The following is a 115,010-nucleotide window of genomic DNA, read 5'->3' on the forward strand; positions in this document are numbered from 1 at the left end:
AGACAACACAGCAGTGATCGAATAGTGTCAGGGATCAGCCCGGTCCAAAATGTCAGGGATCAACCCGGTCGGTCACGAGTCGTGCTCTCGATGATGATCACTCGCATTCGAGAGGATGACGGCGATGACACACGCCATCGCATTCGTCTTGTTCGGTAAAACCGAAGATGCACATGACGAAGTTCGGCGCCCGGAGACCCCCACCCCCAACCCCTCCCCGCAAGGGGGAGGGGAGCTCACTGCCGTTGCCGTGAGATCTCGATCCCGGCGTTTCGATAGCGGGTGCGTGGCTAGCCTGAAGCCAGCCACACGACATCACCGCCTCAGATGATCCCCGCGGCCACCTGCCCCCGCAGCCGCTCCAGGCTCAGCAGCGTCTCGGCGCAGGCGGTCGCCACCTCGATGCCCTTGGTCGCAAAATGCTTGCGGAAGAACTCGAAATGCGCCTGCGTCTCGTGGAATTGCTGCGGCGTCAGCACCGCGGAGAATACCGGCACCTCGGTGCGCAATTGCACGTCCATCAGCGCCTTGATGACGGTGTCGGCGACGAACTCGTGGCGGTAGATGCCGCCGTCGACGACGAGGCCCGCCGCGACGATGGCGGTGTAGCGCCGCGTCTTGGCCAGGAGCTGCGCATGCAGCGGGATCTCGAACGAGCCTGGCACCTCGAAGATGTCGACACGATCGCGCGGGATGTGGCGCGCCTCGATCTCGTCGAGGAAGGCCAGACGGCATTCGGCGACGACGTCGCGATGCCAGGCCGATTGCACGAAGGCGACGCGCTGCGGCTTGCTGAAGCGCGGATGCGACGGCGCCGGTGGCGACTCGTCGGGCGGTGACGCGACCGGCGTATCCGCCGGCGGCGACGTTCCTGCGGTGATGGTGTCGGTGGGCGTATCAGTAGGCGCGTCTTGCAACATCTGATTCATGGTTGTCCTCGTCAGAGACCAGAATCAGGGCACACGGAACAACGACGCCCCCACGCTGGATTGCGCGGGGTGCCGGGACCCGTTCTCTTTCATCCGGACTGTGACCGTCGGCTTCGGAGTCGCACCGAATCTGCTGACCCTTCTCTGCGCGACGCGTTCCGGAGAACAGAATTCTCCAGACCGTGCCTTGCCGAGAAGGCGCTCGCGGGCTCGCGCGCTCGACCGAGAAACGCTTACCGCCGGTGGGGAATTTCGCCCCGCCCTGAGAACATCGGCCGCCCGGATGGACGGCCTGAACGAACTATGCAGGCGGTCGGCGGCTGCGGCAAGGCCTCACGCCCGCGGTCCACGACGGGCGGCCATGCAACCGCTCGCGGCCGTTCCCGCGGCCAAATCGGCTCGGACGGGGCGGTTGCGGCGAATCCGATTCCGTTTTGTTCTCATTCGGCCATGATTCCACAGGCCGGACAGGAGTTGTGGACGAAGCGGTGTTTGGCTGTGGACGGACTCGCCCCCCCGTTGCGCAGATTCCGCAAATCACATCAGTTTGTCCTCGCACGCCCGGGGTACCTCTGGGACTGCAAGCCGGGTCTCGAAGCGCCGAGAGGGCGTGGGCCGGGTCGCCGCGTATGTACCAACGAGATCAAGAAGACGAGGTCGAGACGGCATGTCCCTGCTCGAAAGCACTATCGATTCCACCGACCACCCGCTGAGCGTGGTCGAGACCATTGCGGCCGACAACAACTGGATGTTCGAGCGCTCCGGCGAGGACGAGATCACGATTGCCTCCAAGGGCCAGTGGACCGACTATCAGCTCTCTTTCACCTGGATGGCGGAGATCGAGGCCCTGCATCTGGCCTGCGCCTTCGACATGAAGATTCCGGAAGCGCGCCGCGCCGAGGTGCAGCGGCTGATCGCCGCGATCAACGAGCAGCTCTGGCTCGGCCATTTCGACATCTGGACCCACACCGGCATGGTGATGCACCGCCAGGCCCTGGTGCTGCCCGGCGGGATCACCGCGTCGGGACTGCAATGCGAGAGCATGCTGGCCGGCGCCATCCACGCCTGCGAGCGCTATTTCCCGGCCTTCCAGTTCGTGGTCTGGGCCGGCAAGTCGACCCAGGAGGCCATGGCGGCCGCGCTGTTCGATACCGACGGCGAGGCGTAAGCCGCCGCCGCTTCCTCACACGCGGTGTCGTCCCTGCGCACGCAGGGACCCATACCGCGTGATGTCCGTCTGGCGCGCGACGCTTGTCGCTCTGCCCCTGCTCCACTAGAACCGCCGGTGGTTATGGGTCCCTGCTTTCGCAGGGACGACAGCGGAGTGCGTCGTGACATCAGCGGACAACAACCTGCTTCATCAGCTCACCGGCACCATCGTGCTGGCCGGCGCCGGCAAGATGGGCGGCGCGATGCTGACCGGGTGGCTGGCCGGCGGGCTCGATCCTGCGCGCCTGGTGGTGATCGAGCCGATGCCATCGGCGGAGATCACGGCGCTGGTGGCCAGGGGCGTCCGCCTCAATCCGACGGCGGCTGCGCCGGCCGAGGTCGTCATCGTCGCCGTCAAGCCGCAGATGTTCCCGGACGCCGGCCCCGCCTTGAAGCCGTGGGTCGGCGACGCGACGCTGGTGCTGTCGATCATGGCGGGGACGACGATCGCCGGCCTGCAGCAAACGATCGGCGGCGCGGTCGTGCGCGCGATGCCGAACACGCCCGCCGCGATCGGCCGCGGCATCACTGTGGCCGTGCCCGCCGCCAACGTCAGCGCCGCGCAACGGGCGCTGACCGACGCGCTGCTGCGCGCCACCGGCGCGGTGGAATGGGTCGACGAGGAGGCGCTGATGGACGCGGTGACCGCGGTGTCCGGCTCGGGTCCTGCCTACGTATTTCTGCTCGCCGAGGAGCTCGCCCGCGCCGGCGTCGCCGCCGGCCTGCCCGAGTCCCTGGCGACGAAGCTCGCGCGCGACACCGTGTCGGGCGCCGGCGAATTGCTGCGCCAATCGGACCTGCCGTCCGCCACGCTGCGCCAGAACGTCACCTCGCCGGGCGGCACTACCGCTGCGGCGCTGTCGGTGCTGATGGGAGCCGACGGCTTCCAGCCGCTGCTGACCAGGGCGGTCGCCGCGGCCACGGCGCGCTCGAAAGAGCTCGCGAAGTAGACAACAACGAGCTGACAGCTCAGCGCGACGGCGTCGGCGGCCCGCCATGCTGCTGGCGCCATTGCAGGAACTGGCGGAACAGGGAGCTGCGCTCAGCCGGATCGTTGGACAGCTGTCCCCCGCTCTGGCGCACGAAGCTCTCGAACTGGGTCTGGCGCACGTCGGCAACCTGCGGCCGCGGCACCATGTTGCGCGCCAGCAGCCACTCGTCCGCCGCCTTGAACCGCTTCCAGTTCGGAATGGCGGCGACGATGCTCGACTCCCGCCATTTGGGATGCCGGGGCGGCTTCATGAACTCGTCGTAGTTGGCGAAGAACGCCTCGACGAAGCGCGCCACCTTGCGATAGCGCTCGGTATTCTCCGGCCAATTGTAGCTGACGAGCAGCATGCCGATCGCCACCGTCTCGATCGTCTCGCCGGGGTTGAGCAGGTTCGGATATTCCTCCGAGGACAACGTCGTGGGCAGATAGAGGTCCTGCAGCCGGCGGTCGTAGGGGATCGTCACCAGGTGCAGCGCGCGGTTGTCGTTCCTGATGCTGCGGGCGAGCTGGAACACCTTTCCGGTGGAGACGATGTAGGCGTCGGCGTCGCCATCGATCAGCTTCTGGATCGATCTGGCATCATCGGTCGCATAGTCGAACGACGCCGTCAGGCCGAGCCGGTTGAAGATCACGCGCGCGGAATAGAAGCCGACATCGGTCGGCGCGATGATGCGCTTGCCGTTGAGGTCGAAGATCGAGCGGATCGAGGAGCGCGCGATGACATGGATCTCGTTGTGATAGAGCCGCGCGATGTAGCGGAGCTGCGAGGTGATGTCGGGGATGCCGTATTGCAGGCGGTAGAATTCGGGCACGTCGGCTGCGACCGCGCCCATGTCGATGCTCTTCAGAAACAGAATGTCGGAGACGTTGCGCACCGGTCCCTTGCCGAGCACCGGCAGCACGCGGACGTTGGTCTGATCATCGAGCACGCGCGCCATGTCCGAGCCGAACACGGAGGTGGCGCCGCCGGCCGGCGCGGTGATGATGGTGACGGTGCCGTCGTTGACGTCGGTCGGGTTGGGCAGCCGCCATACGTCCGGCCCGCTGCCGGGCGCGGGCGACAGCGACGCCGGCAGGCCGGCGGGACGTGGCGGCGCCGGAGCAATGGCGGCGTTGGGCTTGGACGGAGCCGGCGCCACCGGCACGATCACCGAGCGGGTCGCCGCGGGGCGCGGCGGCTGTGAAGGTTGCGGCGATTGTTGCAACTGCGGCCACGCCTGCGCAGACACCTGACTCAGCATGAGTCCGGCTGCGAGCGCGGCAAGCGCGACTTGCGAAGCTGCCTTCGTGACGATGGACATAGCGCAACGGCCTCCTGCACCATCGCGATGCCGCCGCAGCGTTCTCGACCGGTCCGGAGCATTCACCTCGAGGCCTGCCTGCGTCAGGCATGCGACGGGCGACCGCGGCCTCGGCTGAGACCTCGCGACAACCAACCTCGCGATGCGGAGCACGCACGAGGCCAAATGGCCACGATCGGCTCCGATCGAGTTCCACAGTTGGGTGAGATGATTCGATGAATTTGCGGCGGGCGCCGGGATTTTGTATGACGACGTGCATATAAACCGGATATTGGACTCCGGCTGTGGCTCCGATGCAACGCCTCTTGTTTCAGGCCGCCAGCCGGTGTTGCCGTCGTGCCAGGATCAGCAGCGTCACGACGATGGCCAGGTTCAGGCCATTCCACGCGATGCCGTTGGCGAAGGCCGCCGAATAGGACCCCGTGGCGTCGAAGATGACGCCCGAGACCCAGCCGCCGAACGACATGCCGAACACCGAGGCGAAGATGATGATGCCGACCCGGGTGGCGGCCTCGCGTGCCGGCATCGCCTCACGCACGATGATCGCATAGCTCGGCACGATGCCGCCCTGGAACAGGCCGAACATGCCCGAGATCAAATAGAGCGACGTCAAGCCATCGAAGAACAGATAGAACAGAAGCGCAAAACCCTGCGCCAGCGAGCCGATCAGCAACGTCCGCATGCCGCCGACACGGTCGGCGAGAAAGCCGGAGCCGATCCGGCTGACGATGCCGAGCGCCATCATCAAGGACAGCATCCGCGCGCCGACAGCGACGCCATAGCCGAGATCGCCGCAATAGGCGACGATGTGCACCTGCGGCATCGCCATCGCCACGCAGCAGGCGATCGCGGCGATGCTGAGCAGCACGGTCAGCGCGTTGGTGGAGATCGGCAGCTCCAGTTGCGGCGGCGCCGCGCCGGCATGGTCCTGCGCGCCGGCACCGTCCATGCGCGCGCGCAGCACCAGGAGCAGCGCGCTCATCGTCACCGCGCAGAAGACACCGAGCGCGACATGGCTGGCGCGCCAGCCGATCTGCTGCACGCCCCAGTTCACCAGCGGCGGCCACACCGTGCCGGCGACGTAGTTGCCCGAGGCGACGATGGTGACGGCGAGGCCGCGATAGCGCACGAACCAGTGCGACGCCTCGGCCATCAGCGGCGCGAAGGTGACGGACGAACCGATCCCGATCAAGAAATACACCGCCTGAAACTGCCACAGCGTCACCGACGCGCCGGCGAGCAGATAGGCGGCCGCGGTGCAGGTGATGCTGAGGGCCATCGCGGTGACGATGCCGAAGCGGTCGGTGATGCGGCCGACGACGACGCCGCCGAGGCCGAAGCCGAACATCGTCAGCGTATAGGCCAGCGAGACCGCGCCGCGGCTGGCGGCGAACTCGGCCTGCACGACCGGCAGAACGACGACGACGGTCCACATCCCGGCGCCGCCGATGGAACCGATGACGAGCGCAAGCGCCAGCCGCGCCCAGGCCTGGCGCGAGTCCGGAATGAAATGAGGCGCTTCCTCGAATCTTGTATTGGGTCCGTGCACGATGTCCGCAACTTCGTTGCCGCACCGCATCAGGTCAAGCCACATTGCTGCGGCATTGGGCATGCAGAAGCAGCGCAACAGGAGGGATCTGCACGATCACGGTCCGGCCCTCTTGGCGGCGCCGCGCTTTATCATTAGGTTGCGCGGCGGATCGGAGTGATTTGGGCGCGCATGTCGTTGGGACTGACACGGAAGATGCTGATGGTGGCGGGACGGCTGCTCGTCCTCGCTTACCTCGTCTGCGTGCTCAGCCCGGGCGTGGCGCTCGCGCTGGGCGATGGGGCGGCGCCCTGCTTCGACGAGACCGTCGTTGCCGTTGCGGCCACTCATCATGACGCGGCGCATCACGAGATGATCTTGGCGGCGATGCCGCAGGTAGAGACCGCGCACGCCCATCATCATGATCACCCTGTTGCAGACGCTGGGATGCACGCGCCAGCTCCCGCGCCGTCGCACCACGATCACAGCAAGATGCCGGGCCCCTGTTGCGCCATGATGTGCGCGGTGGGCCTCGCTGCCGCGCTGCCGGCGGTCACCCTTCCCGCTTCGTTCGCCGCCACCAGCGTGACCCCGCGCGACGAAGGCCTGCCCGGTCGCACGCCGCCGCGCCTGTATCGGCCCCCCATCGTCCTGGTCTGAGCGAACGACGCCGGCTTCGTGCGCGTGTCGCGCGCGGCTGCTCGCGATTCATCGACAGACCAAGGATACCTCATGTTGTCGCAATCCAAGGCGACGCCCGCTGCCGCATCTCCGGCACGGCGCAGCCTGCCATTCTCCGTTGCCGCTTGCGCATTGACGCTGCTTGCCGCGGCGAGCCTCGGCGCCTGCCAGCCGCGCACGATCGCATTGGCCGGGGCTGATCCGGCCGATCCGGCGGCGAACGTTGCGCCCGTGCGCATGTCGGGGATCGTCGGGCCCTACACGCCGCTGCGCCCGGTCGCGCCGGCCGCCTGGGGCCAGCGCACCGACCCCGGAGCACCGCGCCCTGAGCCGAGCCGCTAAGGAGCGCCACATGCAGGGGATCATCAGGCTCGCGGCGCTCGCCGCAGCACTTGCGCTCGCAGGCTGTGCCTCGTTCTCGCCAGACGGCGGCATGAGCGCCGTCGCGGACATCACCGGCCACACCACCGGCAAGGAGGTCGCCTCCGTGAGAGGCAATGACGACGCCGAACGCGTCCGCGCTGCAACGCGCCGCCTGCTCGCCCGGCCCTTGTCGGCCGATGCCGCCGTGCAGGTCGCGCTGTTCAACAACAAGGGCCTGCAGGCGGCCTACAACGCGCTCGCGCTCAGCGAGGCGGACATGGTCGAGGCCAGCCTGCCGCCGAACCCGACCTTCTCCCTGATGCGCATCAGCGGCGACGGCGCGCTGGAGGCCGAGCGCCAGGTCGCCGGCGACATCCTGGCGCTCGCCACCTTGCCGCTGCGCTCGGAGATCGCGCGCGAGCGGTTTCGCCAGGCCCAGTTGAAGGCCGCGCTGGCGACGTTGCGGCTCGCCGCGGAGGTGCGCCGCGCGCATGTGCGCGCCGTCGCCGCCAACGAGCTGGTGGCCCTGCTGGTCGAGGCGCAATCGGCCGCGGAGGCGACCGCGAAGCTCGCCTCGAAGCTCGGCGAGACCGGCGCGCTCAACCGGCTCGACCAGGCGCGCGAGCAGGTGTTCTATGCCGAGACCACGGCCGAGCTCGCCACCGCCCGCCGTGCCGCAGGAAGCGCCCGCGAGCGGCTGATCCGGCTGATGGGCCTGTGGGGCGACGATCTGAATTTCCGCCTGCCCGACCGGCTGCCGGCACTGCCGCGCCGCCCGCTGAGCCAGCCCTTCGTCGAGGCCGATGCCGTCGGCCATCGCATCGATCTGCAGATCGCCCGCCTCGAGCTCACGGCGCTCGCCACATCGCTGCAGCTCAGCGAGGCGACGCGCTTCGTCACCCTGCTCGATCTCGCCGGCCTCGATCGCAAGACCGTCGAGCCCGACGGCCGCGTCATCCGCGAACGCGGTTACGACGTGCAGTTCCAGATCCCGATCTTCGACGGCGGCGAGGTCCGCGTGCGGCAGGCCGCCGAGACCTACAACATCGCCTTCAACCGCCTCACCGAGCGCGCCGTCACCGTCCGCTCCGAGGCGCGCGACGCCTATCGCAGCTACCGCGCGGCCTTCGACATCGCCGGCCACTACGCCCGCGAGGTGCTGCCGCTGCGCCGGATCATCAGCGAGGAGATGCAGCTGCGCTATTCCAGCATGCAGGTCGACATCTTCGCGCTGCTGCTCGAGGCGCGGCAGCGCCTGGCGTCACGCCGCGCCGCGATCGACGCCGTCAGAGACTTCTTCCTCGCCGAGGCCGAGCTGTCGGCTGCGGTCAATGGCGGAGTCGCGAGCAGCGAGGACAGCGCACCGCAGACCGCGAGCGCGCTCGCGCCAAGCAACGACTGACAGGAGAGCACGCATGTTTTCACGCCGCACACTGCTCGGCTCCGCGGCGCTGGCCGGCGCCTCCGCCGTCTCCGGCCGGGTGCAGGCCGGCGCCATTCCCGAAGCGCCGGTGATGGACAAGGCGGCGATGCAGCCCCCGCTGCATCCCAGCGCCGGCCCGGACTATCAGCCGGTGGTCACGCTCAACGGCTGGTCGCTGCCGTTCCGCATGAACGGCGACTGGAAGGAATTCCATCTCGTCGCCGAGCCGGTCACCCGCGAGTTCGCGCCCGGCATGACCACGCATCTGTGGGGCTACAACGGTCAGTCGCCGGGCCCGACCATCGAGGCGGTCGAGGGCGACAAGGTCAGGATCTTCGTCACCAACAGGCTGCCGGAATACACCACCGTCCACTGGCACGGCGTGATCCTGCCCTGCGGCATGGACGGCGTCGGCGGCCTGACGCAGCCGCACATCAAGCCGGGCAAGACCTTCGTCTACGAGTTCGAGATGAGGCACGCCGGCACCTTCATGTATCACCCGCATGCCGACGAGATGGTGCAGATGGCGATGGGCATGATGGGCATGATCGTCGTGCATCCGCGCGGGCCGCAGCCGCCGCCGGTCGACCGCGACTTCGTGTTCGTGATGTCGACCTATCGCATCGAGCCCGGCAGCTACCTGCCGAAGGTCACCGAGATGACCGACTTCAACATGTGGACCTGGAACGCGCGGGTGTTTCCCGGCATCGATCCCCTGCCGGTGCGGCTCGGCGATCGCGTCCGCATCCGCATCGGCAATCTCACCATGACCAACCATCCGATCCACCTCCACGGCCACAAGTTCAAGGTGATCGGCACCGATGGCGGCTGGCTTCCCGAAACGGCACAATTCCCGGAGACCACGACCGACGTGCCGGTCGGCGCGGTGCGCGTGCTCGACTTCACCGCCGACAATCCCGGCGACTGGGCGTTCCACTGCCACAAGTCGCATCACACGATGAATGCGATGGGCCACGACATGCGCAACCTGGTCGGCGTGCCGCGCAAGGAGCTGGCCGCCGCCGTCGGCAAGCTCGCACCCGACGGCATGGTGATGGGGCACACCGGCATGGCGATGGGCAGCATGGAGATGCCGGCGCCCGACAACACCCTGCCGATGATGACCGGCAGCGGCCAGTTCGGGCCGATCGAGATGGGCGGCATGTTCACGACCGTGAAGGTGCGCGAGGGCCTCGCCCGCGACGACTACCGCGATCCCGGCCCTTATCAGTTCCCGCAGGGCAGCGTGGCCTATGAGGTCGCAAGCGCACCGGAGCCGGTGCGGCGAAGCGACGGCCCACCGACGCAGGTCCGCACCCAGCGCTGAATTCACCAAGCACCGCATCAACCGACGACCACCATCAGGAGATCTCCATGAAGACTGCATTCGCGATCAGCGCAGTGGCGGCGGCCGCTCTGATCGTCGCACCGGCCCGTGGCCATGAGCAGCACGGATCGCGCGGCTATTCCGCCGGCGAGCCGGGCGATCCCAAACAGCCGTCACGCACCATCGAGGTGCTCCTGAGCGAGATGGAGTTCACGCCGGCGCGCATCGAGGTCAAGCGCGGCGAGCAGATCCGCTTCGTGCTGCGCAACGCCGGCAAGGAGGATCACGAGTTCCTGCTCGCCACCAAGGCCGAGAACCTGAAGCACGCCGCGGTCATGAAGAAGCACCCGCATATGGAGCACGACGAGCCCAACGGCGCCCGGCTCGCGCCGAACAAGACCGCCGAGTTGCTGTGGCGCTTCACCAAGCCCGGCACGTTCGAATATTCCTGCCTGATCCCAGATCATCGCGAGTTCGGCATGACCGGCCACGTGGCCGTGAAGTGACGGATGAAGCCGTCTTGACAACGCGTAGGGCGGATCATCGCCGCGTCATCCGCCCTATGCCTCGCCATGAGTTCACCAGTAGAAGGAAACACATCATGAAGACGTTCTCTCAGCTCACGACCGCCGCCGCGTTGGTTCTCGCTCTCGCGACCCCTGCCCTCGCCGCCGAGGCGATCAGCGGCGACGTCAAGAAGGTCGATGAGGCTAACGCCAAGATCACGCTCCACCACGGCCCGGCCAAGAGTCTTGGCATGGACGAGGCCATGACCATGGTCTACCGCGTCAAGGACGCCGCGCTGCTGAAGGGCCTCAAGGCCGGCGACAAGGTGAAGTTCGAGGCGGTCGAGGACGCCTCCGGCTACACGGTGACGAAGATCGAGAAGGGCAAGTAGCAACAGGCATCCGGCTGCTTTGCCCAACCGCTACAGCCTCGCCCGGGCGAATATCGCCGTGATCCAGTCGAGGAACACGCGCAGCCGCAGCGTCATCTGCCGGTTCTGCGGATACAGCGCGTGCAGCGGCGTCGGTGATGGCGGCGTGTCGGCGAGGATCTCGACCAGACTGCCATCCGCCAGATCCGACGCGAAGCGATAGCGCGGCGCCTGCACCAGGCCGAGGCCGAGCCGGGCGAGGTCCATCATCGTGTCGGAATTGTTGACCGTGACCCGGCTCGGCAGAACCAGATGGCGCAGCGTGCCGCCGCAGGTGAATTCGAGCGGCAGCACCTCGCCGGTACGCGACGAGATGAAGCCGACCATGCGGTGGCCGTCGAGATCATCAGGTCCAGCCGGCGTTCCGTGCTCGCGCAGATAGGTCGGGCTGGCGACGGTGATCTCCTCGATCGTGCCGAGTCGGCTCTGGATCATGCCGCTCGCCTCCGGCTCGCCGGAGCGGATCACGCAATCGACACCCTCACGCACGAGATCGACCAGGCGGTCGCCCTGGCCGATGCGCAGATCGAGCTGCGGATGCGCGGCGAGAAACGCGGGCAGATGCGGCAGCACGAACGTCCGCGTCAGCAGCGGGTGCGCGTCGATGCGCAGCAGGCCACGCGGGCGCGAGTCGCGCAGTGCAGTCTCGGCCTCCTCGATGTCGGCGAGGATGCCGACGCAGCGCCGGTAGTACTCCTCGCCATCCAATGTCGGGGTGACGTGGCGCGTGGTGCGCTCGATCAGCCGGATGCCGAGCCGCGCCTCGAGCTCCTTCAGCACCTCGCTCGCCGTCGAGCGCGGCAGGCCGAGATCGGCGGCCGCGGCGGTGAAGCTGCGGCGCTCGACGACGCGAATGAACAGACGCATGGCATCCAGGCGATCCATAGCGATTGTTCGCCCAGGCCGACATCTGATGTCAAGCCAAGGCCGATTATACGGACGAGGCGATCAGCTATGTTCGCTCGCATTGAAAAGAGGGAGACTGACCATGCCCAATTCTTCATCCCAGGTCGCGATCATCACCGGCGGCTCGCGCGGGATCGGCGCGGCCATCGCCGAACGCCTCGCCGCTGATGGCGTCGCGGTCGTCATCAACTATGCCCGGGCCGAGCAGGCCGCGGCGCACATGGTGCAACAGATCGAGGCGACCGGCGGCCGCGCGCGCGCCGTGCAGGCCGACGTTGCCGATCCCGCCAGCGCGGCGGCGCTGTTTGATGCCGCCGAGCAGGCCTTCGGCGGCGTCGACATCCTGGTCAATAATGCCGGCACGATGGCGCTCGGCGCCTTCGCGGAGCTGAGCGACGCAGATGTCGCGCGCCAGTTCGAGGTGAATGTCGCGGGCGTGTTCCGAACCCTGCGCGAGGCGGCGCGGCGGCTCCGCGACGGCGGCCGCATCGTCAATTTCTCGTCCAGCGTGGTCGGGCTGTATCAGCCGCGCTACGGCGCCTACGCCGCCACCAAGGCCGCGGTGGAAGCCATGACGCATGTGCTCGCCAAGGAGCTGGCGCGGCGGAGCATCACGGTCAACGCGGTGGCGCCCGGCCCCACCGAGACCGAGATGTTCCTCAACGGCAAGACCGACGAGCAGCTGCGCGCGATGGCCGCAGCGAACCCGTTCGGCCGGTTCGGACAGCCGCGCGAGATTGCCGATGTCGTGGCCTTCCTGACGAGCCCGGAGGCCGGCTGGGTCAACGGCCAGGTTGTGCGCGTCAATGGCGGCGTGATCTGACGCCGCGCTGCTGTCACCCGCCGGCCGATGCCGGCCCAACACCAAAGGAGTTCCCATGCCGTTCGCCAACATCAAGGTGCCGCAGGCCGCGCTGACCAAGGCGCAGAAGGAGGAGATCGTGCATCGCGTGACCGCGATGTTCGTCGACTATTTCAGCGAGGCCGCGCGACCGCACACGATGGTGCTGATCGAAGAGGTGCCCGACGGCGGCTACGGCCGCGCCGACGAGGTGTTCGTGATCCCGCAAGCCTATCGCGCGACGACGTGAGCCGCGGGCCGCGGCCGCTCGCGCAACGGTCGCCGAACGGGCAGGCATGGGCGGATGAGCAGCAGTATCATCCGCCCTCCCCCGCGAATGCATCGGAAGCGCACGTCGACGGAACGCGCACCGATCTGTCGGCCGCTTATGGCTGCGCCGATGTTCCGATCGTATGATCCACCGCGTCGCGCGGAGCCCGCCATGAAGGCCTATCTCGTCCTCGATCTCGCCATTCACGACCACGCCTCGTTCAAGGCCTATATCGATGCGATCCCCGCCTTCATCGCGAGGCATGGCGGCCGCTACATCGTCCAGGGCGCGGTGCCCACGGCGGTCGAAGGCGGCTGGATGCCAGAGCGCATCGTGATCCTGGAATTCCCGTCGCGCCAGAACGCCACCGACTTCCTCGGTGATCCCGAGATCCAGCACCTGTTCGCCATCCGGCACCGCACCACGACGAGTCGGCTGGTGCTGGTCGACGGGTGCGCGGAGTGAACGCGCATTGCACGCCTGCCCCTCGCACTTGATCCATATGAGAGCGCGTGCAACGGATGGCTCCTCCGTCGCAGGGCGAGACCAGCCACCGCGTGCACCAAATATCTCAGATGCAACTTGCTTCTTTTCGGACGCTCGCTGTGCTGGGGCTCGGCGTAACCGCCGCACTGCCTACGTTCATGCCCCGTGCCGCGATCGCGGGCGCTGGCTTCTTCGACGTGCGCACGCTGTGCCAGCCGCTCGAGATCCGAAACGGAGCGCCGGAGGAGAGCGCCTGTCTGAAGGAGCAGCCGGCCATCGCCCGGCGTGACGGCCGCAAGCTGACGCTGGCGCTCACCAACGGCAAGACCAAGGTCATCACCGACGCCAAGGAGTGCGAGCCCGAGGGGCCTGAAGCCGCCTGCATCAGCTACCGGCTTGTCGGCCACGTCGGCGGCCGGCACTACATCGTGCTGGTCATGCCCTATGAGTGCTCCTACGTCATGCTGGTCAACCGGCGCACCGGGGCCGAACTCAACATCGGCAGCGGCCCCTTCCTGTCGCCGAACGGCAAGCGCTTCATCACCATCGATCCGCGCGACGACAATTGCGGCATAGACTATCGCATCGGCATGTTTTCATACGGCGACAGCCCCAAACTGGAGTGGAGCTACAAGCCGGAGGGCCTCGAGCAATACGAGATCGACACGTGGATCGGCGACAATCGCGCGCGCCTGCAGGCATCAGACGATACCCGCAAGGAGGCATCGACCGATCTGACGCGCACGGCGCTGGGCTGGCAGCTCAAACGCCCCAATGGCGAGATCAGCATGGGCTCGGTGCCGGCGCCACAGGCTTCACCGCCCCGAGCGAGTCCAGCCCCAGGCTCGTTGGGCAGCCGCTGAGCTGCTGGTGCCTGTCGACCATTTCCATCGCGTCCCTGCGCATTCGCGGACACAACAAGCTCCCTCCGTCATCCCGTTAACCATTTGCTAACCATGACGCGGGCAAGCTTTGCCGCGCCGCGCTGCGCGTGGCCGGCGACCGGACGACCACAGGACATCCTGGGCTTTGCTGCCGCCGGGCATGGCGGCGCCCCGGTTGCCGGCCGCAGCGCATCGCTGCGGCGTCCGACGCCATGCCGTCCTGTCTGTCCGGAGACCCAAGTCCTTGAGCACCGTCGGTTCGCGCGCCTTCCAGAAGGCACGACAGGAAAAGAAGCAGAAGAAGCTCGTCGAGGGGCGGTTGGCCGTGGCGTTCAAGGCCTTCCAGGCCGGACGCCAGGCGGAGACGCAGGCGCTGTGCGCGAAGCTGCTGCAGGAGGTCCCCGGCTGCTTCGATGCCATGCATCTGCTCGGCGTGTCCCTGGTGTCGTCGGCACGCTTCGCCGAGGCCACCGCCTTCCTGGCGCAGGCCGTCGCGATGGAGCCGAATTCCGCCGACGCGCAGTCCAATCTCGGCTGGGCGCTGATCAATTGCGAGCGCTACGAGGAGGCGCGCGCCGCGCTGGAGCGATCGCTGGCGCTGCGCCCGAATGCGCCGATCACCTTGCGCAACCTCGCGATCGCGCTGCTGCGGCTCGGACAGGGTGAGGCCTCGCTCGCGGCCGCGACGCGGGCCCTCGAGCTCAAGCCCGACGACGTCGATGCCTGGTGCAATCGCAGCGTCGCCGAGCTGATGCTGCGGCGCTGGGACGCCGCTGCCGCCAGCGCCGAGCGCGCGCTGGCCTTCAACCCGAACCATTTCGAGGCCACGGTCAACAAGGGTCTCGCGCATCTCGAGCTGCACCATTTCGAGCTGGCGGAAGCGACCTTCAATGCGGCGCTGGCCGCACGCCCGTCCCATGCCGAGCTGCGGGCGCATCGCGGCCGGCTCTACATGATCTCGGGACGCACGGCGGAAGCCGAAGCCGATTTCGACGCCGCCGTGACGCTCGATCCCCATCTGCAATTGGGATGGCAGGGCAAGGCGCAGATCTGCATCCTCAACGGCAACGTCGCGCAGGCGATGGCCGCCTGCAAGCGCGTGCTCGACACCAATCCGAAGGCGCAGGTCGCGCTCACCCTGCTCGGCGCCTGCCGCGGCCGGCTCGGCGACGTCGCAGGCGCCATCGCCCAGTTCGACCAGGCGCTCGCGGTGCAGCCGGACTACGACGAGGCGATCACCAAGAAGATCTTCTATCTCGACTTCCTGCCCGGCGCCGACTTCGCGGTCCAGCAGGCGGCGCGGCAGTATTGGTGGATGGCGGTCGGCTCGAGATTCCCGCGCCGCAAGCTTGCGCCGCGCTCGCTCGATCCCGACAGGCGCATCGTCGTCGGCTATGTCTCGGCCGACTTCCGCATGCATTCGGCGGCCTTCGCCTTCCTGCCGGTGCTGCGCGGCCACGACAAGACGCAGGTCCAGGTCAACTGCTACTCGACCTCGCCGCGGCACGATTCCTACACCGCGACGTTCCAGTCGATTGCCGACGTCTGGGTCGAGGCCTCGAGCCTGTCCGACGACGAGCTGGCCGACCGCATCCAGGCTGATGGCGTCGACATCCTGGTCGACCTCTCCGGCTACACCACGGGCACGCGCATGCCGGTATTCGCGCGCAAGCCGGCGCCGATCCAGGTCACGGCCTGGGGCAGCGGCACCGGCACGGGCCTTGCCACCATGGACTACTTCTTCGCCGATCCGGTCACGGTGCCCGAGAGCGTCCGGCCGCTGTTCGCCGAGCACGTCCACGACCTGCCGTCGGTGATCACGATCGATCCGGTGCTCGACGTTCCGCCGGCACCGCTGCCGATGCTCACCAACGGCCACGTCACCTTCGGCGTCTACAACCGCATCGACAAGATCTCCGACGCGGCGATCGCGCTGTGGGCGCGGCTGCTCACCGAGCTCCCCGACGCGAAGCTCGTCGTCAAGCATCTCGCGCTCAACGATCCCGCGGTGCGCGACGGGCTGCTCGCCCGCTTCGTTGCGCAGGGCGTGCCCGAGGCGCGCATCCTCTGCCTCGGCGCCAGCGAGCGCGTCGAGCATCTCAAGTCCTACGAGCGCATCGACATCTCGCTCGATCCATTCCCGCAGAACGGCGGCATCTCGACGTTCGAATCGCTCTACATGGGCGTGCCGGTCGTCGCCAAGCTCGGCGCCGGCGCGGCCTCGCGCGCCGCCGGCGGCATCCTGACCGCGGCCGGCCTCGCCGACTGGGTCGCCGGCGATGATGACGGCTATATCCGGATCGCCAAGAACTTTGCCGCGCAGCCCGAGCTGCTGGCGAAGCTGCGGCCCGAGCTGCCCGGCATGGTCGCGCGCTCGCCGGCCGGCGACGTCGCCAACTACACGCGCTGCGTGGAGGCCGGCTATCGGCAGTTCTGGCGCGACCATTGCGCCAAGGCAAGCAAGGCCGGCGCCTGATCGCGCCGGCATCGCCGAGGTCAGCATCTCGCAGCAGGCCTAGAGGCCCGATCGCAAGAACGTCCCGCGTGCGCACGAGCCGCGCTCACGACGGTCCGGCTTCGACCGCTCCCTGCAACCGCAAGCTGCACCGGTTTCCAGCGAGCCATTGTGGCCGCGTGCGATGAGGCGACGACTCTCGGACTGATATCGCGGCGTTTCTCCGTCCAGACCAAGGCGCAATCAAGCCTATGGCTTTTTGGTGGCGAGGATGCGCTTCGCAGCAGCCCCGGCTGCGCCCAACCGGCGAGTAGTAGACCTCATTCCTCAACCAAGGAGATAATGCGCGAAAATCGGCCGCGCCTCACGATCGCCGTGTGGCCGGCAACGGAGGAATTTGGGGCATGCGGGTCGCGTTGTTGAGTTGCGTCGTTGCGGCGGGATTGAGTCTGGTGGCACCGTTGCTGCCGGCCATGGCACAGACGGCGCGGACCGGAAGGCCGGCGGCGGCAACGGCCGCCGCGGCCGGCGAAGGCGGCAAGCTGCAGGAGTCCAACGAATGGACGGTCGGCGTCGCCGGCGGCCTGCTCGAAGGCACCAACATCCGTTTTGCGGCCGAGATGGCCAAGGTGCTCGACGACCGCCCGAACCTGCGCGTGCTGCCGATGGTGACCTACGGCGCGCTGGGGAACATCGAGGACCTGCTGTATCTGCGCGGCGTCGACGTCACCATCACTTCGGCCGACGTGCTCGATGAGTTCGTCCGCAACGGCACGCTCGCCAACATCAAGAACCGGATCCGCTACATCTGCTCGTTCTACATCAACGAGATGCACGTCTACGTCCGCCCGGAGATCAGGACGCTCGAGGATCTCGCCGGCAAGAAGGTCTCCTTCAACACCGTGGGCAGCGCCGCCAACCTCACCGGCGGCATCGTGTTCGACCGGCTCAAGATCGGCGCGGAGAAGGTGTTCATCAACAATTCGGTGGCGCTGGAGAAGATGCGCAGCGGCGAGATCGCCGGCGTCGTCCACGTCACCGGCAAGCCGACCGATCTGTTCGCCAAGTTCAAGCCCGAGCCGGGCTTCCACTTCCTGCCGATTCCGTTCGCGCGCAGCCTGCAGGACTACTACGTGCCGACCAAGCTGACCTCGCAGGACTACCCCAATCTGCTCAAGCCCGGCGAGAGCGTCGAGACCATCGGCGTGCCGCAGGTGCTGGCGGTCTACAACTGGCCGCCGGAGACCGAGCGCTACCGCCGCGTCGCGCGCTTCGTCGACTATCTGTTCAAGCGGTTCGATCAGTTCAAGCGGCCGCCGTTCCACCCCAAATGGAACGAGATCAGCCTCTCCTCCTCGCTGCCCGGCTGGACCCGCTTCCGCGCCGCGGAGGAGCTTTTGGCCAGCACGCGCGCGCCGCAGGCCGACGGCGCCGCCATCAAGCAGCAGTTCGACGAGTGGATGAGCGCAAGGGCACCGACCGGCGGCCGGCGAATGAGCGAGGACGAAACCCGGGTGCTGTTCGAGCAGTTCCGCGACTGGATGAAGCGCGACGGCGGCCAGCCGGCGCGGTAGCGCCGATGGTTCTGGCGTAGAGCATGATCCGGAAAAGTGGAAACCGGTTTTCCCTCGCGACAAACGCCGAAGGCATTTGCGCGGAGATCATGCTCAACAGAGAGATGAGGCTACGGCGCAGCCGGCTTGGCGCGCAGCGCCGGCGGCGTGTCCGGCTGCGCCAGCGGATGGGCGGACGCGAAGGCCGGCAGCGCCATCGCGGCCTCGACGACGCGCTGCACCGTCGGCGTCGCGGCGAGGTCGAGGCCTTTATTGCGCGCGTAGACGGCGTGGCCGGCGAGGCAGATGTCGGCCATCGTCGGCGCATCGCCATGGCAGAACCGGCCGGTCGCGACATGGCCTGCAAGCTGGGCCTCGATCGCGACCAGCATCTCCGCCGTCCAGTGCCTGAGCCAGGCCGCGCGTGCCGCGTCGTCCACGTGCAGCACCTCGGTGAGATAGCGCTGCACCCGCGGCGTCGTCAGCGGATGCGCATCGCAGGCGATCATCGCCGCCAGCGCCCTCACCCGCGCGCGCCCCTTGGCATCACCAGGCAACAGCGCCGCGCCGGAACAGGCCTCGTCGAGATAATCGAGGATCGCCAGCGACTGCGTCAGCACGGTGCCGTCGTCGAGCACCAGCGCCGGCAGCGCCATCTGCGGGTTGAGCGCGGCATAGGCCTCGTCGCGATGCTGCTGCCGGTCGACATCGACCGCGACCTGCTCGTAGGCGATGCCCTTGAGGTTGAGCGCGATGCGCACGCGAAAGCTCGCAAGCGACTGCCAGAACGAATAGAGCTTCATGCGGGTCCCCCTTCACCTCAATATCGCATTTCAGCAACCAATATAGTTTCGATGAAGGCGCCCGCCGCTTCCGAATCGTCTTGCCCGAGGCTCGTCCCGTCACTCCGCGCCCGGCGTGAAGTCCTGGTCGGCAACGCCGGCGGTCTGCGGCACCTTGATGACCACGGCGGCGCGATTGAGCGCCTGGTGGCAGGAATTGCAGGCGGCCGTGAGGTCGGCATAGGAGCGCTCGAAGCGGCCGATGTCCTTCTGCTTGATGGCCTGCGCCAGCTCGTCGAACGGCTGCTGCGTCACCGCCGTCGTCATGTCGGCGAACGAATTGCCCTCGACCACCGGCTGCGCCCGGCTGACACGGTTGAACGCGCCCTTGAGATTGCCGAGCTCATAGGCGCTGAACGCCCAATTGCCGCTATGGCCGGCGATCCAGAGCCGGAGATGGCGCGGCTGGATGGTCGCGATCATCAGGTCGCTGACGGTCGGCAGATAGGCCGGTGCTGGTGCGGGCGTCGGCGTCTCCGCCCTTGGCGCGGCGATCGCGATCAGCGATGCAAGCCCGGCAAGGCCAGCGGCCGTCACTGTCAGCCGCAGACCATGGCGGAGCTTCGGTCGATGCATCTTCGGGTCTCCTGAGAAAGATTTAGAAGCCTTCTAAAGAGCAACGTCCCGCATCGCCAATCGCAATCGCTGATCGCAGCGATCAGAAAAACTTGAAGCGTCACGCAGCGCGACGCGCATGATCCGGCCACATTGCCTGATGCGGTGGGCACCATCGGCCCGCGCCCCCCTCCAGGTCCAACCGGAATCGCCTGCAACCTCCGCGAATGGAAGCGGCGGATCACCCTGCTGATCCGCGCCAAGGCGCGATGAGACAGAGTTGATCGAGCCTGAGCAAAACCGCGAGAGCACCTCCAGGTCTCCCTGCAATTCTTGATTGATCGAAACAATCTGATTTCTTTTTTCCAAGTTGCTCGATCATCCCTGCGTCGGTGAGCGGTCAATGCGATGCGCCGCCTGCGGAGCGCGTCGCCGCGGTGCCTTGCGGGCCATGGCGGCAACACCCGGACGCCGACCGCCGCGGCCTGGTGATGACGCTTCGATGCCGTCCGGCCGTCGACAGAGAGCTCAGTTCACGCTCGACAGGAAGCCTGCGAGAATCGTCCGGCTCTGGCTCAGCGTCTCGATCCGTTGATCGATCAGGCCAACCTGCTCGGCCAAGATGCGTCGCAGATTGTCGCATGGCGTAAAGGCCGGCTGGTCGCTCTTCACGCAGGGCAGCAACTGCTGGATCGTCTCCAGCGTCATCCCGGCCGCGCCGAGCAATTTGATCCGCCGCACGGTTTCCTCTTCCGCCGGGCCATAGTCGCGATAGCCGGCATCGGTCCGTCGCGGCGCCAGCAATCCCTGGTCTTCGTAGTAACGCAGCATCCGGACGCTGACCCGCGTCCTCCGGGAGAGCTCACCAATCTTCACCTGAAAACCTCTTGACCCTGACAGCACTGTCAGACCTTACAGAGTCTGCTCATCCAGGTGAATGCCCTTGGAAAGGAGCAACCATGAAAGCCTATCATGTGAATGGCCGTGCCGGCGCCGGTCGCCTCGTGCGGGTAGACGTCCGCAAGCCCGAACCCGGCAATGGCGAGGTCCGCATCCGCGTCGAGGCGGCGAGCCTCAACTACCGTGACCTCATCATCCTCGACCGCGCGGGCCAAGACGGGCTGGATGGCCGCATTCCGCTTTCCGACGGCGCAGGCGTCGTCGATGCCGTGGGCCCCGATGTCGTCCAATGGCAGGTCGGCGACCGGGTCGCCGCGTCGTTCTTTCGCGATTGGGTCTCGGGTCCGTTCAAGACCGAATACGTCGCGTCAGCGCTGGGCGGCAGCACGATGGATGGAATGCTGGCGGAGCATGTCGTGCTGCCGGCCACGGCGGTCGTCGCCGTGCCGGAGCACCTGACTTCGGTCGAGGCCGCGACCCTGCCCTGCGCCGCCGTCACGGCCTGGCATGGCCTCGTCACGCGCGGCAGAATGGGCCGAGGCGACACGCTGCTGGTGCAGGGCACCGGCGGCGTCGCGCTGTTCGGACTTCAGTTCGCCACCGCGCTGGGCGCGCGTGCGATCGTGATCTCGTCGTCGGATGAGAAGCTCGCCCGTGCCAAGGCGCTCGGGGCTGCGATCCTGATCAACTACCGCACCACGCCTGACTGGGATGTGGCACTGATGACGGCGACCGACGGCCAAGGCGCCAGTCATATCCTCGAGCTCGGCGGCCCCGGTACCTATGACCGATCGATGCGATCGGTCGCCTCCGGTGGCAAGATCGTTCAGATCGGCGTCCTGACCGGATTCGGCCCAAAACCCGACCTCGCGCGGCTGCAGTGGGAAAATGCCGACATCATCGGCGTCACCGTCGGATCGGTCGACCATTTCACCGCCATGAATCGTTTCCTGACCGACCACGCGATCCACCCGATCGTCGATCGGGTCTATGGCTTCGACGACGCCCCCGACGCGTATGCCCATCTCCGGTCCGGCTCGCATTTCGGCAAGGTGGTCGTGAAATTGTAGGCGTGGCGGCCAATCGCGGGGATCGTCATATCGAAACTGCAAATGCATGACGTGCCGGACTCCGGAAATGGATGCTGCGAAAGCCGCCCCGATCATCCTGTTGCCGGGGATGGACGGACCGGGGCAATGATTGAACTGGCTGGCGGACCGGCGCTCGGTCCGTCGCCCGGTCCGGCTGTTGTCCTGTCCGCGCGATCGGCCGCTCGACTACGCCGATCTCGTCACCTACGTCCTGGAACGTCTGCCCGATGGTCCCTGCGTGCTCCCCGGCGAATCCTTTTCCGGACCGATCGCGATCGAGATTGCAGCGTCTGCCGGCGGAGAGGAGCGGACATCAACCGGCCGACGGTCCCTGCTGAGTCACCCAAGGCAGACCTTTGCGACCGAGTTACCGACGTACGCATTCAGCCCGGAACGGACGTTAACGGCTACAGGCATTACGACCGAAGCGGGCGCCCCTCGTGCCCGGCGTGTCCCCAGCCGCGACCGTTGGGGCGGATATCCTGGCCCGACAGCTTCGTGCCAGAGGAGACAATTCAATCAGCTGGCCTGACGGTCGTTTTGAGCGATAGCTTCCAAACGCGAAAATTTTTGCCGCTCTGCTGCAAAACGCCCCGCTGTAAACCACACCTAAAAGGTGATATTTTGCGAGCGTTTCACCTCAGCGGACCGTTCATGCCCGACAAAGCCAAGGAAAAGCCAACCGCATTCACCTTGCTCCGTCAAGCGATAGTCCGCTTTCTCAAAGACCCAATGCCCGAGGTGCTTTGCATACGAGGCAAATGGGGCGTCGGAAAAACCTACACATGGGAGACCTTGCTCAAAGAGGTGGGCAAAGATGCTGCCCTGCCGTCTTATTCCTACGTCTCGTTATTCGGGATCGATACCCTCGACCGCTTCAAGCTCTCCATTTTCGAGAATGTCATTCCCATGGCGAGCATCGCCACAGGCCCGACGATGGAAACGTTAGGCGAAAATCTCAAATCTATAAGTACGAAAGCTCTCGGTGTCATCAAACCGGGCCTGACTACCATTGTGGAGCAGGCCGCCTTCTTGTCAGTGCGGAACTATACCATCTGCATCGATGATATTGAGCGGAAGGGCGAAAAGCTTCGGGTCATAGACATTCTTGGGCTCGTGTCTCTTCTCAAGGAACGGCGCAAATGCAAGATCGTCCTCATCCTGAATGAAGATGAGCTTGACAAAACCGGAGACCGTCCCGCCTTTGATAAATACAGCGAGAAGGTCATAGATACCTCCCTACTGTTTGAACCGACGTCCGCCGAGGCTTGCCAGATTTCCTTGAAAGGAACAGAAGCGGCCGACGATTCTATGCGGGAGAATTGCCAAAAGCTTGAAATAGCCAATATCCGCATAATTAAAAAAATAGAACGACTCGTCCATGAGATCTGCGCTCACCTAAAGGAGTTTGATCCTCGCGTAACAAATCAAGCGGTTTCGACGCTGGTCCTCCTCGGATGGTGCGTCTACGCGAAACAAGATGCCCTCCTCGAATACACTCTAGATGAGCGTTATAAGTCCCATTACGCAATTCGCGACCGCAAGCTCACCGACGAACAGAAGAAGTTCGACGACTTATTGGAGGCCTACTCGTTCGGCCTTGTCGATGCGTTCGACAAGGTTCTGCTCGAGGCCATTCAGAAGGGATTCGTCGATACCGACAAGCTCACCAAAGAAGGCAAGAAACTAAACGAGAACTATTGCAATGAACAAATGCGAAAGGCGGTACAGGGCCCGTGGGACGCCTATCGGGACTCGTTTGATGACAACTTGGAGGAGATATGCAAGGGATTGGCTGAGGCGGTTAAGAACTATCCCGATCATACGCCGGTCAACTACGTCGATGGCGCAATCATGTTCTTAAAGCAGATGGGCAAGGCGGACGATGCAAAGCAAATGCTATGCGACTGGCTAGAGGCCTACAAGGATGCCCCCCGGAATCTCTACGATATGGAGAGCGCCGGCTTCACCATTCATGACCCCGATCTTCAGAAGGCTATCGCCGACCGGTTCAACTCTTTCGACGATGATCGAGACCCTGCCGACGTGCTGTTTCAAATCGCCAAAGATCACGGTTGGCACGAGGAGGACATTGTTCTGCTATCCAAGGTCACCGCTGAAGACTATTACGCGATGTTCAAGCGCCTTAGGGGGCTCAAATTGCGATCAGTGATTACCAAGGCGCTGGAAATCGGCAGGCAAAGGCCGGGAGACTCGGTCTACGAGGCTGTTGGGAATAATGTTCTTGGGGCGCTTACCAAGCTTAGAGCTGAATCAGCCATAAATGAGCGGCGCGCAAAGGGCATCTACAAAGTTCCCTAAACGCCGGCAGCGACGTTGATGAGCCTGGCGGCAATCGGCGCGACAATGGCCGCAGTTATCAGGAGCAAACGTCATCTTGTCTTTAGTGCTAACGCCAGTGCACTAACGCCGACAGCGTCGCTTGGGAATTCATTGCGCCGATTTCGAGCGGACAAATGCCCACTTTGGGTCGTTCACAACTTGATCGGGCTGCCTTACCGTGTCCGGAATTCGCCCTTAAGGGACATTCCCGGACTCTGATGAGCGGTGCGTTGTTGACCGTTCGCGACATACCCGCGCCACCGCGCGAGCGTATTGCTAACGGGGCAACGCGGACGTAGCGCTCGTAACGTCACGCCAACGGGTCTATGAATACGCGGCCTAGTTTCGGTGTTTACGAATTCTGTTGTCAGCGCATCGGTCGACCCCGGGCTAGTTGCCATCAATCGAGCCAACCCCGGCAGCTTCAAGCGCACGGCGTATGACAGCCAGATTGTTGATGGATCGGACCCGGCGACCCTTTTCGAAATCGCGGATGGTGCTCTCGCTCAGGTTTTGACCGAGCAGCTAATTGGGCTTCAGTATCGCGCCGCGCGCCGACGAACCTAAACGTTGCGTTGGCCAATTCAATCTCGGGCGCAAAATTCCTCGTTCTTTTTTCCGAAATTATGCTTATCTCTTCGTTCTGCTTCGGAGCTTTTTGCAGCTTTCCCACAGGGGGAAGGGACGTAGACCGCCGCTACTCCTCGCCTACAACAACGTGATAGCGGGGCATTGCCATGGATCCGAAAAGATGGACAGTAACGAAATACAGCTTTCGACCTTTGAATTCCGCATGCCTAAACCGAAGCTGATGGAAGTACGGCTCCGGCATCTGAGGATCGAGATCACCTCCGATATAGTAGGGGTAGATATCCGATTTACCGAGTATGATCTCTGGGAGAAAAAATCTTAGACTTAAGCCAATAACCTCACTTTCAGCCACTGCGTGGGCGTGCGCGATTTTGGCTAACATTCTTGCAAATTCTGCTTGATTGATTGTTCCTAGTTTGACTTTCCGATTTTCGGCTCTGTTGAGCAATTCCTTCAGAGCACCGTCTTCTTTAACTACGAGATCGCCTTCGAACTGGCTGGTTGGCGCCTCTCCAAGCATCAGACCAGCAGATTTCCACTTGAAGCCTAAGCCTATCAAGGGATATTTTTCGGGCGCTGTTTCGATGATTTCCTGAGCGCCGTCCGGCCCAACCAGCACGGTACTGATCATTTTCGGGCGCTCTTTCTTGCGTCTAGTTTGCAGTTGAAGACGGATTCGCAACGGCCCCATCATGGGTCGCATGCAGAAACCCTCAAATCTTTTTGTGATATCGGAACAAGCATCACAGCTCGATTTAGGCAGGACAATAGTGCCGCCCAGCGCGAATGGAATTACGTGTTCATCAGTCAACCGGCCTTGGGTAGTGCTGCAGTATAAACACCTGCCCAGAGGCTGATATTTCTTGGAGGGATGAGTCTTAGCGAATGATCGTTCTGACATGCGCGTCTCGAATCTCCCTCTTGAGCAGGAGGCGGATTGGCGTGGGGAGGAGGACCTGGACGGCACGATTTTGGTGTCAGGATTGACGGGTCGACCTTCCTCGAACGATCCACAAAACGTCGGGCGCCAGCTGCATACTTCAAAATCAGGCTGAACATCTATAGCAAGGTCTTCCAGGTAAGTGTCCGACAAACACTACGGACCTGCCTCAGAAATTTCATCCAGCAGCATTTCGAGTCCGGCTGGGTTGTACGCTGATTGGCGGGTGGGCAGTTCGAGTGAGGACTAAGCAGACTGGCCGGAATTTGTCGGCCTTCCAAAATTCTTCTTTCATTTTTTCCGAAATCATGTATATCTCTCCCGTCCTGCTTCCGCCGGAGGGGCGTGTCGCGACCGTCACGAGACGTGGGAGGTGGGATGCGATGGGCGCAGGGAATCGCAGCGTGGCTTCGTGCCGCGCGGACGAACGGTTCGTTGCGCACGGCGAAGTCGTGCGGTCCTGACACCCCGATGCTGGTGTCAAGTTGGCGGCGGTGCTCGCGCATCACGCCGACGATGGTGGCCAGCAAGCCCGGCGCACCAGGGAGACCACGTATAAGCCGTTCCAACCGTCGCGCAGGGAAGGCCGGGTGTTTCGGCCAGACCTGTGGTGACTGCCGCCTGCTTTTTTTCTGCAGGCGGGCCACGGGCGCGGCCAGCGCCCGGCCTTCCCTGCGCCCTCCATCCGATCGAGGGCGGACCTGACGCACGACTCGGGCGCGATCCGCCGCGGGAGACGATGCCGCATGTCTGCGAGAGGAAATTCATTCGTGCTTGTTCGCAGTCAGGCCCGGCAGGGGCCTCATGGTTCGAGACGGCGCTGCGCGCCTCCTCACCATGAGGGTTTGGCGCCGAAACCGGAGCTGCATTTGGCCGTGAGCGGTGTGCTCATCGGGAGGAGCGCGATGGCCGGCACAATTCATCGTCCGGGTACGACCCTCGCTCCTCACCCTGAGGAGCCCGCCGTAGGCGGGCGTCTCGAAGGGCGAGGCCCGGATCGTGGCGGCGTAACGAAGATGCGGCAGGAGAGCGCATCCCCTCTCCCCCGCAACCCTTTGTTAACCGGCATTAACCGAACGCTAACCAACCACCGGGCAAAAATTGCCGGGTGGAATGTGCGTGTCGTGGTTGGGTGCAGTTGACGGAGGAGACCTTCCGTGGACGCCGGCGCGGTACCTCAGTTTCGGAACGGCGGCCCTGCGGCCGTCGCGCAGTCGTTTGGGGCCGGCACACGCGGCCGGCGGGAAGGGGCGAAAGCCATGGTCGACGTCACGGCGGGTCAGGGGGTCGGATCTCCGGCCGGCGGGTTCTCATTCGCTGACCTCAAGACAGCAGTCCTGCGCGGCGACATCGCGCTGGCGCTCGGCATCCTTACCATCCTGGTGGTGCTGATCCTGCCGCTGCCCTCGCTGGTGCTCGACCTGTTCCTGGCGATCTCGATCACCCTGTCGATCCTGATCCTGATGACCGCTTTGTTCATCCAGGCGCCGCTGGAATTCTCGTCCTTCCCGACCATCCTCCTGATCTCGACGATGCTGCGGCTGTCGCTCAACCTGGCCTCGACCCGGCTGATCCTGTCGCGCGGCCACGAGGGCACGGATGCCGCCGGCCACGTCATCGAGGCATTCGGCAACTTCGTGATGAGCGGCAATTTCGTCATCGGCATCATCGTGTTCGCGATCCTGGTGACGGTGAACTTCGTCGTCATCACCAAGGGTTCGGGCCGCATCGCCGAGGTCGCGGCGCGCTTCCATCTGGACTCCATGCCCGGCAAGCAGATGGCGATCGACGCCGACCTCTCCGCCGGCCTGATCGACGAGAAGGTCGCCAAGATCAGGCGCAAGGAGCTGGAGGACGAAAGCGGCTTCTTCGGCGCCATGGACGGTGCCTCGAAATTCGTCCGCGGCGACGCGGTCGCCGGCCTGCTCGTCGTCTTCATCAACATCATCGGCGGCATCATCATCGGCGTCGCCCAGCAGGGTCTCGGCTTTGCCGAGGCCGCCCGCACCTACACCACGCTGACCGTCGGCGACGGCCTCGTCACCCAGGTGCCGGCGCTGATCGTCTCGACCGCCGCGGGCCTGCTGGTCTCCAAGGCCGGCGTCAGCGGCGCCGCCGACAAGGCGCTGATCAAGCAGTTCTCGGGCTATCCGCAGGCGCTCGGCATGTCGGCCGCCGTGATGCTGGTGCTGGCGCTGCTGCCGGGCATCCCGACCCTTCCGTTCCTGGCGCTCGGCGGCGGCGCCGCCGCGCTCGCCCTCAAGGCGCGCAAGCAGAAGGAGGTCGCGAAGGCCGAGGAAGTCGCTGCGGCTGCAGCACCGGCGGCGGCTGCCACCGCCGCGGCCGCCGAGGAGCCGATCTCGGCCGCGCTCAAGATCGACGACCTCAAGATCGAGCTCGGCTATGCGCTGCTGCCGCTCGTGAATGCACCCGACGGCACCGACCGCCTGACCGACCAGATCAAGGCGCTGCGCCGGTCGCTGGCGATCGAGATGGGTTTCGTGATGCCGTCGGTGCGCATCCTCGACAACGTTCAGCTCGAGGCCAACACCTACATCATCAAGATCAAGGAGGTCGACGCCGGCTCCGGCAAGATCTGGCCGAGCCAGTTCATGGTCATGGACCCCGGCGGCAACCAGGTCGCGGTGCCCGGCATCCACACGACGGAGCCGACCTTCGGCCTGCCCGCCACATGGGTCGACGCCGGCCTGAAGGAAGAGGCGACGCTCAAGGGCTACACGGTCGTCGACGCGGCGACCGTGCTGTCGACGCACCTGACCGAGCTGCTCAAGGCCAATATGAGCGACCTGCTCTCCTACGGCGAGGTGCAGAAGCTCCTGAAGGAGCTGCCGAAGGAGCAGAGCGAGCTGGTCAAGGACATCGTGCCGACGCAGATCACGATTTCCGGCATCCAGCGCGTGCTGCAGCTGCTGTTGTCGGAGCGCATCTCGATCCGCGACCTCTCGACCATCCTCGAAGGCATCGCCGACGCGCTCGCGTTCTCGCGCAACCCGGCCACGATCGTCGAGCACGTGCGCGCCCGCCTCGCCCGCCAGATCTGCGCCCAGAACACCTCGCCGATGGGCTACCTGCCGCTGATCGCGCTGTCGGCGAGGTGGGAGCAGGCGTTTGCGGAATCGCTGATCGGCCAGGGCGAGGAGCGCAGCCTGGCGATGCAGCCGTCGAAGCTGTCGGAGTTCATGACCGCGACGCGCGATGCCTTCGAGCGCGCCGCACGCGAGGGCGAGTCGCCGGTGCTGGTGACGTCGGCGGCGATCCGGCCCTTCGTGCGCTCGCTGGTCGAGCGCTTTCGCGCCCAGACCACGGTGCTGTCGCAGGCCGAAATCCATCCGCGGGCGCGGCTGAAGACGGTGGGGAGCGTGTGACGGCTGGCGTTGCGGAACCGCGGAATCCCGAGCGCGTTTGATCAGCGGGGCCGGCGCGAGGCGCCGGCTTTTGCCGTTTTTACCGGCAGACCACCCCTTGCTTTACCGCCACAGGCAAACGAATTCTTAAATTTGCGTTAGGTGGCTGAAATTTCATCCGCACACCGAACAACAAGTCAAGTTATTGATATAGCTATGTAAATGTATATTTCACCGACTTTCGATCGCGAAGCATCACGCCTTATCACACACTTGTGATGTGGTCTACGAAACAGAATTGAGGTTTCCTACGTTAGTTCACGCGAGACGATGAACCGGAAAGCCCCCGGCTCACACGAATCAGCGAAGGACGGAAGACGGCAGGAGGCTTCCATGAACCACTCGATTTACAGCGCGGATCGGACCACCCACCTCAAGATCGTGGTGGTGGCGCTCGTGGCTGGCATCGCAGTGGCCGGCTTCGGCATCTCCGCCCGTCTCAACGCGGAGCCGAACTACGCGCAGACAGCAAAGGTCCTCAAGGCCGGCAAGCCGGTCGTGGTGACGAGTTCGGAGACGTCGCTGGTTCGCTGACAGGAATTTCCCGAATTCACGCGGTTCTCACAGCCCCCCAACTGGCCGCGTGGATATGTAGTAGACCCAACCCCAAGTCGACTACTGAAAACGCCCGCTCCCCACGGGCGTTTTCTTTTTTGGGGCTTGAATCACCGCGACGGCGGCACGGTCTCGATCAGCTTGCCGGTAAACACGATCGGCCCGGTCGCCTGCCCGGTCGGCGACCCGCCCTCGGGCTCGACCGTGACGGCGTAGGTCGCGCGACTCACGGTGTCGGCGTCGTAGGACGAGAGGACGGGACGGCTGGTGAAGTCGCTGCCGCCGATCACGCCGAGCGAGCGCGGCTTCTGCAGCTTGTCGGATACGAGCCACAGCTCGAAGCTCTTGCCCGGCTCCGGCGCAGCGCCGACCCGGCGCACGGTGTAGCTTTTGCTGGCAGCATCGACGGTCAAGATGAACGCCGGCGACGCCGCGTCCTTCTGCAGGAGAGCAACGAACTGGGCGGAGGGTTGCGCGACCGGCACCTTGACCTCCACAGTCTGGATCCGCGGCTTCGGCCGCAATGGCTGCGGCAAGAGATCGGGGCGGTAAACCTGGACACCGACCAGCGCGAGCAGCACGGCCGCGAGCGCGGTCATGCTGTTGGCGACCGCGCGCAACTGCCGGACCTTGGACGAGAGCCGCACCACATTCGCATCATCGTTCGCGATCTCATGCGCTGCAGACGCGCTGCGTGTCGCGGCGACGGTCGCGACCTCAGGCTCGGGCGCCTCGACCGCGGCCGCTTCGATCGGCAGGGCTTCCGCCGCGACAGGCGACCCCTCGGGAGGCGCAGGGGCAGGATGAACAGCAAAGACTGGAGCCTCGGCCACCGCCACTGGTTCAGCCGGCGCGCTCTCGGCGAACGCGCGCAACCGAGCGATCTCGGCCTTGATGCGGTCCCACAGCTCGGGGCGCGGCTCGACCAGCCCGACCATCTGGTTGAGCGGACCGAGACGAAATTCCCACGCCTGGACCAGCGCGACAAAATCCTTGTCGACCGCCATCATGGTCTCGACCTGCGCCCGTTCGGCGGCGTCGAGCGTCCCGAGCGCATATTCCGCCGCCAGCGCGATATGGTCTTCGCTATACGCCATCACAGGTCCAGGTCACGTCCTACAAGGTCTCTCGCCGGATCGAACGGCACCTCATCCGAGACCGAGGCATTGGCGGATGTCCATCATGCTCCGACGCAACCAGGTCTTCACCGTGTTCACCGGCGCCTCGAACTTGGTCGCCAATTGCTCGCGGCTCCAGCCGTTATAGTAGGCAAGCAGCACGAGCTTCTGGCGGTCGGGCTCGAGCTGGCCGACACATTCCAAAAGACGCTTGAGCTCCTCCGACATCTCGCGCCGCGCCAGCGGATCCGGCGTCTCGGCCGCAACCTCGAGCGCGGAGGGCTCATCCTCCAAAGACAACTCACCGCGCTTGCGCACCAGGTCGATGGCGCGGTTGCGGGCGATGGCGGCCATCCAGGTGATCGGGGAAGAAACGGCCGGGTTGAACTGCGCGGCGTTGTTCCAGACCTTCACATAGGTCTCCTGGACGACCTCCTCGGCGAGGTCCTGTCGGTGCAAGATACGGAGCACGACGCCATAGAGTTTCGCGCGCGTCGCCGCGTAGAGGCGCTCGAAGGCGGCCTCGTCCCCCTTGGCAACAGCGGCAAGCAACCAGACCAGCTCTGCCGGCGTCAGCATTTGGCGTCCCCGAAAATCGCCCCACTCCCTCGTTCGAGCCTACGTCCTCCCGTAGCACAAGTCCTGGGCAACTCTCCACCGGGGCGGGCGCGACGAAAAACCCGGACCTCGCGGCCCGGGTTTTCGAAAGCGACAGCCGTGTCGGCGACAGGCTCAGGCGATGACGCCGAGCCGGGCGCGCATCAGACCGATGCTGTCCATGTCGGCCTGCTCGCGGGCGCTCTCCTCGGCCTTTTCTCGGGCCTGGTCACGCTCGTCGAGCAGCTCGACCTTCTTCATCTCCTCGAACGCCTCGGACAACGCGGCCTTGGCGTCCTCGAGCTGGGTGCGCAGCTCGTCGGCCGAGCGCGTCAGGTTTTCCCGGCGCTGGATCGCGGCCTTGGCGTAGGTCGGATAGGCAAAATGGGTCGGGTCGTTGATGCCGGCCCGCTCCTGCTCGGTCTGGATCTCCCGCTCGAGCTCGGCCGACATGCGCTGGAAGTCAGCGATCATGCCCTCGATCTGCGTCACCCGGCGGCGTTTCTCATCCACCTGAAACTTCTTCAGACGGATCAGCGTTTCGCGCGACTTCATCGACTCATACTCCCCAGAAGTCCCGTGTACGGCGCGGGACAGGGCCGGCCGCCCTCCCTGGGCTCGCCGACTAGGCTCGTTACATGGAGGGGATGATTACCCGACAAAGTTAGCTTTCCGTTTCCAAGCGCCCCAGGATCTGTTCCAGCTCCCGATACCCGCTCTGCAATGTCGAGACCTCGTCCTTGCGCTGGCGCAGGAACGCCTCCAACGGCTCGTGCAGCCGGATCGCCTCGTCGACCTCCGGACTGGAACCGGCGCGGTAGGCGCCGAGCCGGATCAGCTCCTCCATGTCGGCGTAGGTCGCCATCACTTGGCGCGCCCGCATGATGGTCGGCAAGAATACGGGGTCGGCCGATTTCGGCATCGTCCGCGACACGGATTTGAGGACGTTGATCGCCGGATAGCGGCCGCGTTCGGCGATCGAACGTTGCATCACGACGTGGCCGTCGAGAATGCCGCGCACCGCATCCGCCACCGGCTCGTTGTGATCGTCGCCATCGACCAGCACCGTGAAGATCCCGGTGATGGTGCCGTCGCCGCTGCCCGGCCCCGCCCTCTCCAGCAGTTTCGGCAGCTCGGTGAACACGGTGGGCGTGTAGCCCTTGGCGGTCGGCGGCTCGCCAGCCGACAGCCCGATCTCGCGCTGCGCCATCGCAAAGCGCGTCACAGAGTCCATTAGACAAAGGACATCCTTGCCCTCGTCGCGGAAATATTCGGAGATCGCGAGCGTCAGATACGCCGCCTGCCTTCGCATCAGCGCCGGCTCGTCGGAGGTCGCGACCACGACGACCGAGCGCGCGAGACCCTCATCGCCGAGATCGTCCTGCAGGAACTCCTGCACCTCGCGGCCGCGCTCGCCGATCAGTCCGATCACCGACACCGCCGCATCGACGTTGCGCGCCAGCATCGACAGCAGCACGGATTTGCCGACGCCCGAGCCGGCGAAGATGCCGAGCCGCTGGCCGCGGCAACAGGTGAGAAAGGTGTTCAATGCGCGGACGCCGAGATCGAGCGGCGAGCCGACGCGCCTGCGCGAATGCGCCGGCGGCGGATTGTTCCGATAAGGAACCGGCGAGGCGCCCTGCGGCAGCGGCCCCTTGCCGTCGATCGGCTCGCCCATCGCATTGATGACGCGGCCGAGCCAGGCCGGCGACGGCCGCACCTGGTTGGCCGCATTGGCGATCACGGCGCGGCAGCCGCGGCGCACGCCCTCCAGCCCGGCGAACGGCATCACCACGGCATTCTTGCCGGAGAAACCGATCACTTCGGCAGGGATGTAATTGTTGCCGGTCTCGATCACGATGCGCGCGCCGACCGACATCGCATGAATCGGCCCGGCGATCTCCACCATGAGTCCCTTCACGCCGACGACACGCCCATAGGTGTTCACGGCGTCGATGTCGCTGATCTGCTCGGCCAGGGCCTTCATTGCCAAAGCACCTTCATCGCGAGAGAAAGTTCATTGCGCCAGAGCCTTCATTGCGAAAACCTTAAGTAGGGGCAGATTCGCGTCGTCGGCTTAACTCTGTGTTTACTCGCATCATTAATCATTACGTCATGGTCTGGAGTGACTGACGTGCTTCGCTTTGCCGCCTTCAAAAAGCGGTGAGATCCGAGAGTCGGTTAGGTCCATCTCTTAACATGGAGCTTGAACGAGGACGGCTAAGAAAAACTGCCTTATCGCAACACCTTACGGCGATTCGATAAAAATTGCACGGATAGAGCTTGCGGAGGGGAATCAGGATTTGTTAACCATCTCTCGTCAGGATCCGAATCAGTTGTTCAAAGGCGTTTTGAGTGCCGCGATGGCGGCCGACCTGACGCCCGGAGCGGCGACTATGGGGAACTGGCATGCGCGTTTTGCTGATTGAGGATGACAGCGCCGTCGCGCAGTCGATCGAGCTGATGTTGAAGTCTGAGAGCTTCAACGTCTACACGACTGACCTTGGCGAAGAAGGCGTCGACCTCGGCAAGTTGTACGATTACGACATCATCCTTCTCGACCTCAATCTGCCCGACATGTCCGGTTACGACGTGCTCAAGCAGCTGCGCGTCTCGAAGATCAAGACGCCGATCCTGATCCTCTCCGGCCTTGCCGGGATCGAGGACAAGGTCAAGGGTCTCGGCTTCGGCGCCGACGACTACATGACCAAGCCGTTCCACAAGGACGAGCTGATCGCCCGCATCCACGCGATCGTCCGCCGTTCCAAGGGCCACGCCCAGTCGGTCATTCAGACCGGCGACCTCGTCGTCAACCTGGACACCAAGACGGTGGAGGTCGGCGGCCAGCGCGTGCACCTGACCGGCAAGGAATACCAGATGCTGGAGCTGCTCTCGCTCCGCAAGGGCACCACGCTCACCAAGGAGATGTTCCTCAACCATCTCTACGGCGGCATGGACGAGCCCGAGCTGAAGATCATCGACGTCTTCATCTGCAAGCTGCGCAAGAAGCTCGCCAACGCCTCCGAAGGCCGCAACTTCATCGAGACTGTCTGGGGCCGCGGCTACGTGCTGCGCGAGCCGCATGACATGGACGAGCGCATCCCCGCCTGATCTTTCACTGGGTACTCCGGCAGGCCTCACCGGCTTGCTCCTCCCAGACTGGGCCCCGCCGCAAATGGCGGGGTTTTTGTTTGTGGGGGGTGTGATTGCTGTGGGGCCGGTGCTTGTTTGCTCGGAGCCTTGGGGGCGCTCGACCCAAACTCTCGCGACCCGATCGGTGCGCTCCCCTCCCCCTTGCGGGGAGGGGTCGGGGGTGGGGGTCCACGGAAATGGACTTCATGGAAGCCACCCCACCGACAGCTGATTAGTCATCCCTACAGCGCACACGCCGCTCGTGCCTGCATGCGCCACAAACTTCGTTCGGAGCAAGAAACCCCCACCCCCAACCCCTCCCCGCAAGGGGAAGGGGAGCCCACCGCTTCTGCCGCGCCTACGCGCCTTAAACCCCGAACTCCCAAACACGACCACCCTCGCCTTCCAGCAATGCGAGCACGAAGCTCGATAGAGCCTCGACCGCGATCCACGCCCCGCGCTTCAAACCTTCCGTCATCCCAAGCTTTCGCGATCTCGCGGCGCCCAGCGCCCGAGCTATGCATCCATCTCACCGCCCTCCTCTCACTGAGGGCGCAGGGAAGGCCGGGCGCTGGCCGCGCCCGTGGCCCGCCTGCAGAAAAGAAAGCAGGCGGCAGTCGCCACAGGTCTGGCCGAAACACCCGGCCCTCCCTGCGCGATGGTTTTACGATTTATACGCGATCTCCCTGGGGACCGGCTGTCTTGCCCCCATCACCCGCAGGCAGCTCATCAGCAACGCCACAAGCTTGACCTCAGCACCGGGAGGCCAGGACCACGCGACTTCACCGTGCGCCGGGGATCGTTCGTCGGCACGGCCAAGCCATGCTGCGACCCCACAGCGCCCATCGCCTCCCACACCCGACGTCCGTGACGACCGCGAAGCGTCCCCTCGTTGGGGCGGGACGGCGCGCAGTAAAGCACATTTTTCGGAAAAACAAAATAGAATTTCGATAAACAGAAAGCATAATTCTTCCAGGCGTTCGAACGGCCACCGTCAAGGCTTGCGTTCCCGATCGAGACCCTGTCGAACGCTCCTGTTTCGGATCGGCGATCTGCCATGAGCGGCTTCGCCGCAAGTCACCTGCGATGCCCATGCGGCGCAGAGCTCGGTCCCAATTCCCCGATCACCACGCTCGGCGGGGTGGTGTCGACCAGTTGCCAGAACGTGCTGAGCGGCGATCGGCTTCTGGTCGACATGACGACCGGCGTTTCGCAAGTCGAAGTCGATAGCGGTACGGTGAAGGCATCGGTCAAACCCGTCGTCAGAGGCATGTTGCGGAGCGACATCGGCTCCGCCGGGCACCGCGCCAAAGCCGAAGAAATGATGCCAAAAGTCGTGCGGACCGTGACGTCGCACCCGCTTTTAGTACCTTGAGTTGCATCAAAGACGGTCAGCAAGTTCCGTGGCAGGCTAACATTGACGGCGTATCCGTCATCAATGGTCCTTCAACGTGAGGAGTTCACTATGGCTAGAAGCATTGCTGTTGGTCTTGTTATTCTCGCCGTCTCTACATCTGCGGCCTTGGCCGGACATCGTACTCATCATGCAAGAGGTACTCATGCAAAAGCCAGTGCGGCTCAGCAGGTCGGGGCGGGCAAAAGTGATCGCGACCAATATGGAAATATGCAGGTCAATCCCGGAACTCCGGGCCTGAGCGGCAGCAACGCTGACCTACATGCAAAAACGCATCGCGATTCCGGCTACAGGCCGAAGAGTGACTACAATGCAGACGGGACCATGCGGGTTGATAGCGGAACTCCGGGCGCAAGCGGCAGCAACGCTGCCCTACATCGTAGAACGCACCGCGATTCCGGTTACAATCCCAAGAGTGATTACAACGCGGACGGGACCCTGCGGGTGCATCATTAGTCGTTTCTTGCGACCACGTGATGAGCCCGGAGCGTTCCGCGCACCGGGCTTTCACGTCCACGAAAACTAGCTGTCCTTGCATTGACCGACAGCGATTTCATGTCGGCTGTTCTGTAACGGCGGGCCCATGAGTCTGGCCGGTCGCGCTGGCGGCACCGTACGCGCGGACGCCATGTAGGAGCTAGTCGCGGAGATACTGTTCCTGCTGTCGCCCGAGGCGTCGAACCTGACCGGCGCATTCTACGCGACGGACGGCGGATGGACGGCCTATTGAACCCGCTTCCAGTCCGCTGAGGACTGGAACGATCGTTCACCCACGATCAGCTTCGAGCAAAGAGACGAGATCATGATGCGATCCCGCGGACCCACATCATGATCAGGGTCTCGGAAGAGCCGCGGACCTAGCGGCACTCCTTGTCTGACGGTTGTTCACAGGAGCGATATCGCAATTGGCCTTCATTGCGAAGGGCGAAGCGACGACGCAATCCAGAGTCGCGAGCTCGACTCTGGATTGCTTCGCTGCGCTCGCAATAACGGATGGGAAGAGCGTGCTTAGGCCACTCAGGCCACTGCACCCGGCTTGCCGCGCGTAACGTAGCGGCCGTCGCCCTTGGCGCCGACCAGCTGGCCGTCGCGCACGACGAATTTTCCGCGCAGCATCGTCGCGACCGGCCAGCCGGTGATCTCGATGCCTTCATAGGGCGTGTAGTCGGAGCCGTGGTGCAGGCCGGACTGGCTGATCTTGGCCGTCTTGGTCGGGTCCCACAGCGCGATGTCGGCATCGTAGCCGATCGCGATGGAGCCCTTAGCCCTCAGCCCATACGTCCTGGCGTGGTTGGTGGCGGTGAAGGCGACGAACTGGTTCAGGGTGATGCGGCCCTTGTTGACGCCTTCGGAGAACAGGATCGGCAGCCGCGTCTCGACGCCGGGGATGCCGTTCGGCACCCAGCGAAAGCTGGTGCGGCCCTTCGGCGTCAGCTTGCCGGCCTCGTCGTCATAGCGGAACGGGCAGTGATCCGACGAGAACAGCGAGAACACGCCCTGCTGCAGGCCCTCCCAGCACGCCTCCTGGCTGGCCTTGTCACGCGGCGGCGGCGAGCAGACATATTTGGCGCCTTCCATGTTGAGGCCCTGCATGTCCTCTTCGGTCAGCACCAGATATTGCGGGCAGGTCTCGCCGTGGATCTTCAGGCCGCGCGCCTGCGCGCGGCGGATCTCCTCCATCGCCTCGCGGTTGGAGACGTGGACGATGACGATCGGCACGTCGATCAGCTCGGCCAGCGAGATCGCGCGATGGGTCGCCTCGCGCTCGACCGGAATCGGCCGCGACTTGCCGTGATAATACGGCGCGATGTGGCCGGCGCGCTCCAGGCGGTCGGTGAGGAAGCGGATGGCGTCGTAGTTTTCGGCGTGAATCTGCACCAAGGCCCCGCGTTCGCGCGCGACCTGCAGCACGCCCAAAATCTCGTAGTCGCTGAGCGCGAGGCCCTCATAGGTCATGAAGATCTTCAGCGACGAATAACCGTCGGCGACCAGCGCCGGCAGCTCCTGGCCGAGCACCGCGTCGGTGGGATCGGCGATGATGAGGTGGAAGGAGTGGTCGACGTAGCAGGTGTTGTCGGCGAGGGCGTGATAGTCCTTCAGCGCCGCGCGCAGCGGCTGGCCCTTCTCCTGCAGGCAATACGGCATCACGAAGGTGTTGCCGCCGAACGCCGCGGCGCGCGTCGCACTCTCGAAATCGTCGGCCATGACGATGCCGGGGCCGGAGGGCTGGCTGATATGGACATGGCTGTCGATGCCGCCCGGCAGCACCAGCAGGCCCGTGGCATCGACGATCTCGTCGGCATCGGTGATGGCCTCGCCGATCGCGACGATGCGGCCGCTCTTGATGGCGACATCGGCCTTGAACATATCGCACGCGGTGGCGACGGTGCCGTTGCGGATGGCGGTGTCGAATGCAGCCATGTGACGTCCTTCTCAGGCGAAGTTCTTGAACAGCGAGCCCCAGCCGGTCACGGCGGCCGGATCGACGCCGGCGACCTTCAGGCTCTTCCATACCACGGTGGCGATGGTGTCGAGAATTGGAATGCCCGTCTCCTGCTCCATCCTGTCGACCAGCGGCGCGGCGCGCAGGTTGGTGCAGACGACGGCGATCGCATCGGGTTTCTCGGCCGCGACCTCGCGGATCATGCGCTCGAGCTGCGCCTCGGTGACCTCGGCGAAGGAGAAATTGTCCTGCAGGCCGAGATGGCGGTCGCCGCCGCAACCGATGCTGAGCGTCTCGTAGTTGGCGATGATCCGCGCCTGCACGTCGTCGCGATAGGGTGTGACATAGCCGAGCCGCTTCACGCCGGATCTCGTCAGAATCTCGTTCAGCGCCAGCATCGAGGTGGTCGCGGGAATGCCGGTCGCCGCGGTGATCTGCTCGCACAGCTTGACGTCGGCCTCGAAGCCGAGCCAGCCCGAGGAGGTGCCGTTCCAGCCGATCACGTCGACCCTGGCATGCGCGAGCAATTCTGCCGCGCGCAGGATGTTCGATGTGTCGAACTGCGCCAGCGCGTCGGTCGACAACGCGATCTCAGTGACCTTGAAGCGCGAGAAATGCGCTGACACGTTCGGCAGCCCGGCGACCATGGCCGAGGTGATCGGCTCCAGCGCGGTGTTCGACGACGGCGTCAGCATGCCGAGGAGAGTGCGTTTGGTCATTGGTGGTTTGCCTCTCTCGGCGCGGGCAGTTGGAGGTGGTCGGCGGGAAGACCTCTCCCGCTTGCGGGGGAGGTCGGATCGCATCGCAGATGCGATCCGGGTGGGGGAACTCTCTCCTCACGGGCAGCGTGCCGTGGAGCGCCCCCACCCCAGCCCTCCCCCGCAAGCGGGAGAGGGGGCGCACTGCGCATATCGAGCTGTCTCGGCTTCAACATGCATCGTTTGTGCGGGAGCAATCGGGCCATCCTCACACCCGCTCCCCCTGCTCCGCCCGCTCGCCGCGCAGCAGCGCCAGGATGTGGCGCTTCAGCGCGTTGAACTGCGGCGAGGTAATATCCCGTGGACGCGGCAGGTCGATCGGGATGATCTCGACGAGGCGGCCGGGACGTGCGCTCATCACCGCGACATGGGTGCCGAGCGTCAGCGCCTCGTCGATGCCGTGGGTGACGAACACGATCGTGCCCTGGTGCTGCTGCCAGATCCTGACAAGCTCGGTCTGCATGTCCATGCGGGTCTGCTCGTCGAGCGCGCCGAACGGCTCGTCCATCAGAATCACTTGAGGATTCATCAGCAGCGCCCGCGCGATGCCGACGCGCTGGTTCATGCCGCCCGACAGCTCCGACGGATAGTGGTTCTCGAAGCCGGTCAGCCCGACCATGTCGATATAGACCTGCGCCCGCGCGCGGCGCTCGGCCTTCTGGCCGCCGCCTAGCAGCAGATGAAAGGCGACGTTCTCCCACACCGGCAGCCACGGCATCAGATTGGCGTGCTGGAAGACGACGCCGCGATCGGCGCCGGGCGCCGTCACCGTCTCGCCGTCGACGGCGATGCGGCCCGCGCTCGGCTGCTCGAATCCGGCGATCATGTTGAGAAGGGTCGACTTACCGCAGCCGGACGGGCCGAGCAGGCAGACGAACTCGTTGCGCGCGATGCTGAGGCTGATGTCGGCGAGCGCCGTCACCTCGGCGTTGCGCTTCCTGTCGGTGAAGATCTTGGAGACGCTGGCGATCTCGATCGCGACCATGCTCATTCCCCGCCGCCCAAGGTGGTGTTGCGCTGCCAGTGCAGCACGCGCGCCATCACGAAGCGAATGGCGAGATCGCTGCAGAAGCCGAGCAGGCCGATGCTCGCCATCGCCGCCAGCACCAGATCGTAACGCAGGAAGTAGTAGGAATCCCACAGCACGTAGCCGAGCCCGCTCTTCACCGCGACCATCTCGGCCGTCACGGTGAGCATCCAGGCCGAGCCGATGCCGATGCGAAGCCCGGCAAAGATGCTCGGCATCGCCGCGGGCACGACGATGTAGCGCAACAGCTTGCGCTCGCTGCCGCCGACCATGGCGCCGGCGCGAATGAGATTGCGGTCGCAGGTCTTCACGCCGTGGATGGTGTTGAGCAGGATCGGGAAGAAGGCGCCGAGAAACACCAGGAAGATCGCCGGCTTGTTGGCGATGCCGAACCAGATGATGGCGAGCGGGATCCACGACACCGGCGGGATCGGCCTGAGCATCTGCAAGGTCGGCTCGATCACGATCTCGGTCTTGCGCGACCAGCCGATCGCGACCCCGAGGCCGACGCCGAGCAAAGTGGCGATGGCAAAGCCCGCCGCGACGCGCGACAGGCTCGCCAGCATGTCGGCGAGCCAATGCGCGCTGTAGGTCTGGGTGTTGCCGTCGGTGCCGACCAGCCAGTCCGCCCACGCCCACAGCACCGTCGACGGCGCCGGCAGCAGCGCCGCCGGCAGCGCGCCGGAGCGCGAGAACGCCTCCCAGCCCGCGAGCACCAGCACGGGCACGATGGTGCGGTCGAGCTTCCTGAGCTGGGCGAGCGCGGCCATCTCAGTAGCCGAGCTCGCTCTTCGGCTTGCCGGTCGCCGCTTCCAGGAAGCGGTAGTCGAGGTTCTTCTCGACCGCCGCCGAGACGTCCGAGTTGATGTATTTGAGGTCGCGCATCATCGTGGCGATGGCGAGCGCGGAAGCGCGGTACATCTTCGGATCGGGATCGAGATTCTCGACCGCGCCGGTGGCGATCGCCTTGTCCAGGCCGGTGATCTTGGAGATCACCTCGATCAGCGCCGGCTTGTCGGCCGCGATGTGCGCGTCGACCTTCACGACCGCGCGCACCACGCCCTCCAGCGCCTTCGGGTTGGATGCGATGACGTCGGAGCGGGTCAGGATCAGATTGGTCAGCTTGCCGGCGGCCTGGTCATAGGGGAAGCCGAAGAACTTCGCCGCCTTGGCCTGCATGATCTGGGTCGCGAACGGCTCGACGGTGCAGATCAGCTCGACCTCGCCACGGCGCAGCGCCTGCAGATGATCCGACGGGTTCGGGATGTTGATGAACTGCACGTCCTTATTGATGTCGATGCCCTGCTTGGCGAAGGCACCGCGCATGTGAATGTCCTGCGCATTACCGCGCGAGGCGGCGACGCGGAACGGCTTGCCGTCGGCCTTGAACTTGGCGATGACAGCCTTCAGCGCGGTCCAGTCGCCCGGCGCGATCTCAAGATCATTGCCGAGCAGGATCGCCGAGCCGCCATTGACCTGGCCGGAGATGGCGACGACATCGAAGCCTTTGTCGAGCGCGATGGCGTAGTGCAGATAAGTGACTTGCGCGACGTCGATGTTCTTCGACACCAGCGCGGTCAGCGCATCAGTGCCGGTGTTGAAGCTGACGGCGTCGATCGCGACGCCCTCCGCGAATTGCGGCGTCAGCGACATCGGCGTGCAATGCGCGCATTTGGCGTAGCCGAGTTTGATCTTGGCGGCGTCGTCGGCGAAGCTGAGCGAGGGCAGCGCGAGCGCGAGCAGGGCGAGAATGGGCAGCACGAAACGTTTCACATCCATCTCCAGGGCAGGTCGATCCACGGGATTGTCACGGCTTGTCCTCTCATTAGCAAACGACATGCCAACTGGATGCGATATGCAATATTGATTTTATATAATAAAATCAGTATGAAACAGCATATCAAACTTGGAGAACCTGCCTGATCCGCGGGCGCATCGCCCGAATTTCAGGCATCTCGCAGCGGAGCAGCCGCGCCCACATGACCCCACCAGCACCCCGGCCCAGACTGAAGACGCGCTTCAAGCCGGCGCGGCTGAAGCTGTCGTCCGACCACTCCCAGCGGCCGCTCGATCGGCTGTCGCTGCACGATCAGCTCGTCGCCAGGGTGCGCGAGATGATCGTGGACGGCGAGCTCGCCGCCGGCGCTGCCTTGCCCGAGCGCATGCTGTGCGAGACCTTCGGCGTCTCGCGCACGCCGCTGCGCGAGGCCTTCAAGATCCTCGCCGCCGAGGGCCTGATCGAGCTGCGGCCGCATCGCACGCCCGTGGTGACGCCGATCGACGCCCGCGAGATCGCCGAGATCTTCGACGTGATGGTGTCGCTCGATGCCACCGCGGGCCGCGCCGCGGCCGCGCGTGCGACGGCGGACGACCTCGCCAGGCTCGACGCCATGCATGCCGAGCTGGTGGCGCTGCATCGCGTCGCCGAGCGCGCCGCCTATTTCCGGCTCAACCAGCAGATCCATGCCGAGATCACCAAGCTCGCCGGCAACGCCGTGCTGCTCAACATGTGGAGCACCCTGCATGCGAGCGTGTTCCGCGCGCGGGCGGTCGCCAATTACGACGCGCGGCGCTGGGACGAGTCGATCGGCGAGCACGAGGCCTTCATGGCGTTGCTGCGGGCCCGAGACGGCGACGGCTTCGCCGAGGCGCTCTCCGAGCACACCCGCAAGACGGGCGATTCCGTGCTGCAGATGCTGGACCAGGCCAGGCTGGATCCGGCGAAAGACGGATAGACTTTGTTCACGTCGAACCGGGCATGCTGGCATCGCGACAGATGAGAGCTTCCACGCGTCGGGCCTGATCCATGATCCTGCAATCGCTCGCCGGCCTGCCGGCCTTTCTGGTGTACTTCTGTACCGCGCTGGTCGCGGTGACGGCCTACCTGTTCATCTACACCCGCGTCACGCCCTACAATGAATTCCAGCTGATCCGGGACAACCATCCGTCGGCTGCGATCGCGCTCGGCCTCAGCCTGCTCGGCTTCACCCTGCCGCTGGTCAGCGCCATCGCCCATTCCGCCAACGTGCTTGACTGCCTGATCTGGGCGCTGGTCGCGCTGATCGTCCAGGTGATCGTCTATTACCTCGTGCGCATCCCGGTGCCGGATCTCGCCCAGCGCATCGTCGCCGGCGAGCTGGCCTCCGCAATCTGGCTCGGTCTCGCGTCGCTCTCCGCCGGCGCACTCAACGCCGCCTCGATGATCATCTGACCATGTCCAAGCAACGCCGCGAATTCGGCAAGCGCCGGCCGATGCCGCCCCCGCCCGCGACGCCGCCGGTGAAGCGCTCCGGCCACGTCGCGCTGCTGCTGATGGGCACGCTCGCCGTCGGCAGCACCGCCTATGCGCTGATGCCGCGGCAGCAGAGCTGCCCGCAGCAGGGCACCGAGACGCCGACGATGGCCGGCCAGCCGCAGACGAGCGAATGCACGACGCGCCGCTCGAGCGGCGGTGGCGGCGGCAGCGGCTCCGGTCGCTGGGGATTTTCCAGCGGCGACAGCGATTCCAGAAGCAGCGGCTCGAGCCATGTCGCCGAGGCGTCCTCCGCGCATGTCTCGCGCGGCGGCTTCGGCTCGTTCGGACACGGCTTCGGAGGCGGCGGCTGATTTTCGTCGCGCCGGCGCCGTGAAAACACCGCGTTTGTGATGTTTCCTTGGATTCGGATCTTTGACACAGACTCAAAATCATAAAAAACTGGCCTACCGACTCATCGGAAGCGATCCGATGCAACGTCCGCACCTGGTGGTGCCGGCGACGATCAAGGCTGCGGTGTCCGCCGCCGCCTCGCAACATTTTGCGAACAAGCGATCGCGTGGTCGCCGACGCGGGACGGCGCCGGGACCGCGCGGACGCGGTCATGGCCGCATCATCGATGGCGGCTTCGGCGATGCTGCGCCCGGTTGCCACGGGCACGGCATGGTTGGTGTTACCTGGGGCTGACACCGATGCAGCGCATCCCCTGCCCCGAACGTGACGACTGGCGCGAGACGGCGGCACGATGCGGATTCGCCTTCTACGAACTCGACGGCGAGCGCTATTGGGACGAGCGCGCCTACTACGCGTTCACGATCGCCGAGATCGAGCTCGGCATCGAGGAGCCGACGGCCGAGATCGAGCAGATGTGCCTCGCGCTGGTCGCACGCGTCATCGGCGACGAGGCGCTGCTCCGCCGCCTGAAGATCCCGCAGGCGATCTGGCCGCTGCTGGCGGAGAGCTGGAAGCGAAGGGACGGCAGCCTCTACGGACGGTTCGACCTCAGCTATCACGGCGGCCGCGCGCCGGCGAAGCTGCTCGAATACAATGCCGATACGCCGACATCGATCTTCGAGGCTGCGGTGTTCCAATGGACCTGGCTCGAGCAGGCGATCGAACGTCGCATCCTGCCGGGGCGTGCGGACCAGTACAACTCGATCCATGAGCGCCTGATCGAGCGCTGGCGCGCCCTCGGCAGGCAGCGCCGCGTGCATCTGGCCGGGCTCACCGGCAACGCCGAGGACGCCGCGACCCTGGCCTATCTGGCCGACACGGCAGCCCAAGCGGGCCTGTCGACAACCATCCTTGATGTCGCCGACATCGGCTGGCGCGAGATCGGCGGCGGCTTCGTCGATCTCGACGACGGCGACATCGCGCTCGCCTTCAAGCTCTATCCCTGGGAATGGATGTTCCGCGATGAGTTCGGCGCCAAGCTCGCGCAAGCGCCGACGCAATGGATCGAGCCGCCGTGGAAGGCCATCCTGTCCAACAAGGGCATCCTGCCGCTGCTCTGGCAGATGCACGAAGGCCATCCGAACCTGCTGCCGGCCTATTTCGAGGACGATCCGAAAGCCGCCAGCCTCGGCTCGAGCTTCGTGCGCAAGCCGATCTACTCGCGCGAGGGCGCCAATGTCAGCCTGGTGTCCGACGGCGTCGCCGTCTCCGCGCAGGACGGGCCCTACGGCGCCGAGGGCTACATCCGCCAGGCGGTGGCGCCGCTGCCGGATTTCGGCGGCGTGTTCCCGGTGATCGGCAGCTGGCTCGTCGACCACGAGCCATGCGGCCTGTCGATCCGCGAGGACACGAGCCCGATCACCGGCAACCGCTCGCGCTTTTTGCCGCATGCAATCCTGTAGGATCTTGACGACAGCCAGCGAAAGCGCCTCGACACGCGGTTCCGGAGCACTAGATAGGACCGAGGGGAATTCCCTGCCGGATCGGCGCGCATAGTCGGGATGAGGCATGGCGACGGACAATACCGAACTCGAAGGCCTGCGGATCCTGGTCGCCGAGGACGAGGGCCTGATCGCGCTCGATCTGAAGATCGTCATTACCTCGGGCCATGACGATGCGACGCTGTTTCCGCCGGATATCCGCGGCCTGCCCCGGCTCGCCAAGCCGTTCGACAAGCCGTTCGACAAGCCGTTCGACAAGCGCGCGCTGCGCGCGATGGGCGAGACCACGTTCGTTCGGCATCAACGCAACTCATAAGGCTTCGCTCGGGCCCGGCGCATCGGGAGGCATCGCGTGTCCATCATCGAAGATACCGCGGCCTACGAGGCCTGGCTTCGCAGCCAATGCGCAGTGGTCGAGGACGACCTCCTCACCAAGCACGAGCGGATGCGAAAGAGCCCCTTCATCTTCCTGCGGGCGACGTACTACCGCTGGGCGCGGCGCATCGAGGAGATCTACCCGGAGCTGGCCGAGGCACCGGTCGCGCTGTGCGTCGGCGACATCCACCTAGAGAATTTCGGGACATGGCGCGACGCCGACGGGCGCTGGGTGTGGGGCGTCAATGATTTCGACGAGGCCGCGGTGATGCCCTACGTCCTCGATCTGGTCCGACTCACGACCAGCGTCGAGCTCGCGCCGAAAATGGAGATCGGCAACCGCGATGCGGCAGACGCGATCCTGGAAGGCTATCGCCACGGACTTCAAAGGCCAGGGCCGGCGCTGCTCGACGACCATGAGATGTGGATCCGCTCCTACGTCAAATGCTCGGATCAGTGCCGGCGAAAATTCTGGGACGAGATCGACGGATTGACGCCGGCGGATGCAATTCCTTCCGCCGTCCATAAGTTGCTCCTCGGCAGCCTTCCCGGGACGGGCGAGACGCCGAGATTCTTCCGCCGCGCCGCCGGCGGCGGCAGCCTGGGACGTCCACGCTTCGTCGTCGTCGCAACATGGCGCGGCGGCCGCGTCGTGCGCGAAGCGAAGGCGTTGGTCCCTTCGGCCTGGACCTGGGCGAAGGACAAGCCGCAACGGAAGCCGGCGCCTCAGCACAGGTTCATTGAACTCTCGAATGGAGCCCATCGCGCGCCCGATCCATTCCTCCGCGTTTACCGGACCGACGAGGGGGACTACGTCGTTCGGCGATTGTCGGCCGATGCGCGCAAGATCGACCTCGGCAAGGAGGCCGGCGCCGACCTCAAGCTCGTCCTTCTACGCGGCATGGGCGCGGAGCTCGCCTCCGTCCATGCGGCTGACGGTCGCGTCAGCAGCACCATCGCGGCGGATCTCAGGAAACGCGGTTCGGGCTGGCTGCGCAGAGCTTCCCGCGCCGCACGCGAGGCGACGGAGAGGGACTACGACGTGTGGTGCCGACGGGCCTGAGTTCAGCGCTCGACGTGAGGACCGATACGGCGAGGACGAGGAAGCACCGACCGGAGCCCGACCTTCATCACACACCGGTCAGTCCGGCCGCACGGCCGACGCCGGCCGATGTTCCGACGATGTCTCCGCGCTCAGCGCAAACGTCAGCGAGCCGCGACCACCTTGAGGCCGGGCAGCAGCGCAGCGCCACCGCGCGGACTGCGCACCGGATTGATCTGGTACAGACCCCGCCGCTCCTGGTTGGGCCTGAACGCGTCGGTGATGCCGACGACCGATTCGGCGGCTCCCAGCAACAGCGTGCCGTCCGGCTCCATCACCTTGGCCATCCGCTCGAAGATCGAGGCCTTGGTCTCCTGGTCGAAATAGATCAGCACGTTGCGGCAGAAGATGATGTCGAACTTGCCGAGATGCGAGAAGTCCTGCAGCAGATTGAGCTGGCGATGCTGGACCATGCCGCGGATGTCGGCGCTGAGCTGCCAGAGCTCGCCGAGCTGCGTGAAATATTTCACCAGCAGCTGGATCGGCAATCCGCGCTGCACCTCGAACTGGCTGTAGAGGCCGGCCTTCGATTTCTCCAGCACCTCCTGCGACAGGTCGGTGGCAATGATCTCGATGCGCCAGCCCGCCAGAGCGGGACCGAATTCGCGCAGGCACATCGCGATCGAATACGGCTCCTGTCCGGTCGAGCAGGCGGCCGACCAGATGCGCAGGGAACGACGATTGGCACGCGACTGGATCAGCGCCGGCAGGATGCCCTCACGGAGATGATCGAACGGAATCTTGTCGCGGAAGAAGAACGTCTCGTTGGTGGTCATCGCCTCGACCACCTGCGTCGTGAGCTGCTCCGCGCCGCTCCTGATCTTCTGCACCAGCTCCGGGATGCCCGGCAGGTTGGCGCGGCGGGCCAGCGGCAGCAACCGGCTTTCGACCAGGTACTGCTTGTCGGCCGACAGATCGAGGCCGGAGCGATCCTTCAGGACCTTACGCAAGAACTCATAGTCCAGGGGTGTCACGAACGGTCTCCAGCAAACAGACGGACCAGCTTCGGTCCGATCTGGTTCAAGGGAAGGACGGCCGCGCAGATGCCGGCATTGGCGGCTGCGCCCGGCATGCCCCAGACCACACTGGTCGCCTCGTCCTGCGCGATCACGCTGCCACCGGCGGCGACGATGTCCTTGCCGCCGCGCATGCCGTCGGAACCCATGCCCGTCAGGATCACGGCCAGGGTCGAGCCCTGCCAGACCTCGATCGCCGACATGAACAAGGGATCGACGGCGGGCTTGCAGAAATTGATCGGAGGACCGTTGTCGAGCGCGATCACCACATCGGCGCCATGGCGCACCACACGCATGTGGCGGCCGCCGGGGGCAAGGTAGATCTGACCCGGCTTCACCACCTCACCGTCGACGGCCTCGTGGGCCGGTCGGCGGCTCGAGCGCGCCAGATGCTCGGCGAGGATGGTGGTGAAGGTCGGCGGCATATGCTGGGTGATCAGCACCGGAAAGCGGTCGATCACGGGACCGAGCTCGGTCACCAGCGACATCAGCGCCTGCGGGCCGCCGGTCGACGATCCGATGAGCAGCACCTTCGGCATCTGCGTGCTGAAGGAGCGGCGCGCCAGCTGGGTCGGCACGGCGGGCGCCACGGGGGCGACCATCGGCCGCGATGCAAGCACAGGCCGGAGCCCCTGGACTTGCGGAACGATCGGCGATGCGGCCGGCGCATGCGGAGCAGGAGCGGCGCGGCGCGCCTTGGCGCCAAGATTGCGGATCTTCTGAATCAAATCGTAGTGGAAATTGTCGGCCGCCGAGGCCTCGCGCGTGCTCTCGGGCTTCGGGATGTAGTCGGCCGCGCCGAGCGACAGCGCCTTGAAGCTGATCTCCGCGTTGCGGCGGGTCAGCGTCGACGCCATGATGACGGCGAGGTTCTTCTTCTTGGCAAGCAGCTTCGGCAGGGCGGCAATGCCGTCGAGCTCGGGCATCTCGATGTCGAGCACGGCGACGTCGGGATTGACGCGATCGATCTGGTTCACGGCTTCCAGGCCGGTGCGCAGCGACGCCGCCACGACCATGTCGGGCTCAGACGCGATCCAACGCGAGATCATGCCGCGGATGACGACGGAGTCGTCCACGACCATCACCCGGAGAGGTTCCTGCCTGATCGAACTCGGGATCGAAGAACTGGCCAACGCGACGCTCATAGTTCACCAACAGGACAGAGGCACGGGGTGACGGCAAGCCCGGACGACCACGGGACCGCCGCACGCAACGGAGATCAGATCAGCCCGACTTCCTGAAACTTCGCGGTCACGATGTCCTTGTCGAAGGGCTTCATGATGTACTCGTTGGCGCCGGCGTGCAGCGCGCGCGCGATGTGCGCGACATCGTTCTCGGTCGTGCAGAACACCACCTTCGGCGCGTCGCCACCGGGCATGCGCCGGAGATTGCCGAGAAACTCATAGCCGTCCATGACGGGCATGTTCCAGTCGAGCAACACCGCATCGGGAAGGCCCCGCTTGCAGATCTCCAGAGCCTGCTCGCCGTCCTCCGCTTCCACGATCTGGAAATCCAGACCTTCCAGAATGCGTCGCGCCACCTTTCGAATGACGCTGGAATCGTCAACTACCAGACACGTTCTCATATCAGCCTCACGAGATCAGGATCCCAATGCAACGACGCCTGATGCGCCGCCGCCCTCAAATTGCAGTGTTCAGGCCGCCATCTTGTCTGCTGCGAGCTCGAGCACGCGATCGACATCGAGGATGACCATCAGCTGACCGTCGAGGCGGTGCACGCCGCCGGCGAGCTTCGCCATGCGCGGGTCGAGATTGACCGGGTTCTCCTCCCGGCTCTCCTCGGGCAGCCGCAGCACCTCGCCGATCTGATCGATCAGGAGACCATAGGACTCGCCACGCAGATCGACGCCGACCGCCATCGGCGGCTTGCCGTCCTCGGCGCGGGCGAGGCCGAGCCGCGCCCGCATGTCGACGACGGTCACGATGCGGCCGCGCAGATTGAGGACGCCGGCGATCTCCGCCGACGACAGCGGCACCCGCGTCACCCGCTCCGGCATGAACACGTCCTGCACCCGCGAGATGGGCAGGCCGAACAGCTGGCCGCCGATCATCGCAGTGACGTATTCGACGGCGGCGCCTTCGGTGGTTTCGATCTTGCTGCTCATCGCACGCTGCTCCTGTCCGCTTGCTGTCACGCGGCCCGCCGGTTGGCTTCGGCGCGCGCCCGTTCCTCGATCTGTTCCTTCAGCGCCGCGATCAGGCCGGGCCGGTCGAACTTGGCGATGTAGTCGTAGAGCCCGGCCTGGCGGCCGCGCTCGATCGCCGCCGGCGACACCAGCGACGACACCGCGATGACCGGCATCTGGTTCAGGTTCTGGTCGGCGCGGATCGCCTCGGTGAACTCGAAGCCGTTCATCTCCGGCATCTCGATGTCGGTGACGACGATGTCGAAGCTGTGCCCGGAACGCAGCGTGGCGAGGCCCTCGATCGCCGACGCCGCCGTGCGCACCTTGTAGCCGGCCGACTTCAACACCGGCGCCAGCATGTTGCGGAAGAACGGCGAGTCGTCGACCAAGAGCACCGACTGCGTCTGCGACTCGGTCGCCATCTCCTTGCGGATGAACCAGTCGGCGAACGCCATCGGCAGGAAGTGGCCGACGTCGATCACTTCCGTCGCCTGGCCCTTGATCACCGCCGAGCCGAGGATGCCGTCCTTGGCGCCGGAGACCTGGATGTTGAGCCGCTCCTCGACGATGTCGATGATCTCGTCGACCACGAGGCCCATCGCCCGGGTCTCGTCGGCGAACACCAGGATCGGCTGCGAGCCCGACGTCTGCACCGACACGCCTTCCATCTGCACCAAGGGCATCAGCTGGTCGCGGTACTGCACCATGTAGCGGCCGTTGGAGATCTCGATCTTGTCGGCCGCGATCTCCTCCAGGCGCGTGACCAGCGCCAGCGGCACCGCCTTGGGCTGCGCCGTGCCGGCGCGGAACACCAGGAGCGAGGTGAGCTGCTCGCCACCGATCGCGTGATGCGCGGCGTGTTCGTCGGACACCGCCTGCGAGGCCGAGCCGGCGGCGCCGAGCGCTTTCGCAATGCCGTTCGGATCGATGATCATGATCACGGCGCCGTCGCCCAGGATGGTGTTGCCCGAGAACATGTCGATGTGACGCAGCTTGGTCGACATCGGCTTGACCACGATTTCCTCGGTGTGGAACACGCAGTCGACCACGATGCCGAAGGTCTGGTTGCCGACCTGCGTCACCACGATGAAGCCGTTCTCCGGATCGGTCGACGAGCCGTCGTCGATCTTCAAGAGCTTCTTCAGATGCATCAGCGGCAGCAGCTTGTTGCGCAAGCGCAGCACCGCGGTGTCCTTGATGCGCTCGATGCGGTGCTCGGAGTTGGCGCGCGCGCGCACCAGCTCGACGACCGACAATTGCGGGATCGCGAAGCGGTCGCCACCGGCTTCGACGATCAGCGCCGAGACGATCGCGAGCGTCAGCGGGATCTTGATGGTGACCGAGGTGCCCTCGCCGAGCACCGACTTGATGTCGATGGTGCCGCCGATCTGGTCGATGTTGGTGCGCACCACGTCCATGCCGACGCCGCGGCCCGAGACCGAGGTGACGGCGGCCGCGGTCGAGAAGCCCGGCTCGAAGATGAACTTGTGGATCTGCGCTTCCGTCATCTTCTCGAGCTCGGCCTCGGTGACGAGGCCGTTCGCCAAGGCCTTGGCCTTGATGCGCTCGGTGTTGAGGCCGCGGCCGTTGTCGGCGATGCAGATGATGATATGGCCGCCTTCATGATAGGCGGACAGCCGGATCGTGCCCTGCTCGGCCTTGCCGGCCGCGGCGCGCTCGGCCATCGTCTCCAGGCCGTGATCGGCGGAGTTGCGCACCATGTGGGTGAGCGGGTCCTTGATCAGGTCGAGCACCTGGCGGTCGAGCTCGGTGTCGGCGCCGTGCATCTCGAGCTCGATCTGCTTGCCGAGCTCGGTGGCGAGGTCGCGGACGATGCGCGGCAGCTTCTGCCAGGCATTGCCGATCGGCTGCATGCGCGTCTTCATGACGCCCTCCTGCAGCTCGGCGGTGACGTTGGACAGCCGCTGCAGCGGCACCTTGAACTCGGTGTCCTCGTTGCGGCGGGCGATCTCGAGCAGCTGGTTGCGCGTCAGCACCAGCTCCGAGACCATCGTCATCAGATGTTCGAGCGTGTCGACGTTGACGCGGATCGACTGGTTGGCGACCTTGTCGTTCTCGTGCACCTCGCCATCGGCATTGGCCTTGGCGCGCGCCGCCTTCTTCGGCGCCTCGGCCTTGGCCTCTGCTTCCGCCTTGGCAGGCCCGGCCTTGGCGACCGGCGCCGGGGCAGCGGCTTTGGGCTCAGGCGCCTTCTCATGCGCGGGCGGCAACTCGATCGCGGTCTCGCGGAAGGCGCGCTCGAGCTCGTCGAGCGACACTTCGCCCGGACGCAGCGGACGCTCCAGCGTCTGGTCGATCAGCGAGCCGTGCGTGACCGCGGGCGCGGCCGGCGCTGCAGGCGCAAGCGGTGGCGCGGTCTCGCCGGCTATCGCGATCGGCTCCGCCGACGCGGCCATTGCCGCCATGCCGCGCTCGACCATGGCTTCGAGCTCGCTGATGAGATCGCGGTCCTCGCCCTCGGGCTCGGCCTCGTTGGCCTCGAGCTGTCCGAGGATGTCCTTGATGCGGTCGATGGTGGTGAGGATCAGCGTCACGGCCTCGCCGGTGACCGGCATGCCGTCGCGGAACTTGCCCATCAGGGTCTCGGCGGCATGCGCCAGCGCTTCGAGCCGCGGCAGGCCGAGGAAGCCGCAGGTCCCCTTGATCGTGTGCACCAGCCGGAAGATGTTATCGAGGATCTTGGCGTTGTTCGGCTCCTGCTCGAACCGCACCAATTGATTATCGACGGTGTCCAGGCTCTCGCTGGTCTCCGTCAGAAACTCACGCAACAGGTCATCCATGAAACTGGCCTTCGCACGCAACGGAACGCGACATGACGCGCCCTTCAAACCGCGGCCAGTTTCGGTGCAAAGCGTTTAATATTAGTTGAGTAAGCGCAAATGAACGGACTCAACAAAGAGATAAGATGCATCCGGACAAATTCGGACCCATCGGCAAGGCTTGATTAACCATGGTGAACGGATTGTTGCGCCTGTCCCACGACACGAGGTCGCAGGACTGACGCGGCAGGACGTCTGCCAGATCAGGCCGCCTGCACGACCATCGCGTTGCCGTCGGCGGTGAGCGTCACCTTGAGGCCGCAGGCATCGGCGAGCAGACGGGTGTAGTAGGGCTGCACCGCGTGGGCATCGATGGTCGACTGCAATTCGCCGCCAAGCAGATTGACGATGTTCTGCGGCAGGCGGGCATTGAGCCCGGTGGCAGCGACGCGGAAGCTCATGGACTCGCCGTCGCCGATCGGGTCGACGGTCAGCATGCCGCCGCGCGGGATCGTCTGCTGCGCCACCACCATCATGTTGAGCAGCAGCTTGACCCGGTTCTTGGGCAACAGCAGCCGCGGCAGATTCCAGGTGATCGAGGTCTTGGCGTCCTCGATGTGGCCGCGCGCCATGGTCTGGGCGTCGCCGAGATCGATCTGCGCGCCCGCAGAGCCGGCCGCACCAAAGGCGAGGCGGCAGAACTGCAGCCGCGCAGACGCCGTCTTGGCGCTCTTGCGGATCAGCTCCAGCGCGAAGTCGCGATCCTCCGGCTTCGGATTGTCGTCGAGCACCTCGAGCCCATTGACGATCGCGCCGACCGGACTAATCAGGTCGTGGCAGACCTTCGAGCAGAGCAGAGCGGCAAGTTCGAGCGTATCGGGAGCGGGAATCGGATTGGCGATCTCGGGAGAGGACGTGCCGGACATTCGATGTTCCTGAAATCCGCGAACCTGGGCGAATCATGCTTGCGTTAACGCTTGATACACTGCGAAAGCATGGACCGCCACCGGACTGAGGGCGGGACACGGGAAAGTACGTAGCGGTTTTCCCGGCAGCCGCAGCTCAATGAACGTGCGAACGGCCGTACCCGGATGCGCCGGCGCCAGAACAAGGATACGATGATGCAAGCTGCGTACGGAACGGCCGGAAGGAGCACCGCGCAATGACGACGGCACCGACTGCAGGAACCGTCGAGGTCGAGGCCGCCGCCGCGCTGATGACGCCCCTGACGGAGCTCGTCGTCGAGGCGGCCTACGCGATCCTCGCCGTCAACCGCCGCGCCATGGCTGTCACCGACAAATCCGACGGCTCGCCGGTCACCGAGGCCGATCTTGCCGCCGACAGGGTCATTGCCGAAGGGCTGGCACGGCTGGCGCCCGCGATTCCCGCGCTGTCGGAGGAGCGGGTCGGGGCGAGCGCAGGACCGTTCAATGGCAGCTTCTTCCTGATCGATCCGCTCGACGGCACCAAGGAGTTCGTCGCCGGGCGCGGCGAGTTCACGGTCAATCTGGCGCTGGTCACCGGCGGCAGCCCGCTGCTCGGCATCGTCTGCGCGCCGGCCATCGGCCAGATCTGGCGCGGCCTGGTCGGCCGTGGCGCCGAGCGGCTGTCGTTCACCGAGGCGGGTTTGGCGGCCGCCGAGCCGATCCGCACCCGGCCGATGCCGCCGCAGGGCGCGGCATGGGTCGCCGCAGTCAGCCGGTCGCATGGCGATGCCCGCACCGAAGCCTTCATTGCGGCCCGTCCAGGCGCGGTGCGCCTGCCGCTCGGCTCGGCCGTGAAGTTCGGCCGGCTCGCCGAAGGTCTGGCCGACATCTATCCGCGGCTCGGCCCGACCTCGGAATGGGACGTGGCGGCAGGCCATGCCGTGGTCGCAGCCGCCGGCGGCACCGTCACCAGCGAGACCGGCGCGCCGTTGCGCTATGGCGAGCGCCCCGACGGCTTCATCGTGCCGTCCTTCATCGCCTGGGGCGACCCGGCTGCGGTGAGGATTTGAGACAGCCCTGCCGCCTACTGCGGCAGATCCTCCTCGAGCGCCGGCCAACGAGCTTCCGCCCGCGGCAGATAGCGGCTCGGGTCGGCCGCGAAGGCGTCGCGGCTTTCCTCGCGGTTGAACAGGAACAGCCGTTCCTCGACCACGACGAAGAAGCGCGGGTTGCCGGCCACCGTCACGCCGCGAGCCACATCGGTCGGGTCGTAGCCGCCGAATTGCGGGCCGTAGACCTTCGGATGGGCCAGGAAGGAGGCGCGATTGCCCTCGTTGCGAAACCGCCAGACCACCCCACCCTGGGACGCCTCGAAATCCGGCAGTCCCAGCAGGGCCTTGCCATCCACGAAATAGGAAACAGGGTCGAAGCCGTCGATCGCCAGCCCGCTGAAGCGGTCGGAGATGATGCGCTGCGTCGTGGCCGCCGGCGCGCCGACCGGCAGCAGCAGCGCAGCGAGCGCGATAGCGGCAATTACAGGGCGAAACAGCGACTTTGATCCGGTCTGGTTCGGTTGTTGCCGTTGTGCGGTCATAGTTGGTGCCGATAACATGGGAGTCGCAGGGGCATCGCCCCTCGCTCGACAATCGCCCGATGGGGTTGGCGTCAGGTTAAGGCGAGGCTCGGGCAGCCGATAGCAGGGGATTTCCATCGATGAGTTTCGCATCACGCCTTGCCGCCGCCACGCTAGCGGCCGTGCTGGCCATGACCGCGTCGGTCGCCGCGCAGCAGGCGCCCCCGCCTGCTGCGCCGCCCTACCAGGCTGCGCAGCCGTATCAGCAGCCCGCACCGCCGCCGCGCCCTGCGCCGAGCCCGGACAGCTTCAATCCGGACGAGCTCGTCAATGCCGGCCACCGCTTCTTCGGCAACGTCTCGCGCGGCCTCGCCTCGGTCATCGAGCGCGCCGTCAGCCAATGGGGCCTGCCGAACGGCTATATCCTGGGCGAGGAAGGCGCCGGTGCTTTCGTCGCCGGTCTCCGTTACGGCGAGGGCACGCTCTACACCAAGAACGCCGGCGACCTCCGCGTCTACTGGCAGGGCCCCTCGCTCGGCTTCGACTGGGGCGGCGACGGCGCCCGCACCATGACGCTGGTCTACAACCTGCCGGCCACCAGCGCGATCTATCAGCGCTTCGTCGGCATCGACGGCTCGGCCTATATCGTCGGCGGCTTCGGCATGACGGCGCTGACCGCCAACAACATCGTGCTGGTGCCGATCCGATCCGGGATCGGCCTGCGGCTCGGCGCCAATGTCGGCTACCTCAAGTTCACCCCAAGTGCGACCTGGAACCCTTTCTGAGGTCGCCGGCTGGTACCGCTAGGACACGTTCTCCCGCGACGGATCAAGGTTAACACGGCATTGGGCTGGCGTTGAATCAGCCCGCCGTGCATTGTGATTCCGTTAATCATTTTGGACCGGGAGTTGTGCGTCATGGTCGAGCCGATCATGTATTTTGCGATCGGTTTTCTGATCGCCATGCTCTGTGCGCTGATGATCGTGCCGCTGGTGCACAATCGTGCGGTGCGGCTGACGACGCGCCGGCTCGAGGCGGCGACGCCGCTGTCGATGGCCGAGATCCAGGCCGACAAGGACCAGCTGCGCGCGGAGTTCGCGATGTCGGCGCGGCGGCTGGAGATGAGCGTCGACGCGCTCAAGAACAAGGCCACCGGCCAGCTCGCCGACCTCGGCAAGAAGACCGACGCCATCAACCGCATGAAGATCGAGCTCGGCGAGAAGAACGCTGCGATCTTCGCGCTGGAGGCGCGCGAGAAGGCGCTCAAGGACCAGCTCCGCGCCACGGAAGAGGAGTTCGCCGCCAAGACCGAGGCGCTGCGCGCCGCCGAGCAGGCGCTGAAGGAGAAGCAGGCCGAGCTGGTCCGGCTGAGCACCGAGCTGAACGACAAGGCGCTGCTGGCGGACAGCCGCCAGGTCGAGTTGGTGTCGGTCAGGACCCAGGTCGAGGAGCTGCGCAGCCGCGTGGCCGACGCCGAGAAGGAATTCTCCGCGACCCAGACGCGGCTGGCGCTGGAGCGCGACGAATCCGACACCGCGACCAAGGCGCTCAACGACGCCCGCGCGCGGGTCGAGAATCTCAGCCAGCGCGTCACCGAGCTCGACCGCCAGCTGATCGTCCAGGTCAAGGAAGCCGAGATGCTGGCGACCCGCGTCGCCGACCTCGAGAGCCGGCTGTCGACCCAGGGCAAGCTGCTTGCCGAACGTGATTTCGAGAACAACCAGTTGCGCGAGGCCAACGTGGCCGCCGACCGCGCCTTGAAGGAGCTGCGCGAGGAGCTGGCCGGCTTCGGCAGCGGCAAGTCGGCCGCATTCGAGCGGCTCAAATCCGAGAAGGCCGCCCTCGAAGAGCAATTGCAGGCCGCCCGCGACGAGCGCACCAAGCTGCAGCGCGAGATGAACGCGATCCAGCAGCAGGCCGAGAGCACCTGGGCCCAGGAGCGGATGGAGAACGCGCTCTTGCGTGAGCGCATCAACGACATCGCCGCCGAAGTGGCCAAGCTCGCAATGCAGATCGAGGGCCCGAACTCGACCATCGAAGCCATGCTGGCCGCCGAGCCGACCCCCGCCAAGCCGGCCAACGCCAATGGCGTCGCCGCGGCTCCGGCCGCTGCAGCCGGCGCAGGCGGTCCGCAAGGCGGCACCCTGGCCGACCGCATCCGCGCGCTGCAGTCTCATGCCTCGCGAGCACGGCAGCTCGGGGCCTGAGGCCGCCGGATCGGCGCCGAGTGCGGCGGATATCTGCCCCTCGCTTCAGCATGGAGGCCGGCCCGCGAGAGGGCCGGTTTCGGCCCCTATCGAGGACGGGCCACCGCACCCCGGCAGTTTTCCTCGCCAGCGGCGCCGCAAATCCTTGACACCCCCTGCCCGCGCTTCGTAAATCGCGGGCTCCGACGGACTGCTTCGGCAGCTGCCTCTTACGGCCCCACGGCCGGCAGCCACCAGGATCCGGGCGCATAGCTCAGCGGGAGAGCGTTCCCTTCACACGGGAGAGGTCCAAGGTTCGATCCCTTGTGCGCCCACCATTGACCTCTGAATTTGCGCGTCAGTTCCGTGTTTACTACCGTCCATCTGGGGCCCATACCGCCATCGCATGATGACGATCGGGGCACCGCCAGCGGACGCTCGGCGAGCTTGACCTTGCATTGGCCGAGTTCACATTCCGGCAGGCTGAAGCGGCCGATGTCGACCGGTAGTCCGAGCTGCTTCCCTGGCGAGAATGTCGGCGTCCTCGTCGTGAGATCGCGCGATCTCCATGAGAATCCCGGCCGCGACGTCCCGCGGCAGGCAGATATGATCGACCACCCACAGCAGCACCATGGCCGCTTCGCGCTGACAGGTCTGCGCCTTCCGCAACGGCGCGAGCTTCTGCAACGCCTGCTCGCGACGCTCCGCCCGAGCGTCGGCGACTGCATCGCGCGCGAGCGTCTCGATCTCCTCGGAAGAGCGGACCGCGCTCAGGTTGTTCGACATTCCGTTCTCCCCCCATGAAGCCCGAAGCTATTCCATTTGGACCAGAGGCCGACGTCGCAGCAACGGCCGCGGCTACGCATCGAATGTGCATCGAGGCAATTGGATCGCCGCACCCGGCCATTTTGACCTCGTTCGTCCGCGCATGGGCGCCCTGCATCCAGCACATCAGTCACAGAATGCACCTGCTACCTCCGCGGGGACGGCGCAAGGCGGCTTTTGCGGGGCGGAGCTCTCACGTTTTCCTGATTCCTGCGTCAGAACGCCGCGCTCGAATTCGCCTATGGTCCGGCGCGTTTCCAACCCTCGGAGGTTTTCCGCATGCGTAAACTGATCATCGCCACCGCCGCCCTCGCGTTCGTCTCGACGGCCGCTCTTGCCCAGTCCACGGAGAAGCCGATGACGACCACCGGCCAGTCGGCGAAGAGCGGCGACGCCATGGGCGGGGGCGACGACATGAAGATGAGCAAGACGAAGAAGAAGTCGGCGAAGAAGTCGTCCGGCGACGCCATGTCGAAGTAGGGCGTGGGCGCGCCTGTCCGCAGGCTCCACATGCGCGACGAGATCGGGCCGCTCCTCTCCGGGGCGGCCCTTGTTCATTCGCGTCGACCGCGATCGCGCACCTCTTCTGCGAGATGTCTCAGCCGGCGGCGAGTCCCATCTGCTGCAATCGCCCCGCGAACCAGGCCGACAGTCCCGGATCGATCCGGGCGCCGACATAGACCTCCGGCGTGATCACGCTGCGGCGGTCGAGAATCACCAGCACGCCGATCCAATAGGCGAACCACAGATGCGGATCGGTCAGCGCCATCAGCTTGTGGCGGTCATGCGCCAGCGGCTGGTGGTTGCCGGCCTTGCGGACCTCGATCGCCAGCAGATTGTCGGGCACGGCACGCTTGTGCACGACGATGTCCGGGTAGACCGATTTTCCCAGCTCATCGTCGGTCGAGACGATGGTGCCACGCGGCAGCAGCATGGCGCGGTCGCCGAGCCGATTGTAATCGCAATCGACGTCCCACCCCAGGAAGTTGCGTTCGAGATGCACCGCCAGCCGATGCGTCAAGGCGCGCTCGCCGAGATCACGGTCGAGGATGAAGCGCTCGCGCGCATAGAACTCCTGCAGCGCAGAGATCAGCCGGTTCAATTCACTGTGCATGCCGTTCAGATACAGGAGAGAAGGACACCTCACCATCAACACGCGATCGGCGTGAGTCGCCAACCCCATAAATGAGGCGATGCGCCTTCCCTCGGCCCGCGGCCGTTTTGCGGCCGCCAGCGTTGCGGATTTACATCTGCACTTCGATCAGGCGCGGGCCATATTCGGCATTGGCCTCGGCCAGCGCGGCATTGAACTCGTCAGCCGAGGTGACGGCGCGGCCGGGGACGCCCATGCCCTTCGCCATGGCGACGAAGTCGAGCGTCGGACGGTCGATCTTGAGCATGTCCTGGGCGCGCTGGCCCGGCTCGCCGGCGCCGACGCCGTCGAACTCGCCGCGCAGGATCTGATAGATCCTGTTGGCGAACACCACCGTGACGACGTTGAGGTTCTCGCGCGCCTGGGTCCACAGCGACTGGATCGTGTACATCGCGCTGCCGTCGCCCACGAGGCACATGACCTTGCGGTCCGGGCAGGCCACCGCGGCGCCGGTCGCGACCGGGGTCGAGAAGCCGATCGAGCCGCCCATGTTCTGCAGCCAGTCATGCGGCTTGGCGGCCGCCGTCGGCGGGAAAAAGCCGCGGCCCGTGGTGATGGATTCGTCGACGACGATCGCGTTCTCCGGGATCGCATAGGCGATCGCCTGGGCGATGGTGGTGTGGTTCAACGCGCCGGTGGGCTTGATCAGCTCGGCGAGCGGCTGCGGCTTGACGTCGGCCGGCTTGGCGCCGAGATGGCCGGCGAGCGCCTCGAGCGCCGCGGCCGAGTTCTCGCCCCAGGCGGTCATGCGGTGCACCTCGGTGCCCTCGGCCTTGAGCATGCTCGGCTTGTTCGGATAGGCGAAGAAGGCGACGGGGTCGTTGGCCTCGACCAGCACGATATGCTTGTAGTTCTTCAGGATCGGCAGCGCCTGCTCGATCACGTAAGGGATGCGGTCGATCGAGAACCGTCCGGCGCCGCGCGCCATGCGCGGGTGATAGGTCTGGCCCATCACGCGGCAGCCGGTCTTGCCGGCGATCTGCTGGGCGAAGGTCAGAGCCTGCTCGGTCAATGCGCCCGCTGTCATCAGCACCAGCGTCTCGGGGCCGTGGGCGTGCAGGATCTTCGCGGCCTTCTCGACCGCGTCAGCCGAATAGCTCGGGCGCTGCGCCTCTCCCGGAACCTGGGCAATGCCGTCGACCTCGTTCCAGGCGGTGTCAGCGGGCAGGATCAGGGTGGCGATCTGCGGCGGCGCGCTCTTGGCGGCGGCGATCGCGGCGGCGCCGTCGGCAGCCACGGCCTTGGCGCTCGGCGAGGTCCGCACCCAATCGGACATCGGCCGCGCCAGGCCCTCGATGTCCGAGGTCAGCGGCGCATTGAAGCCGATGTGGTAGGTCGCGTGCTGGCCGACGATGTTGACGATGCCCGAGCGCGCCTTCTTGGCGTTGTGCAAATTGGCGAGGCCGTTGGCGAGGCCGGGGCCGAGATGGAGAAGCGTCGAGGCCGGCGTGCCCTTCATGCGGAAATAGCCGTCGGCGGCGCCGGTCACCACGCCCTCGAACAGGCCGAGCACGCAGCGCATGCCCTCGACCCGATCGAGCGCGGCGACGAAGTGCATTTCGGAGGTGCCCGGATTGGTAAAGCAGACGTCAACGCCCCCTGCGACCAGGGTCCGTACCAGGCTTTCCGCACCGTTCATCATCTTCTCCTGCTGATTCCGCGCGCTATTTGCAATGTTGGGCAGATCAATCATTGTTCGCCCGCGGCGTCAAAGGGGCTGGCCGCATTGCTGCCATCGCCACGGTGCTCATGCGCGGGCTTGGCTAACAGGATGTTGGTCCAGGACGCGCGCGATTGTCCGTGGGATTTGGGTCACGGACCGTCGCCACATACCGGCCTCACGCCGCCGTGGGTTGCGTAGTGCAACCGTTTATGGCCTGTCTGCGAACGGAATTTGATGTTTGCCAGGGGACGGAAATGAAGCGCTGTTTGGCTTTGGGAATTGCTGCGGTCGCGTCGGTGGCAAGCGCCGGGATGGCGCGGGCGGAAATGTTCGACACCAGGGACCTCTTCGGCGGCGGGCCGAACTTCTATCAGAGCGGTGTCAGCCCGATTCCGCGCCAGACCGTGATGTTCCAGAGCCAGTATGCGCCAGGCACCATCGTCGTGAGCACCAGTGAGCGCCGGCTCTATCTGGTCCTGCCGGGCGGCCAGGCGCTGCGCTACGGCATCGGCGTCGGCCGTGACGGGTTCCGCTGGAGCGGCGTGCACCGCATCACCGCCAAGAAGGAATGGCCGGCCTGGACCCCGCCGTCGCAGATGCTGCGGCGCCGGCCCGACCTGCCGCGCCACATGGCCGGCGGCATCGAGAACCCGCTCGGCGCGCGCGCAATGTATCTCGGTTCAACGCTGTACCGAATCCACGGCTCGAACGAGCCCGAGACGATCGGCCAGGCGGTATCGTCGGGCTGCTTCCGCATGACCAATGACGACGTCGCCGACCTCTACGACCGCGTCTCAGTCGGCACGACCGTGATCGTCAAGAACTGAGAGCCGCACTCGACCACGACGATGAGGCAATGTCACAGCGCGCATCCTCGCCACGAGCATCCGTGCTCCTGGCGCTCCCTGCGGAGCGCGGCGGCGGCCGCGCTGGCTGCGCTTGTGACCGTGATGGTCCCGCTGCCGGCGTCGACCACCGAAATTCCGGCGATCGCCGCCCGCCAGCGCATCGAGAAGAAGAGCTTCACCGACGCCGAGATCACCGACGGCTTCTTCAAGACCGCGTTCGGCGCCGAGTATCACCTGGCGGGCCGGGTCGACCGCATCCGGAAGTACAGCGCACCGGTGCGGGTGTTCGCCGATGGCCGCCGCGCCGATCGCAAGGCGCAGCTCGCCAAGGTCGTCAGCGACATCGCCGCGCGCATCCGCAACCTCGACATTGCGATGACCGACGCCGACGGCGAAGCCAATGTCCGCGTCAAGCTGGTGCGCGACCGCGATCTCTACCACACCATCAGCCAGTCCTATGGCAGCGAGCGCGCGCGCGAGATCAAGACCTCGCTGGATCCGCAATGCCTGTCCGGCTTCCGCAAGAACGAGGCGTTCGAGATCGAGCATTCCGACGTCATCCTCACCGTCGACAACGGCGATTTCGTCTTTCTCGACTGCGCCTATGAGGAGCTCCTGCAGTCGCTCGGGCCGATCAACGACACTTCGAGCGTGCCCTGGACCATGTTCAACGACAACGTCTCGATGGGCTATTTCGACGTCTACGACCAGTACATCCTCAATCTGCTGTACGATCCGCGCGTCAAGGCCGGCATGACGCTCGCCGAGGTCAAGGCCGTGCTGCCGGACGTGCTGACGGATGTCCGCGCCTGGGTGAGGAAGACGAACAATCTGGCGGAATAGGTGTCGGCGCTGCCATCTCACCAGCAGTACCGTCGCTCACCCCGCATCGAAGCTGACGCGCACCATTCTCACCCCGTCATTGCGAGCGCAGCGAAGCAATCCAGAATCTTGCCGCCGCGGACCTCTGGATTGCTTCGCTGCGCTCGCAATGACGGATGAGAGAGGGTCGATCGTCCCGACCAGCCGTGCGTGAGGCGCCGGATCGCCGGCGGCTACTTGCAAATCCCCTTCAGCGCCCGCCACTCCTCCGGGCTCAGCAGCGGCGGGCCGCTCGGCGGCCGGTCCTCGGCGCGCATGCGGGCGAGACGGTCCTCGCTGAGCGGATGGCTGGCCCACAGCGACGGGCGCTTGCCGTCCTCCTTGCCGGTGATGCGAAACAGCAATTCGCCCATCGGGCGCGTCGGCCGTCCGAGCTTGTGCATCACGTCGATCGCGAAACCGTCCGCCGCCGCCTCCGCCTCGCGCGAATAGGACGCATTGATCATGGCCCGCGAGGCGAAGATCGCCGCGCCCGCGCCGGTGACGTCGCCGAACAGCAGGCCGATCAGGAATGAGCTGCCGCCATTGTGGATCAGCTGCCGCAGGTTGTCGCGGTGCTTGAGGTGGCCGAGCTCATGCGCCAGCACGCCGGCGACCTCGTCGGGGTCATTGGCCTTGTCGAGCAGCCCCCTGAACAGGAAGAATTGCCCGCCCGGCAACGCGAAGGCGTTGGGGATCGGCGTGTCCAGCACCTGCGACGCGATGCTGTCGTCGAGGCCGGCGGGGCGGCTCAGCGCCGTGACCAGCTTGGCGAACGCGGCCTGCCCGGCCGCCTCGCTGCAAAGCTTGTCGCCGAACACGGTCTGGATCTGCACCACGGCGGCCTCGCCGAGATGCCGCTCCATGGTCGGTGGCACCAGAGGCGTCAGCCGATCGGATGCGAACGGAATCACCACCAGCACGACGGCGACGATCGAGGCGACAGCGGCCAGCGACCAGCCGACGATGCGCGCGATGGCGCCGCGGGTCATCCTGTTCTGGTCGATGTGGCTGCAGCGCGCGATCAGCTCGGCCGACAACGCCGCGTCGCGGATCTCCAGCCGTGCCAGCGGCGACGCCGACAGGCAGCTCACGCGCAGCGTGCCGCTCGGCCCATCGACGCGGCGGATGTCGGCATAGGGCCAGGAGACGAAATTGTCGGCGCTGCGCATCACGAGCTGATTGGCGAAGCCGATCGTGACCGTCTGCCGCCGGTTGGACAGGCCGTCGAAATAGACCCCAGGGCCGCCGAGCGGAGCGGCCGGCTCGACCGGCGTGGCGGCGGCCGGCGCAGCAGCGGCCACCTGCCCGGGATCAGAATCCGGCGACGTCGAGTCCATCGGCAAATCCTTCGCCGAGCGCGCTGGCCAGATCGCCCCTGGCGGCGACATTGGCCATGGCCTCGATGCCATGCACTTGAACCGACTGCAGCACGGTCGCCCACATGTCGCGCACCAGATAGAGCCGCATCACGACGTTGAGCGCCAGGATCCAGGCGATGTAGCCCAATCCGACCAGCACCAGCATCGGCACGTTGTCGGACAGCGCCTGCGCCTGAGGCCGGCCGTCACTCCCCGGCCCCAGCAATCTGAGCATCAGCGCGGCGACACCGCCGAAATAGGCGCTGGAGGCGATCGACAGCAGAAACCACCAGCCGATCACCTTCCAATAGAGACCATAGAACGCATTGCCGGGCAGGTCCGATTCCAGACGCACGCCGCCGAAGCGAATGCCCGACAGCCACCAGCGCCACTCGATCGCTTTGAACTGCGCATAGACGAACGGAAACAACGGAAACAGCAGCAGCGCAAACGGCGCGATGACCCACAGATACCAGGCGCGCTTGAAGAACTCCCAGCCGCGTCCCTCGAAGTCGCCGCTGAGATCGCCATAGTGCGAATGTCGCATCTTGTAGCGCTCGAGCGCGGCGGCGCGCCACGGCCAGGCCAGCCCCAGCGTGACCACCGTCAACAAGGTCCACAACATGGCGCGCCCGGCATAGGCCCAGCCCGAACCCGTCATCCAGAACCGGATGCCGCGCCAGACCGTGCGCGTCAGCCGGTAGCGGCGCGCGCGGAAGATGGCGAACTGGCCGAAGGCGTAGAAGGCGATCACCAGCGGCACGCTGGCGAAGCCCTGGTAGCGCTCGGCCTCGACGCCGATGAGGAAATAGGCGAGATAGATCGGGACCAGGATCGCCATCGCGAACAGGAAGCCGATCAGGAGCTCCTTGCCGCGCCCGGTATATTCTGCGGCATCACCGTCGACAGCCGTGTTGACCCAGAGATGCCGGCGGATGTCGGTCGCGAGCCAGAACCGGTAGAAGCCCAGTGTGATCAGTTCGATGGCCGCCCCGCGGCTGACCAGCCGGAAGAACTCGCCACGCGCACCTGAGAAGGTGGCGGTGAGAGGCGGAAGCGGCGGCAGCTGCTCCGGAACGTAACTCATCTGGTTCACGGCTCAGGGCCTCCGACACACGCAAAAGATCTACAATATACCTCGATTGTTCGTCGCCGGGACGACTCCGAGGTTCGACGTATTTTCTACGCAAGTCGGCCGGAAAAAAACACCGGCCTCGACGAGGATGACTAAAATATCTGCATCCGGCCGGTTGGCGAACGCATGTCCCGCATGCGCCAACCGCTTGGTCGGCACCTCAAGACGTCTTGTCGAACAATTCCCGCCCGATCAGCATGCGCCGGATCTCGCTGGTGCCGGCGCCGATCTCGTAGAGCTTGGCGTCGCGCAGCAGCCGCCCGGTCGCATAGTCGTTGATGTAGCCGTTGCCGCCGAGCAGCTGGATCGCATCGAGCGCACATTGCGTCGCCTTTTCGGCGGCGAACAGAATCGCGCCCGCCGCGTCCTCGCGCGTGGTCTCGCCGCGATCGCAGGCCTTGGCCACCGCATAGACATAGGCGCGCGCGGCGTTCATCGTCGTGTACATGTCGGCGACCTTGCCCTGCACGAGCTGGAAGGTGCCGATCGGCTGGCCGAACTGCTTGCGCTCATGCACGTAAGGCAGCACAGCGTCCATGCAGGCCTGCATGATGCCGAGCGGACCTGCGGCGAGCACCGCGCGCTCGTAGTCGAGGCCACTCATCAGCACGTTGACGCCGCGGCCGACCTGCCCCAACACGTTCTCCTCCGGCACCTCGCAATCCTCGAACACCAGCTCGCAGGTGTCCGAGCCGCGCATGCCGAGCTTGTCGAGCTTCTGCGCGGTCGAGAAGCCCTTCATCCCCTTCTCGATGATGAAGGCAGTGATGCCGCGCGGGCCGCCCTGCGGATCGGTCTTGGCGTAGACCACCAGCGTTTCCGCGATCGGACCGTTGGTGATCCACATCTTGTTGCCGTTGAGGACGAAGCGATCACCCTTTTTGTCGGCGCGCGTCTTCATCGACACCACGTCGGAGCCGGCCTGCGGCTCGGACATCGCCAGCGACCCGACATGCTCGCCCGAGATCAGCTTCGGCAGATATTTGCGCTTCTGCGCCTCGTTGCCGTTGCGGCGGATCTGATTGACGCAGAGATTGGAGTGGGCGCCGTAGGACAGGCCGACCGAGGCCGAGGCGCGCGAAATCTCCTCCATGGCGATGCAGTGCTCGAGATAGCCGAGGCCGGCGCCGCCATACTCCTCCTCGACGGTGATGCCGTGCAGGCCGAGCTCGCCGATCCGGGGCCAGAGATCGCGCGGAAACTGGTTGGAGCGGTCGATCTCGGCGGCGCGCGGCGCGATCTGCTCCTGCGAAAAGCTCGCCACCGTCTCGCGGATCGCGTCCGCGGTCTCGCCGAGATCGAAATTGAACATGCGCTGCGCGTTGGCGATCATGGGGGCGCCCTCCTGCTAGTCTTCTGCTTTGCAACAATCGCTCAAAGCCATATTCCGTGACGTGACGCTTGTCACGCCCGACGTCCGGACAAATACCAGCGTTGCGACGCAAGACCGGCCCGGCGGCCGCACTCCGCACTTGCCCCGCGCTCCCGGGCAGGATGTAATCGCGCCCGACATCGCCGGACAGCTAGAATCCGGCCATCAGGGAGACGTCCATGCACGGGACCACCACGACGGCCGAGGCACAGCGACACGCCGCAGCAGGCGACCGCGTCAACGACGCGGCCGCCAGTCGCGCCGCATCGTTGCCGCTCGCCGAATTCGACCCCGGTCATCCGGAGTTGTTCCGTACCGACACGCACTGGCCCTATTTCGACCGGCTGCGTCGCGAGGATCCGGTGCACTACTGCAAGGAGTCGATGTTCGGCCCCTACTGGTCGATCACCCGCTACGACGACATCATGGAGATCGAGACCAACCACGCGGTGTTCTCCTCGGCGTCCGCGCTCGGCGGCATCACCATTCGCGACGTCGACCCCGACCTGCGCCGCGAGAGCTTCATCGCGATGGATCCGCCGCGCCATGCCGCGCAGCGCAAGACCGTGGCGCCGATGTTCACGCCGACACATCTCGACGAGCTCGCGATCAACATCCGCAAGCGCTCCGCCGAATGCCTGGACAATCTGCCTGTTGGCGAGGTGTTCGACTGGGTCGATCGTGTCTCGATCGAGCTGACCACGCAGATGCTGGCGGTGCTGTTCGACTTCCCCTGGGAGGACCGCCGCAAGCTGACGCGCTGGTCGGATATCGCGACCACCATCCCGGGTCCGGACGGGCTGGTCGCGACCGAGGATGAAAGGCAGGCCGAGCTGATGGACTGCGCGCGCTATTTCGCGCGGCTCTGGCAGGAGCGCGTCAACCAGCCGCCGAAGAGCGACCTGCTGTCGATGATGGCCCACAGCGAGGCGACGCGGAACATGGATCCGAAGAACTTCCTCGGCAATCTCGTGCTCCTGATTGTCGGCGGCAACGACACCACGCGCAACACCATGTCCGGCAGCATCTATGCGCTCAGCCGGAACCCGGATCAGTACCGCAAGCTCAAGGATAACCCCGCGCTGATCGACAGCTTCGTCCCCGAGGTCATCCGCTGGCAGACCCCGCTCGCCCACATGCGCCGCACCGCGCTTTTCGACATCGAGTTCCGTGGCAAGCAGATCAAGAAAGGCGACAAGGTCGTGATGTGGTATGTCTCGGGCAACCGCGACGAGGCCGCCATCGAACGCCCCTACGACTTCATCATCGACCGTATCAGACCGCGTCAGCATCTGTCGTTCGGCTTCGGCATCCACCGCTGCGTCGGCTTGCGATTGGCCGAACTGCAACTCAAGATCATCTGGGAGGAAATCCTGAAGCGATTCGATCATATCGACGTGATGGACGAGCCAAAGCGGGTCTATTCGAGCTTCGTGAAGGGATATGAGACATTGCCGGTGCGGATTGCGGCTAAGTTGTATTGAAGACGAATCGGGTCCGACACGAACGGTCCCGTAGGGTAGGCAAAGGCGGTCGCGCATCGCGCGAACGCTGGGCCCACCATCTTTCGATTGGCGCGAAACGCGGTGGGCACGCTTCGCTTTGCCTACCCTACGCGTCCTGTTCGCGACGACAGGCGAGCAGACTTATGACTTGTCTCGATTGTCGAGCGACTGTTTAGCAAAGGACGACCCCCATGACCGCCCAGGCCGCGCTTCGCTCCGATAAGGCCGATCTGCTGCGCGACGCGCGCCTCGAGGCCTATTCCACCCCGATCGAGGACTTCCATCCTGGCGCACCACGGCTGTTCCAGAACGACACGATCTGGCCGTGGTTCGAGCGGCTGCGCAAGGAGGCGCCGGTGCACTACTGCACCAAGGCGCCAATCGAGCCCTATTGGTCGGTGACGCGCTATCACGACATCATGCATGTCGACACCAACCACGCGATCTTCTCCTCGGACGTCAGCAATGGCGGGATCATGATCCGCGACGTGCCGCCGGGCTATGAGTGGCCCAGCTTCATCGCGATGGACGAGCCTGTTCATGGCGAGCAGCGCAAGACGGTGTCGCCGATGTTCACGCCCGACCATCTCGACCAGATGGCGGTGCTGATCCGCGAGCGCTCGGCCAAGGTGTTGGATTCGCTGCCGCGCAACGAGACCTTCAACTGGGTCGAGAAGGTCTCGATCGAGCTGACCACGCAGATGCTGGCGACCCTGTTCGATTTCCCGTTCGAGGAACGCCGCAAGCTGACGCGCTGGTCCGACGTCTCGACCGCGCTGCCCAAAAGCGGCATCGTCTCGTCGGAGGAGGAGCGCCGCCGCGAGCTCGGCGAATGCGCCGAGACCTTCGGCCGGATGTGGAAGGCGCGCCAGGCCGAGCCTGGCCGCGACCTAATCTCGATGATGGCGCACAGCGAGGCGACGCGGCACATGACGCCGGACAATCTGATGGGCAACCTGATCCTGCTCATCGTCGGCGGCAACGACACCACGCGCAACACCATGACGGCCTCGGTGCTGGCGCTGAACGAGAACCCGGCCGAGTATCAGAAGCTGCGCGACAATCCGGCGCTGATCGAGACCATGGTGCCTGAGGTGATCCGCTGGCAGACGCCGCTCGCCCACATGCGCCGCACCGCGCTGGTCGATACCGAGCTCGGCGGGAAGACGATCAAGAAGGGCGACCGCGTCGTGATGTGGTACGTCTCGGGCAACCGCGACGGGGAGGTGATCGAGAATCCGGACGCCTTCATCATCGACCGCAAGCGGCCGCGCATCCATTTATCATTCGGCTTCGGCATCCATCGCTGCGTCGGCATGCGGCTCGCCGAGCTGCAGCTGCGCATCGTCTGGCAGGAGATCCTCAAGCGCTTCGACCGCATCGAGGTCGTGGGCGAGCCGAAGCGGGTCTATTCCAGCTTCGTCCGCGGCTATGAATCGCTGCCGGTGCGGATCCCGGGGTGAGTTCCTGTTACTCCCGCCACTCCACATGACGATCGCGTGGTCGGCCACATGGGGCCTCATGGTTCGAGACGCGCCGCGAGCGGCGCTCCTCACCATGAGGGTGGGGAGCCGCGCAGCGGCGTCTCGAACCATGAGGCCTCCCCAGCCGAACCACGAGGCCCTAGGCTGCCTATGAGAATCCGGCATGGCGGGTTGAACGAGATTCAATGGGCTTCGACGGTCGTTTCTGGCTAAATCATCCGCTGCACCATCGGTGCTCATGAACCTCAGGACGCCATAATTTCAGGACGCCATGGCCGCTTCCGACACGCCCACCACCGACTGGCCGCTCGCCATCTACGAGGCGCTGAAGGCGGCTGACGTCCGGCAGCTCTGCTACGTCCCCGATGCCGGCCATTCCCGCCTGATCGGCCTCGCCCATGACGATCCCGCGGTCGCCACCACGGTCCTGACCACCGAGGAGGAAGGTGTCGCGCTCTCCGCCGGCGCCTGGCTCGGCGGGCAGCGCGCAGTGCTGCTGATGCAGTCGAGCGGCGTCGGCAATTGCGTCAACATGCTGTCGCTGCTTCAGAGCTGCCGCTTCCCGTTCCTCTCCTTCGTGACGATGCGCGGCGAGTGGGCCGAGTTCAATCCGTGGCAGGTGCCGATGGGCAAGGCGACGCAGGCGGCCTTCGAGATCATGGGAGTCACGGTGTTCCGGCTGGAACGTCCCGAAGACGCCGGCGAGATGGCGGCCGCTGCAGCGAGGCTCGCGTTCGACAGCGACCAGCCGATCGCGGTGCTGATCTCCCAGCGCATGATCGGCGCCAAGAAATGGACGGAGAGCAAGTGATGAGCGCACCGCTCGATCGTCGCGCCGCGGTGACGGCCCTGCTCGCTGACCGCGGCGACCTGCTGGTCGTCGGCGGTCTCGGCTCGTCTTCCTACGACGTGTTCGCCGCCGGCGATCATCCGGCGAACTTCTATCTCTGGGGCGCAATGGGCGGCGCCGTCATGATCGGCCTTGGCCTTGCGCTGGCGCAGCCGTCGCGGCCGGTCGTCGTGATCACCGGCGATGGCGAGCAACTGATGGGGCTCGGCAGCCTCGCGACCTCGGCGGCGAAGCAGCCGAAGAACCTCTCGATCGTCGTGCTCGACAACGCCCATTTCGGCGAGACCGGGATGCAGATGAGTCATTCCGGGCTCGGCGCGAAGCTGGAGCTGATTGCCGCGGGCGCCGGCTTTCCCTCGGTGAGCACGATCGAAACGCGTGCCGCACTCGACGCCTTCCGGCCGAAGCTGCGCGATCGGCAGGGTCCGCATTTCGCCCGCGTGACGATCTCGACCGATCATGTCGACCGCGTGTTGCCGCCGCGCGACGGCGTTTTCCTGAAGAACCGCTTTCGCGGCCATCTCGGATTTCCCGTCAGCTAGAACGCGATCGCGGCGCGGGCGCGCCATGCCGCTGTGGCGGGGCCGGACGCGGGCGGCGTGGTCATTCCCTGCTTGCCAAGGCTGGCATGCTTCGTCATAGGCTATGACGAACAAGCATAGGGAGACCGCGGGGCCGCGCGACAGCGGTCCGCGGAGCAGCGCATGACCGAACACCATCCGCACGACGACTATGCCGACATCCGCGACGCGGTGGCAAAGCTCTGCGCCCAGTTCCCCGGTGAATATTGGCGCAAGCTCGATCGCGAGATGGCCTATCCGTCTGCCTTCGTGGATGCGCTGACGCAGGCCGGCTATCTCTCCGTGCTGATCCCCGAGGAATATGGCGGCGCCGGCCTGAAGCTGTCGGCTGCGGCAGCGATCCTCGAAGAGATCCAGCGCGCCGGCTGCAATGGCGGCGGCTGTCATGCCCAGATGTACACGATGGGCACGGTGCTGCGTCATGGCAATGCCGAGCAGAAGGCCAAGTGGCTGCCAAAAGTCGCAAGCGGCGAATTGCGGCTGCAGGCGTTCGGCGTGACCGAGCCGACCTCGGGCACCGACACCTCGTCGCTGAAGACCTTCGCCAGGCGCGACGGCGACAGCTACGTCGTCAACGGCCAGAAGATCTGGACCAGCCGCGCCGAATATTCCGACCTGATGATCCTCTTGGCGCGCACCACGCCGAAGGACCAGGCGCAGAAGCGCACCGACGGTCTCTCCGTCTTCATCGTCGACATGCGCGAGGCGAAGAAGGCCGGGCTTAGCATCCGCCCCATCCGGACGATGATGAACCACGCCACGACGGAAGTCTTCTTCACCGACATGCGCGTGCCGGCGGAGAACCTGATCGGCGAGGAAGGCAAGGGCTTCCGCTACATCCTCTCCGGCATGAATGCCGAGCGCATTCTGATCGCGGCCGAATGCGTCGGCGATGCCAAATGGTTCATTGCCAAGGCGACGACCTATGCCAAGGAGCGCGTCGTGTTCGGCCGGCCGATCGGCCAGAATCAAGGCATCCAGTTCCCGATCGCCAAGGCCTATGCGTCGATGCGGGCCGCCGAGCTGATGGTCAAGGAAGCGACCCGCAAATACGAGGCCGGGCTCGACTGCGGCGCCGAGGCCAACATGGCCAAGATGCTCGCCGCCGACGCGTCGTTCGAGGCGGCCAATGCCTGCATCCAGACCCATGGCGGCTTCGGCTTCGCCGAGGAATACGACGTGGAGCGCAAATTCCGCGAGACGCGGCTGTATCAGGTGGCGCCGATCTCGACCAACCTCATCCTGTCCTACGTCGCCGAGCACGTGCTCGGCATGCCCAGGTCGTATTGAGGTCCTGCCATGCTGCCGCTTGAAGGGATCATTGTCGTCGCCGTCGAGCAGGCGGTGGCCGCGCCGTTCTGCTCGTCGCGCCTCGCCGATGCCGGCGCCCATGTCATCAAGATCGAACGGCCCGAGGGCGATTTCGCCCGAGGCTATGACGCGGCCGCCAAGGGCCAGAGCAGCTACTTCGTCTGGCTCAACCGCGGCAAGGACTCCGTCGTCGTCGACCTTTCAAAACCGGAAGGTCGCGCCGAGCTGGAGAAGCTGATCGCCGGCGCCGACGTTCTCTTGCAGAACCTCAAGCCCGGCTCGATGGACAGAATGGGCTTTGCGCGCGAGCGGCTGCGCCAGGACTATCCGAAGCTGATCTGCTGCACCATCACCGGCTACGGCGACTCCGGTCCCTATGCCGACCGCAAGGCCTATGACCTGCTGATCCAGGCGGAGAGCGGACTGGCCTCGATCACCGGCGGCCCCGACGGTCCGTCGCGCGTCGGCATGTCGATCGTCGATGTCGCCACCGGCGCGACGGCACATGCCGCGATCCTCGAGGCGCTGATCAGGCGCGGCCGCACCAATGAGGGCGCCGATATCAGGATCTCGATGTTCGACGTGATGGCCGACTGGCTCACCGTGCCGCTGCTCAACGCGGAAGCCGGCAACGCGCCGAAGCGCATCGGCCTCGCCCATCCCTCGATCGCGCCCTATGGCGTGTTCACCTCGAAAGACGGCAAGGACATCCTGATCTCGATCCAGAGCGAGCGCGAGTGGAAGACGCTGTGCGCCAAGGTGCTGGACCAGCCGGCCCTGCCCGACGACCCGCGCTTCGCCAACATGGTCGAACGCGTGCGCAATCGTGCGCTGACCGACGGCATCGTCGCCGAGCGCTTCGCGGCATTGTCGCGCGACGCGCTGCTGGCCAAGCTCGCCGCGGCCGACATCGCCTTCGCCGAGGTCAATAGCATGGCGGATCTCTCGGTCCATCCGCATCTGCGGCGCATCGAGGTGGACACGCCGAACGGCGTCGTCAGCTATCCCGCGCCGGCGGCGATCGTGGTCGGCGAGGACAGGCATTACGGCGCCGTGCCCGCGATCGGCGAGGCCGCTTCGCCCCATCAGCGCAAGGGATGATCATGACGGACACGCTCGATCTCGACCATCTCCGGCAATGGGTCGGCCGCAGCGCCGAGGCGACCGACATCGTCACCGCGCAGCTCACCAAGGGCCTGCGCGCGACGCTGTTCCAGGACATCGGCGAGCCGACAACCGGCGACATCGCGCCCTACACGGTGCATTGGTGCCTGGGCCAGCCGGTGTTTCCGCACGATCAGCTCGGCCCCGACGGCCATCCCACCCGCGGCGGCTTCCTGCCGCCGGTACCCTTGCCGCGCCGCATGTGGGCGGGCGGCGAGGTGCAGTTCATCGATCCCTTGCGCGTCGGCGATGTCGCCACCCGCGTCTCGACGATCTCAGACGTCACCCTGAAGAGCGGTTCGACCGGCCAGCTCTGCTTCGTCGCCGTCGAGCACGTCGTGACCACGCCGCGCGGCGTCGCGATCCGCGAGCGCCAGGACATCGTCTATCGCGACATGGGCGGGGCGCAGGCTGCGCCGGCAAAAGCGCCGCCGCCTCCACCGGTCGCGCAGCACAGCGAGACGCGTGTCTCCGATGCCGTGCTGCTGTTTCGCTATTCCGCCCTGACCTTCAACGGCCATCGCATCCATTACGACCGCGACTACGTCACCAGGGTCGAGGGCTATCCCGGACTGATCTTCCACGGCCCGCTGCAGGCCGCGCTGCTGGTCGAGTTCGCCGCTAGGCTCAAGGGCAAGCCGCCGGCCAAGTTCGCCTATCGCGGCGTGCAGCCTTTGTTCGAGGGCAGCGCGTTCTCGGTGAATGCGAATGACAAGGATGGCGGCCTGGAGCTGTGGACCGCCAACGCCGAGCGCCAGCCGACGATGAAGGGCACCGCGAATTGGTGAAGTCGGTCTCGTCAATGCGAGCGAAGCGACGCAATCCAGAGTTCCACCCGCGACTCTGGGTTGCTTCGTCGCTTCGCTCCTCGCAATGACGGTCATTCGAGGAAACGCCGTGCCAAAAACCACAAGAACAACAACCAAACCGGTCACCGTCAAGCAGGCCACGTTCGAACTGCTGCGCGCGTTCGGCATCAAAAAAGTCTTCGGCAATCCCGGCTCGACCGAGCTGCCGTTCCTGAGCGACTGGCCCGACGACATCGACTACGTGCTCGGCCTGCAGGAGGCCAGCGTGGTCGGCATGGCCGACGGCTATGCCCAGGCGACGCGCAATGCCGGCTTCGTCAATCTGCATTCGGCGGCCGGCGTCGGCAACGCGCTCGGCAACATCTACACCGCGCATCGCAACCAGACGCCGCTGGTGATCACCGCCGGCCAGCAGGCGCGCGCGATCCTGCCGCTGCAGGCCTTTCTCTATGCCGAACGCCCGTCCGAATTCCCGCGCCCTTACGTCAAATACAGCGTCGAGCCGGCGCGGCCCGAGGACGTGCCGGGCGCGATCGCCCGCGCCTACTACACCGCGATGCAGCCGCCGTGCGGGCCGACCTTCGTCTCGATCCCGATCGACGACTGGATGCATCCGGCGCAGCCGATCACCGCCCGCAAGGTGAGCCGCGAGCTCGGCCCCGATCGCGCCGCCATGGACGAACTGGTGAGCGCACTTGCCGCCGCGAAGAATCCCGCGCTCGTGGTCGGCCCCGGCATCGACCGCGCCGGCTGCGTCGAACTGATGGTCGAGGTCGCCGAGAAGGCCAAGGCCGCGGTCTGGGTCAGCCCGTTCTCGGCGCGCTGCGCGTTCCCAGAGCGCCATCCGCAATTCCAGGGCTTTCTGCACGCCTCACCCGGACAATTGTCCGACGCCCTGAAGCCGCACGACCTCGTCGTCGTGTTCGGCGCCCCGGTGTTCACCTTCCATGTCGAGGGCCATGCCGCGATCTTCGACGGCGTCACCACGCTCTATCAGATCACCGACGATGCCGAAGGCGCCGCCGTGCCGCCGATCGGCACCAGCATCATTGCCACCATGCGGCCGGCGCTGGAGGTGTTGCTGGAGTTGCTGCCGGAGACCAGGCGCGCGGCGCCGAAGGGCCGCGTGCTGCCGGCCGCGCCGAAGCCGGCCGATCCGATCCCGGTCGACTATCTCCTGCATGCGCTGGCGCAGGCGCTTCCGGCGGGCAGCGCCGTGGTCGAGGAGATCCCCTCGCATCGGCCGGTGATGCACAAGTACATGCCGATGCCCGGCGCGGATTCGTTCTACACGATGGCGAGCGGCGGGCTCGGCTACAGCCTGCCGGCGGCGGTCGGCTTGGCGCTGGGGCGCACCGCGGGCCGCACGGTGTGCCTGATCGGCGACGGCTCGGCGATGTATTCGCTGCAGGCGCTGTGGACCGCCACGCAGCGCAGGCTGCCGCTGACGGTCGTCGTCATCAACAATTCCGGCTATGGCGCGATGCGCTCGTTCAGCCAGGTCATGCAGGTGCGCAACGTGCCCGGGCTCGAGCTGCCCGGCCTCGATTTCGTCAAGCTCGCGGAAGGCATGGGCTGCGATGCAGTGCGCGTGAGCAATGCCGCCGAGCTCGCCAGTGCGCTGACGCGAGCCCTCGCACATGCCGGCACGAGCCTCGTCGAGGTGATGGTCGACGCCGCGGTCCCGCTGCTCTACGCCCGGAAGGGCTGATCCGACGTTCGCACAGCGGACGACTTGTCAATCATGACATATGCGACAATGCGTCGCATCTTCAATGGCGGCAGCATGGCTCGCCGCGAAATGCTCATCGGCCCGCCGCAACCGTGCAACCGGCGTACCGACGGCAACCGCTTGTTTCAAAAGCTTTCTGTTCCCCTGCGCCATCTCGTCGCGGCCGGCTCGCCGCAAACATCGCGAAATCCTGCCGTCAGCTTGCAGGCGGACGCCTTGCTGCTTGCAAGGTCCGACCATGCTGCAAGCCAAAATCATTTTCAAAAGGTTCCATCATCCAATCCAGCGTACCAAGGGAGTTGAGCTGATGGCGGACAAGAAGAACCTTCAAACCGCAGCGTCGAGGACCGATCTCTATCGCCATGTCAGCGTGCTGGCCCTGATGACCGCCCTGACGATGATGGCGCTGCCGCATCAGGCCAATGCGCAGGCCATGACCACCGCCCTTGCCACTTCGGCCACCACGAACGCCGCCGCGAAGGCGGCGCAGGATGCGGCGGCGAAGGCCGCAGCCGCTGCCGCCGCCAAGGCGGCGCAGGACGCCGCTGCCAAGGCTGCGGCGAAGGCGGCGAGCGATGCCGCTGCAAAGGCGGCAGCTAACGCCGCTGCAAAGGCTGCAACCAACGCCGCCGCCAAGGCCGCAGCCGACGCCGCTTCAAAGGCCGCCGCCAACGCCGCCGCAAAGGCCGCGACCAGCGCCGCCGCCAAGGCGGCCACCACGGCCGCAGCAACGGCAGCCGCCACCGCAGCGAGCACGGCAGCCAAGACCGCCGCCGCAACCCCGACGGCCACGGTTGCAACGGCCAGCACCGCGGCCAAGCCCGTCGCGGCCACCACTACGGCGGCCAGCACAGCCAAGCCCGCCGCGGCCGCCACCGCGGCAACGACGACGACCGGCACGGCCAAGACTGCAACCGCGACCACCACGGGCACGAGCACGAGCGCTGCCAAGCCGGCCGCGGCCGCCGCAGCGGCGGCAACCACCACTGTCGCCCTCGCAAAGGCCACCGCCACGCCTGCCGCCGCAGCAACCCCGGCCAAGGCGGCTGCCGCGGCGTCGAGCAGCACCGATGCCGTCGCCAAGGCCAACGCGGCGGCCGCGGCCGCCGCGCAGACCGCCGCCGCCGCCGAGGCGCAGGTCGCCGCCGACCGCAAGGCGATCGATGTCGCGCGTCAGGCCGAGCAGAACGCACGAGGCGCCGCGATCGAGGCCCAGGAGCAGGCCGAGAAGAACCCAACCGCGGCCAACCAGGCGGCGGCGACGGCGAATGCCGCGAAGCTGACGGCCGCCTCGGCCGCGCTGCAGAGCGCCTTCCAGAAGCTCGACAAGGACATCGACGTCTCCAACGAGGCCAAGGAAGCCGCGAACGCCGCCAAGGACACGGCGCGCGAGACCGCCGAGGCCGCCGCGAAGGCGGCCCAGCAGGCCGGCCAAGCCGCCGGCAACGCCAACAATGGTGGCAACGCCAACAATGGCGGCAATGCCAACAATGGCGGAGCGGCGGCCGGCAACGGCGGCAACAACAACAATAACAGCAACCAGCAGAACCAGGCGGCCCAGGAAGCCGCCGAGCAGGCCGCGCTGCAGGCGGCGTTGAAGACCGGCGAGCAGGCCCGCGCGGTCGCCCAGCAGAAGACCCAGGCCGCGCAGGCGGCTGCGACCCAGAACCAGAAGACGGTCGAGGCCGCGCTGAACCAGAAGATCGGCACGATCGATGCGACGGTGGAAGCGGCCGAGCAGAAGGTGAATGCCGACCGGCAGGCCCTGGAGCAGGCGCGTCAGGCGGCACAGCAGGCCAAGCAGGATGCGCAGGAGGCCGCCGAGGTCCTCGAGCGTGCCAACAATGCGGCCAACCAGGCCGCGCTGGCGGCGGCCCAGGCCAAGGCGCAGACCACCGCCAACGCCTTCAACCAGGCCAATGCGACGCTGAACGCCGACAACCAGGCCCTGACCCAGGCGCGCGAAACCGGCGAGCAGCAGGAGGGGGCGCTGCGCGCGGCGGCTCAACAGCAGATCCAGGCCGGCTACACCGCCGCTCAGCAGGCGACCCAGGCCGCCTGGGCCGAGGCGCAGCAGATCGGCAACGCTGCGCTGGCCGCGCTCGAGCAGTAACGCGATTGCGGTCCGCGTCGCCGACCGGCAGCGCGGACCCGCTCATAACAACAAGACCATCACCAGCCACATGCCGAACCGATCGGGGACGGCGCACGCGTCGGCGACCTGACCTCACCCCGCCGCGTGAGACGCGCCCCGGTCCCCCCCCCCCACCGCCCGGCATGCCATGCCTTGAGCCCCGCCCCCCTGCGGGGCTTTTTTTGTGCGCGACCGAGCGATCATGTCGCGGCCATCCTTCGAGCGCCGGTATCGGAGCCAGACCTCATGAGGAGCGCCGCTCTTCGGCGCGTTCAGGCGATGCTCTGCATCGCCCTGAGAACCATGAGGCCCGGAGGACGCCGCCATGGGAAGGCCATCTGCAATAGCCCTGCGGGTCGGCGGTGATGTTGGCGACGACGGTCAGCCAAACGGCCCCCATCACACGCTCAGTACTGGACACGCACGCCGACGACGCCGACCACCGCCATGAAATTGTTGAGCGCGATGTTGGAGCGGGTCCATTCGGTGCGGACCTCGCTCTTCAGCTGAACGTTGCGGTTCATCTTGTAGGTGCCGCCGGCGGCGACGAACATGCGCTGGTCGACGCGGCCGATGCCGACGAACTGATCCTGGCCGTAGCCGCCGCGCAGCGTTCCGATCAGCCACGGCTCGAACTGATGATCCATCTGCAGGATCACGTCGCGGGACAGGATGCCCGAGACGTTCATCGCCGGCGTCTCCGAGGCCTGCGAGCGCGCCACCAGCACGAAGGTCGTGGTGTCGGTCGCGGCCCATGCGAGCGTCGCATCCGCGATCACGCCGCTGACGTTCGGCATCAGCGGCGAGTCCATGCGGCGCGTGAGATAGCCGACCGAGGCTTCGCCGGTCAGCGATCCCATGTTGACGACGGCGCCGCCACGCGCGGTGATGCCGCTGGAATCGCGGCGCTGGCCGTTGAAGTCGACCTGCAGATCGTGGTTGCGCCGATCGAAGCTCATATCGACGAACGGCGAGATGTTCGGCGTCAGCACATAGGTGACGCGGACCTGCGCGCCCGGCTGGGTGTAGTTGCGATCCTGCGTCCGCAGCGGCACGTTGGCCGTGATGACAGCATCGTTGAAGACGACCCGGTCGGCCGATCCCTTGAACGCGATCTCGGCGGGACCGATCTTCTGCAGCACGCCGGCGCTGCCGCCGAAGCTGGTGGCCCGCGGCAGCTTGAGCGCGCCCGGAAGCGTCAAGGCGTCGTTGACGAAACGCGCCTCGCCGGTGACGGCCGTGCCCTCGGTGACGTCGTAGCGCCCTTGCGCGCGCGCCTCGAAGGTCGGATGGCTGATGGAGCGGACGTTGGTGTCCTCGGTATAGGCGCCGCGGAAATCGGCGTTGAGCTGATGCCGCTCCCATTGCGAGCGGACCGCGACCTCCGTCGCCACGATCGCGACCGGTGAGCCCTGCCCGCCGTTGCGCCGGGTGGGATTGGTGTCATAGCCGGCCAGGATCTCGACGGCCGGCTTCACCAGGAACGACCCGACCGTCATCCCCGTCGGATCGTAGGGCTTCGCATCGGCGGTCACCGGCTGCGGCTTCACCGTGTTCAGATTGCGATCCGGAAGAACGTCGCGGTTGCGCAGCACGGCCGCGGGCTGGGCGGCTGCCACGGTCTCGTCCGGCTTGGCCGGCGGCGCCCCGGCGGCTGCCGCGGGCTTTGCCGCGATCTGCCGTGCGGCCGGTTGCGGCGCGGCGCGTTGAGCGTCTCGCGCCGGCTCGGCCGTGGCCACGCGCGCACCACGGGCGGGCTGAAACGCGGAGAATCCGAAGCTGCCGACCGACGCGCCGGGCCTGCCTGGCGCGGCCAGCGACGGCGCGCCGGCCTCCCGCACCGGACGCAACAATGCGCTCACGCCACGCGGGTCCTGGCGCATCATCAGCGTCCGGCTGTCGTTGGTGATCCGCGGAACGTTGTAGTAGATGCTGCGCGCCGTCACGTGACGGAAGAACAGCCGATCGGCGCGTCCCGGGACGACGTCCGTCGGCTTGGCCTTGATGGTCTGCTGTCCGGACGCGGCATCCACCACCATCACGGTCAAGAGCAGCACCTCGACGAGCGCGAGCGTGACCCCGCGGTGGGATCGCGTCACCATGAGCCGCTTGGTCCGCACCGCGAACGCGCCGGTCTTTTGTCGTGAATGAGCCTGCAAAGCAATGCCGGAGAGTATGCCAATATCACGCGACGACGTCAGGTCGGGGCGCCGCCGCAACGACTACGCAGCGCATGCTCGCGACGAGCTCCCCTTGCCTTGCAGATAGCCGGCAAACGTCGGCGGAAGTTTTGCCGAGCTGGGACGATTTCAGGCGAGATTGAGAGGTGTTCGCAATGAACCGCCGCGAAGCGGCGCCGCGGCATCTCCGCGTTCGCAGACAGCACTAATTAGTTGAAATGAGGACAATCGTTGCGCGGGCTTCGCCAAAGTCGGCGAAATTCGGACTTCGGCATGATGTCGTTTCGACGATCATTCGCCCGAGACCGGCTTCGGCGATCGCGGGTCTTGCGCCGTTGCCGCCGTTCAGGAAGCCAAGAAGCCGCCATCGGCCGCCAGAACGTGGCCGACGACGTAGGACGACGCGTCCGACAACAACCACAGCACGGCCTCGGCGATGTCCTCAGGCTGCCCCATCCGGCGCAGCGGCAGGCCGGCGGCGACGGTCGCGACGTCGCCGACACCGGCGCGCAGCATCATGTCGGTGACGACACGTCCGGGCGCAATCGCGTTGATCCGGACGCCGCGCGGTGCCGCCTCCATCGCGGCCGATCGCGTCAGCGAAATGACGGCCGCTTTCGAGGCCGAATAGAGCGCAAGCCCCGCATTCGGATTGCGCACGCCGCTGACGGAGGCGTTGATCACGATGCGTCCCCGGCCGCGCGCATACATGATCGGCAACTGCGCGCGCAGGCACAGAAAAACCGAGCGCACATTGGCGTCGAACACGTCCGCATAGACGCCGTTGCCCTGCTGCTCGATCGGCGCTCGGCGCTCCTGGACACCGGCATTGTTGAAGGCCGCATCCAACCGGCCGTAGCGCTCCAGCACTGCCTGTACCAGGCTCGCCACATCGTCCTCGCGCGTGACGTCGGCTTTCACCGCGAGGGCCTCGGCCCCGAGCGCCCGGCATCGTGCCGCCGTATCGGCCAGCTCGGCCTCGCGCCGCCCGGCGACGACGACCGCCTCCGCGCCGTCGGCGGCGAGCTTCAAGGCGGCGGCGCGGCCGATGCCGGAGCCGCCCCCGGTGACGAGGCAGACCTGCCCCTGCATGCGCGACGCCGCGGTCAAGCGTGCCTCGGCCGTGAGCTGCGTATCACCCATCTCCGACCCTCCGGCGATATGGCGTCGTCGATGCCACGTTGCATCGGCTATTTGTTGTATGATACAACTATATGGCAGGAGTCAAGATGCCGGATCCCGATCTCACGCTCGTCGACGACATCCGCGCCGCCTCGCGCCTGATGGTGCGCGAGCTCGGCTTCATGGAATCGACGCTGGCCGCCACCGACCTTCCGCCGTCGGCGGTCCACACCATCCTGGAGATCGGCCTGCGCGGCCCGCTGACCGCGATGCAGCTCGGCACGATCCTGCATCTCGAGAAATCCAGCATCAGCCGCATGGTCCGCAAGCTGATCGACAGCGGCGAGTTGCAGGAGACAATCGATTCCGGCGACGCCCGCATCAAGCCGCTCTGCCTCACCGCGAAGGGACGGAAGACGCTCGGCACGTTGCACGCCTTCGGCCGCCAACAGGTTCGCGGCGCCCTGTCGTCGCTGTCGAAAGCCGAGCAGCGCACGGTGTGCGAGGGCCTGTTGCTGTACGCCCGCGCGCTCGAAGCCTGGCGCGCGGCAGAGCAGGACATGCAGCCGTCGGAGCCATGAGCGCGCCCGACGGGCAGATTGCGCATACGCACCATGACGAAACTGCCCGTCGTGTTGAAATGCCGCAGCATGCGGCCTTGCGTCGTCGGGCAAATCAGGACGATCTTTCCGCGCATCCCGCCTCACCACGGAGGGGCGTTGCGCGCGATCGTCACGACACGCGAGGCGGGATGCGATGGCCGTGGCCATGCCGCAGCGTAGCTTGCTACGCGGACGAACGGCGTGGCCGCGGACGTGAAGTCGCAGCGTCCTGACACCCCGATGCTGGTGTTACGTTCGCGATGGCGCTGATGCGCCGCGCGGACAATGGTGGCCAACAGCCCGGCGCACCAGGGAGACTGCGTATAAGCGTGAAGACCATCGCGCAGGGAATGCCGGTGATCGGCTGCACCTGTGGTACCTGCCGCCTGCATTTTTTGCTGCAGGCGGGCCATGGGTGAGGCCTTCACCCGGCATTCCCTGCGCCCTCCCATGTGTTGGAGGGTCGTGTCGACCGAACCACTCGGGCGTGATCCGCCGCGAGGGCGTAAGGTCGTGTCAGAAGCTGTTTGAGATGTGAATCGGGCGAGCCTGAGCGACACTGCCGTAGGGTGGGCAAAGCAGCCGCCCGCAGGGCGGTCGCGTGCCCACCGTCGATCTCCGCACGCGGAGCAAATGGTGGGCACGGCGCGCGAGGGAGCGCGGCATGATGCACACAGTATCGCCCGCGCGCCTTTGCCCACCCTACACGCTTAAAATTCGCAAACTTATACGCGGTGCAAGTGAATGCGCCCTCTCCCCTTGGACCTACTTAAATTCCTCGCGCACCTTCGCCTGGATCTTGGCCATGCCGCCGAGCCAGCGGTCGTAGTTCTCGGTCTTCTTGCGCATGTAGCCGAGCACCTGCGGATGCGGCAGGATCAGGAAGCTCTCCTCGGCAAGGCCCTTCAGCACGTCCTGCGCGACCTGCTCCGGCGTCAGATCGCCGTCGCCGGATTGCGGGCCCTTCGGGATCGCGCGCAGCATGTCGGTGTCGACGCCCTGCGGACACAGGATCGAGACCTTGATGTTGTCAGCCTTGTGCGAGATCGCGAGGTTCTCGGCAAATCCCACCGCGGCATGCTTGGTGGTGGAGTAAGGCGCGCTGCCGACCTGCGACAACAGGCCGGCCGCCGAGATCGTGTTGAGGAAATAGCCGCCGCCGCGCGCCTTGTAGCGCGGGATCAGATGCCGCGCCGCATAGACATGAGCCATCACGTGGATGGCCCAACTGCGCGCCCACGGCTCGTCGGAGGTGCCGCCGGCATTCACCGACAACGGGTCGAAGCCGCCGCCGATGCCGGCATTGGAGCAGAACAGCGCAATGGGTCCGAACTGCCGCTCGGTCTCCTCGATCACGTGCCGGATGTCGGCTTCCTGGGAGACGTCGCATCTGAAGGCTGCGCCGCCGATACCATCAGCGACGGCCTTGGCTCCGGCTTCGTCGAGATCGGCCACGATCACCTTGGCGGCACCGGCCTTCGCAAAGGCCTCGCACAGCGCCTTGCCGATGCCGCGGGCTCCGCCGGTGACCACAACAATCTTGCCGGTCACCTGCATGCAAAGCCCTCCTCGTGGAATTTTCTAGGTCAAGACCAGATCGAGCACCGCGGTATAGTGAAAGCCGGCGCCCAGCAACACGAAACCATGCCAGATCGCGTTCTGGAAGCGCAAGCGCCGCCACGAGTGGAAGATGACGCCGAGGCTGTAGAGGATGCCGCCGGTGAGCACGCAGGCCAGGACCGAGGCCGGCATCACCGAGATCACCCGGTCGTACATCATCACGCCGCTCCAGCCGAGCGCGAGATACAGGCCGATCGAGAGCGCATCGAAGCGCCCGGGCCAACGCAGCTTCAGCACGATGCCGAAGATGGCGACGCCCCAGACACCGAGCAGCAGCGCGGCCGAGAATACCGTATCCTTCAGGGCGGCGATGAACGGCGTATAGGTGGCTGCGATCAGCACGTAGATGGCGGAGTGGTCGAAGCGGCGCAGCACCCATTTGGTCGGCGACACCGGCCACAGATTATACGTTGCCGACAGCGTCAGCATCGAGAGCAGTCCGGCGACATAGATCGACACCACCACGATGTCGACGGCGCTGGCATAGATCGAGGTCAGCACGACGAGCACGGTTGCGGCGACCAGCCCGGCGGCGATGCCGACGACGTGGACGACGCCGTCCGCGATCATCTCGACCTTGTCGTAGTTCCAACGCATCGCGCCGGTGGCGGCATGGACGGAGGTCGAGGCGAACTGCTTCAGTTGAAATACGGTCATGTCAGAACCTGGTGCCGGTTTTCCGGGACAATTGTGCCGGAAGGATTATGGTTTCCAGTGGTCAACGTTCCGTTCAAAGTCTGGTTCTATCCGGAAACGGGCCGGAATTGTGAGCTTGAATCCGGCATTTTGCATCGCCACCTGTCAAAAATCGCTCACGTCCTTTTCAACTGGCGAATTCCCCCTCCTCCCATGGTGACCTTTTCCGAACTCGTCGAGGAAGCGCGGCTCTCGGCCCGTGCCCTGCTCGATTATGGCGAGAGCTTCCTCAACCCGACCATCCGCCTCGGCGTCACCGGGCTGTCACGGGCCGGCAAGACCGTGTTCATCACGGCGCTGATCCATGACCTCGTTCGCGGCGGGCGCATGCCGGTGTTCGAGGCCTTGGCATCGGGCCGCATCGCCCGCGCCCATCTGACGCCGCAACCCGACGACGGCGTGCCGCGCTTTGCCTATGAGAGTCATTTGCGGGCGCTGGTCGCCGAGCGGCGCTGGCCGAGTTCGACCGTCGACATCAGCGAGCTCAGGCTGGTGATCGAATTCCAGCGCGCCAACGGCGCCGAGCGGACGCTCACGCTCGACATCGTCGACTATCCCGGCGAATGGCTGCTCGACCTGCCGCTGCTGAACAAGAGCTATGAGCAGTGGGCGCAAGAAAGCCTCGCGCTGTCGCGCAGCGAGCCGCGCGCCCATGTCGCCAAGGACTGGCACGCGCATCTGGCGACGCTCGTCCCCGAGGGCCAGGAGGACGAGCCGGCGACCCTGGAGGCGGCGCGGCTGTTCACCGAATATCTGCGCGCCTGCCGCGACGAGCGCTTCGCCATGAGCCTGCTGCCGCCCGGCCGCTTCCTGATGCCGGGCAATCTCGCGGGCTCGCCGGCGCTCACCTTCGCGCCCCTCGACGTGCCGGCCGAGGGCCAGCCGCCGAGCGGATCGCTGTGGGCGATGATGGCGCGGCGCTACGAGTCCTACAAGGACATCGTGGTGCGGCCGTTCTTCCGCGACCACTTCGCCCGACTCGACCGCCAGATCGTGCTGGTCGACGCGCTGGCGGCGTTCAATGCCGGCCCCGAGGCGCTGCATGATCTCGAGGCCGCGCTGACCGGCATTCTCGATTGCTTCCGCGTCGGGCGCGGAAACATGCTGACGGCGCTGTTCCGGCCGCGCATCGACCGCATCCTGTTCGCGGCGACCAAGGCCGACCATCTGCATCACACCAGCCACGACCGGCTCGAAGCGGTGCTGCGGCGTGCCGTCAACCATGCCGTCGCGCGCGCCGAAAGCACGGGCGCTGCGATCGACGTCGTGGCGCTGGCCGCGGTCAGGGCGACGCGCGAGGCGCTGGTCGCCCGCGGCCGCGACAAGCTCCCCTCGCTGCTCGGCACGCCGGCGGCCGGCGAAAGCGCCAATGGCGAGATCTTCGACGGCAACACCGAGGTCGCCACTTTTCCGGGCGAGCTGCCGGCCGACGCCGAGGAGCTGTTCAAGGGCGGCGCCTATCGCGGCCTGTCGAGCGCCGCCGCCGACGGGACCGATTTCCGCTTCCTTCGGTTCCGCCCGCCTTTGCTGACCCCAGATGCTGGCGCCGAGCCCGCTTTGCCCCATATCCGCATGGACCGCGCCCTTCAGTTCCTGATCGGAGACCGGCTGCAATGAGCGAACGCGCCAAGCCACGTCGTCCCCAGACCTTCCGGCTCGACGATCCCGACGTCGTCGTGGTCGATGCCGAGGAGGCCACCCGGCCGGGCCGCGGCACCATCCAGATCACGCCGGAGGCCGATCCGGTGCAACTGCCGGTGCAGGTCGAGACCATACTGCCGGCGCGGCGCGGCTTTGGCTGGGGCGCGCTTTTTTGGGGCTCGGTCGCCGGCCTCGTCCTGCTCGGCCTCGGCCTCGGCGTCGTCAGACTGATCGAGGATCTGTTCGCCCGCAGCGAAGCCCTCGGCTATGTCGGCGCGGGGTTCGCGGCCGCGGCCGCGATTGCATTGGCGGCCGTCACTGCCCGCGAAACCTACGGGCTGGTGCGGCTCGCCACCATCGAGAAGCTGCATCAGCGCGCGGCTGCGGTGCTGCTGTCCGACGATCGCGCCGAGAGCCGCGAGGTGGTCGCCGAGCTGCTGCGGATCGCACATGCCAATCCCCGGCTGGCGCGTCCGCGTGCCGCGCTTGCCGGCCACGCCGACGACATCATCGACGGCGGTGACATGATCAAGCTCGCCGAGCGCGAGCTGATGGCGCCGCTCGACATCGAGGCACGGCGGCTGGTGTCGGTCGCGGCGCAACGGGTTTCCGTGGTCACGGCCGTGAGCCCGCGCGCGCTGATCGACGTGCTGTTCGTCTTCGTGGCAAGCTTGCGGATGATCCGCCAGCTCGCGCGGCTCTATGGCGGCCGTCCCGGCGCGCTCGGCATGATCAGCCTGTTGCGCCACGTCGTCGCGCATCTCGCCATCACCGGCGGCATGGCCGCGAGCGACAGCCTGATCCAGCAGGTGCTGGGGCATGGCATCGCGGCAAAACTGTCGCAGCGGCTCGGCGAAGGCGTGCTCAACGGACTGCTCACGGCGCGGCTCGGCCTCGCGGCCATCGACGTGACGCGGCCGATGCCGTTCGCCGCGCTGCCGCGGCCGGCGCTGGCGGATCTCGCCAAGGATCTCCTGCGCAAGCAGGAGGACCAGGAATGAAGCTCAGGCCCGCGGCGTGTGATCGGGGTCACCGGCGAGCCAGCGCCATGGGTACAATGGCGAATCCGGTGGCGGCGCCAGCTCCGGCGTCCAGCCCGTCAGCTTGCCGAACGCGTAAGTGTCCATGACACGGCCGCGCCAGCTCCGCTCGACATGTCCGAGCGGCTCGCGGTGCGCGGTCGTGTCCGCCAGCAGCGGGCCGGCATTGTCCGGCTCGCGCACGACATAGAGGCCGGCATGTCCTGCGATCAGGTCCATGCCGGGATCACGGAAGCCGATGAAGCGGGCACGCTCGTTGATCTGGACCACCGGCACGTGCCCTCTGAAGAACCACCGCATCATTGCGTAGGTGCGGTAGTCGGAGGTTGCGATCCAGGTGGCGCCAGTGTTTGCCAGTTCCTGCTCAACGCGCGCCGCCACCTGCTGATAGCCCGCCTCGGCGCCGATCGGATCGGCTCGTCCGAGGACATTCCAGGGCGCTGCGACGTAGTAGAGGAAGATCAGGACCACCATGGCGATGCCGCTGACGACGGCGATCCGCGCCCAGCGCACGGTCGATCGGACGAACCAGGCGGGCGCGCCGTCCTGCGGCAGCTTGACGATGTTGATCGCGACCGCCGCAAACCCGATCGGCCACATGAACATCGGCCAGGTGTCGCCGATCCGCAAGGTAAACGATTTCCAGAGGAAGTAGAGAAACGGCACCAGCACCGCCGTCGACAGCAGGATCGCGACCGGCTCACGCGTGCGATAGCCGCGCCAGGCCGTGAAACTCAGCGCCGACAATGTGACCGGCAGCAGGACGAAGCCGACCTGTCCGAACTGCAATCCGATGTAATCGCCCAGTGTCCGCAACGAAAAACCATGCGGCGCCGTGGCGCGAACGAACTGGAAGCGGAACGAGGCCCAGTCGTGCTGAACGTTCCAGATCAGCACCGGCGAGAACACGGCGAGCGCGATCAGCGCCCCACACCATGGATAGGGACTGAGAAGCCAGCGGCTGCGCCAGGCCGGAACGAGCAGGAACGCCGCCACGCCCGGCAGCAGCATGACCACCGTGAATTTGGACAACAGCGCCAGTCCACCGAACAGTCCGGCGGCGAGCCACCAGCGGCCATCGCCGCTCTCGGCGAGGCGCACCAGCGCCCAGATCATCGCGAGTGCAAACGGGATCGCCGCGACGTCCGGCGCCACCTTGGCCATCAGCAGGCCATAGTAGAGCGCCGCCTCGGGCAGCAGCACCGCGAGGATCACGGCCCGCATATCGTGAGTGGTACGGCGAACGATGTCGGCGAGCAGGAGCTGCGTCACCCCCATCGCGAGGATGCCGGCAAAGCGAACGCCGAGATTGGTGTCGCCGAACAGGGCAGTGCCCAGCCGGATGAACCAGGCGATCATGGGCGGATGATCGAGGAAGCAGAGCTGCAGCTCCTTCGACCAGGTCCAGTAATAGGCCTCGTCGGTGCGCAGATCGAGCGTCCCGGCATAGACGACGCGGAAGATCGTCATGCTTGCGATCACGGTCGCAGCCATCAGCCACGCAGCGCGCGTGGACCGAGACTTTGGGCTGTCGATGCCTGGGGAAATGGCCGTCACGCGGTGCTTTTCCCCGACTCCGCCGGGCGAGTCAACGTTCGCGCGCAGCTCGCGCCGCCGGATGACCGCCGCCACCAGCCCTCTAGGGCAACAGGGAATAAATCTCTAGCATTGCGGCTCCAGATCATACGGACCACATGACCATTTCGATTTACCATCGTTTGCAGTCCGCCTGTCGCGGCATCGGTGTGCGGCAGGTGCGGCTGATCTGCGGCTTCATACTCTTCAGCTACCTGCTCAGTCATTTTCTCAACCATGCGCTCGGCAACATCTCGCTGCAGGCGCTCGCCGAGGGCGTGTCCTATCATGTGGCGTTCTGGCAGTTTCTTCCGATCGCCGTGCTGTTCTATGCGGCCGTTCTTACCCATGGCGGGCTCGGCGTGTGGGCGCTTTATCAGCGCCGGCAATTCAGCCGCAGCACGATGGAACCGCTGCAACTGCTGCTCGGCCTCAGCATCCCCGCGTTGATCTTCAGCCACATCGCCGGCGTCCGCATCGGACAGACCCTGTACGGACAGGAGAAGCTGTACCCGCAGGTTCTGTACTCGTATTGGACCGGCCCGTCCTGGCGGATCTGGTTGATGTCGGCAGCCCTGCTGACGTCATGGGCGCATGGCTGCATCGGGCTGCATTTCTGGCTACGGCTCAAGCCGTTCTACAGGCGCGCGGCGCCGTGGCTGCTCGCCTGCGCCGTGCTGCTCCCGGCGCTGGCGCTGCTCGGCTTCTACCGTGGAGGCCGAGACGTCATCGCCGCCAACGCAACACCGCAGTGGCGTGCCGAAAATCTTTCATTGAAGCAGACCGGCACGCCATCTGAACAGGCGGTGCTGGAGACCATCATGAACGGCTTTCTGGTCGGCTATGGCGGCCTGATCGGCTTGGCGCTCGCCGCGCGCGGCGTGCGAGCGGTCCATGAGCGACGTGGCGGCATGGTCACGCTGTCCTACAACAATGGCCGCTCCATCCGGGTGCCAAAGGGTTTGTCCGTGCTCGAGGCCAGTCTGCGCAACAACGTACCGCATGCCAGCATGTGTGGCGGCCGCGCGCGCTGCTCGACCTGCCGCATCAGGGTGATCGGAGATCCCGGCGCGCTGCCGCCACCCTCGCCTCGCGAGGCCTTCGTCCTCGCGCAGATCGGCGCGGCGGACCCGTCGGTCAGGCTGGCCTGTCAGTTGCGCCCCACTGACGATCTCTCATTCTTTCAACTGTTCATGCCGAACCCGACACCCGGCGAGCGCGGCAGCTCGCGTGCCGGAATCGGGCAGGAGCGCTACCTCGTCAGCCTGTTCGTCGACATGCGCGGATCGACCGGCCTCGCTGAGAAACGGCTGCCGTTCGACGTGGTGTTCATCGTCAACCGCTTCCTCAGCGCCGTCTCCCAGGCCGTGCTGGCGAATGGCGGGCAGCCCAATCAGTTCGTCGGCGACGGTATGCTCGCGCTGTTCGGACTAGCCGCCGATTCACATGTCGCCTGCGGCCAGGCGATCCAGGCGGCGCGTGACATCGCGGCCAACATCGCCGAGCTGAACGCGTTCCTCAGCCATGATCTGCATGAGCCGATCCGCTTCGGCATCGGCATTCACGGCGGCGAGGTGATCGTCGGCGAGATCGGCTATCGCGACCACATGGTGTTCACCGCGCTGGGCGACGCCGTCAACGTCGCATCACGACTGCAGGACATGACGAAGACCCTCGGCTGCCAGGTGATCATCTCGGACGAGGTCTACGCGCGGGCGCGACTCGCCTCCGACGTGCTGCCGCAGCGCGAGGTCGAGATTCGCGGCCGCGCCGAGCCGATGCGCGTCAGGACGGCCATGGATGCCGGCGAACTCGCGATGCTCTCGGACGAGGGGGCCGCTGCATGACGCGTTGCGTTGAACCTGTTTGCAGCCTGCGCTGTCATACCGAGAACGGTTGCAGCGGGTCCGCGGTGACTGGCGGAACGGTGGCGCTGCGGTCAAAAGCCGCAAAGCCGCCACGATATCGATCATTTCGGGCCAAAACCGCCCGCTGTTTGCGCTATCACGCCTGTCGCAACCGCAGTAGTCTTGAATTTCGGGCCTGACGGTTTGCGGGGACCGCCGGCTCGTACTCGGATTGGTCCCGCGGAGGCGACGTATGGCTAAAGGTACGGTCAAGTGGTTCAACCCGACCAAGGGCTATGGCTTCATCCAGCCCGCGGCCGGGGGCAAGGACATTTTCGTTCACATCTCCGCAGTGCAGAAGGCCGGGCTGACGACCCTCAACGAGGGCCAGACGATCGAGTACGACGAGATCGCCAACCGCGGCAGGAGTTCGGCCGAGAACCTGAAAGTGTAGTGGACCAATTGGCGCGCCATTCCGCCTCGCGGCTTTTCGGCGCGATCGTTTCCCTCACCAAGCCAGCATGATTGTCGACACGTCGAAATAGACAGGAGCGGTGCCCGCTCCTGATCACATCTTTACGTTTGTTTGTAGTTTCGGCTCCCTCCCCGCCATTGCCTCGCTCGCCCGACCTGGGTCAAATGCGCCTCGAACCGCGCCGTCAGCAGAATTCCAGCGCGCGGAAACAAGCGACGGGAGCGACGCATCATGGACGACAAGGGCATTTTCCATGGCCTGAAGGTGCTGGACTGCGCGAGCTTCATCGCAGCCCCTGCAGCCGCCACCGTTCTTTCCGATTTCGGCGCTGACGTCATCAAAATCGAGCCGCCCGGCGCCGGCGATCCCTACCGCAACCTGCCGAACCTGCCGGGCTATCCGCGCAGCGAGCATAACTACGCGTGGTATCTCGAAGCCCGCAACAAGCGGAGCCTCGCGCTCGATCTTTCGAAATCCGAAGCTCAAGCCGTGCTGCAGCGGCTGGTGAGTGAAGCCGATGTCTTCATCACCAACTTCCCGCCGTCGGTCCGCGCCAAGCTCGGCCTCACCCACGAAAAGCTGGCGCCGCTCAATCCGCGGCTGATCTATGCGTCGTTCACCGGGTATGGCGAGAAGGGCGAGGAAGCCGACAAACCCGGCTTCGACAGCAATGCCTATTGGGCGCGCTCCGGACTGATGGACCTGGTCCGCGCCGACGAGAGCACGACACCCGCCCGCTCCGTCGCCGGGATGGGCGACCACCCCTGCGCGATGGCGTTCTATGGCGCGATCGTCACGGCGCTGTACCAGCGCGAGAAGACCGGCAAGGGCTGCCATGTCGCCTCCAACCTGATGGCGAACGGGGTCTGGGCGGCCTCCGTGCTTGCTCAGGCCAAGCTTTGCGGCGCGACCTTCGTCGAGCGGCGGCCACGCGAACGCGCGCTGAACGCGGTCGCCAATCATTACAAGTGCCAGGACGGCCGCTGGATCATGCTGTCGCTCCTCAATGAGGAGAAGCAGTGGCCGATCCTCGCCCGCTGCCTCGGCCGGGAGGAGCTGATCGATGATCCGCGCTTCGTCACCAAGGCCGATCGCCACGCCCGCTCGGTCGAGCTGATCCACGAGTTCGACGCGGTGTTCGCGACCAGGCCGCTGGCCGAATGGCGCCGGATCCTCGACGGCAGCGGGCTCGTGTTCGGGGTGGTCGGCATTCTCGACGACATTCCAAACGACAGGCAGATGATCGAGAACGAGGTGCTGGTGCCGTTCGAGAACGACACCATGCTGACGGTCAACAGCCCGATCTTCATCGACGGCCAGCGCAAGGTCACCCCGCGCAAGCCGCCCGGCATAGGCCAACACAGTGACGAGATCCTGCGCAGCGCCGGCTTCGACGACGAGACCATCCGCGACCTGCGCGCGCGCGGCGCGGTGGCCTGAGCTAGCGGGTCGCGACGAAGCACATGCCGAACCGCGTCGCCGGGCCGGTCTGACAGGACAGGTTCGCGGCGCAGGTCCAGGTCGAGAAGCTCCTGTCATTGTCCGCGGCCGCGGCGTGGCTCGCGTAGCAATGCCCGCCCCAGCCGTCGTTGTAGACCGTGCCGGCGAGCTCATCGCTGCCGCGCAATTGCGGGCGGCTGGCGAAGCCGCGCGAGAAATCCGGAGTCCGCCCCTCGGCAAAGGCGGTGAGGATGTCGCGCCGGCGGACCTGGTCGCCGAAGAAGTGCGGCGAGCCCGGCACCACGACGGTGTTGGACGGCTTCTCCGCCATCCAGTCGACGCCGGGAAAGTGAAAGCCGCCGATGCCGCGGGTCTGATGGCAGCCGCCGCAGCTCGAATCGTTGAGGCGGCGCTCGAAGCCCGCGACCGACCGGATGTTCTCCAGCACGATGCCCTGCGCGGCCGCCTTCTCCAGCGCACCGACCACGTCGGCCTCGGTGAACACCGCGCCCTGCCCGGCCGCGCTCCCCTGCACCAGCCCGTAGGCCGGCAGCAGATCGGAATTGACGAATCCGACCGGGGTCGGCGCCACCGCAACCTTGGCCAGGAACTGCTCGGGGATCACCGCGGTGCCGCGGTCGAGCTCGCCGAGATGGACCGGGTCGAGCAGCCAGGCCTTGAACTCGCGCGCCAGAGCGGCATCCGCCAGCAGCCGGTCGCGATCGACCTGATCCTCCAGCACCGCCTCCTCGAACGTCCCGCTCGCGGCCTGATAGTCGAACACCTTCATCATGTAGTCGGTGCGGAAATCGCGGATCGCCGATTTCGGCGCATGCGCGATCTGCAGGTTGGTCTCGATGCGGTGGATGTTCTCGGGCCTGATCAGCGCCAGCGGGCCGTCCGGCGCCGTCAGCTTCGCGGCAAGCTCCGGGCCGGTCAGTTGCAGATCGGACATCGCCAGCCAGCGCTTGGCGATCTCGGCACAGCTCGGCGAATTGCTCTTGGCCTCCGCATCGCTGCGCGCCTTGAGCACGATGTTGAGCGTCATCGGCAGCCGCGGCGAGGCGACCTCGCCATCTTTGGCCTCGGGCGGCGTGGTCCGCGTCAGGCGGTACAGCAGCCGCACCTCGCCGCAATGGTCGGGATCGACGAAGGCGCGATCCATGCGATTGACGACGCCGGCCAGCACGAAGCGGGCATCGGACGAATCGAGCATGGTGCGGTCGAACAGCTGGAACGCGTAGGACGTGCCGACGCCAATGCTCTCGTTCGGCAGCGTGGTCTTGTGCTTGTCGACATAGCGGTCGAACTCCGCGTCGAGCGCCTTGCGCACGGGAATCATCGACGGCAGCGCAAACAATGCCGCGTCGGTCAGCGGCGCATCGCTCGCGCGCGCAAGCATCTTCCCAAGGCCGAACGCGCCGTTGTCGAGCTCACGCAGCGCGAACGGCTCGAGGATGGCGGCGCCGCGCTCGATCGGCGCGCTCTCGTCCGCATGAGCGAGCTGGCCGCAGCACAGCATGACAAGGCCGAATACCGACAGTCGCAAGACGCGCCTCCTCGCTTCCACGAACATGCAATTGAGGGCCTGCTAGTCCTCGAAGATAGCCGAAAGGCGGGCGGCTTCGGACAATTGTGCGACGAGGCGCCTCACGTCGCGGTGAGGCGCTTCGTCCAGATTCGTCTCCAAAAACAGATGGTCCGTCAGCGTGCGACGACAAGCCCCTTGGTGGTGACGACCACCCAGCGGCCGTCCTGCTTGCGGATCGCGTCGACCTTGCCGAGGCCCGGCACGGGATCGCCGGCATAGACCTCGTAGAGGCCACCGCGGCCCTCGATCAGCGCGCCACCACGACCGACGTCGCGCAGCACCCAGCCCTCGACGACCTTGGGCTTGGTGGCCTCCGCGCGGCTCGGCTCGGGGCGAGCGGTCTCCGCCCTCGCCGGCTCGGCCCGGCTCGCCTCTGCCCTTGCTGCTTCGGTCCTGGCTGCCTCGGTGGTCCTGGCCGCGTCGGCCCGGCTCGCCACGCCCGCGGGCGGCGCCGCCGCATTGATCGCGCCCACCGCCTGCGGCACGGACGCGGCGCTGTCTCGCGCGGGGGCCTGCGCGGTCGCGGACGCCTGCGCGGCGCGCAGCCGGTCCACGGCCTCGCTCAGACGCTGCAGCTCGCTCGGCTTGGCCGACGATTTCGTCGACAGGTCACCCAGGATCTTCTCGAGCCGGTCGAGACGCTCGGCGGACTTGTTGAGCTCGACGAGGCTGGTCTGATTGGTCTGGTCGAGGCTCGCCTTCAGCGCGGCGACATCATTGTCGATCCGCGCCACGGTCGCGCCAAGCGTGGAGTCTGTAGCCTCGCCTGCCGCCGCATCGGCCACGTCACCGCCGCCGGAGCGCGTGACGAACTTGGCCGTGACCAGACCACCGGCAACGCCGCCGACAATCATCGACAGCAGCAGGATCGCAGCCATGGCCGGCAGGCCGAGCCTGCCGTTTACGGCATGCGGCGGCGGGGCCTGGCCCGGCTGCGGAGGCGGCAGCGCCGCTCCGGCAGCGGTCGCGCTGGCCGCCGTTGCGGCAGCGGCCGCCGGCTTGGACGCCGCATTGAACTTGAAAGGCTCGGTCTTGAACTTCGCTTTGGCCCAGGCCGCGGCCTTGTCGACCGCGGCAAAAGCACCCGCCCTGGTCGCCGGTCCGGCATCCGCCTGGACTGGCGTGACCGGGCGCGTCGCGGACACCTCGGGTTTGGCCGCGGATGCCTGCTTGGCAACGGGCTCCGACTTGGCCTCCGACTTGGCGACAGTCTCTGGCCTGGCAACAGTCTCCGGCTTGGCAGCCGGCTCTGGCCGGACGACGGCTTCTGTCTTGGTGGCAGCCACGGACTTGATCGGCGCGTCCGGCTTGATGGCCGTCTCCGGCTTCGGCGCAGCCGCCGCCATCGGGCCGACTTTCGGCGCATTGGCCGCGAGCATCGACAGCTTCGGTGTCTCGACCTTGAGGAGCTCACCGGCCGCAGCCGTCTTGATCGGCTCCGACTTGACCGGCTCCGTCCTGATCAGATCCAGGATCGTCGAGGGAGATCTCGCAGCACTCGAGCTCGCTGCGGCTTCGACTTTGCCCGTCGCCGCAAGGTTGCCCCCCGCCGCCTGGGCCTTGGTCAGCTCGGGCTTGACCTTGTCGGATTTGCCCTTGTCGGACTTGACCAGGTCGAGCCGCGCGGGCTCTGGTTTGGCTCGCTCCGGCTTCGCCGCTTGGATCTTGGCGGGCTCGATCTTTTCCGGCTCGGCCGTAAGGGCTTCGACCTTGACCTGCTCGGGCTTGACCGGCTTGACGCTGATCGTCCCGATCTCGGTGTCGGCCGTCATCTCGGTCTTGATCTCAGACTTGTTGGCCTCGGCCTGCGGCTCGGGCGCGGTCACCGCTTCCACGATCGCCGCCTTGGGGTCGATGCCCGGACGGTCAGCCGCAGGCGCTTCGTGATCCGGCGCGATCATGGGCGGGGCGACGGTCGCGATCGCAGGCACGGCCAAGTCGACTGCATCGGGGAACGCGGATGTCTTCGGCATCAGGTCGACACTCGCACTGGCCATGCCAGTCGTATCGGCCACGCCAAGGCTGGCCCGTTCGGGCTTTTGGTCGCTCACGTTCAGAGTCTCCGCATGACGTTGAGCACTTGGTAACCTTAGTTAGCGTTCGATTGATTGCCAAAATCTTACTTTTGGAAGGCTTACCTGAGTTTTAGGGATTCATACCGGGCGGATTTGCGCCGACAAAGTGGAGCAGATGTGGCGGGCGGTGCCCGAATATTCAGCTCTGGGCGGCCTCGCCCGGTGGCAGCAGGCTCGCTCGGCACACGGCGTAGCGCGGTCGACGCGGAGACGAACGGAGCCGCTCTCGCGGCGCGATGGCGCCCGAGCTTTGACGATCATTCCCTCCTCATTAGTCGGAGGGCGCAGGGAAGGCCGGGTGCCGACTGGCTGACCTTGCCCCCAAGTTTTATCCAGGTCTGAGTTCGTTCGGGCGGTTGGATGTGCCCATCCGGGCGGTGGTAGCGGCGGGAGCTGGCGCGGAGCTCTCGACATAGCGCAGCGCCAGATCCCGACGCGGATTGCAGGTGGCGGCGAACGCGGATGGCGTCTTCCATCCGAGCTGGGAGTGCGGCCTAGAGTCGTTATAGTCGGTCTGCCAGCATCGGAGCGCAACGCGGGCCTGGGCGAGCGAGGTGAACAGCGTCTCGTTCAGCAGTTCATCCCGCAGGCGGCCGTTGAAGCTCTCGATGAAGGCGTTCTGCATGGGTTTCCCCGGTGCGATGTAGTGCCAGGCGACACGGCTCTGATCGGTCCATGTCAGAATGGCATTGCTCGTGAACTCGCTGCCGTTGTCGCTCACCACCATCTTGGGCTTGCCGCGCTCGGCCACCAGCCGGTCCAGCTCCCGAGCGACCCGGGCGCCCGAGAGTGAGGTGTCGGCCACCAGCGCCAGGCATTCGCGGGTGCAGTCGTCGACCACGGTCAGGACGCGGAAGCGCCGGCCGTCGGTCATCTGATCCGACACGAAGTCGAGCGACCAGCGATCATTCGAGAGCAGCGGCACCGTCATCGGTGCTCGCGTCCCGATAGCGCGCTTGCGGCCACCTCTGCGGCGCACCGTGAGCCGTTCCTCCCGGTACAGCCGGAACAGCTTCTTGTGATTGACCAGATAGCCCTCCCGCTTGAGCAGGACGTGCAGGCGACGATAGCCGAAGCGGCGACGCTCATGGGCGATCGCCCTCATGCGCTGCCGCAGCCCGGCATCATCGGCCCGGCTCGTCCGATATCTGACTGTCATGCGGCAACAGCCGATGGCTTTACACGCCCGCCGTTCGCTCATCCCGTGAACGCCCACGAGATGTGCGACAGCTTTCCGCTTCGCCGCGGGCGTCACCACTTCTTTCCCAGGAGATCCTTCAGGGCGGCATTGTCCAGCATGGCGTCCGCCAGCAGCCGCTTGAGCCGCGTGTTCTCGTCCTCCAGCGTCTTCAGCCGCTTGGCCTCCGAGACGTCCATTCCGCCGAACTTGGCCTTCCACTTGTAGATGCTGGCGTCGCTCACACCATGCTTGCGGCACAGATCGGCGACCGGAACGCCAGCCTCGTGCTCCTTCAAAATCCCAATGATCTGCTCTTCCGTAAAGCGGCTGCGCTTCATGCTCTGGTCCTCGTTGGGCCAGAACGAACTTCAAACTGGATTAAGCCCCAGGGGCAAGGTCAAGCTGACGCTATCGGACCCGATTTCTGCCGACACTCGACAGCTGGATATTCAGATATGGCGGACACCTGTTGCCGAGCGACGGCGAAGTCATTTCAGCCATTCATGACTACGAGCCGGCGTGGACCGGTCCATATCACGGCATCAGCATCGTCCACGACATCTCGATCTTCGCTGGCGATCTTGTGGTGTCGAAGAACGCCGACATCAGATGGAATGCCTCACACGGCGACGGCACCAGGCGTGATCATGAAGAAATGGGGTTCGGTCAACCGTGTCTCGTGGGGATCCCTCATTTTGGATATGAGAGCCACTGCCCGATATTCTACGAGGTTTTTCGCTGGTTCGCCGCCGCGCGCCACAGGTTGGCGGGGCGTATCGGCCTGAAGATGGACGTCGATCGGAGAGGCAGCTTTGCGGAGCACCTCAACTTCCTGGCCGCCCCCGAGCCTCCACCGGTCGTTCCGCTGTCCCAGCGCGTGATCGATGATTAACAAGCCTCTCCATCCACGAACTAAGTTTGCGGTCCAGGACTGTCACCTCAACTCCCTTGCGAGAGATGCCGAGGTCTCTGGCTTCAGCCCATTGCGCCCCTCAATCTTCATTGACGATCATGCACCGTGCTCGCCGCACGTTACGGGTCAGCTTCGCGGCCTTCAGCGCAGCCTCGAGCCGCCCGCTCAGAAACAGCGCACCCGCAAGGCTCGGGTCGGTCCAGAGGTCACAACCTTCCAGAGCTGCCGCCCCGACCGCAATTTGGTTGTCTTTGGGCAAGCTAACCATCAGTTTGCCCTTGGGCCACAAGTCCGGCTGAACGAAACCGCCGGTTGATCGCCCGGAACGAAAGGTCTGCTTCTGACATCCGAGATTTAGGAAATACCAGGCCCCCGGCACCAGTTCGACGCGATTGCCCTGATAGAGCTCTATGTTGGACAGGCCGCCCTTTCCAAGGTCGAATCTCCCAAGCACTTCGGCAAAATCGGAAGAGACAACGATGAAGGCATTGACCCGAAAGAAATCGGACAACTTTCCAATACGCCGATCCTTGTACCTCGGGTAGGCCCGCTTCGGACGCTCATCTTCCGTCAACGTTTCACCGTCCTCGTGCTTGCGCATGAGCTTGTCCAGACGGTCCAGTTCTTCCCGATATTCGGTATCTTGCCAGTAATCCTTGCCCTGGTCATCCGGGTTCAGATTGAATTTCGAAATATTGGAAGAGTCCATGAAGCAGTCACTCACCCAGACCCTTTCAATCACGCGACTTCTCCCGAAAAAGACTTATCTCGCAGAACGAGTTTCGACCCACTCCGCCAGAGGGGCGGCGCCGAATACTTCAAACATTTTTACTTACGTCGCTCTTAAAAAAAACGTTGATCCTGCGCAGAGCGATCTTCCAAGGCGCCTGCGCCAAATCACAGGACAATGTGCACTCAATTGGCAGGAGGGGCGAAGGCGAGCAAACTATGAGCTGTCTTGCCGGCGTCGTCATGAATTCTCACCGCGTTTCGGCTGGGCGCCGGTTCTCGATCGCAAATGTGCCGTCTCGCCTCGTCCTTTTCGATGAACGCTCTGGTTGCTTTCGTAGACTAATACTCTGCGTTCGGGTTATTTTTTCATCTCCAGCATTTCAAGGGGAGCGCTCATGCGAAAGCTCATTTCTTCGATCGGATTTTTGTGCGCCGCACTTTTGATCCTTGCCTCGCCAGGGGCTCACGCGCAGGCGACGCGGACCTGGGTGTCCGGCGTCGGCGACGACGTCAACCCGTGCAGCCGCACGGCGCCCTGCAAGACCTTCGCCGGTGCGATCTCGAAGACCGCCGCCGGCGGTGAGATCGACGTGCTCGATCCCGGCGGCTACGGCGCCGTCACGATCACCAAATCGATCACGATCGACGGCGGGGGGACCATGGCCTCGATCCTGGCGTCGGCGACCAACGGCATCAACGTGAATGCCGGCGCCAACGACGTCATCATCCTGCGCAATCTGAGCATCAACGGCGCCGGCACAACCCTCGGCCTCAACGGCGTCAATTTCCTGGCCGGCCGAAAGCTCGTCGTCGAGAACTGTACCTTCGAGAACTTCTCGCAAAGCGCAATCTCGGTCGCGCCGACCGGTGCGGCACAGGTGGTGATCGCGGACTCCTCGCTCAAGGCGTCCGCGTTCGGCGTCACGGTCTCGACCGCGAATTCGAGCAGCGCGATCAGCGTGCTCGTCTCGAACACGAAGGCCATCGAAAATGCCAATGCCGGGATATCCGCCACGGTCCCGGCCGGAAAGCCGGGGATGGGCGTGTTTCTCGACCGGCTGACCTCCGAGTTCAACAACACCGGCGTTCTGGCGAGCGGCAGCGGCGCCATCGTGACGTTGGGAAATTCCGTCATCCAGGGCAACGCCAACGGCGTCGTCCAGACCGGCGGCGGCTCCGTCTCGTCCTTCAAGAACAACGCGATCAGCAACAACGGCGTCGACGGCACGCCGCTCACGGGGATCAGCCTGAATTAGCGACGGCGACGCGGGAGGTCGGACGTTCGGCGACCCGCGCCTGGCGGACAACGTGCAATCGCACGAGCGAGGTCCCGTTGCCGGCGGGACCTCGCTCGATTGCGTCGATGCTGGCGCTCAGACGCCGGCGGCGGCCGCGTGCTGGGCCGCCATCTCGGCATCCGCGGCGGTGACGCGCTGGAACGCCGGACGCTGGGTGACGCGCTCGGCATAGCGCACGAACACGTCCTTGCGCGGCACGACGCCGAACATCATGGTCCAGTTGAAGGCGACGCCCCACAGAATGTCGGCAGCGGTCATGCGCTCGCCCAGCAGATACGGCCCCTTGGCGAGCTGCTGCTCAAGCGCACCCAGCATCGTGTCGTAGTCGGCGTAGGGCGACTGCGTGATCGGGGCCGGTTCGCGCTTCATGAAATGGTCGATCACGGCGGGCTCGAACGACGCACCGTAATAGGCGATCCAGCGCAGATAGGGCCCGCGCATGGCATCGTCGAGCGCCGGCGTCAGCCCCGCTTGCGGAAACAGATCAGCGAGATAGATGAAGATCGCGACCTGCTCGGTCACGATCTGGCCGCGATGTCCGATCGTCGGCACCTTGCCGAGCGGATTGACGGCCAGGAACTCCGGCTTGCGCTGCTCGCCCGCCTTCATGTTGAGGACATGCAGATCGTAGGGCGCGCCCAGCTCCTCGAGCAGGACGCGGGTGCCGGCGGCGCGGGTCTGCGGCGAGTAATACAGCGTGATCTTGTCGTCGGCGGTCATGATGGTGTCCTCCCATTGCCGGCTGCGGTGCGGGCTTGTCGCACACCATACCTGACAAGGTGTGTCAGGTATGTTTAAAGAAGGGCATGCGCGCGAGCCGGCTGCTCTCGATCCTCACCACCCTGCAGGCCAGGGGACAGGTTACCGCGCCCGAGCTCGCAGACGCCTGCGAGGTCTCGGTGCGCACGATCTATCGCGACATCGACGCGCTCGCCGCGGCGGGGATCCCGGTCTATGCCGAGCGCGGCGCCGAAGGCGGATTCCGCCTGCTCGACGGCTATCGCGTGCGGCTGAACGGGCTGTCGCCGACGGAAACCGACGCACTGTTCATGGCGGGCCTGCCGGGCCCCGCCGCCGCGCTCGGGCTCGATGGCGCGATGAGCGCGGCGCAGACCAAGCTGGTGGCGGCCCTGCCGGAGAGCCTGCGCGCCAATGCCGGCCGCATGCAGGCGCGCTTCCATCTCGACGCGCCTGGCTGGTTCGGCGAGTCCGAGGAGCCGACGCATCTGCGAACCATTGCGGACGCGCTGCTCGCCGACCGCCTGATCGACATCCGCTATCAGAGCTGGCGCGCCGAGAAGCGCCGCCGGGTGGCGCCGCTCGGCCTCGTGCTCAAGGGCGGCGGCTGGTATCTCGCAGGGCAGGTCGAGCGCAGCGTGCGCACCTATCGCGTGGCGCGCGTGCTCGATTGCACCGTCACAGTGGAGACCTTCGCGCGGCCCGCCGACTTCGATCTCGCCGCCTATTGGCGGGCTGCGACCGAGCGGCTGGAAGCGGAGCTGCATCCGAAGCTCGCAACGGTGCGGCTGTCACCGCTCGGCGTGCGGCTGCTAGAGGCGCTGAGTCAGCCCTATGTGCGCGCCCGCACGCGCCTGGCCGACGAAGCCGATGCCGATGGCTGGCGCATCGCGACGATCCCGACCGGAACAACACTATGGCATGCGGTTGGCGAGCTGCTACGCTTCGGGCCGGAGGTCGAAGTGCTCGATCCGCCCGAGTTGCGGGCGAAGATGACGGAGATGGCGGGGGCGATGGCGAAGCGGTACGGCGCTTCTGCGACGACGACGTGAATGGCAAACACGGCTCCGTCCGCGCCATTGCGAGCGCAGCGGCGCCGCGAAGCAATCCAGAATCCCTCCGCAGAGACGGTCTGGATTGCTTCGCTGCGCTCGCAATGACGGGGTTGGAATCGTGCCCGCCAATTTCAAGTCGGGTTGAGCGAGACGTGTGCCGCGGAATGGATCGCTACAGCACCACTGGCGCGTCGGGCAGCTCGTTGGGATCGCCGGTGTGCGGCGGGTAGTGCCTGGCGAGCTCGCGTGACACCGCGGCAATGCCATCGACCACGCCCTGCTCAAAGCGGCCGGCGCGAAACTCAGCCTCCATCGCCCGGCAGATCGCCTCCCAACCCGCCGCGCCGACACGGTCGTGGATGCCGCGGTCGGCGATGATCTCGACGTCGCGATCGGCCAAGAGCAGATAGATCAGGACGCCATTGTTGTGCGCGGTGTCCCAGATCCGCAGGTGCGAGAACAGGTCCAACGCGCGCTCGCGCGGCGGCTGGTCGCGCCATAGCGGCCGGCCGTCGAGCGCGCCCTCGACGACGAAGCGAAGCTGGCCGGCATGGGTGCGCTCGCCATCCTTGATCGCCTGCTCGATGCGCGCGAGCACGTCCGGCGTGAAGATACGCTTCATCTGCCAGGGATGATGCAGGAGATGCCGCCCGATCCGCTTGATGCCCATGGTCGCGCATCCCGTCCTTACCAGCTGCCCGAGGCGCCGCCGCCGCCGAAGCTGCCGCCACCGCCGGAAAAGCTTCCGCTGTCGCTCGAGCTGCCGCTGCTCCAACCGCCTGAGGACGATCCGCTCGACCAGCCGCCGCGGCGGCCGCTGCCCGGCGTATTCATCCCGGCGAAACTGTCGGCAATGAAAGCGATGACGAAGCCGGCAATGGCCGACAGCGCCGTGAGACCCGCCGATCCCACCAGCAGCCAGGCGATCACGCCCATAGCGCCGCCGGTCGCGAGCGATCCGATCAGTCGTCCGAGCAGGGTCCGCAGGATGCCGCCGATCACCAGCGCACCAAACAGCGCCACCGGCGCGAAGGAGGAGATCGAGTCGATGTCGAGATCCGTGCCGTGCGAGGCCTGGGGCTGCGGCACCGGCAGGGTCTCCCCATTGATCACGCCGATGATGCGATCGACGCCGGCGTCGATGCCGCCGGCGAAATCACCGCTGCGAAATTTCGGCGTGATGACCTCGTCGATGATGCGCCGCGCGGTGACGTCGGTGAGGCTGCCTTCGAGGCCGTAGCCGACCTCGATGCGCAGCTTGCGGTCGTTCTTGGCGATCACCAGCAGCGCGCCGTCGTCGACCTTCTTGCGCCCGATCTTCCAGGTCTCGGCGACGCGGAGCGAAAACTGCTCGATGGTCTCGGGCTGCGTCGTCGGCACGATCAGCACCGCGACCTGGCTGCCCTTGCGGGTTTCCAGGTCCTTCAGCTTCTGCGTGAGGCCTGCGATGTCCGAGGAGGACAGCGTGCCGGTCTGGTCGACGACGCGGCCGGTGAGCTGCGGCACCGCGACGTCGGCCAGCACCATCGTTGCGAAGCAGACGAGCAGCGTCGCAAGCAGCGCCTTGAGGACCGGCAGCGCGCGCACGATTCCCTGCTCCGGCTATTTCGACGGCGCAGGCGACGGCGCGTTGAAATCGACCTTCGGCGCCACCGAGATCTCGCGTTCGTTCTCGACCGTGAAGTTGGCCTTCTCCTTGTAGCCGAACATCATTGCGGTCAGGTTATTCGGGAAGGTGCGGATGCCGACGTTGTATTCCTGGACCGCCTTGATGAAGCGGTTGCGCGCCACCGTGATGCGGTTCTCGGTGCCTTCGAGCTGTGACATCAGGTCGCGGAACAGCGCGTCCGATTTCAGCTGCGGATAATTCTCAGTGACGACCAGCAGCCGCGACAGCGCGCCGGTCAGTTCGCTCTGCGCGGCCTGGAACTTCTGCAGCGCAGCGGGATCGTTGACGACGTCGGGCGTGGCCTGGACGCTGCCGACCTTGGCGCGGGCGTTGGTGACGCCGAGCAGCACGTCCTTCTCCTGCTGGGCAAAGCCCTTCACGCTGTTGACCAGGTTGGGCACGAGGTCGGCGCGGCGTTGATACTGGTTGACGACCTCGGACCAAGCCGCCTTGACCTGCTCGTCATTGGTCTGGATGGCATTGTAGCCGCAATTGGTCAGGCTCAGCGTCATCAGCGCCGCCAGCACGGTCAGCAATTTCCGCATCGCGCGTCCCCCTTCTCCCGGTTGTGCCGCCTCGTCAGAGCACAGCTTGGGCAGCGGCGCAATGACGGCCGGCGGCCGCCGGACATAAGTCTCGGCGGCCGGAGCGTGGGTTCGGGAGAGTTCCCGGGCGACCTCGCGGATGCCAGTCATTGGCCGCGCAGGCCGTGACGGGTCTCGCTCAACTGCCCTTGCGGTCGCGTAGCTGGGTCACGAACATGTCCTGCCAGCTCGCCGGCTTGACCTTGATCGAGCCGACGCCGTGCATGAACTCGGCGATCTTCAGCACGCCCTCTGGCGTCGACGAGAACCAGGTGTCCTTGTCCTGCAGCATCTCCAGCACGTCCTCCTTGGTGGTCTTCACCTTGGCGGTGCGGGCATAGATCTCGGCCGCGGCAGCCTTGTCGTTGGCGATCAGCGTGCAGGCCTCGTCGAGCGCGTCGAGGAACGCCTGCACGACCTTGGGATTGGCGTCGACGAAGCGCTTGGGCGCGAACACCACGTCCATCGTCATCCGTCCGAGCACGTCGGCGGAATTGGCGACGCGGCGAATCTTCGAATCCTTCAGCTCGATGTAGGAAAACGGCGGCGAGGTGAAATGCGCCGTGATCTCGGTCTTGCCCGAGGTGAGCGCCGCCAGCGCCTCCGGATGCGGCAGGCCGACAGTCATCGGATCGAGCTTGGCGTAGTTCTCCTTGCCGAACTCCTGCGCCGCCATCATCTGCAGCATGACCGCCGACAGCGAGGTCTTGATGCCCGGCAGGGCGATCTTGTCGCTCGGCTTGAAATCCTTCAGCGACTTGATCTCAGGATTGTTGGTGTTCATCCACAGCGAGGTCGAAGAGAGGCCGCTGACGCCGACCACCTCCACCGCCGGAATGCCCTTCGCCTTGGCCCACAGCGTGATGAAGCCGGGCGCGCCGGTGCCGGCGATGTCGAGCGAGCCGGCCATCATCGCGTCGTTGATGATGTTGCCGCCGTCGAGCATCTGCCAGTTCACCTTGAACGGACCGAGCCCGGCCTTCTCCGCCTGCTTCTCCATCAGCTTCTGATCCTCCATCACGATCAGCGGCAGATAGAGGATGCCGTAGCCCTTGGAGAGCCTGATCTCCTTGACCTCGGCCTGCGAGGCGCCGGTGGCGCCGAGCAGCGCGGTGAGGCCGAGCGCGGCGGCCGTGAGTGATTTGCTCCAGGACATGGTCGTCTCCCTTCCTTGTTGTTGTGCTTATAACTCGAAAATCAGTGCTGCATGCCCCAGCGCCGCACCGTCTTGCGCTCGATGGTGGCGAACACGACGTTCTCGACGACGAGGCCGATGAAGATCACGGTGAACAGGCCGGCGAACACGTTGGCCGTCTCCAACTGGTTGCGGTTCTCGAAGATGAACCAGCCGAGGCCGCCGGAACCCGAGGACACGCCGAACACCAGCTCGGCCGCGATCAGGGTGCGCCAGGCGAAGGCCCAGCCCACCTTCAGGCCGGTGAGGATGGCCGGAAATGCAGCCGGGATCAGGATGAAGCGCACCAGCTTCAACCCGCGCAGGCCGTAGTTCAGGCCGACCATGCGCAAGGTGTTCGACACCGAGCGGAAGCCGGAATGGGTGTTGAGCGCGATCGCCCACAACACCGAATGCACCAGCACGAAGATGATGCTGCCCTTGCCGAGGCCGAACCAGATCAGCGCCAGCGGCAGCAATGCGATCGCCGGCAGCGGATTGAACATCGAGGTCAGCGCCTCCAGCATGTCGGCGCCGATCCGCGATCCGATCGCGATCGTGGTCAGCACGGCCGCCAGCGCGATGCCGATGCCGTAGCCGATCAGCAGCGTCTCCAGCGACACCAGGGTGCGCGCAGGGATGATGCCGTTGCCGATGTTCTCGAAGAAGGCCGAGAGCGTGTCGGTGAAGGTCGGAAACAACAGGGGATTGCCGAGCCACAATCCATAGGCCTGCCACAGCCCGGCCAGCGCCACCAGGATGATGGCCTTGCGGACCGCACCGACGTGGTAGATGCGTTCCAGCCAGGACAGGCTGGCCTCGACCTTGACGTCGCCGAGGGGCGTGTCTGCATTGACGATTTCGGGGCGCAGCGCCATCGTCTCGCTCATGATGCTCTCCTCGTGTCTCAGTGATGGCCGAACAGCATGTCGTTGATGCGCCCTTCGAGCGCGACCTGTTCGGGCGAGCCCATCGTGCCCGGCGGCACGCTGTTGAGCTCGGCGCGGACACGGCCGGGATGCGGCGACAGCAGCAGAATGCGCGAGCCGATCTTGATCGCCTCCTCGATCGAATGCGTCACGAACAGCACGGTGAAGCGGGTGTCCTGCCACAATTGCAGGAGCTCATCCTGCATCTTGCGCCGGGTCAGCGCGTCCAGCGCGGCGAACGGCTCGTCCATCAGCAGCACGTCCGGCTCCATCGCCATGCCCCTGGCGATCGCGACGCGCTGCTTCATGCCGCCGGAGAGCATGTGCGGATAGGAGTCGATGAACTTGGTGAGGCCGACCTTGTCGATATAGGACCTGGCGCGCTCGTTGGCCTCGGCCGCGCCGAGCCGGCCGCTGGCCGTCAGCGCGAACACGACGTTCTCGCGCACGGTCTTCCACGGCAGGAGCTGGTCGAATTCCTGAAATACCATCATGCGGTCCGGGCCGGGCTCGCTGACGTCGTGTCCCTTGAGGCGGATGCGGCCCTCGGTTGGCTTCAGATAGCCGCCGATCGCCTTCAGAAGGGTGGATTTGCCGCAGCCGGAGGGCCCCAGCAGCACGAAGCGGTCGGAATCGAAGACCTTGAAATCGACGCGGTAGGTCGCCGTGACCAAGGTGTCCGGCGTCTTGTACTGGAGCGTCACGCCCTCGACGGAGAGCAGCGGCTCGAACTGAGATGGCGATTGATGGACGGTCATGCGTCCTCCCCTCCGTTATATTGCAGTGCGAAATTTCGCTTGGTGCACTTCGGCGCCCTTATCCGAGGTGATAGAGGAGGAGACTGACGCGAACCTGACTCCGAGGCGGACAACGAGACCGTGCGCATCCTGCTGGTGGAAGACACGCCCGAGATCGGCGCCGCCGTGACCAGCCGGTTCGAGCGGATCGGCTACGCCGTCGACTGGGAAAAGGACGGCCGCACCGCGAGCGAGCTGATCGAGGTGCAGACCTATGACCTGATCGTGCTCGACGTGATGCTGCCGAACATGGACGGCTTTGCCGTGCTCAAGCACCTGCGCAAGCGCGGCCTGCGCACGCCGGTGCTGGTGCTGACCGCGCGCTCGGCGGTGGACGACCGCATCGGCGCGCTCGACCTCGGCGCCGACGACTACCTGATCAAGCCGTTCGACTATCGCGAGCTGGAGGCGCGAGCGCGGGCGCTGCTGCGCCGGGCCGCCGGCCAGTCCGACAATCTGCTGACCCTCGGGCCGCTGGTGATCGACCGCGCCGGGCGCACCGCCAGCGTCGCCGGCCAGCCGCTGGACCTGACGCGGCGCGAGCTGACCGTGCTGGAGATTCTCGCGGCGCGTCCCGGCCGCTACGTCGCCAAGGAGGAATTGGTCGAGCAGTTGTTCAGCTTCGACCAGGACCCGAGCCCGAACGCGATCGAGCAGTTCGTCGCCCGGCTGCGGCGCAAGCTGGCGGCGACAACAGTCGAAATCAAGACCGAGCGCGGCCTTGGCTATCAGCTCCACGCTTCGTGACCTCAGGACCTCGCTGCGCGCGCGGCTGCTGATCGCGATCGGCGCGATCCTGGCCGTCGGCGCCGTCGTGCTGAGCCTCGCCGCCTGGCAATATGCCGCCACCGCCGCGCGCGACGCCTACGACAAGCTGCTCGCCGGCGGCGCCGTGCAGATCGCCGAGAACATCTACATGCAGGGTGGCGTCGTGACGCTGGATCCGCCGGCGGCAGCGTTCGCGACGCTCTCCGCCTATGATCTCGTATTCTATCGCGTCACCGATCCGCGCGGCGTCGTCGTCGCCGGCTATGACGATCTCGCCGTCACCGCACCCGCCAGGGCGCTGCGCGAGGGCGTGGTGTTGCGCGACGGCATCTATCGCGACCAGGCCGTGCGCATCGCCGCGGTGGCGCGCAAGCTCGACGGTGCGCCCGGCGACGGCTGGAGCCAGATCGTGCTGGCGCAGACCCTGCGCGCCCGCGACGCACTGACCTGGGATCTCGCCTCCAAGGCGATCGGCCTGATCGCTGCGATGAGCGTGCTGGCGCTGGTGGCGACTGCGTTATGCCTGCGGCTGGTGTTCGCACCGCTGACGCGGATCGAGGCCGAGATCATCAAGCGCCGGCCGGACGATCTGAGCCCGATCGCGATGACGCCGCCGCGCGAGGTGCGCGCGCTGGTCGGCGCGATCGACGGCTTCATGCAACGCCTTGCCGAGCGCATCACGCTGATGCAGCGCTTCATCGCCGACGCCACCCACCAGCTGCGCACGCCGCTCGCTGCGATCGATGCCGAGGTCGAGCTGCTGAGCGATCAGACCAAGGACCCGAAGGCGCTCGACAGGCTGCGCGGTCGCATCGCGGATCTCGCCCGCCTCACCAGCCAACTGCTCGATCACGCCATGATCCAGCACCGCGCCCAGGCGCCGCGCTTCGCCGCGACCGACATCAACGCGCTGGCCAAGTCGGTGCTATCGCAGAGCGTGCCGCTGTCGCTCGACCGCGAGGTCTCCGTCAGCTTCGTGCCAGCAGAAGACGATGCCGTCATCGCCGTCGATGCCATCAGCCTGCGCGAGGCACTCGCCAATCTCATTCACAACGCGCTGGCGCATGGTGCAAAGATGCGGCTGATGGTGACGGTGGAAAGCAAGGCGAGCCATGTCGCGATCATCGTCTGGGATGACGGCCCCGGCATCGCCGCCGAGGCGCAGCAGCGATTGCTATCTCCCTTCCAGAAGGGCGACGGCTCCCACGGCTCAGGCCTCGGCCTCGCCATTGCGAGCGAGGTCGCGCAGGCCCATGGCGGCCGTCTGCGGTTCAGCGGAGTGGCAGGCGACTTCAGTGTGCGACTGGAGCTGCCGGTGGATCGGTCGACAGCAGTCGATCCACGTCCAGATTCACATCTCAAACAGCAGCAGACATGACGTCGTCGTCCCGCGGCGGATCACGCCCGGGTCTTGCGATCGACATGCCCTTTCGAAGATCGAGAGGGCGCAGGGAAGGCCGGGAGCTCGCCGCCCCCATGGCCCCCGTGCGAACAAAATGCACGGGGCAGGAACCACAGGTTCGGCCGAGACGTCCCGGCCTTCCCTGCGCGACGGTTTTAACGCTTATATCGTGCTCTTCTCGGTGCACCGGGCTTTTTGGCCACCGTCGTCGCTCGGATCATCACCCAAGCAACTTAGCATCAGCGTCGGGATGCCAGAACCACACGACTTCACGTCCGCCCTCGCCGCGTTCGTCTCACGCCGCAAAAACGTCCATCGCATCCCCGCCTCGCGTGTCGTGACGATCGCGCGCAACGCCCCTCTCGTCGAGGCGGGATGCGTGCATCATCCATGATTTCTGATAAAAAGAAAGAGGAAAATTTCGGGACTACGGCCTCACCAGCCCTTGCGCGTTGAAACGGCTGGCGAAATGAGTTTTTGCGCGCCCATGATTTTTCGTCCCCTACGGCACTCCCGTACGATCGGACCGGCACAAATCTTCGCGCGTTTTGCCCGACTCAGCCGCCCCCGGTCGCGACCGTTGGGGCGGACATCCTGGCTTGCCAGCATTCCCGGCAGCTTTAGCTTGGGTGTTTTCGTCGTAGACGGACCGACCGACTTTGATCGAAATCAACACGTAGTATTCTGAGATAATTTCTACTTCTAGGTGTAAGCATGACTGAATTCAAGTTCGCGCCAAGCTAACGGGTGCTGGTCGGTTTTATATTGAGTTGACCGCTTGACATCGAACCGGGACGCAAGTGGCAGCGCGCAATTTAGGAGAAAGAACCATGACCGATGAAGATCTGTTTCTCAGTAAAGACAAAACAACAGTAACGGACAAAAAAGGCAAAACCATTTTGGTGCGAACCGAGATCGATGGAAAGACAATATATGTCGAGCCATCCTTGGCAAAGGCATCGGGAAAATACTGTGTAAGTTTTGGAAAAAAGAAGATCTGTGTCAATTGGGATGAACATAAGGCGTGTATCGGATGGGACGACATTGAGTTTTGTTTGAAATGGGAAACTAAACCCTAGTTCTCTTCTCAACTCATTGCTTTCCAGTGATGATGCCCAAACGATACGGCCTCTCGCGCTGACTGGACGCCCGGGGCGTGACATTACGTCGTCTGCTCATCGCTGAATCGCCCGACTCCCCACCCTTGTCCACCGTCAGGCCACCACCGCAAGAGGGATCGAGCCGCACTTCTGCGCGGTCCTGCGAAGGCTCACCATCCCGATTGGCCGACCGCGAGCAACCAGTCTTTTTCGAGGCTGGGGGATTTGCGGCGGGGTCGTAAGAGCGAAGTAGATTCTACCGGAGCCTACTATTTTGGATGTCAACTTCGGACCAAGGGCGGCTGTGGCCGGCAGGCGGGTGGCACAGCCGATCTGACCCCAGCTCCGGAAATGTCGGGCGCGCTCCAGCACTTTCGCTTCGGGCCATGAGCCGACATGCCGTGCTGTTCGATCACCACGGCGGCCGTAGACGAAATCTCCATCAGGTGCCCAGGCAGCTCTCAATTGATGATCGACTCATATTTGTTGGCTCTTGAACCGCTTACCCAGGGTGATCCGACAAGCCGGCTTTTCCGTAGCCTTCCAGCGTGCACTTGCAAAGTGTAAGGGCTTGGCGGAACGAGTTGGCAGAATAGCGAGACCGTGGAATTCTGACACGAACTCCGTCGAGGATCGTTAAGCCCATCTTTTGGGAGAACCTCTCATGGCCTGGGTGATCTTATTCATTGGCAGCCTTTGCGAGGTGGGTTGGCTGATCGCTCTCAAATATTCCGAAGGTCTCTCGCGCCTGCCGTCGATCCTGGTCACCGTGGGTTTTATGGGCGCCAGCGTCGGTTGTCTTGGCCTCGCCGTGAAGACGATCCCGATGGGCACGGCCTACGCCGCGTGGACCGGCGCGAGCATCGCCGTCGCCACTCTCTTCGGAATCTATCTGTTCGACGAGCCGACGACCGCGACCCGGCTCGCCTCGATTGGTCTCATTGTACTTGGCATCGTCGGACTGCGCCTCGAGTCCGGATAGGCGTGCCAATCCTCAAAAATAGCTCTCGAGCGCCCCGCGCCGCCTGATGTCGAGCGTCGCGCAATGGAATGCGCCGCCAAATGCGGCGTAATGCAGGAATTCGCAGGGGATCGGCTCGAAACCCCATTGCTCGATCGCACGCATCGTTCGCACATGATGCGGATCAACGATGATGCGCTTTTCGTCCACCATCAGTACATTCATGTTGAGCCATTTTCCGCATAGCGACGTGATATTGAGCAAGCGATCGGTGATCGGATCAGGCTCGGGAGCGACGAGAATGTCCCATTTCTTCAGTATGTCCGGGAGGCGGCTGACGTCGATGTATTCGGGATTGATCAGAAGCCTGCCCGGCCCCAGCGGCAAAATGGTCGTGTCGATGTGCATCGGGCTACGACAGCGGCTCTCGATCTCGTGGATGCGATAGCCGTCGCCGAGATGGCGGCGCAGCCATTCGATGCCGGATGCATTGGTGACATTGCTGAGGGTTACAAACAGATCGCGCCCGCAGCGAACGAAATCGGCAGCGTCGAACACCGGTTCGAATTCAGTCAGAATATATGACATCGGCTCACCTTCTTCGGGCCGTCTGAAATCGGCGTTATACAGTTCGTCCGTGAGTTGCGGCCGTGGCGCGGCAGTCCAGCGGGCGCCGCGACGGAAATAGTCCTTCAGGACCGGACGAAAGGAATGGGTCTCGAAATAGCGGCTGGGCCACGCCATGGGCGTTTCAATAATTTCGTCTCCGATCACCAGCATGCTATCGCGCGGGCAGGAGTTGCAGAAGCCGCGCGAAGACCATTCGGGCGTGCTGAAGCGCTTCTTGAAATCAACCGGTTCCGGCCGGGTGACCACCACGCCAAGCGACTGCAACAGCGCAACAAAGCCATTGAGCTCGCGCTGAGCCGGTTCAATCAACATCCTTGGATAGCGGAAGCCCCCGAGCAGCGCTTGCGCCCGTGCCGCCATTCCCGGAATGTTACAGGCGACGACCGGATGGGCGGATGGGATCGTCGCGCCTTCGAGCCTTCCGACAATCACTTCCTCGAGTGGATCCCACTCATTGTGCGAGTTGACCGGAGAGATCCTTACCTTGCGGTCGGCATCCGGGCCGATTTCGTGCGTGATCATGGCATGACCAAAGCAGGAGGTTGCTGATGTGGCAGGAATACTCTGGTGCGACAGCATCGCCGGCGCATAGCCTCAGTGCTGCAATGCACCACAATCCGTCCTTAACAAACGGCGCGGCGCTTCCGGCCCGGTGCGGTGGCAGGGCTGCACGGCGAGCGCCCGCAATCATGTCGCGCGGCGTGCGAGCGCCACAACGCAGATATAAAGATGACGTTGTATCTGTCCTCAGGGTTCCGCCCCGTCAGGAGCCGCCTTTCTTGAATTCCAGCGGCGCGGCCGGCTTGAACTGGCTGCTCACCTCGCCGACCAGATCGCTGTCCGCCCCGGACAGGTCGAGCTTGCGGATCGGAGCGCCGACGGAAAGGTCGATGAGCGGCAAGTTGACCCAGACGATGTTCGGGCTGAGCGTCGATTCGAAGAAATAGAGCCGGTCGGTCGAGTCGGCGACGGCCCGCCAGATCGTATGCGACGCCTCCGGCCGCTTCGGGTCTGGCCGCACGAAAGGCTGCGCCACGTTGCGCATGACCGACAACATGCGGGCCACGGTCTGGCGGGTGTCCGACGGCTTGGTCTGGTTCTGGATGTAATAGGCGGCGCGGACGAAGCGGTCGGCCGCTTCGCTCGTCCCCGGCAGCGCTTCGGTGCCGCCAAAGACGTGGTATTTCTTCAGATTGGCGAGCTGCTCGGGGAAGGGCGGCGAGTTCGTCATGACCAGATAGCGGCGGTCGTGATGAACGCGCACCTTGCCGCTATCGACGATTTCGATGATCGCCGAATCGCCCGTCGCGTCCGAGAGCGACAGATGCACGGTCGCCGTCGCGTATCCGGGCATGCCGGCGGTGATGAGTTGATAGCGACCGGTTTCGATGTCGGCCACGGCCTCGGCAACGGTGGCAAAGTTGTCGAGGTTGTATTGCGCCCATAGCGACAGCGCGAGGCCGGGGCGCTTGAGATCGCGCTTTCCGTAATCGCTCTCGGAGAGCCACAGCAGGTTGGCGACAAGACCTTTTTCATTCATGCCGTCGGCGATCGCCAGATTATAAACCGCCCCGCCGACGCTGCCGTATTTCGACGTCCAGCTCAGTTCGTTGTCGTCGCCGCTCTCGCCTTTGCGCGCAAGGCCGCGCGGGAAGGCCCAGAGATCGGTGCGCATGTCTTCGGGCCAATCCATGTTGCGCCCGGTGACAACGGCCTGACCATTATCGGCCCAGAGGACGCGCGAACACGCGTCCGCCAGAGATGATCCAGACGCGACCATTGCCAAAGCCATCGCCCCGCGCATCACGCCCGCACACCGCCGCATGGTCGCGCTCCTCGTTGTGTTGGATACAATCTAGAGGCGAGTGCGAGTCGGCGACCTTGATCTGGGTCAATCATCGTCGCTCTCGGTCGCGGCGCCGCGACGATTCGCATGAGATCGTTATCTTGCCGGGCTCGGCGGGGCGATCCGACAGCATCGTCCCCTCAGGTGCGCAATTGCACCGAAAATCTCGAGATTCCGGATTCAGCCCTGACGGGCTGCCCCGGAATGGCGGGCTATGACGCAGCAAGATCAGTCGCCGCTGCGCATGCAGGGGCGCGACCAGATGCGGGCGTAACCCTCGCCGCCCTCGTCACCGAACAGCTCGGCGCAGATCGGCGCGTTGAGCGACGCAACAGGAGCACGTCCGACGCGGGAGCGTCCCGCGCGCTCGCTCAGGCCGACGCTTTGGCCTTTGCCGCCTTCGCCTCGGAGATCGCCTGCCACACCTTCTCCGGCGTCAGCGGCGTCTGCAGGTTGGTGATGCCCAACTCGAACAGCGCGTCCATCACGCCGTTGGTGACGCAGGGCGGACCGCCGATGGCACCGGACTCGCCGCAGCCCTTGGCGCCCAGCGGGTTGGTCTTGCACGGCGCAGAATCGTCGAGGGTGACCACGATCGGCGGCACGTCGTCGGCGCGCGGGATGCAGTAGTCCTGATAGGTCGCGGTCAGGAGCTGGCCGTCGGCATCATAGGCGACGTTCTCGTACAGCGCCTGGCCGATGCCTTGGGCGACGCCGCCATGGATCTGGCCCGCCACCAGCATCGGATTGACGGCGACGCCGACGTCGTCGACCGTGGTGTAGCGCACCACGCGGCTGATGCCGGTCTCCGGATCAATCTCGACCTCGCAGACATGCGTGCCGTTCGGCCAGCTCGGACCGTCGACCTCGCCCTCGCTGTCGACCGAGAGCTTGGCCTGCTTCTCCTTGCCGGCGATCTCGAACAGGCTGATGCGGCGGTCGGTGCCAACGACCGTCAGGACGCCATCGCGATATTCGATGTCCTCGACCGCGGTCTCCAAGAGGTTCGATGCCTTCTCGCGCGCCTTGGTAATGAGATCGTTCGACGACACCGCCACCGCGGTGCCGCCGACGAACAGCGAGCGCGAGCCGACGCTGCCGAAGCCAGTGGCGAGATCCGTGTCGCCCTGCACGACGTCGATCTTGTCGAGCGGGATACCCAGCGTGTCGGAGATCATCTGCGTGTAGGTGGTCTGCAGCCCCTGCCCCATCGCCATGGTGCCGGAATGCAGGATCACGCGGCCTTCGGCCGTCGCATGCAGCGACACCTTCTCGGTGTGGGCGCGGCCGCCGGTCCATTCGATATAGCTGGTCAGGCCGCGGCCGTAGAGCATGCCACGCTTCTTCGCCTCGCGCTTGCGCGCGTTGAAGCCGTCCCAATCGGCAAGCTTGGACGCGCGCTCCAGCATGTGGGCGAAGGCGCCGGAATCATAGACCTGTCCGACCGCGTTGGTGTAGGGCAGCTGCGCCGGCT

105 protein-coding genes, 1 tRNA gene and 1 riboswitch (1 of these 107 running past the window's edge) are annotated in these 115,010 nt (G+C 65.6%); of the genes, 57 read left to right on the top strand and 49 right to left on the bottom strand.

Features of this window, described 5'->3' with window-relative positions; translation table 11 throughout:
- Positions 1-323 precede the first annotated feature (323 nt).
- Complete coding sequence (locus tag QX051_RS04945) at positions 324-929, bottom strand: 6,7-dimethyl-8-ribityllumazine synthase (RefSeq protein ID WP_315771838.1); 606 nt, start codon at positions 927-929, stop codon at positions 324-326.
- 77 nt (positions 930-1,006) lie between these two features.
- Positions 1,007-1,203, bottom strand: a riboswitch (FMN riboswitch).
- A gap of 393 nt (positions 1,204-1,596) precedes the next feature.
- Here QX051_RS04945 and QX051_RS04950 point away from each other — a divergent pair.
- The gene (locus QX051_RS04950) at positions 1,597-2,097 is read left to right on the top strand and encodes a YbjN domain-containing protein (RefSeq protein ID WP_315771836.1); all 501 of its coding nucleotides are present in this window, start codon (positions 1,597-1,599) and stop codon (positions 2,095-2,097) included.
- A gap of 163 nt (positions 2,098-2,260) precedes the next feature.
- Positions 2,261-3,088: a pyrroline-5-carboxylate reductase gene (proC, locus tag QX051_RS04955; protein ID WP_315775319.1), complete on the top strand. Its 828-nt coding sequence runs from the start codon at positions 2,261-2,263 to the stop codon at positions 3,086-3,088.
- 19 nt (positions 3,089-3,107) lie between these two features.
- Here proC and QX051_RS04960 read toward each other — a convergent pair whose 3' ends face one another.
- Positions 3,108-4,430, bottom strand: coding sequence for a TAXI family TRAP transporter solute-binding subunit (locus QX051_RS04960; protein WP_315775320.1), 1,323 nt, complete (start codon positions 4,428-4,430; stop codon positions 3,108-3,110).
- A 310-nt stretch (positions 4,431-4,740) separates the two neighbouring features.
- On the bottom strand, positions 4,741-5,979 hold the full coding sequence (locus QX051_RS04965) for an MFS transporter (protein WP_315775321.1): 1,239 nt from the start codon (positions 5,977-5,979) through the stop codon (positions 4,741-4,743).
- Positions 5,980-6,150: 171 nt separating this feature from the next.
- Between QX051_RS04965 and QX051_RS04970 the strand changes: the two genes are divergently transcribed.
- The 6 genes from QX051_RS04970 to QX051_RS04995 all read left to right on the top strand — a co-directional run bounded on the left by QX051_RS04970 (position 6,151) and on the right by QX051_RS04995 (position 10,650).
- Positions 6,151-6,618: a hypothetical protein gene (locus QX051_RS04970; protein ID WP_315775322.1), complete on the top strand. Its 468-nt coding sequence runs from the start codon at positions 6,151-6,153 to the stop codon at positions 6,616-6,618.
- A gap of 72 nt (positions 6,619-6,690) precedes the next feature.
- Positions 6,691-6,981: a hypothetical protein gene (locus QX051_RS04975; RefSeq protein ID WP_315775323.1), complete on the top strand. Its 291-nt coding sequence runs from the start codon at positions 6,691-6,693 to the stop codon at positions 6,979-6,981.
- Between the two features lie 10 nt (positions 6,982-6,991).
- The gene (locus QX051_RS04980) at positions 6,992-8,404 is read left to right on the top strand and encodes a TolC family protein (protein WP_315775324.1); all 1,413 of its coding nucleotides are present in this window, start codon (positions 6,992-6,994) and stop codon (positions 8,402-8,404) included.
- 13 nt (positions 8,405-8,417) lie between these two features.
- Positions 8,418-9,752, top strand: coding sequence for a copper oxidase (locus tag QX051_RS04985; protein WP_315775325.1), 1,335 nt, complete (start codon positions 8,418-8,420; stop codon positions 9,750-9,752).
- Positions 9,753-9,799: 47 nt separating this feature from the next.
- A complete protein-coding gene (locus QX051_RS04990) occupies positions 9,800-10,258 on the top strand; it encodes a cupredoxin family protein (protein WP_315734030.1) in 459 nt (152 codons plus the stop codon).
- A 95-nt stretch (positions 10,259-10,353) separates the two neighbouring features.
- Positions 10,354-10,650, top strand: a complete 297-nt coding sequence (locus QX051_RS04995; protein WP_315734032.1) for a copper-binding protein — start codon at positions 10,354-10,356, stop codon at positions 10,648-10,650.
- Positions 10,651-10,680: 30 nt separating this feature from the next.
- Here QX051_RS04995 and QX051_RS05000 read toward each other — a convergent pair whose 3' ends face one another.
- The gene (locus tag QX051_RS05000; RefSeq protein ID WP_315775326.1) at positions 10,681-11,574 is read right to left on the bottom strand and encodes a LysR family transcriptional regulator; all 894 of its coding nucleotides are present in this window, start codon (positions 11,572-11,574) and stop codon (positions 10,681-10,683) included.
- Between the two features lie 103 nt (positions 11,575-11,677).
- On the opposite strand from QX051_RS05000, the gene QX051_RS05005 reads away from it, so the two are divergent.
- From QX051_RS05005 to QX051_RS05030, 6 genes are all read left to right on the top strand, one after another.
- Positions 11,678-12,418, top strand: coding sequence for an SDR family oxidoreductase (locus QX051_RS05005; protein WP_315734038.1), 741 nt, complete (start codon positions 11,678-11,680; stop codon positions 12,416-12,418).
- A 55-nt stretch (positions 12,419-12,473) separates the two neighbouring features.
- On the top strand, positions 12,474-12,686 hold the full coding sequence (locus tag QX051_RS05010; RefSeq protein WP_315734040.1) for a 4-oxalocrotonate tautomerase family protein: 213 nt from the start codon (positions 12,474-12,476) through the stop codon (positions 12,684-12,686).
- A 192-nt stretch (positions 12,687-12,878) separates the two neighbouring features.
- Entirely contained in the window at positions 12,879-13,172 is a 294-nt protein-coding gene (locus QX051_RS05015) for a DUF1330 domain-containing protein (RefSeq protein WP_315775328.1), read from the top strand.
- A gap of 110 nt (positions 13,173-13,282) precedes the next feature.
- Complete coding sequence (locus QX051_RS05020) at positions 13,283-14,056, top strand: hypothetical protein (protein WP_315775329.1); 774 nt, start codon at positions 13,283-13,285, stop codon at positions 14,054-14,056.
- A 265-nt stretch (positions 14,057-14,321) separates the two neighbouring features.
- Positions 14,322-16,553 carry a tetratricopeptide repeat protein gene (locus QX051_RS05025; RefSeq protein ID WP_315775331.1) on the top strand — a complete coding sequence of 744 codons (2,232 nt, stop codon included), beginning with the start codon at positions 14,322-14,324 and terminating at the stop codon, positions 16,551-16,553.
- Positions 16,554-16,936: 383 nt separating this feature from the next.
- On the top strand, positions 16,937-18,106 hold the full coding sequence (locus tag QX051_RS05030) for a TAXI family TRAP transporter solute-binding subunit (protein ID WP_315734048.1): 1,170 nt from the start codon (positions 16,937-16,939) through the stop codon (positions 18,104-18,106).
- Between the two features lie 110 nt (positions 18,107-18,216).
- On the opposite strand, the gene maiA is transcribed toward QX051_RS05030, so the two are convergent.
- From maiA to QX051_RS05045, 3 genes are all read right to left on the bottom strand, one after another.
- The gene (gene maiA, locus QX051_RS05035) at positions 18,217-18,888 is read right to left on the bottom strand and encodes a maleylacetoacetate isomerase (RefSeq protein WP_315775333.1); all 672 of its coding nucleotides are present in this window, start codon (positions 18,886-18,888) and stop codon (positions 18,217-18,219) included.
- A 99-nt stretch (positions 18,889-18,987) separates the two neighbouring features.
- On the bottom strand, positions 18,988-19,503 hold the full coding sequence (locus tag QX051_RS05040) for a cytochrome family protein (protein ID WP_315775335.1): 516 nt from the start codon (positions 19,501-19,503) through the stop codon (positions 18,988-18,990).
- 507 nt (positions 19,504-20,010) lie between these two features.
- Positions 20,011-20,358: a MerR family transcriptional regulator gene (locus QX051_RS05045; protein ID WP_315775336.1), complete on the bottom strand. Its 348-nt coding sequence runs from the start codon at positions 20,356-20,358 to the stop codon at positions 20,011-20,013.
- 83 nt (positions 20,359-20,441) lie between these two features.
- Between QX051_RS05045 and QX051_RS05050 the strand changes: the two genes are divergently transcribed.
- Together QX051_RS05050 and QX051_RS05055 are read left to right on the top strand one after the other, a co-directional pair.
- The gene (locus QX051_RS05050; RefSeq protein WP_315775337.1) at positions 20,442-21,452 is read left to right on the top strand and encodes an NAD(P)-dependent alcohol dehydrogenase; all 1,011 of its coding nucleotides are present in this window, start codon (positions 20,442-20,444) and stop codon (positions 21,450-21,452) included.
- Positions 21,453-22,127: 675 nt separating this feature from the next.
- Positions 22,128-23,795 (top strand): hypothetical protein, encoded by a 1,668-nt coding sequence (locus QX051_RS05055; protein ID WP_315775338.1) that lies wholly within the window; start codon positions 22,128-22,130, stop codon positions 23,793-23,795.
- Between the two features lie 718 nt (positions 23,796-24,513).
- Here the strand turns inward: QX051_RS05055 and QX051_RS05060 are convergent.
- Positions 24,514-25,038, bottom strand: a complete 525-nt coding sequence (locus QX051_RS05060) for a hypothetical protein (RefSeq protein WP_315775339.1) — start codon at positions 25,036-25,038, stop codon at positions 24,514-24,516.
- Positions 25,039-26,606: 1,568 nt separating this feature from the next.
- Here QX051_RS05060 and flhA point away from each other — a divergent pair.
- Both flhA and QX051_RS05070 read left to right on the top strand, forming a co-directional pair.
- On the top strand, positions 26,607-28,733 hold the full coding sequence (gene flhA / locus QX051_RS05065) for a flagellar biosynthesis protein FlhA (RefSeq protein WP_315714040.1): 2,127 nt from the start codon (positions 26,607-26,609) through the stop codon (positions 28,731-28,733).
- Positions 28,734-29,105: 372 nt separating this feature from the next.
- Positions 29,106-29,306 (top strand): hypothetical protein, encoded by a 201-nt coding sequence (locus QX051_RS05070; RefSeq protein ID WP_315734069.1) that lies wholly within the window; start codon positions 29,106-29,108, stop codon positions 29,304-29,306.
- A gap of 131 nt (positions 29,307-29,437) precedes the next feature.
- Here the strand turns inward: QX051_RS05070 and QX051_RS05075 are convergent, their stop codons facing one another.
- The 4 genes from QX051_RS05075 to fliI all read right to left on the bottom strand — a co-directional run bounded on the left by QX051_RS05075 (position 29,438) and on the right by fliI (position 33,029).
- Positions 29,438-30,424, bottom strand: coding sequence for an anti-sigma factor domain-containing protein (locus QX051_RS05075; protein ID WP_315775340.1), 987 nt, complete (start codon positions 30,422-30,424; stop codon positions 29,438-29,440).
- Between the two features lie 51 nt (positions 30,425-30,475).
- Positions 30,476-31,024: a sigma-70 family RNA polymerase sigma factor gene (locus QX051_RS05080; RefSeq protein ID WP_315714037.1), complete on the bottom strand. Its 549-nt coding sequence runs from the start codon at positions 31,022-31,024 to the stop codon at positions 30,476-30,478.
- A gap of 153 nt (positions 31,025-31,177) precedes the next feature.
- A complete protein-coding gene (fliJ, locus tag QX051_RS05085; protein ID WP_315714036.1) occupies positions 31,178-31,597 on the bottom strand; it encodes a flagellar export protein FliJ in 420 nt (139 codons plus the stop codon).
- 109 nt (positions 31,598-31,706) lie between these two features.
- Entirely contained in the window at positions 31,707-33,029 is a 1,323-nt protein-coding gene (fliI, locus tag QX051_RS05090) for a flagellar protein export ATPase FliI (RefSeq protein ID WP_315734073.1), read from the bottom strand.
- A 422-nt stretch (positions 33,030-33,451) separates the two neighbouring features.
- On the opposite strand from fliI, the gene ctrA reads away from it, so the two are divergent.
- Entirely contained in the window at positions 33,452-34,153 is a 702-nt protein-coding gene (gene ctrA, locus QX051_RS05095) for a response regulator transcription factor CtrA (protein ID WP_012046382.1), read from the top strand.
- A 1,078-nt stretch (positions 34,154-35,231) separates the two neighbouring features.
- The gene (locus QX051_RS29455; RefSeq protein WP_409998065.1) at positions 35,232-35,549 is read left to right on the top strand and encodes a hypothetical protein; all 318 of its coding nucleotides are present in this window, start codon (positions 35,232-35,234) and stop codon (positions 35,547-35,549) included.
- 1,056 nt (positions 35,550-36,605) lie between these two features.
- On the opposite strand, the gene hydA is transcribed toward QX051_RS29455, so the two are convergent.
- From hydA to QX051_RS05125, 5 genes are all read right to left on the bottom strand, one after another.
- Positions 36,606-38,009 carry a dihydropyrimidinase gene (gene hydA, locus QX051_RS05105; RefSeq protein ID WP_315775341.1) on the bottom strand — a complete coding sequence of 468 codons (1,404 nt, stop codon included), beginning with the start codon at positions 38,007-38,009 and terminating at the stop codon, positions 36,606-36,608.
- A gap of 12 nt (positions 38,010-38,021) precedes the next feature.
- A complete protein-coding gene (locus QX051_RS05110) occupies positions 38,022-38,750 on the bottom strand; it encodes an aspartate/glutamate racemase family protein (protein WP_315775342.1) in 729 nt (242 codons plus the stop codon).
- Between the two features lie 247 nt (positions 38,751-38,997).
- Positions 38,998-39,774: an ABC transporter ATP-binding protein gene (locus QX051_RS05115; RefSeq protein WP_315775833.1), complete on the bottom strand. Its 777-nt coding sequence runs from the start codon at positions 39,772-39,774 to the stop codon at positions 38,998-39,000.
- Positions 39,775-39,776: 2 nt separating this feature from the next.
- The gene (locus QX051_RS05120) at positions 39,777-40,586 is read right to left on the bottom strand and encodes an ABC transporter permease (protein ID WP_315734084.1); all 810 of its coding nucleotides are present in this window, start codon (positions 40,584-40,586) and stop codon (positions 39,777-39,779) included.
- Position 40,587: 1 nt separating this feature from the next.
- Positions 40,588-41,595 carry an ABC transporter substrate-binding protein gene (locus QX051_RS05125; RefSeq protein WP_315775835.1) on the bottom strand — a complete coding sequence of 336 codons (1,008 nt, stop codon included), beginning with the start codon at positions 41,593-41,595 and terminating at the stop codon, positions 40,588-40,590.
- Positions 41,596-41,795: 200 nt separating this feature from the next.
- Between QX051_RS05125 and QX051_RS05130 the strand changes: the two genes are divergently transcribed.
- The 7 genes from QX051_RS05130 to QX051_RS05160 all read left to right on the top strand — a co-directional run bounded on the left by QX051_RS05130 (position 41,796) and on the right by QX051_RS05160 (position 46,402).
- Positions 41,796-42,551 carry a GntR family transcriptional regulator gene (locus QX051_RS05130; RefSeq protein ID WP_315775343.1) on the top strand — a complete coding sequence of 252 codons (756 nt, stop codon included), beginning with the start codon at positions 41,796-41,798 and terminating at the stop codon, positions 42,549-42,551.
- Between the two features lie 71 nt (positions 42,552-42,622).
- Positions 42,623-43,027, top strand: a complete 405-nt coding sequence (locus QX051_RS05135) for a DUF350 domain-containing protein (RefSeq protein ID WP_315734089.1) — start codon at positions 42,623-42,625, stop codon at positions 43,025-43,027.
- Between the two features lie 2 nt (positions 43,028-43,029).
- Positions 43,030-43,422, top strand: a complete 393-nt coding sequence (locus QX051_RS05140; RefSeq protein ID WP_315775344.1) for a hypothetical protein — start codon at positions 43,030-43,032, stop codon at positions 43,420-43,422.
- A 61-nt stretch (positions 43,423-43,483) separates the two neighbouring features.
- Positions 43,484-43,756 carry a hypothetical protein gene (locus tag QX051_RS05145; protein WP_315775345.1) on the top strand — a complete coding sequence of 91 codons (273 nt, stop codon included), beginning with the start codon at positions 43,484-43,486 and terminating at the stop codon, positions 43,754-43,756.
- Positions 43,757-43,761: 5 nt separating this feature from the next.
- Positions 43,762-44,925 carry a glutathionylspermidine synthase family protein gene (locus QX051_RS05150; RefSeq protein WP_315775346.1) on the top strand — a complete coding sequence of 388 codons (1,164 nt, stop codon included), beginning with the start codon at positions 43,762-43,764 and terminating at the stop codon, positions 44,923-44,925.
- A gap of 106 nt (positions 44,926-45,031) precedes the next feature.
- Positions 45,032-45,280 carry a hypothetical protein gene (locus tag QX051_RS05155; protein WP_315775347.1) on the top strand — a complete coding sequence of 83 codons (249 nt, stop codon included), beginning with the start codon at positions 45,032-45,034 and terminating at the stop codon, positions 45,278-45,280.
- A 36-nt stretch (positions 45,281-45,316) separates the two neighbouring features.
- Positions 45,317-46,402 (top strand): DUF2252 family protein, encoded by a 1,086-nt coding sequence (locus tag QX051_RS05160; RefSeq protein ID WP_315775348.1) that lies wholly within the window; start codon positions 45,317-45,319, stop codon positions 46,400-46,402.
- Between the two features lie 143 nt (positions 46,403-46,545).
- On the opposite strand, the gene QX051_RS05165 is transcribed toward QX051_RS05160, so the two are convergent.
- The 6 genes from QX051_RS05165 to chpT form a co-directional block, all read right to left on the bottom strand.
- The gene (locus QX051_RS05165; protein ID WP_315734099.1) at positions 46,546-47,415 is read right to left on the bottom strand and encodes a protein-glutamate O-methyltransferase CheR; all 870 of its coding nucleotides are present in this window, start codon (positions 47,413-47,415) and stop codon (positions 46,546-46,548) included.
- A complete protein-coding gene (locus QX051_RS05170; RefSeq protein ID WP_315775349.1) occupies positions 47,412-48,602 on the bottom strand; it encodes a chemotaxis response regulator protein-glutamate methylesterase in 1,191 nt (396 codons plus the stop codon). The genes QX051_RS05165 and QX051_RS05170 overlap by 4 nt, the downstream gene beginning before the upstream one ends.
- Before the next feature lie 74 nt (positions 48,603-48,676).
- The gene (locus tag QX051_RS05175; protein ID WP_006613312.1) at positions 48,677-49,042 is read right to left on the bottom strand and encodes a PleD family two-component system response regulator; all 366 of its coding nucleotides are present in this window, start codon (positions 49,040-49,042) and stop codon (positions 48,677-48,679) included.
- A 69-nt stretch (positions 49,043-49,111) separates the two neighbouring features.
- The gene (locus QX051_RS05180; protein ID WP_172114528.1) at positions 49,112-49,582 is read right to left on the bottom strand and encodes a chemotaxis protein CheW; all 471 of its coding nucleotides are present in this window, start codon (positions 49,580-49,582) and stop codon (positions 49,112-49,114) included.
- Between the two features lie 26 nt (positions 49,583-49,608).
- Complete coding sequence (locus QX051_RS05185; RefSeq protein ID WP_315775350.1) at positions 49,609-52,404, bottom strand: hybrid sensor histidine kinase/response regulator; 2,796 nt, start codon at positions 52,402-52,404, stop codon at positions 49,609-49,611.
- Positions 52,405-52,646: 242 nt separating this feature from the next.
- Positions 52,647-53,309, bottom strand: coding sequence for a histidine phosphotransferase ChpT (chpT, locus tag QX051_RS05190; RefSeq protein ID WP_315734106.1), 663 nt, complete (start codon positions 53,307-53,309; stop codon positions 52,647-52,649).
- A gap of 236 nt (positions 53,310-53,545) precedes the next feature.
- Between chpT and cysQ the strand changes: the two genes are divergently transcribed.
- Positions 53,546-54,379 carry a 3'(2'),5'-bisphosphate nucleotidase CysQ gene (cysQ, locus tag QX051_RS05195; RefSeq protein WP_315757408.1) on the top strand — a complete coding sequence of 278 codons (834 nt, stop codon included), beginning with the start codon at positions 53,546-53,548 and terminating at the stop codon, positions 54,377-54,379.
- 14 nt (positions 54,380-54,393) lie between these two features.
- Here the strand turns inward: cysQ and QX051_RS05200 are convergent, their stop codons facing one another.
- Entirely contained in the window at positions 54,394-54,903 is a 510-nt protein-coding gene (locus tag QX051_RS05200) for a YHS domain-containing (seleno)protein (protein WP_315775351.1), read from the bottom strand.
- 119 nt (positions 54,904-55,022) lie between these two features.
- Between QX051_RS05200 and QX051_RS05205 the strand changes: the two genes are divergently transcribed.
- The 3 genes from QX051_RS05205 (at position 55,023) to QX051_RS05215 (ending at position 57,406) form a co-directional block, all read left to right on the top strand.
- Positions 55,023-55,667 carry a DUF1134 domain-containing protein gene (locus QX051_RS05205; protein WP_315734113.1) on the top strand — a complete coding sequence of 215 codons (645 nt, stop codon included), beginning with the start codon at positions 55,023-55,025 and terminating at the stop codon, positions 55,665-55,667.
- Positions 55,668-55,799: 132 nt separating this feature from the next.
- Positions 55,800-57,089: a hypothetical protein gene (locus QX051_RS05210; RefSeq protein WP_315775352.1), complete on the top strand. Its 1,290-nt coding sequence runs from the start codon at positions 55,800-55,802 to the stop codon at positions 57,087-57,089.
- 242 nt (positions 57,090-57,331) lie between these two features.
- Positions 57,332-57,406: transfer RNA gene (locus tag QX051_RS05215), tRNA-Val, on the top strand.
- Between the two features lie 130 nt (positions 57,407-57,536).
- Here QX051_RS05215 and QX051_RS05220 read toward each other — a convergent pair.
- A complete protein-coding gene (locus QX051_RS05220; protein ID WP_315775353.1) occupies positions 57,537-57,854 on the bottom strand; it encodes a hypothetical protein in 318 nt (105 codons plus the stop codon).
- A 318-nt stretch (positions 57,855-58,172) separates the two neighbouring features.
- Between QX051_RS05220 and QX051_RS05225 the strand changes: the two genes are divergently transcribed.
- Positions 58,173-58,373 (top strand): hypothetical protein, encoded by a 201-nt coding sequence (locus QX051_RS05225; RefSeq protein ID WP_315775354.1) that lies wholly within the window; start codon positions 58,173-58,175, stop codon positions 58,371-58,373.
- 118 nt (positions 58,374-58,491) lie between these two features.
- Here the strand turns inward: QX051_RS05225 and QX051_RS05230 are convergent, their stop codons facing one another.
- The gene (locus tag QX051_RS05230) at positions 58,492-59,007 is read right to left on the bottom strand and encodes a hypothetical protein (protein WP_315734235.1); all 516 of its coding nucleotides are present in this window, start codon (positions 59,005-59,007) and stop codon (positions 58,492-58,494) included.
- Positions 59,008-59,137: 130 nt separating this feature from the next.
- Positions 59,138-60,685: an acetolactate synthase large subunit gene (locus QX051_RS05235; RefSeq protein WP_315775355.1), complete on the bottom strand. Its 1,548-nt coding sequence runs from the start codon at positions 60,683-60,685 to the stop codon at positions 59,138-59,140.
- A 278-nt stretch (positions 60,686-60,963) separates the two neighbouring features.
- On the opposite strand from QX051_RS05235, the gene QX051_RS05240 reads away from it, so the two are divergent.
- Positions 60,964-61,536 (top strand): L,D-transpeptidase, encoded by a 573-nt coding sequence (locus QX051_RS05240; protein WP_315775356.1) that lies wholly within the window; start codon positions 60,964-60,966, stop codon positions 61,534-61,536.
- Positions 61,537-61,659: 123 nt separating this feature from the next.
- On the top strand, positions 61,660-62,400 hold the full coding sequence (locus QX051_RS05245) for a DUF2927 domain-containing protein (protein ID WP_315775836.1): 741 nt from the start codon (positions 61,660-61,662) through the stop codon (positions 62,398-62,400).
- A gap of 212 nt (positions 62,401-62,612) precedes the next feature.
- On the opposite strand, the gene QX051_RS05250 is transcribed toward QX051_RS05245, so the two are convergent.
- From QX051_RS05250 to QX051_RS05260, 3 genes are all read right to left on the bottom strand, one after another.
- Positions 62,613-63,758 carry a M48 family metallopeptidase gene (locus QX051_RS05250; protein ID WP_315775357.1) on the bottom strand — a complete coding sequence of 382 codons (1,146 nt, stop codon included), beginning with the start codon at positions 63,756-63,758 and terminating at the stop codon, positions 62,613-62,615.
- Positions 63,733-64,866 (bottom strand): DUF898 family protein, encoded by a 1,134-nt coding sequence (locus QX051_RS05255; protein WP_315775837.1) that lies wholly within the window; start codon positions 64,864-64,866, stop codon positions 63,733-63,735. The genes QX051_RS05250 and QX051_RS05255 overlap by 26 nt, the downstream gene beginning before the upstream one ends.
- Positions 64,867-65,074: 208 nt before the next feature.
- On the bottom strand, positions 65,075-66,247 hold the full coding sequence (locus QX051_RS05260; RefSeq protein WP_315734243.1) for an isovaleryl-CoA dehydrogenase: 1,173 nt from the start codon (positions 66,245-66,247) through the stop codon (positions 65,075-65,077).
- Positions 66,248-66,465: 218 nt separating this feature from the next.
- On the opposite strand from QX051_RS05260, the gene QX051_RS05265 reads away from it, so the two are divergent.
- From QX051_RS05265 to QX051_RS05310, 10 genes are all read left to right on the top strand, one after another.
- Positions 66,466-67,770, top strand: coding sequence for a cytochrome P450 (locus QX051_RS05265; protein WP_315775358.1), 1,305 nt, complete (start codon positions 66,466-66,468; stop codon positions 67,768-67,770).
- A 212-nt stretch (positions 67,771-67,982) separates the two neighbouring features.
- Positions 67,983-69,254, top strand: a complete 1,272-nt coding sequence (locus tag QX051_RS05270; protein WP_315775359.1) for a cytochrome P450 — start codon at positions 67,983-67,985, stop codon at positions 69,252-69,254.
- Positions 69,255-69,546: 292 nt separating this feature from the next.
- Positions 69,547-70,086, top strand: a complete 540-nt coding sequence (locus tag QX051_RS05275) for a thiamine pyrophosphate-binding protein (protein WP_315775360.1) — start codon at positions 69,547-69,549, stop codon at positions 70,084-70,086.
- Complete coding sequence (locus tag QX051_RS05280; protein ID WP_315775361.1) at positions 70,086-70,667, top strand: thiamine pyrophosphate-dependent enzyme; 582 nt, start codon at positions 70,086-70,088, stop codon at positions 70,665-70,667. Before QX051_RS05275 ends, QX051_RS05280 begins: the two co-directional genes overlap by 1 nt.
- Positions 70,668-70,829: 162 nt before the next feature.
- On the top strand, positions 70,830-71,996 hold the full coding sequence (locus QX051_RS05285; protein WP_315775362.1) for an acyl-CoA dehydrogenase family protein: 1,167 nt from the start codon (positions 70,830-70,832) through the stop codon (positions 71,994-71,996).
- Positions 71,997-72,005: 9 nt separating this feature from the next.
- Positions 72,006-73,118 carry a CaiB/BaiF CoA-transferase family protein gene (locus tag QX051_RS05290; protein ID WP_315775363.1) on the top strand — a complete coding sequence of 371 codons (1,113 nt, stop codon included), beginning with the start codon at positions 72,006-72,008 and terminating at the stop codon, positions 73,116-73,118.
- A 2-nt stretch (positions 73,119-73,120) separates the two neighbouring features.
- Positions 73,121-73,969 carry a MaoC family dehydratase N-terminal domain-containing protein gene (locus QX051_RS05295; RefSeq protein WP_315775364.1) on the top strand — a complete coding sequence of 283 codons (849 nt, stop codon included), beginning with the start codon at positions 73,121-73,123 and terminating at the stop codon, positions 73,967-73,969.
- A gap of 85 nt (positions 73,970-74,054) precedes the next feature.
- Entirely contained in the window at positions 74,055-75,701 is a 1,647-nt protein-coding gene (gene mdlC, locus QX051_RS05300; RefSeq protein WP_409998066.1) for a benzoylformate decarboxylase, read from the top strand.
- A 33-nt stretch (positions 75,702-75,734) separates the two neighbouring features.
- Positions 75,735-76,025, top strand: coding sequence for a hypothetical protein (locus tag QX051_RS05305; RefSeq protein ID WP_315775366.1), 291 nt, complete (start codon positions 75,735-75,737; stop codon positions 76,023-76,025).
- 4 nt (positions 76,026-76,029) lie between these two features.
- Positions 76,030-77,835, top strand: coding sequence for a hypothetical protein (locus QX051_RS05310; RefSeq protein ID WP_315775367.1), 1,806 nt, complete (start codon positions 76,030-76,032; stop codon positions 77,833-77,835).
- Between the two features lie 428 nt (positions 77,836-78,263).
- On the opposite strand, the gene QX051_RS05315 is transcribed toward QX051_RS05310, so the two are convergent.
- Positions 78,264-79,958 carry an outer membrane beta-barrel protein gene (locus tag QX051_RS05315; protein ID WP_315734265.1) on the bottom strand — a complete coding sequence of 565 codons (1,695 nt, stop codon included), beginning with the start codon at positions 79,956-79,958 and terminating at the stop codon, positions 78,264-78,266.
- Between the two features lie 423 nt (positions 79,959-80,381).
- Positions 80,382-81,179: an SDR family NAD(P)-dependent oxidoreductase gene (locus QX051_RS05320; protein ID WP_315734267.1), complete on the bottom strand. Its 798-nt coding sequence runs from the start codon at positions 81,177-81,179 to the stop codon at positions 80,382-80,384.
- A gap of 86 nt (positions 81,180-81,265) precedes the next feature.
- On the opposite strand from QX051_RS05320, the gene QX051_RS05325 reads away from it, so the two are divergent.
- Positions 81,266-81,739, top strand: coding sequence for a MarR family winged helix-turn-helix transcriptional regulator (locus QX051_RS05325; RefSeq protein WP_315734268.1), 474 nt, complete (start codon positions 81,266-81,268; stop codon positions 81,737-81,739).
- Between the two features lie 786 nt (positions 81,740-82,525).
- Here the strand turns inward: QX051_RS05325 and QX051_RS05330 are convergent.
- Together QX051_RS05330 and trhA are read right to left on the bottom strand one after the other, a co-directional pair.
- Positions 82,526-83,317, bottom strand: a complete 792-nt coding sequence (locus tag QX051_RS05330; protein WP_315775368.1) for an SDR family oxidoreductase — start codon at positions 83,315-83,317, stop codon at positions 82,526-82,528.
- A gap of 24 nt (positions 83,318-83,341) precedes the next feature.
- The gene (trhA, locus tag QX051_RS05335) at positions 83,342-84,037 is read right to left on the bottom strand and encodes a PAQR family membrane homeostasis protein TrhA (protein WP_315759485.1); all 696 of its coding nucleotides are present in this window, start codon (positions 84,035-84,037) and stop codon (positions 83,342-83,344) included.
- A 192-nt stretch (positions 84,038-84,229) separates the two neighbouring features.
- Between trhA and QX051_RS05340 the strand changes: the two genes are divergently transcribed.
- Both QX051_RS05340 and QX051_RS05345 read left to right on the top strand, forming a co-directional pair.
- Complete coding sequence (locus tag QX051_RS05340) at positions 84,230-85,693, top strand: YcjX family protein (protein WP_315775369.1); 1,464 nt, start codon at positions 84,230-84,232, stop codon at positions 85,691-85,693.
- Positions 85,690-86,718: a TIGR01620 family protein gene (locus QX051_RS05345; protein WP_315775370.1), complete on the top strand. Its 1,029-nt coding sequence runs from the start codon at positions 85,690-85,692 to the stop codon at positions 86,716-86,718. The genes QX051_RS05340 and QX051_RS05345 overlap by 4 nt, the downstream gene beginning before the upstream one ends.
- A gap of 3 nt (positions 86,719-86,721) precedes the next feature.
- Here QX051_RS05345 and QX051_RS05350 read toward each other — a convergent pair whose 3' ends face one another.
- Positions 86,722-88,227: a glycosyltransferase family 39 protein gene (locus QX051_RS05350; RefSeq protein WP_315775371.1), complete on the bottom strand. Its 1,506-nt coding sequence runs from the start codon at positions 88,225-88,227 to the stop codon at positions 86,722-86,724.
- Positions 88,228-88,451: 224 nt separating this feature from the next.
- Between QX051_RS05350 and QX051_RS05355 the strand changes: the two genes are divergently transcribed.
- From QX051_RS05355 to QX051_RS05365, 3 genes are all read left to right on the top strand, one after another.
- Positions 88,452-90,179: an adenylate/guanylate cyclase domain-containing protein gene (locus QX051_RS05355; RefSeq protein ID WP_315775372.1), complete on the top strand. Its 1,728-nt coding sequence runs from the start codon at positions 88,452-88,454 to the stop codon at positions 90,177-90,179.
- Between the two features lie 253 nt (positions 90,180-90,432).
- A complete protein-coding gene (locus tag QX051_RS05360; protein ID WP_315734280.1) occupies positions 90,433-90,633 on the top strand; it encodes a cold-shock protein in 201 nt (66 codons plus the stop codon).
- 252 nt (positions 90,634-90,885) lie between these two features.
- On the top strand, positions 90,886-92,094 hold the full coding sequence (locus QX051_RS05365; RefSeq protein WP_315775373.1) for a CoA transferase: 1,209 nt from the start codon (positions 90,886-90,888) through the stop codon (positions 92,092-92,094).
- Between the two features lies 1 nt (position 92,095).
- On the opposite strand, the gene QX051_RS05370 is transcribed toward QX051_RS05365, so the two are convergent.
- From QX051_RS05370 to QX051_RS05380, 3 genes are all read right to left on the bottom strand, one after another.
- Positions 92,096-93,670, bottom strand: coding sequence for a hypothetical protein (locus QX051_RS05370; protein ID WP_409998067.1), 1,575 nt, complete (start codon positions 93,668-93,670; stop codon positions 92,096-92,098).
- 128 nt (positions 93,671-93,798) lie between these two features.
- Positions 93,799-95,736, bottom strand: a complete 1,938-nt coding sequence (locus QX051_RS05375; RefSeq protein WP_315734284.1) for a hypothetical protein — start codon at positions 95,734-95,736, stop codon at positions 93,799-93,801.
- Positions 95,737-96,088: 352 nt separating this feature from the next.
- Positions 96,089-97,278 (bottom strand): IS3 family transposase gene (locus tag QX051_RS05380; RefSeq protein WP_315775374.1). Its coding sequence is split into 2 segments (ribosomal slippage): positions 96,089-97,029 and positions 97,029-97,278, totalling 1,191 coding nucleotides; the frame shifts between segments, so codons are not numbered across the junction.
- 131 nt (positions 97,279-97,409) lie between these two features.
- Here QX051_RS05380 and QX051_RS05385 point away from each other — a divergent pair.
- Positions 97,410-97,832, top strand: a complete 423-nt coding sequence (locus tag QX051_RS05385; RefSeq protein WP_315775375.1) for a hypothetical protein — start codon at positions 97,410-97,412, stop codon at positions 97,830-97,832.
- A 100-nt stretch (positions 97,833-97,932) separates the two neighbouring features.
- Here the strand turns inward: QX051_RS05385 and QX051_RS05390 are convergent, their stop codons facing one another.
- The gene (locus tag QX051_RS05390; protein ID WP_315775376.1) at positions 97,933-98,595 is read right to left on the bottom strand and encodes a hypothetical protein; all 663 of its coding nucleotides are present in this window, start codon (positions 98,593-98,595) and stop codon (positions 97,933-97,935) included.
- Between the two features lie 385 nt (positions 98,596-98,980).
- Here QX051_RS05390 and QX051_RS05395 point away from each other — a divergent pair, with 385 nt between their 5' ends.
- Positions 98,981-99,841, top strand: coding sequence for a right-handed parallel beta-helix repeat-containing protein (locus QX051_RS05395; protein WP_315734290.1), 861 nt, complete (start codon positions 98,981-98,983; stop codon positions 99,839-99,841).
- A 117-nt stretch (positions 99,842-99,958) separates the two neighbouring features.
- On the opposite strand, the gene QX051_RS05400 is transcribed toward QX051_RS05395, so the two are convergent.
- Positions 99,959-100,603: a glutathione S-transferase family protein gene (locus QX051_RS05400; protein ID WP_315775377.1), complete on the bottom strand. Its 645-nt coding sequence runs from the start codon at positions 100,601-100,603 to the stop codon at positions 99,959-99,961.
- Between the two features lie 86 nt (positions 100,604-100,689).
- Between QX051_RS05400 and QX051_RS05405 the strand changes: the two genes are divergently transcribed.
- Positions 100,690-101,673 (top strand): YafY family protein, encoded by a 984-nt coding sequence (locus QX051_RS05405; protein ID WP_315734294.1) that lies wholly within the window; start codon positions 100,690-100,692, stop codon positions 101,671-101,673.
- A 175-nt stretch (positions 101,674-101,848) separates the two neighbouring features.
- Here the strand turns inward: QX051_RS05405 and QX051_RS05410 are convergent, their stop codons facing one another.
- From QX051_RS05410 to QX051_RS05435, 6 genes are all read right to left on the bottom strand, one after another.
- Positions 101,849-102,346, bottom strand: a complete 498-nt coding sequence (locus QX051_RS05410; protein WP_315775378.1) for a TPM domain-containing protein — start codon at positions 102,344-102,346, stop codon at positions 101,849-101,851.
- A 17-nt stretch (positions 102,347-102,363) separates the two neighbouring features.
- Positions 102,364-103,263 carry a YgcG family protein gene (locus QX051_RS05415; RefSeq protein ID WP_315775379.1) on the bottom strand — a complete coding sequence of 300 codons (900 nt, stop codon included), beginning with the start codon at positions 103,261-103,263 and terminating at the stop codon, positions 102,364-102,366.
- Positions 103,264-103,278: 15 nt separating this feature from the next.
- Entirely contained in the window at positions 103,279-103,890 is a 612-nt protein-coding gene (locus tag QX051_RS05420; protein WP_315759634.1) for a LemA family protein, read from the bottom strand.
- 178 nt (positions 103,891-104,068) lie between these two features.
- Entirely contained in the window at positions 104,069-105,085 is a 1,017-nt protein-coding gene (locus QX051_RS05425) for an ABC transporter substrate-binding protein (RefSeq protein ID WP_315734303.1), read from the bottom strand.
- A 41-nt stretch (positions 105,086-105,126) separates the two neighbouring features.
- Positions 105,127-105,993, bottom strand: a complete 867-nt coding sequence (locus QX051_RS05430) for an ABC transporter permease (protein WP_315775380.1) — start codon at positions 105,991-105,993, stop codon at positions 105,127-105,129.
- A 17-nt stretch (positions 105,994-106,010) separates the two neighbouring features.
- Positions 106,011-106,790 (bottom strand): ABC transporter ATP-binding protein, encoded by a 780-nt coding sequence (locus tag QX051_RS05435; RefSeq protein WP_315775381.1) that lies wholly within the window; start codon positions 106,788-106,790, stop codon positions 106,011-106,013.
- A 120-nt stretch (positions 106,791-106,910) separates the two neighbouring features.
- Between QX051_RS05435 and QX051_RS05440 the strand changes: the two genes are divergently transcribed.
- The 4 genes from QX051_RS05440 (at position 106,911) to QX051_RS05455 (ending at position 111,081) form a co-directional block, all read left to right on the top strand.
- Positions 106,911-107,576: a response regulator transcription factor gene (locus tag QX051_RS05440; RefSeq protein ID WP_315775382.1), complete on the top strand. Its 666-nt coding sequence runs from the start codon at positions 106,911-106,913 to the stop codon at positions 107,574-107,576.
- Positions 107,551-108,975 carry a sensor histidine kinase gene (locus tag QX051_RS05445; RefSeq protein ID WP_315775383.1) on the top strand — a complete coding sequence of 475 codons (1,425 nt, stop codon included), beginning with the start codon at positions 107,551-107,553 and terminating at the stop codon, positions 108,973-108,975. The genes QX051_RS05440 and QX051_RS05445 overlap by 26 nt, the downstream gene beginning before the upstream one ends.
- A gap of 854 nt (positions 108,976-109,829) precedes the next feature.
- The gene (locus QX051_RS05450) at positions 109,830-110,078 is read left to right on the top strand and encodes a hypothetical protein (RefSeq protein WP_315734314.1); all 249 of its coding nucleotides are present in this window, start codon (positions 109,830-109,832) and stop codon (positions 110,076-110,078) included.
- A 685-nt stretch (positions 110,079-110,763) separates the two neighbouring features.
- Positions 110,764-111,081, top strand: a complete 318-nt coding sequence (locus QX051_RS05455) for a multidrug efflux SMR transporter (protein WP_315713960.1) — start codon at positions 110,764-110,766, stop codon at positions 111,079-111,081.
- Between the two features lie 12 nt (positions 111,082-111,093).
- Here QX051_RS05455 and QX051_RS05460 read toward each other — a convergent pair whose 3' ends face one another.
- The 3 genes from QX051_RS05460 to QX051_RS05470 form a co-directional block, all read right to left on the bottom strand.
- A complete protein-coding gene (locus QX051_RS05460) occupies positions 111,094-112,212 on the bottom strand; it encodes an amidinotransferase (RefSeq protein WP_315775839.1) in 1,119 nt (372 codons plus the stop codon).
- 241 nt (positions 112,213-112,453) lie between these two features.
- On the bottom strand, positions 112,454-113,494 hold the full coding sequence (locus QX051_RS05465) for a linear amide C-N hydrolase (RefSeq protein WP_315775840.1): 1,041 nt from the start codon (positions 113,492-113,494) through the stop codon (positions 112,454-112,456).
- A 413-nt stretch (positions 113,495-113,907) separates the two neighbouring features.
- A protein-coding gene (locus QX051_RS05470; RefSeq protein WP_315775384.1) for a xanthine dehydrogenase family protein molybdopterin-binding subunit crosses the window boundary here: on the bottom strand, positions 113,908-115,010 show its 3' portion. 1,237 nt of this gene lie beyond the right edge of the window; 1,103 of the gene's 2,340 nt are visible here — the last part of the coding sequence; its start codon lies off the right edge, out of view; its stop codon occupies positions 113,908-113,910.

This window comes from Bradyrhizobium sp. SZCCHNR1053 (assembly GCF_032381235.1).
GTDB lineage: Bacteria > Pseudomonadota > Alphaproteobacteria > Rhizobiales > Xanthobacteraceae > Bradyrhizobium.

Coding starts and splice junctions, on each gene's coding strand:
- QX051_RS04945 (WP_315771838.1), bottom strand. CDS start 929: ATGAATCAGATGTTGCAAGACGCGCCTACTGATACGCCCACCGACACC.
- QX051_RS04950 (WP_315771836.1), top strand. CDS start 1,597: ATGTCCCTGCTCGAAAGCACTATCGATTCCACCGACCACCCGCTGAGC.
- QX051_RS04960 (WP_315775320.1), bottom strand. CDS start 4,430: ATGTCCATCGTCACGAAGGCAGCTTCGCAAGTCGCGCTTGCCGCGCTC.
- QX051_RS04970 (WP_315775322.1), top strand. CDS start 6,151: ATGTCGTTGGGACTGACACGGAAGATGCTGATGGTGGCGGGACGGCTG.
- QX051_RS04975 (WP_315775323.1), top strand. CDS start 6,691: ATGTTGTCGCAATCCAAGGCGACGCCCGCTGCCGCATCTCCGGCACGG.
- QX051_RS04980 (WP_315775324.1), top strand. CDS start 6,992: ATGCAGGGGATCATCAGGCTCGCGGCGCTCGCCGCAGCACTTGCGCTC.
- QX051_RS04985 (WP_315775325.1), top strand. CDS start 8,418: ATGTTTTCACGCCGCACACTGCTCGGCTCCGCGGCGCTGGCCGGCGCC.
- QX051_RS04990 (WP_315734030.1), top strand. CDS start 9,800: ATGAAGACTGCATTCGCGATCAGCGCAGTGGCGGCGGCCGCTCTGATC.
- QX051_RS04995 (WP_315734032.1), top strand. CDS start 10,354: ATGAAGACGTTCTCTCAGCTCACGACCGCCGCCGCGTTGGTTCTCGCT.
- QX051_RS05000 (WP_315775326.1), bottom strand. CDS start 11,574: ATGGATCGCCTGGATGCCATGCGTCTGTTCATTCGCGTCGTCGAGCGC.
- QX051_RS05005 (WP_315734038.1), top strand. CDS start 11,678: ATGCCCAATTCTTCATCCCAGGTCGCGATCATCACCGGCGGCTCGCGC.
- QX051_RS05010 (WP_315734040.1), top strand. CDS start 12,474: ATGCCGTTCGCCAACATCAAGGTGCCGCAGGCCGCGCTGACCAAGGCG.
- QX051_RS05015 (WP_315775328.1), top strand. CDS start 12,879: ATGAAGGCCTATCTCGTCCTCGATCTCGCCATTCACGACCACGCCTCG.
- QX051_RS05020 (WP_315775329.1), top strand. CDS start 13,283: ATGCAACTTGCTTCTTTTCGGACGCTCGCTGTGCTGGGGCTCGGCGTA.
- QX051_RS05030 (WP_315734048.1), top strand. CDS start 16,937: ATGCGGGTCGCGTTGTTGAGTTGCGTCGTTGCGGCGGGATTGAGTCTG.
- maiA (WP_315775333.1), bottom strand. CDS start 18,888: ATGAAGCTCTATTCGTTCTGGCAGTCGCTTGCGAGCTTTCGCGTGCGC.
- QX051_RS05040 (WP_315775335.1), bottom strand. CDS start 19,503: ATGCATCGACCGAAGCTCCGCCATGGTCTGCGGCTGACAGTGACGGCC.
- QX051_RS05050 (WP_315775337.1), top strand. CDS start 20,442: ATGAAAGCCTATCATGTGAATGGCCGTGCCGGCGCCGGTCGCCTCGTG.
- QX051_RS05055 (WP_315775338.1), top strand. CDS start 22,128: ATGCCCGACAAAGCCAAGGAAAAGCCAACCGCATTCACCTTGCTCCGT.
- QX051_RS05060 (WP_315775339.1), bottom strand. CDS start 25,038: ATGATCAGTACCGTGCTGGTTGGGCCGGACGGCGCTCAGGAAATCATC.
- flhA (WP_315714040.1), top strand. CDS start 26,607: ATGGTCGACGTCACGGCGGGTCAGGGGGTCGGATCTCCGGCCGGCGGG.
- QX051_RS05070 (WP_315734069.1), top strand. CDS start 29,106: ATGAACCACTCGATTTACAGCGCGGATCGGACCACCCACCTCAAGATC.
- QX051_RS05075 (WP_315775340.1), bottom strand. CDS start 30,424: ATGGCGTATAGCGAAGACCATATCGCGCTGGCGGCGGAATATGCGCTC.
- QX051_RS05080 (WP_315714037.1), bottom strand. CDS start 31,024: ATGCTGACGCCGGCAGAGCTGGTCTGGTTGCTTGCCGCTGTTGCCAAG.
- fliJ (WP_315714036.1), bottom strand. CDS start 31,597: ATGAAGTCGCGCGAAACGCTGATCCGTCTGAAGAAGTTTCAGGTGGAT.
- fliI (WP_315734073.1), bottom strand. CDS start 33,029: ATGAAGGCCCTGGCCGAGCAGATCAGCGACATCGACGCCGTGAACACC.
- ctrA (WP_012046382.1), top strand. CDS start 33,452: ATGCGCGTTTTGCTGATTGAGGATGACAGCGCCGTCGCGCAGTCGATC.
- QX051_RS29455 (WP_409998065.1), top strand. CDS start 35,232: ATGAGCGGCTTCGCCGCAAGTCACCTGCGATGCCCATGCGGCGCAGAG.
- hydA (WP_315775341.1), bottom strand. CDS start 38,009: ATGGCTGCATTCGACACCGCCATCCGCAACGGCACCGTCGCCACCGCG.
- QX051_RS05110 (WP_315775342.1), bottom strand. CDS start 38,750: ATGACCAAACGCACTCTCCTCGGCATGCTGACGCCGTCGTCGAACACC.
- QX051_RS05115 (WP_315775833.1), bottom strand. CDS start 39,774: ATGGTCGCGATCGAGATCGCCAGCGTCTCCAAGATCTTCACCGACAGG.
- QX051_RS05120 (WP_315734084.1), bottom strand. CDS start 40,586: ATGGCCGCGCTCGCCCAGCTCAGGAAGCTCGACCGCACCATCGTGCCC.
- QX051_RS05125 (WP_315775835.1), bottom strand. CDS start 41,595: ATGGATGTGAAACGTTTCGTGCTGCCCATTCTCGCCCTGCTCGCGCTC.
- QX051_RS05130 (WP_315775343.1), top strand. CDS start 41,796: ATGACCCCACCAGCACCCCGGCCCAGACTGAAGACGCGCTTCAAGCCG.
- QX051_RS05135 (WP_315734089.1), top strand. CDS start 42,623: ATGATCCTGCAATCGCTCGCCGGCCTGCCGGCCTTTCTGGTGTACTTC.
- QX051_RS05140 (WP_315775344.1), top strand. CDS start 43,030: ATGTCCAAGCAACGCCGCGAATTCGGCAAGCGCCGGCCGATGCCGCCC.
- QX051_RS05150 (WP_315775346.1), top strand. CDS start 43,762: ATGCAGCGCATCCCCTGCCCCGAACGTGACGACTGGCGCGAGACGGCG.
- QX051_RS05155 (WP_315775347.1), top strand. CDS start 45,032: ATGGCGACGGACAATACCGAACTCGAAGGCCTGCGGATCCTGGTCGCC.
- QX051_RS05170 (WP_315775349.1), bottom strand. CDS start 48,602: ATGAGCGTCGCGTTGGCCAGTTCTTCGATCCCGAGTTCGATCAGGCAG.
- QX051_RS05175 (WP_006613312.1), bottom strand. CDS start 49,042: ATGAGAACGTGTCTGGTAGTTGACGATTCCAGCGTCATTCGAAAGGTG.
- QX051_RS05180 (WP_172114528.1), bottom strand. CDS start 49,582: ATGAGCAGCAAGATCGAAACCACCGAAGGCGCCGCCGTCGAATACGTC.
- QX051_RS05185 (WP_315775350.1), bottom strand. CDS start 52,404: ATGGATGACCTGTTGCGTGAGTTTCTGACGGAGACCAGCGAGAGCCTG.
- chpT (WP_315734106.1), bottom strand. CDS start 53,309: ATGTCCGGCACGTCCTCTCCCGAGATCGCCAATCCGATTCCCGCTCCC.
- cysQ (WP_315757408.1), top strand. CDS start 53,546: ATGACGACGGCACCGACTGCAGGAACCGTCGAGGTCGAGGCCGCCGCC.
- QX051_RS05200 (WP_315775351.1), bottom strand. CDS start 54,903: ATGACCGCACAACGGCAACAACCGAACCAGACCGGATCAAAGTCGCTG.
- QX051_RS05205 (WP_315734113.1), top strand. CDS start 55,023: ATGAGTTTCGCATCACGCCTTGCCGCCGCCACGCTAGCGGCCGTGCTG.
- QX051_RS05210 (WP_315775352.1), top strand. CDS start 55,800: ATGGTCGAGCCGATCATGTATTTTGCGATCGGTTTTCTGATCGCCATG.
- QX051_RS05220 (WP_315775353.1), bottom strand. CDS start 57,854: ATGTCGAACAACCTGAGCGCGGTCCGCTCTTCCGAGGAGATCGAGACG.
- QX051_RS05225 (WP_315775354.1), top strand. CDS start 58,173: ATGCGTAAACTGATCATCGCCACCGCCGCCCTCGCGTTCGTCTCGACG.
- QX051_RS05230 (WP_315734235.1), bottom strand. CDS start 59,007: ATGCACAGTGAATTGAACCGGCTGATCTCTGCGCTGCAGGAGTTCTAT.
- QX051_RS05235 (WP_315775355.1), bottom strand. CDS start 60,685: ATGAACGGTGCGGAAAGCCTGGTACGGACCCTGGTCGCAGGGGGCGTT.
- QX051_RS05240 (WP_315775356.1), top strand. CDS start 60,964: ATGAAGCGCTGTTTGGCTTTGGGAATTGCTGCGGTCGCGTCGGTGGCA.
- QX051_RS05245 (WP_315775836.1), top strand. CDS start 61,660: ATGGTCCCGCTGCCGGCGTCGACCACCGAAATTCCGGCGATCGCCGCC.
- QX051_RS05250 (WP_315775357.1), bottom strand. CDS start 63,758: ATGGACTCGACGTCGCCGGATTCTGATCCCGGGCAGGTGGCCGCTGCT.
- QX051_RS05255 (WP_315775837.1), bottom strand. CDS start 64,866: ATGAGTTACGTTCCGGAGCAGCTGCCGCCGCTTCCGCCTCTCACCGCC.
- QX051_RS05260 (WP_315734243.1), bottom strand. CDS start 66,247: ATGATCGCCAACGCGCAGCGCATGTTCAATTTCGATCTCGGCGAGACC.
- QX051_RS05265 (WP_315775358.1), top strand. CDS start 66,466: ATGCACGGGACCACCACGACGGCCGAGGCACAGCGACACGCCGCAGCA.
- QX051_RS05270 (WP_315775359.1), top strand. CDS start 67,983: ATGACCGCCCAGGCCGCGCTTCGCTCCGATAAGGCCGATCTGCTGCGC.
- QX051_RS05275 (WP_315775360.1), top strand. CDS start 69,547: ATGGCCGCTTCCGACACGCCCACCACCGACTGGCCGCTCGCCATCTAC.
- QX051_RS05280 (WP_315775361.1), top strand. CDS start 70,086: ATGAGCGCACCGCTCGATCGTCGCGCCGCGGTGACGGCCCTGCTCGCT.
- QX051_RS05285 (WP_315775362.1), top strand. CDS start 70,830: ATGACCGAACACCATCCGCACGACGACTATGCCGACATCCGCGACGCG.
- QX051_RS05290 (WP_315775363.1), top strand. CDS start 72,006: ATGCTGCCGCTTGAAGGGATCATTGTCGTCGCCGTCGAGCAGGCGGTG.
- QX051_RS05295 (WP_315775364.1), top strand. CDS start 73,121: ATGACGGACACGCTCGATCTCGACCATCTCCGGCAATGGGTCGGCCGC.
- mdlC (WP_409998066.1), top strand. CDS start 74,055: ATGACGGTCATTCGAGGAAACGCCGTGCCAAAAACCACAAGAACAACA.
- QX051_RS05305 (WP_315775366.1), top strand. CDS start 75,735: ATGACATATGCGACAATGCGTCGCATCTTCAATGGCGGCAGCATGGCT.
- QX051_RS05310 (WP_315775367.1), top strand. CDS start 76,030: ATGGCGGACAAGAAGAACCTTCAAACCGCAGCGTCGAGGACCGATCTC.
- QX051_RS05315 (WP_315734265.1), bottom strand. CDS start 79,958: ATGGTGACGCGATCCCACCGCGGGGTCACGCTCGCGCTCGTCGAGGTG.
- QX051_RS05320 (WP_315734267.1), bottom strand. CDS start 81,179: ATGGGTGATACGCAGCTCACGGCCGAGGCACGCTTGACCGCGGCGTCG.
- QX051_RS05325 (WP_315734268.1), top strand. CDS start 81,266: ATGCCGGATCCCGATCTCACGCTCGTCGACGACATCCGCGCCGCCTCG.
- QX051_RS05330 (WP_315775368.1), bottom strand. CDS start 83,317: ATGCAGGTGACCGGCAAGATTGTTGTGGTCACCGGCGGAGCCCGCGGC.
- trhA (WP_315759485.1), bottom strand. CDS start 84,037: ATGACCGTATTTCAACTGAAGCAGTTCGCCTCGACCTCCGTCCATGCC.
- QX051_RS05340 (WP_315775369.1), top strand. CDS start 84,230: ATGGTGACCTTTTCCGAACTCGTCGAGGAAGCGCGGCTCTCGGCCCGT.
- QX051_RS05345 (WP_315775370.1), top strand. CDS start 85,690: ATGAGCGAACGCGCCAAGCCACGTCGTCCCCAGACCTTCCGGCTCGAC.
- QX051_RS05350 (WP_315775371.1), bottom strand. CDS start 88,227: ATGACGATCTTCCGCGTCGTCTATGCCGGGACGCTCGATCTGCGCACC.
- QX051_RS05355 (WP_315775372.1), top strand. CDS start 88,452: ATGACCATTTCGATTTACCATCGTTTGCAGTCCGCCTGTCGCGGCATC.
- QX051_RS05360 (WP_315734280.1), top strand. CDS start 90,433: ATGGCTAAAGGTACGGTCAAGTGGTTCAACCCGACCAAGGGCTATGGC.
- QX051_RS05365 (WP_315775373.1), top strand. CDS start 90,886: ATGGACGACAAGGGCATTTTCCATGGCCTGAAGGTGCTGGACTGCGCG.
- QX051_RS05370 (WP_409998067.1), bottom strand. CDS start 93,670: ATGTTCGTGGAAGCGAGGAGGCGCGTCTTGCGACTGTCGGTATTCGGC.
- QX051_RS05395 (WP_315734290.1), top strand. CDS start 98,981: ATGCGAAAGCTCATTTCTTCGATCGGATTTTTGTGCGCCGCACTTTTG.
- QX051_RS05400 (WP_315775377.1), bottom strand. CDS start 100,603: ATGACCGCCGACGACAAGATCACGCTGTATTACTCGCCGCAGACCCGC.
- QX051_RS05405 (WP_315734294.1), top strand. CDS start 100,690: ATGCGCGCGAGCCGGCTGCTCTCGATCCTCACCACCCTGCAGGCCAGG.
- QX051_RS05410 (WP_315775378.1), bottom strand. CDS start 102,346: ATGGGCATCAAGCGGATCGGGCGGCATCTCCTGCATCATCCCTGGCAG.
- QX051_RS05420 (WP_315759634.1), bottom strand. CDS start 103,890: ATGCGGAAATTGCTGACCGTGCTGGCGGCGCTGATGACGCTGAGCCTG.
- QX051_RS05425 (WP_315734303.1), bottom strand. CDS start 105,085: ATGTCCTGGAGCAAATCACTCACGGCCGCCGCGCTCGGCCTCACCGCG.
- QX051_RS05430 (WP_315775380.1), bottom strand. CDS start 105,993: ATGAGCGAGACGATGGCGCTGCGCCCCGAAATCGTCAATGCAGACACG.
- QX051_RS05435 (WP_315775381.1), bottom strand. CDS start 106,790: ATGACCGTCCATCAATCGCCATCTCAGTTCGAGCCGCTGCTCTCCGTC.
- QX051_RS05450 (WP_315734314.1), top strand. CDS start 109,830: ATGACCGATGAAGATCTGTTTCTCAGTAAAGACAAAACAACAGTAACG.
- QX051_RS05455 (WP_315713960.1), top strand. CDS start 110,764: ATGGCCTGGGTGATCTTATTCATTGGCAGCCTTTGCGAGGTGGGTTGG.
- QX051_RS05460 (WP_315775839.1), bottom strand. CDS start 112,212: ATGATCACGCACGAAATCGGCCCGGATGCCGACCGCAAGGTAAGGATC.
- QX051_RS05465 (WP_315775840.1), bottom strand. CDS start 113,494: ATGCGCGGGGCGATGGCTTTGGCAATGGTCGCGTCTGGATCATCTCTG.